Below are 105,437 nucleotides of genomic sequence, written 5' to 3' on the forward strand. Positions count from 1 at the left end.
CTTTTTTTTTACTTGCTTTCTAGCGCTTGTTTGATGTCTGCAATAATATCATCTATATGTTCTAACCCTAACGAGCATCGTACCAAACCATCTGTAATATTTACAGCTTGTTTTACCTCTGGTTCTACTTTGGCATGTGTAGTACTTGCTGGATGAGTTACAATGGTACGAGTGTCTCCTAGATTGGCGGACAATGAACACATTTTTATATTGTCAAAAAAGTTTCTTCCTCCTTCTACCCCCCCCTTAACTTCAAAAGCGACCATAGTACCTCCATTTTTCATTTGCTTTTTGGCAACATCGTACTGGGGATGCGACTTTAAAAACGGATATTTCACCCAATTTACTTGAGGATGATTTTCTAAAAACGTAGCTAATTTTAGTGCGTTTTCACATTGTCTGTCTACACGAACAGCAAGAGTTTCTAACGATTTTGAAAGCACCCAAGCATTAAAAGGACTCAAACTAGGACCTGTTAGTCGAGAGAAAAGATATATTTCTCTTATCAGCTCTTTTTTTCCTACTGTGACTCCTCCCAGTACACGTCCTTGCCCATCCATTAATTTGGTGGCAGAATGCACAACCAAATCAGCACCGAATTCAATAGGTTGCTGCAAATAAGGTGTTGCAAAGCAATTGTCTATCACCAACAAAACACCATGCTTTTTGGCTATTGCTGCTAAATATTCCATATCCAACACATCTACCCCAGGATTGGTAGGGGTTTCTGCGTATATGATTTTAGTATTAGGCTGAATTAAACTTTCTACGACTTCAACTTCGTCTACACTAAAGTAACTTGTTTCTATATTCCATTTTGGAAAATATTTGGTAAACAAACCATGCGTAGCTCCAAATACCGAACGAGAAGAAACAATATGATCGCCAGCATTGACCAAAGCAGCTAGGGTTGAATATACGGCTGCCATTCCGCTTGCAAAAGCAAATCCATCTTCCGCACCTTCCATTAAGCATACTTTCTGTATAAACTCATTGGTGTTAGGGTTGCTGTAACGACTGTACAAATCGCGCTGTTTTTCTTCGGCAAAGGAAGCACGCATCTCTTCGGCATCTTCAAAAACAAATCCAGAGGTTAAGTACATAGGAACAGAGTGTTCAGAAAACTGTGTAGTTTCTGATTGTGTTCTAATTGCTAAGGTTTCAAAATTCTTTTTTTTCTGACTCATTTCTTATTCTGTAATTGGTACAAAGCACTTGGTACTATACCATAACGCTTTGATTTTTTTTATTTTTTATTCCCTTTTCAAGGCTGCTAATTTCTTGATATTTATATCCGTAAATCCTATCAACAAATAGTAATTACGACACACAAACCTTCCTTTTTTTATTATAACTCTAAATCGGTTAATCGCATAATGTCACCAAACACACCTCTAGCGGTTACTTCGGCTCCAGCACCTGCTCCTTGAATTACAATAGGCTGGCTACCATAAGATTCGGTATAAATTTCAAAAATAGAATCGGCTCCTTTTACTTGTCCCAAAGCAGAATCATTAGGAACAGAAACCAACTTTACTTGAAGCACTCCCTTGTCCGAGGACAAATCGCCATGCAAATCTCCTATGTATCGCAACACGTGATTGTTTTTTTGCGTTTCTTTAATTTCTTTGTAAATCGGATCTAAGTCTTCTAAACTATTTAAAAAATACTTTGTGTCGCCATCTCTTAAATGCTCTGGGATAAGATTATGAATTTGTACATCTTCAAATTCATTTTCTAAATCAAGCTCTCTTGCCAAAATCAACAGTTTTCTCCCTACGTCATTTCCGTTTAAATCTTCTCTAGGATCTGGTTCTGTAAAACCTTTGCTAGCCGCTTCTTTTAACACTTCGCTAAACGCCACATCCTTAGCCGAAAAATTATTAAACAAATAGCTCAACGTTCCAGAAAACACTCCTTTTATTCTAGTAATATTTTCACCTGAAGCGTGTAGCAGCTTAATGGTATCTATTAAAGGCAACCCTGCCCCCACATTGGTTTCATACAAATATTGTTTTCTGTTTTGTAGCAATGCCAATCGTAAATTTCTATAAAATTGCAACGATTTGGTATTCCCAATTTTGTTAGAAGACACCAGATTGAAACCGCTTTCTACCAAAGGAATGTAATTTTCTGTCATGGCTGCACTAGCAGAGTTGTCAACTGCAATTAAATTTCCCAAATGATGTGCTTGTGCAAAACTTACAATTTCATCTACAGAAGTATACAAAATTCCATGACTTTTTAACTCCTGTTCCCAATTGGAAGAAACTCCGTTTTCGTTAAACAATACTTTTTTTGAATTGGCTACAGCAAACACATTCAAGTCGATATTTTTTTTACTTAAAATAGCATCATGACTCTCTAATATTTGTTTTACCAAAGTACCACCAACTAAACCAACTCCGAATACAGCGATGTTTATTTTTTTAGCAATTCCAAAGATTTCTCCATGCATCACGTTCACAGCCTTTCTTAAATCTTTATTGTCTAATACCAAACAGACGTTGTTCCCCGTTACTGTATTGTTAATAAGCAATGGATTAATGTTGTTATTAACCAAAGCTGTATAAGAAGTATTAAAAGAACTTAACGAATTCCCCAAAACAGAAACTACAGCCACACCACGCTTTATGGTTATTTTGTTAATATCTTTACTTAAAAAGTCTAAATTAAACTCGTTCCCTAAAGCATCTTTTGCCTTGTGTGCATCTTTGGCATTCACAACAAAACTAATCCCCCTTTCAGACGAACCTTGCGATATAATTCCCACACTAATATTTTCTTGACTTAAAGCCGAAAATATACGTGCATCAATCCCTACTTTTCCTAACAAACCACGTCCCTCTAAACTTACCAAAGCCATATTCTCTTGTACAGATATTACCTTTATTCCTTTTTTGGTATTTTGTTCACTATTGATAAGCGTACCAGGAGTTTCAGGTTCAAACGTATTTTTTATACGAAGTGGAATGTTTTTGTTTACCAAAGGAATAATGGCTTTTGCATCCAAAACATTGTCTCCTAAGTTGGCCAGTTCATTAGCTTCTTGAAAAGACAAATGATCTATTTTTTTTGCGTTGGTTACCAACGACGGATTGGCTGTAAAAATTCCACTTACAATTGTATAATTCTCCAACTCATCAGCCTCTAAGTAACCTGCAATTAACGAAGCAGAATAATTGCTACCGTTGCCCCCAATGGTGGTAGTCTCACCATCCAAAGTTTCACCTACAAAACCAGTAATTACCGGAATTTCAGCTGACAAATCAAGTGCATCAAAATAGTTTTTAATGTTTTGCTCTGTCAGTTCTTCTAACAAAGTGGCTTCTCCATAAAGTTTATCAGTCTTAAAAAGTTCGCGAGAATCTACATAAACTGCTTTTGCATTTTGTTGTTGCAACAAAGCTGTTACCATTTTACCTGCCAACAACTCACCATACGAAGTTACCAAGTCTTCAATTTTAGGACTATAATCACCCAATAAGTGAACGCCTTCAAATATTTTTTCTAAAAATGAAAATGCTTCTTTAAAATCAACCGATGGTAAAGGAGCTATTTGCTCTTCTTGAAAAGCTAAAAAGTCGGCTTTATAATCTTCTCCTTTTTTTGCTTTTTCTAGCAATTCAAACAAATCAGCAGTAGCATTTCCTCTAGCAGATACCACCACCACAATTTCTTCTTTATTATTTTTCTTTTTTTGCAGTATGTCAATCACGCTTTGGATCCCAGCTCCATTTGCTAATGATTTTCCTCCAAACTTTAATACTTTCATCTTTTTTATTATTTAAAAGATTCGTTCTCAACTCCTATCGAACTCCTTTATTCATTTATATATCGCAAGCAAAGCTTTAAAACGTTCCTTTTGATCCTTTTTGTTTCACTTTTTAATTAAAAAACGTCTTTTAACAACTCTTTTAACTGTGTGTCTTCTACCAAAAAACCATCGTGACCGTGTATAGATTTGATTTCTTTATACACAGAGTCTACCCCAGCTTGTTGTAATAATTGATGCGTTTCTCTATTTTCTTCTGGAACAAAAAAGAAATCCGAATCGATCCCTATTTGTATCACATGTGCTTTTATTTTTTGAGCTACGGCTACAAAACTGCCTCTTCCTTCGGTAATATCTAAGGTGCTTAGCAAATGATTAACCATTTTGTATGCTTTCAGTTCAAATCGATTTTCTAGCTTGTAACCATGATGCAACAACCAACTTTCTACATTAGCAATTCCTAAGGCTTCGTTTTGGGTTCTGTTAAACTTTTGTTTAAAAGAAGCTGCCGTACGATAAAACAACATGGCCATCATACGAGCATCATGTACAGGTTTTTTAGAGTTCATTAAAATTTGTTCCTGAGTTTTGTTATGAGCCAATATCCAATCCGTAGCTTTCCAATCTGAAGCAATGGGAATAATATACTCTGCCAAATTAGGAAACAATACTGCCATTTCCCATGCAATTCCTCCCCCCAAAGAACCAGCTAATATTGCATGTAGTTTGGTTATTTCTAATTCCTGCAAAAGCAACCCAAACAATTGGGCTACATCTCTAGCTGTAAAACTTTTGATGTCATCTATTAGATTTTCTGGTTTTCCATCGTAACCATTACCAGGAATATCTATACACAACACAGTGTATTTATTGGTATCTACCAAATTGTTGGGCGATACAATCCCTTTCCACCAACCGGTATGCGTTCCCGCTACATCTGAGTTTCCAGTAAGTGCATGGTTCACCAACACTATTGGAGCTGAATGCAAGGGCTGCCCAAATAATTGATAAGACAATTCTATATTGGCATAATGCACACCTACCAAAGTAGTGTAATCTTTTAGGGTTTTATGTTGTAAACTTTTGTTCAATGTTTGTGTAATTTAATACCCATCTATTCTTTCCTTAAAAAAGGAAAGTGTAGAATGTACGTAAAGTTATCTAAGGGAAAATGGGAGAATGGCTCCTGTGTTATCTATCCAACAGTTGTTGGTAGAATGTAGCACCTTCTTTGACTGGCAAAGGGTTGCTAAGGTTTCAACGGGTCCAATCCCTCTACCTTTCTTGATAACTTACTTCTAAAAATATTTAATGAGCTGAGGCAAAGATATAAAATAAAATAGAACTACCATGACTTCTTTCTAAGGAGTTCTTTTTTGAGTAGAATGTTGTTATTTTTAGCCTATTTTTCAGACAAAGTTCTTAAAACTTATCCAAATGAAATATACAATTACAAGTATCGCTAGCTTAGTTTTTATTTTGATGATAGCATGTAAACCTTCTCACAAAACTTCGCAAAACCAAGGTCAAGAATGGATAAACAAAGCTATAAAAACACATGGCGGAAAGCTGTACAACCAAAGTGCTTACCAGTTTGAATTTAGAGGAAAAACTTACCAGTTTCTACATCAAAATCAGGAATTTTCTTACAGCGTAACTACTATAAAAAACACAGATACCCTTTGTGATGTATTACAAAACAATAATTTTTACCGCAGCATAAACGGTACTAAAGTTGTTTTATCTGAAAAAGAAAAAAACAGCTATTTCTCTTCACTAAACTCTGTTATTTACTTTGCTCTACTCCCCTACAAACTTAACGATGCCGCAGTAAGAAAAAACTACATAGGGAGTACCTACATACGCCAACAGCCCTACAAAACAATACAAGTAACCTTTACAAAAGAAGGCGGTGGTGAAGATTATGAAGATGTTTTTTATTATTGGATTCATTCACAAAAACACACGGTAGATTATTTGGCATATAAATACCATACCAATGGAGGAGGAATACGTTTTAGAGAAGCCTACAACAGAAGAAGTATAAACGGTATTATTTTTCAGGATTACATAAATTACAAAGCAGATTTACAAAGTAAAATGAGTGAACTAGGAAAATTACTAGAACAAAATAAGCTGAAAGAAGTTTCTAGAATTGAGCTAAAAAACATACAACAACTACACTAAAAAAAACAAAGCCATGTGTATGAGAACTGAATGACTTTGTTATACTTTACTTTCATTATTATTTTTTTCTAACGAAAGTATAAACTTTTAACTCTTCCTCTTTTTTTGTACTTGGTTTAAAAAAGGAATGAATCATATGGTATTCTAAGACAAACTCTTCTTTAGTTAACTTTTTAATTTTAAAATTGATAAACTGATCAATATAGGGTAACATATTACTATTAGGATTGTTTATTATTTCAACTGCATTTATTTCATCATTTCCTACAAATTCCCACTCATTAATATTGTAAAACCTTACTCCATACTTTTCAATTTCTTCTACAGTTTTAGTATTGCCAAATTCTACAAATTTGCCTTTGTATGAATATGCCCCACTATTATTCATTTGTTTTGGATTGTCCGTAATTTTTAATTCTAAAGAAATATTATCTGCTTGAGAGTAAAAATACGATATGGTGTCTTTTGTATTTCCATTAGGTATGTATACTACTTTTTTATGCTCAATACGATCCGCCATCCATTCGCCAAATATCTCATCTTTTATGACTTCATTAGAAATAACGTCATCATTGCTACAAGAGACCATGAGTAGAAAAAACAGTAGTCTTGTCAATTCTCTTTTCATATTTTTTAATTCATTAGTAAAAAACCATCTCAATAATTAAGAGATGGTTTTTTACTTATTTTACAAACTTCCAAAAGCCTGTTCTAAATCTGCTTTTAAATCTTCTACATTTTCCAAACCAACAGACAAACGAATCAAATCAGCAGTAACTCCAGCTGCAGCTTGTTCCTCTTCTGTTAATTGCTGATGAGTAGTACTCGACGGATGAATAATCAACGATTTGGTATCTCCAATATTAGCCAACAAAGAGAATATCTGAGTTGCATCGGTTACTTTTTTAGCAGCATCAAAACCACCTTTTAAACCAAATGTAACCAAACCACTCTGCCCTTTTGGTAAATATTTATTAGCCAAATCGTTGTAGCTGCTGCTTGTCAATCCTGGATAGTTTACCCATGCAACCTCTTCTCTTTCTTCTAACCAAGTAGCTAACTCTAGTGCATTGGCACTGTGTTGTTTCATTCTTACATTTAGGGTTTCTAAACCTTGAATAATATTAAATGCGTTGGTTGGACTCAAAGCTCCACCAAAATCACGCAATCCTTCCAAAATTAATTTAAACGTAAATGCAGCTGCCCCTAAAGCCTCGTGATATACCAATCCGTGATATCCTGCACATGGCTCTGTAAACTCAGGGAATTTTCCATTAGCCCAATTAAAAGTACCCGCATCTATAATAGCTCCTCCTAAAGAGTTTCCTTGTCCGCCAATGTATTTTGTTAGAGAATGAATTACCAAATTTGCTCCGTGCTTTATAGGGTTTAATAAAGCTGGAGAAGCTACTGTATTATCTACAATAAAAGGTACTTCTGCTGCTTTTGCCTGCTCTGCAATAGCCTCTAAATCTAACACATCTAATTTAGGATTCCCAAGAGATTCTACAAAAAAGGCACGTGTATTGTCTTGCACAGCATCTTTAAAACTCTCAGGATTAGTAGCGTCTACAAAAGTAGTTGTAATTCCCAATCTTGGCAAAGTAACATTTAGCAAATTGTAAGTTCCTCCGTACAAACTACTTGAAGCAACAATATGATCTCCTGCCTTTAACAAAGTCATTAACCCAGTTGCAATCGCAGAAGTTCCAGAAGCAAAAACCACCGCTCCAATTCCACCCTCTACTGCTGCCAAACGCTCTTGCAGTATTTGGTTTGTAGGATTGTTAAGTCTTGTATAAATAAACCCTAATTCTTTTAAGGCAAACAAATTAGCTGCATGCTCGGTGTTGTTAAACACATAAGAAGATGTTTGGTAAATAGGAACGGCTCTAGTTCCTTGTGTATTGCTTACTTCATGACCTGCATGCAAGGCTGCTGTTTCAAATTTTTGATTGCTCATTTTGATTTTTTTAAATTTCAACACTCAAATCTAACAAATATTATAGATTAATTCCTAGCTTATTTATACCCTTTCCAAAGAATCTTATTTTTTAAGTGGGTTTCCATTTCTTTTTTATAATTTTGCTGCACCAAAAGGGGAAGGATTTGAACTGATTGCAACCTCTTATTTGATTCTATGTAAAACAATATGTTTAACCACAAATGCTTTTACGCAAATCAAAAAAACAAATTGCTAAAGCAGTAAACTTCTACTTCTTTAGCCGACTATGGCAATCAGCAAACTGAATTTATAACAACAAAAAATAAATAGTATGTCATATTTATTTACCTCAGAGTCTGTATCAGAAGGACATCCTGATAAAATTGCAGATCAAATCTCAGATGCATTGATAGACCACTTTTTGGCCTATGATGTAGATTCAAAAGTAGCTTGTGAAACCTTAGTAACTACCGGACAAGTAGTCTTGGCTGGAGAAGTAAAATCTAAAGCGTACTTAGACGTACAACAAATTGCACGCGACACCATTAATAAAATTGGTTACACCAAAGGAGCATACCAATTTGACGGAAACTCTTGCGGTGTTTTGTCTGCCATTCACGAGCAATCTCAAGATATCAACCAAGGTGTAGATCGCGCAAGCAAAGAGGAACAAGGAGCAGGAGATCAAGGAATGATGTTTGGTTACGCAACCAACGAAACAGAAAACTTTATGCCTTTGGCTTTAGAAATTTCTCATCGTTTGCTTAAAGAACTGGCTGCATTACGTAGAGAAAACAAAGAAATTACCTACCTACGCCCCGATGCAAAAGCACAGGTAACTTTGCAATATTCCGACGACAATCAACCAGAGAGAATTGATGCTATTGTGGTCTCTACACAACACGATGACTTTGACCAAGATGAAGTAATGTTGGCAAAAATTAAAGAAGATATTATCAATATTTTAATTCCACGTGTAAAAGCAAGTTTTAACAATGAAATTCAAGCTTTGTTTGGGAATGATATTAAGTACCACATCAATCCCACAGGAAAATTTGTAATTGGAGGTCCACATGGTGATGCTGGATTGACAGGTCGTAAAATTATTGTGGACACGTATGGTGGTAAAGGTGCTCACGGAGGAGGTGCTTTTTCTGGTAAAGACCCAAGTAAAGTAGATAGATCAGCGGCTTATGCTACTCGTCATATTGCCAAAAACTTAGTAGCCGCTGGACTTGCAGACGAAATTTTAGTTCAAGTTTCTTATGCCATCGGAGTGGTAGAACCTATGGGAATTTTTGTAAACACTTATGGTACTAGTAAAGTAGATTTAACAGATGGACAAATTGCTGAAATTGTAGCGTCTTTATTTGACATGAGACCAATTGCCATAGAGCGTAGGTTAAAACTAAGAAACCCTATTTATTCTGAAACAGCTGCTTACGGACATATGGGGCGTACACCCGAGGTAAAAACAGTAGTTTTTGAATCTCCGTACGAAGGAAAAAAAGAATTGGAAGTGGAGACTTTTACGTGGGAGAAATTAGATTATGTAGATAAAGTAAAAGAAGCTTTTAAACTATCGTAATTTTATCAACCTCTATTATACCAAATCCCCTTAACCATTGGTTAAGGGGATTTTTTTACATATAAAATAAAAAAAACAGATCAAAAACTCAAGCCTATTTTCTTAAAACAAAGAATTACAACAACTCTAAATATATTTGTATAATACTATTGTCTTTTTGTCTTTTTCATTCCTATTTTCTAATTTAATTGGATATGAAGAAACAGACACAAAACACCCTAGAAATTGCAGAAAAACTGCAAAATCGATCAAAAACCAGTGAGAAAAACCCATTCTCAGATCGATTAAAGACTATTATCGAAGTTCCAGAATCCAAGTTTTTTTTAATCCAAATGATGGATGTAGCCTTTCGGTCTAAAAACTATAAAAAAGTGGCAGACCATGTTATTCATCTATTAAAAACCCACAAAAACTATCAGGCATTATTTACTCCTGTAGAAAACTTGCTGTTAAAGACGTTTACCGTGGTAGGAAAAATTATCCCCTCACTTAGCGTTTCTATCATGCTAAAAAAAATTCAGGCTACCTCTAGTGATGTCGTCTTTTTTATTAACAGTCCAAAGTTCAAAAAACACGCAACCAAAAGACAAGAGCAAGACATTACCCTGAACATAAATCTTATTGGAGAGGCTTTAATTGGAGAAGATGAAGCTCAAAAACGTATTTTAGGCTATCTATCTTTACTTAACCGAAAAGATGTAAACTATATTTCTATTAAAATCTCAACCATTTTCTCTCAAATTTCCTCTTTAGCCCATCAAGATACAGTTGACAAGTTAACAGACAGGCTTTGTATGTTTTATGATGAAGTTTTAAAAATTGAAAAAGAAACAGGCGTTCAGAAATTTGTAAATCTAGATATGGAGGAGTATAAAGATTTAGAAATTACGTTTGCAGTCTTTATCAAAACCTTATCCTTGCCTAAATACAAAAAAATAAGAGCGGGAATTGTACTACAAGCATACATCCCAGAAATGATACACTACTACAGAAAACTTTTAAAATGGGCAACCGAAAGAGTGCATAATGGAGGTTCTTCTGTTAAAGTACGATTGGTAAAAGGAGCGAACATGGAAATGGAGCTAACCGAAGCTTCTTTAGAGGATTGGCCATTAGCAACCTATAACGTAAAAACAGAAACCGATGCTAACTACAAAAAGATTTTATCTGAAATGCTAACTCCAGAAGCAGCTAGAATGGTGAATGTAGGGGTGGCCTCACACAATATTTTTGACATTGCTTTTGCATTGAACTTAGTAAAAGAACATCGACTTGAAGACTGCGTAGATTTTGAAATGCTAGAAGGAATGTCTAACCAATTAGTAGACAACTTACTTGCCGAAAAAGTACACCTACTACTCTACACACCCACTGTTAAAGAAAACCAATACAACGCAGCCATTGCTTATTTGGTTAGAAGGTTGGACGAAGGGACTCAAAAAGGTAACTTTTTAAAAGAAGGATATGATTTAAAATTCGGTTCTGAAAAATGGAAGCAACTGCAAAATGAGTTTTTAAAATCTGTAGATTTGATAGATACTGTACAAACAAACCCCAATAGAATTCAGAATAGAAATACGCAGCAGCCCAATACCATTATGACTGGTTTTGAAAACGTTCCTAACACAGACTGGAACTTACCCCAAAACATTGCTTGGGCAGAACAAATTAGAACCAATTGGGAAACTCCAGAAAACATTATTGGAAATACCATTCCCGTTGTAGGAGATTTGGAAAACAACGAACGTTATACCATTAAAATAAACAACTGGTCGGGAACTCCTCCATGGAGTTATGAAATGGCTACTAGAGAAGATTATCAAAAAGCTATAGAAACAGAAAGCCCATGGCAAGATTTTGATGTAAACAAGCGAGTAAACCTCTTAAAGAAAGCTGCAATCGAAATAGAAAAGAAGAGAGCAGACTTAATTGGTGTAGCTGTAGCAGAATTAGGAAAAACAGTAAAAGAAGTAGATGTAGAAGTTTCTGAAGCAATTGATTTTGCTAACTTTTATGCGGAAAGCAGCTTAGAAATTGCACAAGACTTTACAACCATTGACAAGGGTATAAACCTTGTTCTATCTCCTTGGAACTTTCCTATAGCTATTCCCATAGGTGGTGCGTTAGCCTCTTTAGCAGCTGGTAAAAAAGTAATTCTAAAACCATCAACCAACGCTGCTGCCTGTGCATACCTAACCTGCAAATGTCTTTGGGAAGCTGGAATTCCTAAAAATGCTTTGTATTTTTTACCTTGCGAAGAAAATATTCTTGATGACTTTTTAAGCACAGGAAATATTTTTGATGCTGTTATTTTAACAGGAGGTACAGAAACAGCTCACTTTTTATTAGAAAGAAATCCACAACTAAATTTATACGCAGAAACAGGAGGAAAAAACAGCACCATTGTTACCAGTTTGGCTGACAAAGAACAAGCCTGCGTGAACGTGGTACAATCAGCTTTTGGAAATGCAGGACAAAAATGTTCGGCAACTTCTTTACTAATTTTACCAGAAGATGTATTTAACGATGATGAGTTCCAATATCTTTTAAAGGATGCCACACTAAGCAAAGCTTTTGGAAATCCTTGGGATTTTTCAACAGAAATTGGACCACTTGCTGTACCTATTTCAGAAAAACTAAAGCATGTTATCCAAAACACACCAGATCATAAATGGCTTGTAAAACCAAGACTGAATGGTAATCATATGTTATCTCCTGGAATTATTTGGGATGTTAGCACAGAAGATTATTCTTATCAAAATGAATTGTTTGGTCCTATTTTGTCTGTAATAAAAGCCAAAAATCTAGAAGATGCTGTAACTATTGCCAACGGTGTTGATTACGGGTTAACTGCTGGTATAGAATCTTTAGATGACAATGAAATTGACTATTGGAACCAACGTATTGAAGCAGGTAATAAATACGTAAACCGATCAACTACAGGAGCCATTGTACAGAGACAACCTTTTGGTGGAATTAAGGCTTCGTGTTTTGGATTTGGAATGAAAGCTGGTGGAATTAACTATGTATTACAATTTACAAACATTCAATCTAAAACCACAAACTGGAAAGAAAATTATCAATATTGGTACAACAATCTGTTTGGCAAAAAGATAGATTACGTAAACCTTCGTGGTCAGTACAACATTTGCAGCTACACAACCTATAAAGAAATTCTACTACTGTATGATGTACATACACCTCAAAAACACATAGACAAAGTAGAATATATTGCAGAATTTCTAAACATTCCTTTGATTAAAGATACTTGTGGAAATGCATTAAAACATCACCCAAAAGATTTTACCTGTGTTCGTGCTTTGGGTACATTGTCCGATCATTTCTTAATTCGATGTCATCAGAATGCAATTCCTATATACGATGCAGAACCTAGAAATAGTGGTAGAATAGAGCTACTTAATTATTTAATCGAACAAAGCTATTCTCACAATTATCATCGTTACGGAAATTTAATGGGAGTTGCATACAACGCCAATGAAAAACCTAAGGTTTATTAACTTATTTTTACTTCATGAAAATGTTTTTGTTTTGGGTATTGGTTACCGTTTCTTCATTTAGTCAAGAGTTGCTAAAAAAAGAAGTATCTAATTTTGTAGGTGTAGATGTTTTTGAAAATTTTTACTACCTAAAAAATAACACCTTATACAAAAGCAGTTTGGAAAACAATTACCAAAACCTGAATTACGGAAAACCTGATGTTATAGACATTAGCAACCCTATGCAGGTTTTGGTATTTTATCAAAACTTTAATACTGTCGTTTTTTTAGACAATCATCTAAACTACATTTCCGAAGTTCCAGTTCCTTTTGGTGTGAGCTTGATTGCTAATGCTGGTAAAGATAAATTGTGGCTGTACAACAAACTCCAATCTACGTTAAGCATTTATAATTACTATACAAAAAAAACAAGCAATACTTCTTTGCCCAACGTAAAAAATACAACAAAGCTAAGTTCCGATTTAAACTCGGCCTATATTCTTGACAAAAACAATATTTGGAGTCGTTATAATTTTTTAGCTCAAAAACAAGAAGCAAAACAAGTTAAGCAACAACTTCTCTCTATCTCTTTGCGAAATTTGTATGCTATAAATCAACAACAATTATGGTTTCAAGACAATATGGTTCTAAAATTACCTACTGCTGTTTCTGCTTTTGAAGTTGTTAACAATCAATGTTATTATTTATCCGAGAATGCTATTTACCGCATTACGATTGCTAAAAATTAACTAATTTTAACTACAAAACATTTAGAGCAATGCACATAGCCATCGCAGGAAACATTGGAGCAGGAAAAACAACCTTAACTAAATTATTAGCAAAGCATTACAAATGGGATGCGCATTTTGAAAGTGTAGAAGACAATCCCTATTTGGATGATTTTTACAACGAAATGGAGCGTTGGTCTTTTAACCTACAGGTTTATTTTTTAAACAGTCGTTTTGAACAGATTTTAAAAATTCAGCAAAGTGGTAAAGACATTATTCAGGATAGAACTATTTATGAAGATGCCAAAATTTTTGCCCCCAACTTATTTTCCATGGGTTTGCTAACCAATAGAGATTTTAACAATTACAATAAATTGTTTGAATTGATGGAAAACCTTGTTACACCACCCGATTTGTTAATTTACTTAAGAGCCGACATTAAAACTTTGGTAGGACAAATTCACAAAAGGGGAAGAGAATACGAAAGTTCTATTAATATTGACTATTTAAGCAGACTAAACGAACGTTACGAGGCTTGGATTACCACTTACGATAAAGGAAAAAAATTAATTATAGAAGTAGACCATCTTGATTATGTTTCTAACCCTGAAGATTTAGGAATTATTATCGATAAAATTGATGCTCAGATACACGGGCTATTCTAGTTTGTATTTTTCAAAAACTAAAAAACTCATCAAACGGACTGTATATTGTTTGATGAGTTTTTTTTATGTACATGATTTGTTTTGTTTATAACACAGGAATAATTTGTTTTTTTCTTGAAACTATTCCCGGCAAAATCACCAAATCACTAGTTACATTTGCGTTAAACTTAGAAGTTGCTACCAATTTTACAGCTTCATTAGGCACAAACAAAGTTGCTTGTTCTTTTAAAATATCAATTACAAACAGCAAAATTTCATCAACACCATCTTGTACTTTTACATCTTCAATGGTTGTAAAAATACTTTCTTTTCTTTCTAAGACAATGTTTGGAGCAGTTGTTTCTAAGACAGAAACTCTGTATTTAATACCACTAGCTTCATAAATTTTACTATCCATTTTAATCAACTCTTCATCAGAAAATTCAGAAACATCCGATTTTGCTTCAAACATCTGCGTAGCATATTGATGAATATCCAACTCCAATTTATGAGCCAAATGTTCAGCCATCGCTTTGTCATCTTCTGTGGTAGTTGGACTACGGAATTCTAATGTATCAGAAATAATACAAGACAACATCAACCCTGCAATTTCGTTTGGTAAATCCGAAACCTCATCAACCCCCATCATTAAATACATTACAGAAGCTGTAGATGCCAACGGCTTTATGGTAATATCTATAGGAGCTGGTGTTTGGATTCCTCCAATCAATTTATGATGGTCAATAATTTGTACTACTCCTGTTTGGTTGATATTTTCAAACAACTCATCTGGATTATTGGTATCTACAATTACCACTTCATCTTCTTCACTTACGGAGGTTAACAATTCAGGAACCTCAAACCCCCAATGCTTTAAAACAAACAAGGCTTCTGTATTAGGAGTTCCCAAAACATAAGGAGTTGCCTCTATTCCTTGCTGATTTAAATACCAAGCCCACACTATAGCCGAAGCAGTTGCATCGGTGTCTGGCGATCTGTGTCCAAAAACTTTTAATGCCATTTTTTTAATTTTATTTATTATTTTATACCCTTTAAAAACTAAAATACATTTAGGATGTTAAAACCAATTAACACTCTAAAATAAAAATTCCTTTCTCATAAATAAGAAAGGAATTTATATATAAATTTCATGTAATGCAATTACTTTGTTACGTACAAAGCTGCTTTTACTGCATCAATTACATCTTGTGCATTTGGCAACCATTCTTCCATTAATACTGGAGAATATGCTGCTGGCGTATCTGCCGTATTAATTCTTTGGATAGGTGCATCTAAATAATCAAAAGCTTGTTCTTGTACTCTATATGCAATTTCAGTTGCTACAGAACCAAAAGGCCATGCTTCTTCTAAAATTACCAAACGGTTGGTTTTCTTTACCGATTCTATAATAGCTTTGGTATCCATTGGTCTAACGGTACGTAGATCTATAATTTCGATTGAAATTCCTTCTTTTTCTAAAGTCTCTGCAGCTTTGTAAGCTTCTTTTATAATTTTACCAAACGAAACTACAGTAACATCTGTTCCTTTTCTTTTGATGTCGGCAACTCCTAAAGGAATAATGTATTCTCCTTCTGGAACCTCACCTTTATCACCATACATTTGCTCAGACTCCATAAAGATTACAGGATCGTCATCTCTAATTGCAGCTTTTAACAAACCTTTTGCATCATAAGGATTAGAAGGCACCACTACTTTTAAACCTGGTGTATTTGCAAACCAGTTTTCAAAAGCCTGAGAGTGAGTAGCCCCTAACTGACCTGCAGAAGCTGTAGGACCTCTAAATACGATAGGACACTTAAATTGTCCTCCTGACATTTGTCTTATTTTAGCGGCATTATTGATAATCTGATCGATACCTACCAAAGCAAAGTTAAAAGTCATATACTCTACAATAGGTCTGTTACCTGTCATGGTAGATCCTACAGCAATCCCTCCAAAACCTAACTCGGCAATAGGAGCATCAATTACTCTTTTAGGACCAAACTCATCTAACATCCCTTTAGATGCTTTATAAGCACCGTTGTATTCAGCTACTTCTTCACCAATTAAATAAATGCTTTCGTCAGCACGCATTTCTTCGCTCATGGCTTCACATACTGCTTCTCTAAACTGTATCGTTTTCATGTATTTGATTTTGACTAAATATGGACAAAAATAACAAAATCACTTCCATTTTTTCTATTATTAAAAATAAATTATTTGTAAAATTTGATTTACTTTAGCTTTTGCTTATTTTTAATTTTTAAGAAACATTTAATTTTCTCAATATGAAGATATTAGTATGCATCAGTCATGTTCCCGACACGACTTCCAAAATAAATTTTAACAACGAATTGACTGAATTTGACACCAACGGTGTACAGTTTGTTATAAATCCATACGATGAGTTTGCTTTGACAAGAGCAATTTGGTTTCAAGAAAAACAAGGAGCAAAAGTTACAGTTGTTCACGTGGGTGATGCTAGTACAGAACCTACTTTAAGAAAATGTTTGGCTATTGGTGCCGACGATGCTATTCGTATAGATGCTGTACCAACAGATGGTTTTTTTGTTGCACAACAACTTGCTGAAATTTATAAACAAGGTGAGTACGATTTGATTTTAACTGGTAAAGAGTCTATTGATTACAACGGAGCAATGGTTCCAGGTTTGTTGGCTTCTTTCTTAGATATTGACTTTGTAAATGCTTGTATTAGTTTAGAAATTGACGGAACAACAGCAACTGCTGAAACCGAAATCGACGGTGGTACCGAAACTTTTACTGCAAATTTACCTTTAGTCGTAGCTGGTCAGAAAGGATTGGTAGAAGAAAAAGACTTAAAAATTCCGAATATGAGAGGAATTATGATGGCTCGTAAAAAACCGTTATCTATTGTAGCCCCTGTAGAAGCTACTGCTGTAACAGAAATTGAACGTTTTGAAAAACCTGCTCAGAAAGCTGCTTGTAAAATGATAGATGCCAATGATGTAGACCAATTAATTGAGCTATTACACAACGAAGCTAAAGTAATTTAAAAACCTTGCTTTTAATAAAGCCTTAAAAACACACAACTATGTCAGTACTTGTATTCGCAGACACCAGTGAAGGAATCTATAAAAAATCAACTTTAGAAACGGTATCTTATGCCAAAGCAATCTCTGATCTTCTAGGATCAGAATTAGTTGCAGTTTCTATGAACGCTACCGATAATACAGCATTGCAAAACTACGGAGCAAACCAAATAGTAAATGTTCAATCAGCATCTCTAAATAACAAACAATACGCTGCCACTTTAACTCAAATTGCAAAAGAAAAAAACAGCACCGTTGTTGTGCTAGGAAACAATGCAATAGGGAATAGTGTTGCTCCATTAATTGCAGCTCAATTAAAAGCTGGGTACACATCCAATGTTGTAGCTGTCCCTATCAACACAGCTCCTTTTACGGTGGTAAGAAAAAACTTTTCAGGTAAAGCATTTGGTCAGACTCAAATTTTATCCGAGGTAAAGGTTATTGGTTTGGCTAAAAACTCTTTTGGAATTGTAGAAAAACCAACAACTGCGACTGTAACAGATTTCCAAGCAACGGAAACTAATACTACATTAGCATCAGTTTCTGTCGATAAAAATTCAGGAAAAATTGCCATTGCCGATGCCGATATTGTTGTATCTGGAGGACGTGGACTAAAAGAAGCTAGTAATTTTTCTCTCATCGAAGATTTGGCAGAGGTATTAGGAGCAGCAACCGCATGTTCTAAACCTGTATCAGATATGGGATGGAGACCGCACTCTGAACACGTTGGACAAACAGGAAAACCAGTAGCGGCCAACTTGTATATAGCAGTTGCTATTTCTGGAGCTATTCAGCACTTGGCAGGAGTCAACGCATCCAAAACTAAAGTAGTTATTAATACAGACCCTGAAGCTCCATTTTTTAAAGCAGCCGATTATGGTATTGTAGGTGATGCCTTTGAAGTAGTCCCTAAATTGATTGAAAAATTAAAAGCATTTAAAGCAGAAAATGCTTAACACGTAAACAAACAGAATGAGTTTAGTACAATTAGATATTAGAGGTATTTCTTACAGTCAGACACAAACAGGAGCCTATGCCCTGGTGCTAAATGAAGTAAACGGAGACAAAACACTACCAATTGTTATTGGAGCTTTTGAAGCACAATCTATTGCCATTGCTTTGGAAAGTGAAATTGTTCCACCAAGACCTTTAACACACGATTTATTTAAAACCTTTGCAGAAAGTTATCAGGTTGTTATTAAACAAGTAATCATTCACAAACTTACTGATGGTGTTTTTTATTCTAGCATGGTTTGCGAAAAAGACGGTGAAGAAAAAGTTTTTGATGCTCGTACCTCTGATGCCATCGCTTTGGCCATTAGATTCAATGCTCCTATCTATACATATCAACAAATTTTAGACAATGCTGGAATTATTCTAAAACAAGAAAGTTTTGAAGAAGATGAAGATTTAGAGGAGGATGAAATGTTAGATGAAGAAAATGAATTGGCCGCTTTGTTTGACAATAATGAAGCAATAGACAGTAATACATCTAAATACGGAAGTTTTTCTGTAAAAGAACTAGAGCAAAAACTAAAAACTGCCATAGAAGAAGAAGATTACGAAACTGCTGCTCAGTTAAGAGACGAACTGAACAAAAGATAAAAACTGATAAAATTCAACCTTACCAAAAAGCCGAAGAAAAAATCTCTCGGCTTTTTTCTTATTTTTGCAAACAAAATAAAATTTCTCATGAAACAATACCTAGAATTCATTCAGCATATCAAAGAAAATGGTATTCAAAAAGGAGATCGTACAGGAACGGGAACCAAAAGTGTATTTGGATATCAAATGCGATTTGATTTGTCGGAAGGCTTTCCTATGGTAACTACCAAAAAACTACATTTAAAATCTATTATTCACGAACTTCTTTGGTTTTTAAAAGGAGACACCAACATACAGTACCTTAAAGACCATAACGTAAAAATATGGGATGCCTGGGCTGATGAAAATGGAAATTTAGGACCTGTTTATGGTGAACAATGGAGAAATTTTAACAACGAAGGGATTGACCAGATAAAGGAAGTAATAGAAACCATCAAAACAAACCCCAACAGCCGTAGAATGCTAGTTTCAGCATGGAATCCTTGTGTACTTCCCGACACCTCTGTTTCGTTCTCAGAAAATGTAGCCAATAACAAAGCTGCATTACCTCCATGTCATGCCTTTTTTCAATTTTATGTGGCCGATGGTAAATTGTCTTGTCAATTGTACCAACGTAGTGCCGATGCTTTTTTAGGAGTTCCTTTTAACATTGCCTCTTATGCTTTGTTGGTTTTAATGATTGCTCAGGTAACCAACTTACAACCTGGAGATTTTGTTCATACTTTTGGAGATGCACACATTTACAACAACCATTTTGAGCAAATAGACTTGCAGCTTAGCAGAACTCCCAAACCGTTGCCAAAAATGGAATTGAATCCTGAAGTGACAGATATCTTTGATTTTACTTACGAAGATTTTACCTTGGTTGGATACGATCCACATCCTACTATAAAAGGAAAAGTTTCTGTGTAATAATTCCTCTCAAATTTCGTTATAGAAATCGTTAATTTATTGTAAAACTTTTGAAATCGAACACATTTAGTGAAACAACGTTGTCTATTATTCTTTTTATTGGTTGCTCTTTTTTGCATTTCGTGCAAAAGTAAATCCCCGTTAACGACTGCTAGCAAAGACACTTTTAACAAGTCCGAAGCAGATTCTATGGCTTTGTTATATCCTATACACCATAACGATAGTGTTTACATAGAACAATTTCTGACTCATGAAAATGTTATTTTTAGTACTATTGACGATTTTACTACGCTGAATAACAAAATTACCATTCACTTTAGAAAATACATTTCGGGAAAGGATTTAAAATCAATTGAGTTTAACAAAGAACGAAGAAATGTACATATTGATTTTCAACTAAACAGAAATAAAGAGCCCATTAAAATTACCACCAATGCTCCTACCGTAGATTTAGACGAAAAAATTAAAAAAGCTTTTAACGAACTAGACTTTAGTTTGCTAAAAATTGTAGAGTTTAATTCTTCTACCAAATACACTTTAATTGTAATTCAGAATTACGGAAACACTCCCTCTGTTCGTTGCAATACAACCGCTATAGGATATACCCCTCCGGTGTATATAGAATGTAAAGAAGAATTTAGTTATGACGGAATTAACAAATGTAATTACTTATATTTAACTGAATTTCTGTACAACGCTATTGATTTAAATTTTGTAAAAGCAGAAGACTTACAGAACGACCATCAAATGAATTTAAAATTTATTGTATCTCCTCAAGGTCATGTAACTTCATCTATCATTAGTTCCCAAAACCAAAGGCTGCTAAACTCATATCAAAAAGCAGTAAATCGTTTGCCCAAAGCAAAATTTCCTGCCAAACTAAATGGAGAAAACTTTTACTACTGCTATATTTACCCTACTAGTATTAAAAATATTGTTAGAAACAACAACCATTTTAAAAACTATTACAACTACAAAAAGCACAGTGGGATGAGCATGGATCAAATCATGATGGAATACCTTATCATTTTGGATAAAGCCAGAAGAAAAAATCTAATTTATAGAAACGGTTTTTAAGCAATTCCTTTTTACTTTTTCGTTTGATTCTTTAAAACATAGTATCTTGCAACGAATTAAAAAATGAAAATGACAACAATCATTGCTGCGGTTGGTAACAACAACGAACTTGGAAAAGACAACGATTTAATATGGCACTTACCTGCCGATTTAAAACGATTTAAAAAAATAACCTCGGGACACCATATTATCATGGGACGTAACACCTACGAATCTATAGGAAAACCATTACCTAATAGAACCTCTATCATTGTTACCCGAAACCCTAATTACACAGCAAAAGGTTGTTTAGTTACCAATTCTTTAGAAAAAGCAATTGCTTTAGCACAAAAAGACAGCAATACTTTTGTAATTGGTGGTGCTGAAATATACAAACAAGCCATTCATTTGGTTGATGAGCTAGATATTTGTGAAGTTCATAGTACTTTTGATGCAGACACTTACTTTCCTGACATAGACCCTGCAGTTTGGCAAGAAATTAGCAGAAAAAAATTTGCTGCAGACGAACAAAACAAATACGATTATAGTTTTGTTCGTTATCAAAAAAGAAACAAACAATAGCAACATACAAATATATGAAACGTTCTTTCTACCTATTTTTAATTTTGATAGGACAAATGGCTTTTGCCCAACAAAAACAAATTATAGGAAAAATCATCAGTAAAACAACACAAGAAGAAGTTCCTTTTGTAACCATTTTCATTAAAAACCCAAAAGAAACCAGAACCAGTTTGGCCGATGAAGAAGGAAGTTTTTTAGCAAAAAACTTACAACAAAACAATTATCTAATCACAGTAGAGGCTATTGGCTATAAGCCCTATCAACAACGCATTTCTTTTAACAACCAACCATTGCTAGACCTTGGCACTATTTTATTAGAAGAAGATGTACAAGCACTAAAAGCGGTAGAGTTGCGTGCAGAAACTACCAGTATAGAACAAAAAATAGATCGATTGGTGATTAAAGTCGGAAAAGACTTGACCAATGTAGGTACTGATGCAGCTAGTGTTTTAGACAATGTACAATCGGTAGCTGTAGACCAGCAAACGGGAGAGTTATCGTTAAGAGGAAACAGCAATGTTGTAGTATTGATTGATGGAAAACCCACAAACATTCCCACAGATCAACTGATCAAACAACTGCCTGCCAATGCTATTAAAAATATTGAGCTTATTACCAATCCGTCCGCAAAATACAGCCCTGAAGGAAATAGCGGTATCATCAATATAGAATTGGTAAAAGACACCCGAAGTGGATTTAACGGAAGCATAAATGCATCTGCTACTTACGGACGAAATTTTAGGGGAAATACAGGCGGAAACTTTAACTACAAAATTAAAAACCTTAACTTTTTTGCCAACTACAATTTTAGAGGTGGACAAGATGATATAAAAGGACGTATAACAAGAAATGACAACGAACAAAATACTTATGGACTTAACAACCGTAACAATCATTTTGTAAAATTAGGTTCTGACATAGATTTAGACAAAAAAACAAGCATCTCGCTATTTACAGTTCAAACCTTTAATGAGTTAAACTACAGAAACACCACCCAAATTTTTAACACCTCAGGAAACCTAATCAACAACAGTATTTTTGATTTAGACAGAGAACCAAGATCACAAACCTACGATGCAAGCTTTCATAAAAAGTTTAACGACAAAAAACATACATTAGATTTTGGGGTTTCTTACAACACTCGTCAAGCCCCAGAAGACAGTGATTGGCTAGACTATTTAAAATCACCAGAAAACAGGCAATATAACTATAACGAAGTAATTGATTCGGAATCTAAAAGATGGATTGTAAACTTAGATTACGCACAACCTTTTGGAGATGATATTTCTATAGAAACCGGAATAGATATTAGATATTGGAGAAATGAAAAGTCGAATATTTCAACCCAACTAGTCAATAATAAGAACAATGAATTGGAAACAAAAGGCTTAAATGACTTTGACTTTAACAGAAAAATTTATGCGGCTTATTTTAATTATCGACAACAAATAGACAAGTTAGGAATACAAGCAGGATTAAGAACAGAATTGTACGATTTAGATGCTACCTTTTATGCAAAAATAGATGAGCAAAACAATTTGGTAACTGATGAAATTATTTCTGTTTATCCTAGTTTTTTTGCTACGTACGAAGTAACAGACAAAGATCAGTTACAGTTTAGCTATAGCAGACGTGTAGACAGACCCTCTATTAAACAACTAAATCCTATTAGAACTTGGGGTACTCCGCTAATGATTTCTCAAGGAAATCCCGAACTTCAACAGCAGTTTACCAATTCTTTTGAACTAAGATACAACCGAAAAGTATCTGGAGGAAACCTTTCTGCAACTGGATTTTTTAGAAGAATTAACGATTTTATTAGTAGAAGTTTAAGTAAAGACACACAAGTACAAAACCGTATTTTACTATCTTATGATAACTTTGATACTGCTGATAATTTGGGTATTGAACTAGCAGCCTACTTAAAATTTACCTCTTGGTGGAATTTTAACGGAAGTACCGATTTTTACTATCAACAACAACAAGGTATCGTAAACAATCAGCTAACTACTGCCGATAATGTATTGTTTAATTTTAGGCTGAATAACAAGTTTACTTTAGGTAAAAAATGGAGTTTGCAAATAATGCAAATGTACAGAGGCCATGATGAAAACATTCAACGAGAACGCGAACCTATGTTTTTGATGAACTTAGGTGCAAGCCGAAAAATATTAAATAACAAAGGTGTATTAACCTTAGGAGCATCTGATATTTTTAACGTATTTAGAGCCCGTTTTAATATTGTAAATCCAATAGAACAAGAAGGTGAATTTAACTGGGAAAGTCAAAACATTACACTTTCTTTTACGTATAACATAGGAAATCAATTCAAACAAAAAAGAAGAAATCGCCCAGGAGAAGATCAAGATGCAGGCGGTGGAGATGTTTTTTAGCAATTAGCAAAAATAGTATCTTGCAATCCAGCATCAAAACTTGGTTACATAAGTTTTGTTAAACTTTATAAAAGGATAATTCTTATCGTTCATTGTACATTGTATATTGCCCATTGACAAACTCCTGCCAACCTGTCACACTAAACAATTTGGTATTCTATTTGACTAGGTCTTGTTGTAAATTACAAAGAAATCAAATAATACAAATAGATAAATTATGGCTAAAGGAAACATTAATGTATCGGTAGAAAATATCTTTCCATTAATTAAAAAGTTTTTGTATTCAGATCACGAAATATTTTTGCGTGAGTTAATTTCTAACGGTACAGATGCAACATTAAAATTGCAACACTTAATTACCATTGGCGAAGCTGCTGGAGTAGAATTAGGTGATGTTAAATTAGAAGTAAAAGTTGACAAAGAAGGAAAAAAACTACACATCATCGATCAAGGAATTGGGATGACCGAAGAAGAGGTTGAGAAATACATCAACCAAATTGCTTTTTCTGGTGCCGAAGAATTTATTGAACAATACAAAGACAAAGTAGAAGACTCTGGAATTATTGGGCACTTTGGATTAGGGTTTTACTCCGCTTTTATGGTGGCTAGCAAAGTAGAACTAATCACCAAATCTTTTAAAGATGCACCTGCTGTAAAATGGTCTTGTGATGGTTCTCCAAACTACGAAATTGAGCAAGTTGACAAAACCGAAAGAGGGACTGAAATCATTTTACACATTGCTGAAGATTCTGAGGAATTCTTAGAAGAATCTAAAATCCGTGAGTTGTTAACTAAGTACAACCGTTTTAACCAAGTACCTATCAAGTTTGGAACAAAAAAGGTAAACGATCCTGATTTTGAACCTAAAGTGATCAAAAAAGAAGACGGTACCGAGGAAAAAGAACCACATAAACAAATTGATGTTGATGACATCATAAACAATACCAACCCTGCTTGGACCAAAAAACCTTCGGACTTAGAAGCAGAAGACTACAAAAACTTCTACAGAGAGTTGTATCCAATGCAGTTCGAGGAACCTTTGTTTAACATTCACTTAAACGTTGATTACCCTTTTAACTTAACAGGTATTTTATACTTCCCTAAGTTGTCTAAAAACTTAGACATGCAAAAGGATAGAATCCAATTGTACCAAAACCAAGTATTTGTTACGGATAACGTAGAAGGAATTGTTCCTGATTTCTTACAAATGTTAAAAGGAGTTATTGATTCCCCAGACATTCCATTAAACGTATCTCGTTCTTACTTGCAAGCGGATGGTGCTGTTAAAAAAATCTCTGGATACATTACCAAGAAAATCGCTGACAAATTAAGTTCTATCTACAAAAAAGATAGAGAAGCGTTTGAAGGTTACTGGGATGACATTAAAGTAATTATTGAGTACGGAATGTTATCTGACGAAAAATTCTTTGACAAAGCAAACAAATTTGCATTGTACCCAACAACTGACGGTGGTTACTTAACTATTGATGAAATTAAAGAACAATTTGCTGCTGCTCAGACCGACAAAGATGGTAAGTTAGTTGTATTGTATGCTGCAAACAAAGAAGCACAACACAGTTTTATACAAGCTGCAAATAACAAAGACTATAAAGTATTGTTGTTAGATTCTCCTATTGTTGCCCATTTAATTCAAAAACTAGAGCAAACAAACGAAAATGTAACTTTTGTACGCGTAGACTCTGACCATATTGACAACTTAATTAAGAAAGACGATAATGTAATTTCTAAATTGTCTGACGAAGAAAAAGAAACATTAAAGCCAATTATTGAGGCTGCTGTACCTAAAGAGAACTACACCGTTCAATTAGAAGCGATGGATTCTTCAGCTTCTCCATTTATAATTACCGTACCCGAATTTATGCGTAGAATGAAAGAAATGAGCGCTACAGGTGGTGGTGGTATGTTTGGTATGGAAAACATGCCAGAAATGTACAACTTGGTCGTAAATACTAATAACGATTTGGTTTCTGACATTTTAAATGCCGATGAAGACAAACAAAAAGCATTGATTTCTCAGGCCTTTGACTTGGCTAAATTGTCTCAAAACCTGTTACACGGAGAAGACTTAACCAACTTTATAAAACGTAGCTACGAGTTGATTAAGTAAAATATACGCCAAAACAACACAATTTTAAAGCCCTTGCAAAAACGCAAGGGCTTTTTTTATTGAAACACCTTTAGCAATCCCTTTATTTTAGGTTTCTTTTCTTCTCACAAAAACCTATTTTTGTGACAACTACCTAAAAATTTCTTCACTATGGACATTAAAATCGCCTTTACAGACATTGATGGAACCTTATTAAACTCAGAAAGAGAAGTCTCCGAAATGTTAAAACAACAAGTTGCAAGAATTACCCAACAAGACATTCCTTTTATTTTGATTTCATCACGCATGCCCAGTGCAATGACACATATTCAGAAAGATTTAAATATTTCGGATTTACCTATAATTTGTTACAATGGAGGATTGATTATAGCCGACGGAGAGGTAATTAATGATATTTCGATCCCTCCTACCCTATTAGAAGATATTTTAGAATTAAACCCAAAAGGAAAAGTACATTTAAGTCTGTACAATAATGATGATTGGTATGTTCCTGACCTTGATTTTTGGGCTAAAAGAGAAGAAAACAATACCAAAGTAACTCCCATCGTCAAACCAACTGCCGATGTAATTAACCTGTGGATTTCTGAAGGAAAAGGTGCTCATAAAGTTATGTGTATGGGAGACAAAGAAGATATTGACATAATTTATTCTGAAATAGGAAAATTACACGGGGATAAACTACATCTTTATCGCTCTAAAGATACCTACATTGAAATTGCAAACAAAAAAATTTCTAAGCTTACAGGAATTCAGGAACTGTTAGCTTGTAAATACCCAAAACTTAACCTAGAAAACTGTATTGCTTTTGGCGACAATTACAATGATATTGAAATGCTAAAAGCAGTAAAATTAGGAGTTGCCGTAGGTAATGCCAAAGAAGAAGTTTTGCTAGTTGCCGATGCTATTTCAGACATCAATAAAAAAGATGGCGTAGCCAAAGCCATTCAAAAATTTATCTAAAAAAATAGGGCTTTGTCTTTATCTGTAATCAAAAATGAGTTTCCGTGTATTTTTTTTTATAACTAAGCCAAAAAAAAGCATTTTGTGTATCAAAATAATGTTAAAATCATTAATTTGTCGCCCATTAAAAAACGTACTTAATTAAACACTTACATATATGTTTTTATCTATCGCTTCATTTCTTGGCTTTACCTTATTGGTAGCCTTAATTGCCTGGCTTGCGACCAGAAAAAATGTCAATAGTTCTGATGGTTATTTTTTAGGAGGACGTAGTTTGACTGGACCTGTAATTGCGGGGTCCTTATTATTGACCAACTTGTCTACTGAACAATTAGTAGGATTAAACGGAGCTGCCTTTGAAGAGGGAGTTTTAGTTATGGCATGGGAAACTTTAGCCGCTATTGCTATGGTTGTAACTGCTGCCTTTTTATTGCCTAGATATTTAAAAGGAGGAATTACTACGGTACCTCAATTTTTAGAAAACAGATACGATAAAATGACCAAAACTTGGGTATCTGGATTATTTTTAAGTGGATACGTATTTATTTTAATTCCGATTGTCTTATTTTCTGGAGCTTTGGCCATTAACACTATGTTTGATGTACCCGAAGCCTTAGGTTTAGTAATTCCAGAAGATTTGGCAAGTACCTTATCTCCTGCTGAATTGGCAGACTTACAAAGACAAAAAGACTTTTTAGCACTGTGGCCAACGGTAATTTCTATTGCTGTTATTGGTATTATATATGCCGTGTTTGGTGGACTTAAAGCTGTTGCTGTTTCTGACTCTATCAACGCAATTGGATTGATTATTGGAGGTTTGGCAATTCCCGTATTTGGATTGTTAGCAATTGGTGATGGTAGTATTGGTGAAGGAGTTTCTACATTATTTACTGAACACTCTGAGAAATTTATTGCCGCAGGAGGACCTGATGCCTCTGTGCCATTCCATACAATCTTTACAGGTTTAATGTTGGTACAATTATTTTACTGGGGAACCAACCAAGCTATTATTCAAAGAGCTTTGGGTGCCAAAAACTTAGTAGAAGGACAAAAAGGTTTGCTATACGCTGCCTTCTTAAAAATATTAGGACCTTTAATGTTGGTATTGCCAGGAATTATTGCTTACCATATGTCTCAGCATCCAGGAGATTATAACTTTTTCTCATCAGCTATTATTAAAGATCAAGCATATCCATTATTGGTAAAACAAGTATTACCTGCTGGAATGGTTGGTTTCTTTGCTGCTGTATTGTTTGGAGCTATTTTAAGTTCTTTTAACGGAGCTTTAAACTCATCAGTAACTATTTTTGGTTTGGATATTTATAAGGCTCACATCAACCAAGAAGCTTCTGAAGCAAAAGTGGTAAAAGTGGGACAAACTTTTGGAATCTTTTTAGCAATTGGTGGTGCTTGTATAGCTCCTTTTATTATATATGCTAACGACGGTTTGTTTGGGTATTTACAAAAAATTAATGGGTGTTATACCATTCCAATCTTTACTATTATTATTGTAGGATATTTAACCAAACGTGTACCTGCTATTGCTGCTAAAATTGGGTTAGTTTCTGGTGTAGCTTTATACTGCTTGTACGTAGTGTTAGACGAATTTGTAATTCCAGGACAATTGCCGCATTTCTTAGACATCTGTGCAATTTTGTTTACTCTAAACATTATTATTATGTTGATTATTGGTAAATTAAAACCAAGAGAAACCGATTTTGTGCAACAATACACAGAACAAGTAGATATTACCCCTTGGAAATTGCTAAAACCTGTAGGAATTATAATAACTGTTATCGTAGTTGCTACATATATATACTTTAATTAAAAAATTTGTTAAAATATATCGATATATTTGTAAACCCACTATTTTTGTAGTGGGTTTATTTTATTACCTTGATCAACATGAAACAGTACGTATATTTCTTACTAACCATAGCATTGTATAGTTGTTCTAACACTTCTGATAAAAATTTTATTGTTGAAGGAGAGATTGTAGGATTAAAAAAAGGAACCATTTATCTTGAAAAGATTCAAGATGGGGAAATTTTGGTCATCGATTCTGTATATATAGACAATGGAAAAGAAGAATTTATTATGGCCAACAACATTAAAGAACCTGAAATTTTCATTCTTTCTTTAGACAAGCTAAGCACCAAACAACTTCTTTTTTTTGGTGAACAAGGAACAACGCATATCAAAACCAATTTAGACCATTTTTATAGCAAATCTAAAATCACAGGTTCAAGCCTACATGACTTGTTAGAAACTTTTGACAAATACATCAAAAAATTTCAAGATGAGAATTTAGATTTAATCAAAACCAAATTTGAATCTCAAAAACACAATGATTTTGCCGAAGTAGAAAAAATAGAACAACGCAGACTACAAAACTTAAAGCGTATGTATTTGTTTTCTGCCAACTTTGCTATTGCACACAAAGATAAAGCTATTGCCCCTTACATCGCTTATGCAAAAATGGAACAAGCTGCACCTCAGCTAAAGCAAAAAATATACGATGCATTAGAACCAGAAATCAAAGCAAGTAAATATGGAAAATTGCTAAATGCTCAGCTTATCGAGTAAAATTATTCTTTTAGCTTAATACTCCATGTAAACTTAAAACTAGCCACTATGGCTCCAGTTTCATCAGTTCCTATGGATTCTAGTGTAAACTGAGTTCCTTCTCCATACAACAATTCAGCATCAATTCCTTTCTGAATGCTTACTCCTTCGTGGCATTTGAAGTAAATTTTACCCACTGCTTTTTTGGTAAATTCTGCCTGGGTTCCTAAAACCAATGTAGAAAATTTATGCCCTGTTTCTCGGGTCAATTTAATGACTAAAGCCCCAGTTGCCAATTCTGCTGTCATGGCAAGTACCGCAAAATAAATCGATTGAAAAGGATTTTGATTGAACCAGTTCAATTTTACTTTTGCAACACACATTGTTTTAGTTAACGTTGCTACACGTACACCACACCAGTAGGCAGAAGGTAATTTAAAAAATAAAAAACGATTTAATTGTTTGGCTGTTAGTTTCATTGTACATTTATTGGCAACACTTAAAATACATATTTTTTTGTTATGAAGATAGTAGACAGTAAAACAGATCACAATTTAGCAATGATTCTGCATTTATGCGGTTTTTTAAATGGAATGTTACCAATAGTTGTTCCCTTAATTATTTGGTTACTAAAGAGAGAAGAAAGTGATTTTATTGACAAACACGGAAAAGCAGCATTAAATTTTCAAATTTCAGTAATTATCATCGGTATTTTGGCAGTACTCTTTATAATTTTTACCTTTGGCTTAGGTACGTTTTTTGTAGCTCCTTTGGCAATAATTTTTGTTTTACTATACATTCTTTTTATTATTAGAGCAGCCATTGCTGCACACAAAGGACAATACTACACCTATCCCATTAGTTGGGACATTATCAAATAAAATTTTAAGAAGCCGTAACCTCCTTAAACAAAGCCTCTAAGGTTTTGTTTTTGCTGTTTAGTTGTAAAATTCTTAAACCTTGTTCGTTTGCAAAATCAAAAATTGCTGCACGTTTATCTTCTTTAGTATTAAAAATCAACTCCCATTCATTGTCATGAAAATTAGTAGCTGTTTCTAAATCTTTAAGTTGATTCACAAACTGAAATTCAATCTTAAAATCAAAAACAACATGTAATATTTGCTTTTGTCCTGATTTTAATTCTTCTAAACTGGCATCAATTTTTAAGTTTCCTTTGTTGATGATAATCACACGATCGCAAACAGCCTCTACTTCTTGCATTATATGTGTAGAAAACAAAACCGTTTTTTCTTTTCCTATTTTTTTGATTAGTTCACGAATTTCTACTAGCTGATTAGGGTCTAAACCTGTGGTGGGTTCGTCTAAAATTAACACTTCTGGATTGTGAATTAAAGCAGCAGCCAAACCTACTCTTTGCTGATATCCTTTAGACAACTGATGTACTTTTTTATTTGCCTCTGATGTTAGCCCTGTTTGATGAATTACTTTTTTTATTTCTTCTTTAGCAGCTTTGTGTACATTAGCAATAAAGGCTAGGTATTCTTTTACGTACATTTCTTTGTATAATGGATTGTGCTCTGGCAAGTAACCTAGTTTCTGGTTTGTTAATTTGCTTTGGGTACTTACCAAAGTATCACACACAAAAAGTTTCCCTTTAGAGGGTTCAATGTATCCTGTTAACATCTTCATTACGGTTGATTTCCCAGCTCCATTAGGCCCTAAAAACCCAACAATTTCCCCTTTTTTTACTTCAAAACTCAAATGGTTTACCGCAATTTGATTTCCGTATTGTTTGGTTACATTTTCTACTTTAATGGACATATCCTTTAAATTTAACAGGCAATAAAGTTAGCAATTCTCCCCTTTTACGACTGATTATTTCAACGATTATTCTGAAATTTGCAAACATGGAAAATAAGAGCGTACATTTTAGAAACTTAGGAAAAAGAGGCTATAAAGAAACTTGGGATTATCAAGATCAATTGTTTCAAGAAATCTTAGCCACCAAAGTCTCTAACCGTAAATTAGAAAAACCTGTTGCTACTAACAACCATTTTTTATTTGTAGAACATCCTCATGTATACACTTTGGGTAAAAGTGGAGATTTGTCTAATTTATTGCTTACCCAAGATCAACTTGCTGCCAAAGGAGTAACTTTTTACAAAAGCAATCGTGGTGGCGATATCACCTATCACGGTCCTGGACAAATTGTAGGATATCCTATTCTAGACCTCGACAATTTTTTTACTGACATCCATAAGTACTTACGCTTTTTAGAAGAAGCAGTGATTTTAACTTTAGCAGAATACCATATTAAAGGAGAAAGAAGTGAAGGAGAAACAGGTGTTTGGTTAGATGTTGGAACTTCTTTTGCTAGAAAAATTTGTGCCTTAGGCGTACGCAGTAGTCGTTGGGTAACTATGCATGGATTTGCACTGAATGTAAATGTAGATTTAGGCTATTTTGACCATATTATTCCTTGCGGAATTAAAGGAAAAGCTGTGGCTTCAATGCAAGCTGAACTGGGCAAATCTATTGACATTAATGAAGTACAGCAAAAATTATTACATCATTTAGGCAACCTTTTTCAGTGGGAATTGCTTCCTTTCTAAAACAACCGTAACTGCTCTTCAGGCAACAACTTAAAGCTTTGTCTGTGATGCTCACAACTTCCTGTTTCTAAGATTGCTTTGCGATGCTCTTTAGTAGGGTAGCCTTTATTTTTTTTCCAATTGTATGCAGGAAAATCTAGATGAAGTTTCTCCATATACATATCTCTATATGTTTTGGCCAAAACCGATGCAGCCGCAATAGACAAGTATTTGCCATCACCTTTTACAATTGTTTCACTTGGAATATCTTTATAAGGCCTAAACTTATTTCCATCAACAATAATAAAATTAGGTTGTAGTGTTAGTTGATCTATGGCTCTGTGCATGGCTGTAATAGAGGCTTGTAAAATATTTAATTCGTCAATTTCTTGTTGATACACATAGGCAACTGAATAAGCTAAGGCTTCTTTCTGAATAATAGGCAACAACAATTTGCGTTGTTTTTCGGTCAATTTCTTAGAATCGTTGAGTAAAGGATGTTCAAAATTTTCTGGTAAAATTACAGCAGCAGCCACCACAGGCCCTGCCAAACAACCTCTTCCAGCTTCATCGGTTCCTGCTTCTAAATTATTTCCTGAAAAATTGGCTAATAAAGGCATATTTCTTGTTTGGTTCCCTCAATATTAGTCATTCTGATTCGTTTAAAAAAATTACCTTTGCTTTGCAATTTTTAATTATGAAAAAAACAGGAATTTTATACCTCTTTTGTTTGTGTTTTTACTTGGTAAATGCGCAAGAAGAACCTAAAAGTCTTTTGCCAGAAGCAAACATAACCTTGCAAAAAGATAGTCTTCAGTTTTTAAAAAACAAAAGAGATAAGAACATTCCCTTGGATAGCATTAAAAATATGTACGGAGGTAGGTATGTAGATTATCAAAAAATTTCTTATGCTTTTGACACCATACAAATAGATACCACGTTACATATAGACAAATACTTTAGACATAATTTTACCCAAAAAGACGATTTTGAATGGGCTCCTTTTCCTAATCAGGGACAGACTTTTGTAAAGCTTAGTCACCAGTTTGTACATAATGATATTCTTCCCGTTTTTGGAGCCACCGCTAAATTATTTGACTATTTGTCTATAGAAGACATCACTTACTATCATGTACCCACACCTACAACTATTCTTTTTTACAACTCGGGAATGGATGGACAGATGCTAAACAGTACTTTTACTACAAACTTTAGTAAATTCACTAACTTTTCTGTAGGCTATAAAGGACTTCGATCTATTGGAAATTATCAAAGAGCTAGATCTAGTCATATCAACTTTAGAACTACATTTAGTTATTACAACCCCGCCAAACGTTATCAATTTAGAACGCATTTTATCTCTCAAAAATTAGACAATTTAGAAAATGGTGGATTGACGGCTACTTCTGTAAAGGAATTTAAGGATGATAACCCCGATTTTCAATCTAGAGGTAGAGTAAATGTAAATTTGTACGATGCTAGAAGCTTTTTAAAATCGGATCGTTTTAACTACGAACACGAACTACGCTTGACCAACACAAAGGACAGCTTACAGCAAAACTTAACAAATTTAAAAGTCGGACATCACTTTAGTTTTGAAGCTAGCAAGTACCAATTCTCTAGTACAGATACTGATTATTTTGATAATAACGAAGCCCTTTTTGGCGAGCGTTTAGAGGATTACACCAAAGACAAAACTGAACTTAGAACTATACAAAACCAAGTATATTTAAAATTTAATTCTCCTTGGATTTTTGGAAACTTTAAAGTTTTTGGAGCAGTAAATAGTATAAATCAAGCTTATGATGCTGTCAAAACCTTAGAAACTGAAAATATTCCTAACGAACGAAATATTAATTTCACTTCTATAGGAGGTAGCTGGAACGGAAAATACAAAGGTGTTTTTATTAACGGATATGCACAACAAGTAATTAACGGAGAAAACTTGAATAGCAATTTGCATGTAAACGCTGGTTTTCAGCTAAAGAACAACGTATCTGCCAAGGCAGGATTGCAAATAAAAACACAAACTCCCAACCTTAATTACACGCTAAATCAATCTAACTTTACCAATCTTAACTGGAATCAAAATTTTGATAGTGAAGCTTACAGAACCATTTACGGAAGTATTGGTACCAAATGGCTTAAAGCAGATCTTTTTTTACATCAAATAGAAAACTATGCCTATTTTGATGCTACCAGCCGTGCCAATCAATATTCACAAATTATAGATTACCTTAAACTAAAAGTACAAAGTGAATTGCAATTAGGGCATTTTCATTTAAACAACACACTGCTCTATCAAAACGTAGCACAAGGAAAAGAAGTTTTTAGAGTTCCAGAATTTGTTACTAGAAATACATTATACTATCAGGATTACTTTTTTAAAGGAGACCCTTTGTTTGCTCAAATAGGAATTAGTTTTAAGTACTACACCAATTATTACGCAAATAGCTTTAACCCAGTACTCAATGAATTTTATCTACAAAACAGCAGCCAAGTAGGTAATTATCCTAGTTTTGATGTTTTTGTAAATGGAGAAGTACGAAGAACCCGTATTTATTTTAAAGTAGAAAATGTAACAGCAAGTATTACAGGACGAAATTACTTTGTAACTCCAAACCAACCTGCAAGAGATTTAATTATGCGTTTGGGTGTGGTTTGGAATTTTTGGAACTAACGCTTAACCAATTGACTGATATTTAACTTAATACCAACATCCAGAATATAAGGCGTAAAGTTTCCTTCTTGCACAGGTCTTAATTGTCCTAAATTAGCAAAAAGAGCTACACGCTGATTTACTTGTTTTTCTAAACCAATACCATATTGGTAGCCCAAACCGTTTCCTAGATTGATGTCACCACCTCCTCCTGCTCCAATCATTCCTTTTAACGGAACTTTTACGGTTTGTGTTATTGGTAAATAATACTGCAAACCTAGCCAACCTTCGGCATATGCTCCGTAGTTTCCTTGATACGCCCATACAGTACTAGCCAACAAGCTAAGATGAGCATTCATATGCTTCTCTATATCAAAACCGATTAAGTTAAACGCTTTATCATAAGGTCTATTTTGCTTATCGGGTTCCCCTTTTGTAAAATATGTTCTGTTAAACACAGCAAATTCAAAACCTTCTTTTACCAGATTGTTAGCAGTAACCACGGTTTCTTTTTTAGGTTCTTTTTGTTGATAGAATTCAAATGATCTTCCCAAAGAAATGTCTAGCTGACTGGATTCAAACGCTCCGTTGGGAGCAAAAGTTTTTCCCAAATTGGCCTTTAATAAATAATCTTTAATTCTTAGCCCAAGTCCAATTTCTGCTTGTAATGCCAAACCACCGCCAAACTCTACTGCTCCTCCTCCTGCTCCACCAATTAAAGCACGCGTATCCAAAACCAAATGATTGTTTAAAAAAGAAAGTTCGTAACCCAACCCTGACAAATACATCATAAAACCATCTACTCCTCCTCTATACGCACCTCCTAACTCTACCGTTGCATACAAGTGCTGGGTTAAAAATCGGTTCAATTCAAAACCAATCAACGAAATTGCCTCTGCTGTATTGGGATCTGAAGACAAGGTAGGTCCTTTTCTATAATCGAACAAAGTGGTAGATAACATTGCTGCCTGCAATTTATAAAAATCGGTAGCTTGTGTAGTGGCTTGAATTTCAGCGATGGACTTTGTTAAATAAGTGTCTACACCTATTGAAACACCAACATTGGCATGCAAGCTTGTAATATTTCCCCCATCAGGGAACTCTACTCCAGCAATTCCAGCCCTTAGCCCTAGTCTAGGAGATATCATCCATTCTATATCTAAATGAGGTCTTACCATAAAACCACCTCCGTCTGGGGCAGCACTACCTCCACCTCCTCCAAGATACAATCCTGCATCGTAGTAAAGTTTATTAGACAGTAAGGGCTTTTTAATCCCTGTAGAAACCCCAAACACAAAAAAACCAGAACGAATTCCCGTTAGGGCAGAATACGTATTCACTCCAAAATACCAATCGGGTACTTTGGCAACCAAACCAAATACTTCGTAACCAATTCCTAAAAAACCCATATCAGGCTCATTACCGAACATTCTTATAGATTCTCCTGACAAACGAATTCTAGAAGGAAGTTTTTCTACAGAATAGCTTTGCGAAAATGCAAATTGAACTGACAATAGAACGATCCAAATAATGTGTTTCATAGTTTATTCTTTTTGATGTGTGTCCATTAAAATAGTAATAGGTCCATCATTTACAATATTTACTTCCATATAAGCACCAAACTCTCCGCTTTGTACAGGTTGCTCCATTAGCTCTGACATGCGTTTTTTAAAAGCCTCATACAACGGTATGGCAATATCTGGTTTGGCAGCCTTTATAAAACTAGGACGGTTTCCTTTTTTGGTTTGTGCAAATAGAGTAAATTGGCTTACCACAATTACTTCTCCTTTTATATCTTGAATGGATAAGTTCATCAAGCCATTTTCATCGCTAAATATTCTTTGTTTAACAATTTTTTGACAAAGCCACTCTAAATCTTCCTGCCCATCTTCGGCAACAATTCCTAAAAATATTACCAAACCAGCTCCTATTTGGGCAACTTTTTTTCCGTCTATACTTACAGCACCTTTGCTTACCCTTTGTAATACTACCCTCATTATTTAAAAATATCTTGTCTGTAGTTTTCTTCTTCCTCTTCTAGTAACTGTACGTAACTTTCGTATCGTGTTTCTGACACCAATCCTTCTTCTAACGCTTTTTTAACAGCACATTTAGGTTCGTCTACATGAATACAATTGTTAAATTTACAGGCAGATTTAAGCTTAAAAAACTCTGGAAAATAGTCAGTAACTTCATATTTGTTAAAGTCTACCACACCAAAACCTCTAATCCCTGGAGTATCTATAATATATCCTCCAAAAGAAAGCGGATGCATTTCTGCAAATGTGGTAGTATGTTGCCCTTGTTGATGTTGCTCCGAAATCTCTTTCGTCTTTAAGTTAAGCCCAGGTTCTAAAGCATTTACTAAAGTAGACTTTCCCACTCCTGAATGTCCAGAAAACAAGCTAACTTTATCTTTCATTAAGGTTTTAATCTGCTCTATATTTGTTCCTTCTTTGGCCGAAACATCAATACAAGAATAACCTATGCTTGTGTATATGTACTGAAAAGCCGCTCGGTACTCATCCATTTCGATGTCATGAGTATCGACTTTATTAAACAATAAAATTGTTGGAATGCTATAAGCTTCTGCCGTTGCCAAAAAACGGTCTATAAAAGTGGTGGTTGTTTCGGGATTGTGAAGCGTAACTACTAAAAAAGCAACATCGATATTGGAAGCGATAATATGAGTCTGTTTGGATAAGTTAACCGATTTACGAACAATAAAATTCCTACGTTCTTTGATTTCTTTTACAATCCCAGTTTCTTTTTGGGGTTCCATTTCAAAAATAACCTCATCTCCTACAGCAATAGGATTGGTACTTTTGATTCCTTTCATTCGGAATTTCCCAGGAATTCTACATTGATACATCAATCCTTCTTCGGTTCTAACTGAATACCAACTTCCTGTAGATTTTGTTACGATTCCATTCATACCGTAAAAATACTAGTTTTTTGTGGAACCGTACCATGTTTCTTTTAGTTGATTACGGAGACAAAATATGTAACGTACAATCTATTTTTTGTTACCCTCTTTTAATCACCTTGGCTTGCCATTGTTCTCTAGCTGTTTTTACATTCAATAAAAAAATGCCTGATGGTAAGGTAGTACTATCTATTTCTAATTTTCCGTTTTTTATCAATGTCGTATCAGATAAAAGCTGAACACCCAAACTGTTGTATAGGCTTAATGCTACCTTTTCTTGATGCGTAGCTGATGGAATATAAACTTCAATCATATCATTTACTACTGTTTGGACTAAAAACATAGTTGAATTCATAACAATATTTTCCTCAAACATTCCTAAACATTCTTGATTTGTTGTTACCATTAAATGATTTTTTGATGCTTGCAAGGGAAGTGTTACCTCAGTTCTTTTAGTATGTATAACTTTATCGTTTAAAACCACAGAATAACTAGTTCCTCCTGAAAGATGCAAAGTTACTTGTTGATTGATTTTATCGATTGTATAACTTACGTTTAATGATGTTGGCTCTATTATGGCTACCTTATAGGTACCCAACACTGTCAAAGCATCAGAGCTTGTTACTGTTACCCAATAAGAACCCGCAGCCAAATTGGCTACGGATATGTTTTTAGATAATGTATACTCTTTGTCTAACTGATTGCCTTGGATATGCACTTTTACTGTTTCTGATAAATTAGACTGAATCTCAATCTCTCCATTAGAACTTTCAGGACAAGAAATGGATTTGCTTGTAACTGTAACAGGTTGCAAAGGAACATCAAACAAATGTACATCCATAATAAGTGAACTCACACGGCCTCCTGCATCAGGAAATGTTATACTGATGGTGTTATTTTCTTTAAGCAAATTGGCTGAAAAAGGAATTTCTATCATCCCAAAAAAATCGTCTCTATTGGCCTGATCGTAACCTTTCCAATTGGTTGGTACTGTAACTTGTGTTCCATTTATTTTTACTATTGGTTGTTTAGACTTATCATGTTTTCTAGAAATACTCATTCTTAGTACCACATTTCCAGCACCTAATCTTTCAAGACCATTAAAATTGTATGTTATTTCTTTGTTGGCTTCTATTTTCTGTAAATAATCTGTGGTATAGTATTTCTGAGTTCTAACAGCGTTAGTGTACTTTAAATCTCCTTGTAATTGATAAATCAGCAATACGGTTTCACCCTCTATTAAAGACAACGAAGCCGGGGCTTGAGCTAAGACTTGATCTTGATAATCTAACTCTTTGTCTTTATATATCTTTAAGTCTCTTTTGCGAATAGACTGAATTGTTTTTCCTTTAAAGCTTGTTGGCAAAGTAACTTCTTCTGCAACATCAGATAAATTGTTAATGGCAACATATAGTCTATTTCCATCTAAAAACGCTTGTGTTTGTATGTCAGGATTATCACTTTCAATTCGAACTCTTTCCCCTTGAACTCCTTTCCACAATTCGTAAAATTTAATTCTTGGAGAGTACTTCCATCCTGTTGGGTTGGGTTGTCCTATATTAGACGGAATCCACAACGTTGCCTGATAAGGCTGATAATTATTTGCCGCTGTAATATGCCAGGTTGCTTTACCGGTTATAAACGGAATTGAGTTTACCAATCGATCTTCTCTATCCATTAAATTGAATAAGATATGATTGATAGAACGCAATGTTTGAGCACTTGCCACCAAACTAAAATCGTCTCCATATCCTTTTTCTATAGCTCCATATTCCGTAATAGCATGTGGCTTAACTTTATTCCATTTAATAAAACTGTAATTCTCTATTAAATCTAAAATAGCTTCAGAATTACTTCCCGATCTTCTGTTGTCTTGTCCTGTAACGTTTACACCATCGTACAAGTGCGTAGAAAAAGCGTACATGTTTTCTCCTGCCGTATCCATAAACATTTTCATATTTTCATCCCAATGCCCAAAGTCATTCAGTTCCATCGATGGCCAAGCACTAGAATATCCAATCACTTTTGTATTTTGTAAAGCAGGAGTGCTGTGAATTCTTTTTCCTACCTCATTATACAATAAAGCCATTTGTTTCTTAATTCGTACATTCTCATCATTGTTCCATCCTCCTTGATAAAACTCACTTGCATGTACAAAAGGTTCGTTCATCACTTCAATAAACTCTTCTAAATCTCCGTTGTTAACAAAATCTTTGTAATATTCTACAGCCCAATCACCAGCCTTCTCTATATCCATACCATCTACAAAAGCATCTTTGGGGTGATGTGTGCCTACTATGCCTTTCTTAACCGATCTTATTTGGTCGTTACCGTTCTTGTAAGCCGGATACTCTCCTACTTTTCCTGTAAGTTGTTTGGCTCTGGCAAAAGCTCCCCAAAACTGTCTTCCTCCAGTAACATCATAATCATTTCTAAACTGAGTTTGTTCAGCATCGAAACCACTATCGTGCACACTAAAGTATTTTGTTCGGTCTAAAGCAGAAACTTCTCCTAAAAATCTTTGACAGGATGGATCTACAGTAATGTTTGTTTGAGAAAAAGCAAGCTGACTTAGCATTCCTGCAACTATTAAAAGTTTGTTTTTTGATGTTTTTACAATCATTTTTTGGTTTTTATGATTTTTTCTCAAATTTCTTTTATTTCTATCATACTTTTAAAATCAAATGATGAAATTAGTAGTAGAAACGTTGAAACATCAAAACAAAAAACTTCGAAAAATTACTTGTATTTTTCGAAGTTTTGCACATATGTGGTATTGCTAAATTTTATTCTCTTGGCACTATTTTAAAAGTAAAAGCATGATTTCCTATTTTTCTTTTAGGCAAAGAAATCGTTAATCCTTCTAGGGTTCTATTAAAAGCAAGTGGGGTACCATCGCCTAACATTTCTATGGATTTTATTTCCTTAGCATACAAACCACTCCCCTTTTTTAAACTTTTAATAGTAAACTCTTTTCCCTTTGGCCAGTCCAAAACAATGGCATACAAAACAGCTCCTTTTGTTGTAAAACGAATGTCTTTAGCTGTATTATCTGCATTTTTTTTCTCACTTAAATGCCCCTCTACTATTTTAGCTTCTCCTTCTCCGTAAATATCAAACGTTCTGGTTCCGTAAATAGCTTCTCCGTTTATCTTTAACCAATCTCCCATTTCTAGCAAACGCTTTTTTACAGGTTCTGGTATTTCTCCATTGGCTTTGGGAGTAATATTTAACAATACAGCACCGTTTTTACTTACCACATCTACCAAAAAGTCAATCAAACGGTTGGTAGATTTGTAGTGAGGATTACTAATGTGCGACCATGCATTCCAGTCAATAGAATCATCAGTTAGCCATGGAAAATCTTTTTTCTCTTTCATCCTTGCACGTTCCAAATCTAACACTGCAGTTCCTTTAGCAAAATCGTAAAACTTATAGGTTGAAACCACTTCTTGATTTTTTTCTACAGCATGATTGTAGTAGTAAGCCAAAAATTCTTGTCGATGTTTTTCTGAAATAATATCCATTTTGTTGTCAAACCAAACCAAATCTGGATCATATTTATCAATAATTTCTTTCAAGCGTTTTAACCATTCGTCGTTAAAAGCTTTATCCGGTAAGGGGTAATACTTTTGAATACCTGCATCTATTTGATGCGGCCTATTCGGCATCACAAAATCTCCTTTTTTAACTTTAGGACCATACAAATCTGAGTACAGCGGATTGCTAGCATCTGTAGAGGTATCCCAAGTAGGATACCAGGCATACAACCAATGTCGATGATAGGTTGCGATAAACTTCATCCCTCGTTTTCTAATTTCTTTAGACAACTCTCCCATAATATCTCGTTTAGGCCCCATATCTTTTGCGTTCCAACGAGTCAACTCACTATCCCACATTGCAAATCCGTCTGCATGTTCAGATACAGGCCCAGCGAATTTAGCTCCTGATTTTTGAAATAAATCAGCCCACTCAGCTGCATCAAATTTTTCGGCCTTGAACATGGGAATAAAATCCTTGTAGCCAAATTTGTCTAAAGTTCCGTAATTTTCTATGTGATGTTGATGTATTTTTTGAGCTCTTGCACTTTTTCCCTGGGGATGATTTGGACCTGCATACATAAAGTGTGAATACCATTCAGTCTCGTAAGCGGGAACAGAATAAGGCCCCCAATGACAGTAAATTCCAAATTTTGCATCTAAAAACCACTTGGGAGTTTGGTGCTTTTTTAAAGATTCCCATTGGGGTTGATACGCTGTTTTAAGAGTCTCTTTTTTTTGACTTTGACAAGATGTCATTAACAAAAATAAAGTAGCAAGAGAAAAAAAATATACTTTCATATCATTTAAATTTTTATAAATATACGTCTTCATAACCTTAAAATAAATAAGTTTCTTTTACAAAGTGTTTACATCAAAAAATAGCCAACCAAAAAACACAAATACGACTACAAAAACAAAACACCCCATAAAAATAAAAGATTAACATACTAAAATCAAAATACAAATACGACCAAACACCAAACAAAAAAGACCACTAAATAGTGGTCTTTTTTTATTAAAAAACAGGTTTTTATTTCTGGTCTTTTACCGATACATCTTTTCCTTTTACTACACCTTTTGCAGTATGTTTGCGCATTCTTTCTGTTCTAAACCCACGAATATACTGATAATCATATGTTTTGTATTCATGTGTCAAACCCCAACGTAAAATTTCTGTTGGTTCTTTTTCATTATCGGCAGTTCTATTTAAACCAATAGCATGGGGAGCTCCTTTTACTACGGCTTTAATTTCAAAATTGATTCCATCAGGAGACCATTGAACGGTGTTCTTTTCTGGTCCATCTGTGGTAATTAAAGATGCAATACCTCCATTATATGGCCATACACAAATTTCGTGTCCACTGTTAGATATTGGGTTGTATTCAGACTTTACATAAGGCCCTTTAGGATTGTCTGCAATAGCAACTCCGTGACGAATTTGACGACCACCAAACGTAATTGCTTCTCCCATTTGTTCTCCTTTATAGTACAAATAGAATTTTCCTTTGTAAGGAATAATACAAGGATCGTGTACTTTATGAGAATCAAAATCTCCTTTTTTAATCACAGCAAAACGATCTTGTTCTTCTCCTTTCCATACCCCATTGTCTGCAGGGCTTAAGATAGGTTCTTTACTTTTGGTCCACGGTCCATTAGGTGAACTAGACCAAGCCAATCCAACTTGATTTTTTACTCGCACATTGTACAAACCACCTACGGTTTGATAACACAAGTAATACATACCATCATGTTCCATAATTTCTACAGTAAACACAGATCGATCATCATAAGCTCCTTTCTCTCCGCGAGCAACAGCCAATCCTTCCTCTTTCCATGTCAATCCATCTTCTGATGTTGCATACCAAATATCACATCTATCCCAAGGGAACACCTTATCATTTTCAATATCTCCTCCAAAACCATCAGTAGGTCCTGTTGATTTGGTATACCATACGTAGTATTTTCCATCGTGCTTAATCATAGCACTAGGGTCTCTACGTACCACACCTTCTTCATAAGCTAAATCTCCTTTAAGGTCATAAGTTTCGTATTTAAAAAACCAGTCGTTTCCTCTAACCAATTCTTCATCCCACAACAAAGCTCTTTTAGAAGCCGCACTTAATTTGTCGGCATTGGTAATTCCCAAAAAGTCTAATTGCTCTGCAGTAGGTTTCATTTCTTCTTTTGATTCTGGACAATCAGCAGTTTGTTTTGCTGGTTGACAAGCAGCCAATGCAATTGCAAACAAGGCTGAAACTAATTGTATTTTTTTCATATGTATTGTTTTTATGCTAACGTATTAGAATAGGCAATAATGATGATCCCAATAACCATACACATTAACCCTAAGTATAGTGAGTTTTTTGCTTTTCCTGATGCTTTGATCCACTCTTTAGTTATCAATCCACTTACAATGGCTGTTACCACACAAGCGGTGTTATAAATAGCATAACCCACACTTCCTCCTAATTCTTTTCCTAATTTAAAACCGGCGTAAGCAAATAAAACGGAAGCAGCAAAGTTAAATACAGCCATAATTGTTGTTAGTACAATATTTTTACCTAAATGTGGGGTTTTAAATTTTCCCCATAATTTTTTTGCAGATAATTGCTGAATAAAATATACGGCAATAGCAACTCCTCCTGCCATGTAAATAACATACATAACGGCAACAGCACTTTTCCAAGGAGCATTTCCTCTTGCTTGAGAGGCAGTGTCTATAATTTCTCCTCCTGCAGCATATGCATAACTAAATCCTGTTGCCAACAAACCTCCAATAATTGCAATAGAAATTCCAGCCATCATAGACCCTCCTTTTTTAGCACCTTCGGTAGCTGCACCATCTTCGTCTTTTTGACGTAAAATTCCTGCTCTACCATTGGCTATAATTCCTACTAACACAACAGCTAAACCAGCTAGAATTGTGGTTAATACATTAGGTTTAGGCAAACCTACTTCAATAAAAGGTAATAAAGAACCAACTAAAATAATGGTTCCTATAAAAATAGAAAAACCAATAGAAAGTCCGATATAGTTAATGGCTTTACCCCACATCATTACACCAATTCCCCAAAGCAAACTACAAACAACCATAGTTAACAAAGCTTTTGATGGAATTTCTCCTAAAATTTCCGCAAAACCATCAATCAATAAAAAAGCAGCAATGTTGGGCACCACAAAAGTGTTGATTGCAAAGAACAAGCTCCATGTATTTTCAAATTCAAAATCTTTAGTAAACTTTTCTGGCAAAGCATAAAGTCCTAGTAGCAATCCTGCTAAAACAGCGAATAAAATTCCTATTATCATTTTTTTATTATTTAGTTGTTATACGTATTACCACCCAAATTTAAAGATGGTTTTGCTTTTAAACTCTTCTCCTGCTTTGGTAATTGATTTTGGAGAGTTGACAATATTAGGTCCATTAGGATACCTGTGAGTTTCACAACAAAATCCTTTGTATTTACCGTATTGTTCTCCGTTTTCTCTAGCCAAAGCATCCGATGTATATTTACCTGTGTACAACAACATACAAGGCTCTGTAGTAAATACATCTATACTACGATCTCCAAACGAAACCGATGCTGTTTGCTTAAGCTCTCCTACCTGATCAAAAATGTAAAAATGCTCAAATCCATCTCCCATTTCTTGGTGTGCTTCTCCTATTTTTTTCCCATTTCTTAAATCATCGGCTTTGCCTTCTACAGATACAATTTCTCCTGTAGCAGCTCCTGTTTCGTCTAAAACCAAACGCTTATCTGTAAATATTTTAGCGTTGTGATTTTCTACTGTTTCAGAAAAAGAGGCTAAGTTAAAATAGGTATGATTGGTCATAGACAAAGGCGTATCTGCATCTGGTGTTGCACTATATGCTATAGATAACTCGTTGGTTTCTTTTAATAAAAATGTAACTGATGCTGTTAGATTACCTGGAAAACCTTCTTCTAAATCTTTACTTTCTAAAGAAAATGTAACCCCCACAGCATCTTTTTCTTCTATGGCAGTAGCCGACCAAACTTTTTTGTCAAAACCAACAGTTCCCCCGTGTAAATTGTTATCTCCGCAATTGGCTGCCAATTGAAATTTCTTGCCCTCCAATTGAAATGCAGCATCTTTAATTTGCGAACAATACCTTCCTACGGTACATCCAAAATAAGGAGAGTTATTTTTGTATTCTTCAGAAAAATATCCTTCTAATGTATCAAATCCACAAGCAATATTTGTTATATCTCCTTTTGAGTTTGGTACTTTTAATGAAGTGATGGTAGCTCCGTAGTTGGTGATTTTAACTTCAATTCCGCTAGAATTACTAAGTGTATACAAAGTAATTTCTTGGTTGTTGAATGTTCCAAAATTTGATTGTTCTACTTTCATATTTTATTGATATTTTTTTATTGTTTGTATGGTGCTAATTTTTCCCAGTCAAAAATAACTCCAACTCCCGGATAGTCAGGAGCTACTGCTCTATGATTTTCTACCACCAAAGGTCTAGTTGTATATTGATCAATAGGAAAACTATGTACCTCTAACCAACCTGAATTTGGCTGAGAAGAAACCAAACTTACGTGCAATTCCTGCATTCCATGAGAACAAGCAGGAATTCCGTGTTTGTCTGCCAACCTAGCTGCAGCTAACCATCCTGTTACCCCACCACAATTTGATGCATCAGGTTGGACAAAAGATAATTTTGCTTGATCCATTGCATATTCAAACTCATGGATAGTATGTAAGTTTTCACCCATGGCTAAAGGGAAACCTGTAGCATCTACAATTTCTCCAAAACCTTTGTAATTATCTGGAATAATAGGCTCCTCGAACCAAGTAATATCATATTGTTTAAAACCTTCAATAGCTTTGATAGCTTTTTCTACCGTCATTGAATAATTGGCATCTACCATAAAGGTAACATCTGGTCCTATATATTCTCTTACAGCTTTGATACGTTCTAAATCTTCTTCTAAATTTTCACGTCCAATTTTGATTTTTACTGCATTGAACCCAGCCTCTAAATAACCTTTCATGTTGTTTAGTAACTTCTCGATAGGAAACATCAAATCGATTCCTCCGCAGTATGCTTTACAAGTATTTCCATGACCACCTGCCACTTTCCATAAAGGCTCTCCTGCTTTTTTACAGCGAATATCCCACAAAGCTATATCTACAGCAGAAATTGCAAAAGAAGCTATACCACCACGACCTACATAGTGAATGTGCCACTCTAAAAAATCATAAATCCCCTCTACATCAGTTCCATCTTTTCCTACCAATACCTCAAAGTCATTCTCTACCATTGCTTTAATGGCTGTTCCTCCTTTACCTCCTGTATAGGTATACCCTGTTCCTTCGCTTCCATCTTCTAAAGTGATGGTTACTGTTACCAATTCAAAATGATAATGATCTCCATGTTTGGCATCAGACATCACCTCGGGTAAAGGCACTTTAAAAAGTTGGGTATCTATTTTAGAAATTTTTGTACTCATATTTTTTTGATTTAAAAAAAGAGCGAGAATTATTGGGAAAACTATAAACCAAAAAATAGAAAACCAACAACCCCGCTCTTTAAAAAAGTAATTATGCTTTGTGCTTAATATAGAAAGTCTTTTTCTCTAAATATTGTTCAAATCCGTACTTTCCATCTTCTCCTCCTGATCCAGATAACTTGTATCCGTTGTGAAATCCTTGGTGTTGCTCGCCATGCCCTCTGTTGACATAGATTTCTCCGTATTCTAACTCGTCGTTACATTTCATGATGGTATTCATATCATTGGTAAACACCATGGCTGCCAATCCATACTCACAGTCATTTGCATAACCAATAACCTCATCAAAAGAACTAAACTTTAAAACAGGTAAAATAGGTCCAAAAGATTCTTCGTGTACAATGGTCATGTCTTGAGTTACATTAGTCAATACCGTTGGCTCAAACCAAAAACCTTTCTCAAATCCAGTTCCTTCAGGACGTTTTCCTCCTGCAGCAATCGTAGCTCCTTCTTTTACAGAAACTTCTACCAAGTGCTCCATGTGTTTCAATTCGTTTGCATTTACTTTTGGCCCCATATCTGTTTCTTCTAACATTGGGTCTCCTACTTTGATCTCAGCAACTTTAGCTAAGAATTTTTCCATAAATACATCGTAAATATCTTCGTGAATATACATGCGTTCATTACAAGTACAAACTTGTCCACAGTTGTCAAAACGAGAATGTAACGCCGCATCTACAGCCGCATCAATATCTGCATCAGCAAATGCGATAAACGGAGCTTTACCACCTAATTCTAATTGTACATGTGTTAAGTTTTCTGCAGCTGCACGAGCAATACTTTGCCCTACAGGTGTAGAACCTGTCATGGTAATCATTTTGGTAATTGGACTTTCAACTAAAGCGTTCCCCATTGCTCTACCTGGTCCTGTTAAAATGTTGATAACTCCTGCAGGAATTCCAACTTTGTTTGCCAAATCTCCTAATTCTAACGTAGCAATTGGCGTTTCAGAAGTAGGCTTGATAACAATTGTGTTACCTGCTACTAATGCCGGTCCTAATTTACGACCTGCCAATGCCAATGGGAAGTTCCATGCAGTGATTGCAACAACTACTCCCTTAGGAATTTTTTGAATCCAAATTTGCTCATTTGGATTGTCTGAAGGGATGATATCTCCTTCAATTCTACGTGCTCCTTCTGCTGCATATCTTATAAAAGATGCAGTTACAGAAACTTCAAAACGGGCAACTTTTAGTAATTTCCCTTGCTCTTTTGTTAATAAAACAGCTAAACGTTCGTTGTTAGCATCAATTTCATCAGCCAAGGCATATAAGTACTCTGCACGTTTTCTTGCAGGTAATTTTTTCCATTCTTTTTGTGCTGTTTCAGCAGCTTTTAAAGCCTCTACAGCTTCCTCAGGAGTTCCGTTTTGTACTTTTGCTACTACTTCTTCTGTTGATGGGCTAATAATGTCTATTGTTTCTCCAGATGTTGAAGTTTTCCACTCACCATTGATGAACAACTGATATTCTTTTACTTGTGACATAATTTTCTAGTTTAAATGATTTCTATTAATGATTCAAAAATCTAATACTTTGTATTAAATTATCTTCCCATCCATCCACCGTCTACCAACATAATACTTCCGTGCATATACGCAGCAGCTTCAGATGCTAAAAACACGGTAGGTCCTGCAAAATCAGTCGCTTCACCCCATCTTCCCGCAGGAATACGTGCTAAGATAGATTCTGCTCTATTCGCATCGTTTCTTAAAGCTTCTGTATTGTCTGTTGCAATATATCCTGGAGCAATTGCATTTACGTTTACACCTTTTCCTGCCCACTCGTTAGCAAACGCCATAGTTAACTGTCCTACAGCTCCTTTACTAGCTGCATATCCAGGCACTGTAATTCCTCCTTGGAATGTTAATAACGAAGCTGTGAAAATAATTTTCCCAAATCCTCTATTCACCATTTCTTTTCCAATTTCTCTTGTTAAAATAAATTGAGCATTTTGGTTTACTTCAATTACTTTATCCCACATTTCATCTGGATGTTCTGCTGCTGGAGTTCTTAAAATCGTTCCTGCATTGTTTACCAAAATATCAATTTGTGGATGGTCTTTTTTAACCGCTGCAATAAATTCATATAACGATTTTCTATCAGAAAAATCACATTGGTATGCACTAAAAGACTTGCCTGTTGCTTCTACTGCTTTAGAAACCTCACTACCGCTTAATTCTAACGATGCAGAAACCCCTATAATATTTGCTCCGGCTTCGGCCAAACCAACAGCCATTGCCATTCCAATTCCTCTTTTACATCCTGTTACTAAGGCTGTTTTTCCTTCTAAGCTAAACTTATTTAAAATACTCATTTTTGATTTTGTTTAATTTTTGTTATTTGAATTCTACAGTAGTTGAAATTGGCAAAGCAGCTCCTAAATCTTGACTCCTTTTACTAGGCAACGCATTGGCTACAACCAATTTGTACTTCCCTTTGATCCAAGTTTTCTTTCCCTCTTTGTTTACCTGAAACAAGTCTTTAGCTTCTAGATTAAAGGAAACTGTCTTTGATGTATTTTTTTGAATTTCTATTCTTTTAAATTTTAACAATTGGTATTTGGGCAAATCCTTGTTTGAGTTCAAAGGAACTAAATACAACTGTACTACTTCTTCACCATCTACTTTTCCGTTATTTGCAACAGAACAAGAAACAGTAAAAGAGTCTTTTTTCTTAATTTTTTCTTCAGAAATTTGTACGTTAGAGAATTTAAAATCTGTATAGGAAAGACCAAATCCGAAAGGAAACAAAGGCTCTTCTTCCATATACTTATAGGTTCTTCCTTGCATACTATAATCTTCAAAAGGAGGTAGCTGTGCTACAGATTTAGGAAAGGTTACAGGCAAATGTCCTGAAGGAGACACATCTCCAAACAACACATCAGCTACTGCATTTCCTCCTTGTTCTCCAGGATACCACATTAATACAATAGCATCAGCTAAATCGTACAATTCTCCTAAAGCAACAGCACTTCCTGAAGCAACTACTAAAATTAATGGACCTTTCTTTTTAGCTGCCATTTCTTTTACATAGTCTATTTGGTTTTGTGGTAATTTTAAGTCTTTTTTATCTCCTTTATTAGGTGATGCAATTGCATCTACCTCTTCCCCTTCAAAATCTGCAGACAAGCCCACTACTGCAATTACAGCATCGGCTGTTTTTGCTACGTTGGGTGCCCAGTTCTTAGGGTTTAGGTTTTTATTAAACGGCAAAGCCCCCATTCTATAGTTTAATGATGTTCCTAAGGAAACTTTATCTGCAATCCCCTCTAAAACCGAAACTAAATTGGTAGTCATTCCATAGTAGTTGGCCAATAACACATCACTAGACGATGCAAATGGTCCTGTAACATATGGTACTTTTATATTTTTATCTAATGGCAGTGTATGGTTCTTGTTTTTTAATAAAACAATCGATTTCTGAGCTGTTTTTCTTGCCAATGCTATATGATCATCAGAATGTATAACGCTTGTAGGAATTGCATTGTAAGGATTTGCTTCTTTTGGGTCGAAGAAACCTAACTTAAAACGAGTTTTTAACAACTGTTTTAAGCGAGTATCTATTAACTCTTCTGAAACCAAACCTTGTTGCACTGCTTTTTCTAAAGCTCCATTATAAACATAACCACAATTTAAATTCACTCCTGCTTTTAATGCTACCGCAGCAGCTTCCGGCATTGTTTTTACTTGCTTGTGTCCTTTAAAAATATCTCCTAATGCTCCACAATCAGAAACTATATACCCATCGAATCCCCAACTTTTTCTTAGTGTTTCTTTTAATAAAAATTCACTACTTCCAGCAGGAACTCCATAAACAGCATTGTAAGCAGACATAACCCCTTCTACATTCGCTTGTTTTACCAACGCTTCAAAAGCTGGCAAGTACGTTTCGTACAAATCTTTTTTTGATGGATTGGCATTGAAGTGATGTCTTAACTCTTCTGGTCCTGAATGTACTGCAAAGTGCTTGGCACAGGCAGCAGACTTTAAGTATTTTGGATGATTTCCTTGCAATCCTTTTACAAAAGCCACACCCATTTGAGATGTTAAATAAGGATCTTCACCATAAGTTTCTTGTCCTCTACCCCAACGCGGATCTCTAAAAATATTTACATTAGGTGTCCAAAAAGTCAATCCTGCATACTGCCCTCTATTTCCTATGGATTGAGAAATGTTGAATTTTGCCCTAGCCTCATCAGAAATAGCCGAAGCAACTTGTTTTGCCAAAACGGGATCAAAAGTTGCTGCCAAACCAATAGCTTGAGGAAATACGGTAGACTTACCATTTCTAGCAACTCCGTGCAACGCTTCGTTCCACCAGTTGTATTCTGGTATATCTAGTCTCTTTACCTCTGGACTTCCGCTATCTAGCTGAGCTATTTTTTCTTTTAGAGTCATGGCTTTAACCAAATGATGAATCCTCTCTTCGAATGTAAGAGAGGTATCCAACCATTTTTGCGCTTTTTTTTGCCCCAAAGCCAGTGTAGGGATAATTGTTAAAAGTACAAAGAACTTGTTCAATCTCATCTTTCCCTTTTTGATTATAATTGACAGTCCATTAATACTTTTAATCCATCAGGATTGTTGTCTATGTTTTCGAACACTTGTTGAATGTTGCTTAATGGCTGAACATCCGTAATCATTTGCTCGAATGGTAATTCGTTTTCTGTAATCAATCGGATTGATTTTTCGTAGTCTTCTTTTTCGTAAACACGAGCTCCAATTAATTTTAATTCTTTCCAGAAGAACTTAAACAAATCAACCTCTTTTTTAACTCCGTGAATAGCCACCATTACTATTCTACCTCGTATTCCTGCTACTTCGCACATAATATCTAAAGCTGGTTGTACACCAGCTACTTCAAATACTACATCTGCTCTTCTGTTTTCGGTCTTACTCTTTACGTATTCTACCAAGTCTACTTCTAGAGGACTTACAGCATCAAAACCTAATTCTTTTGCTTTGGCTATACGTGTTGGATTTACCTCCGAAATAATTACTTGCGCTCCTACTTCTTTAGCAACCATAGCTACTAACAAACCAATAGGCCCACCTCCTAATACTACAGCAGTTTCTCCAGCAACCAATCCACTTAATCGAACATCGTGTGTAGCAACTGATAAAGGTTCTATTAAAGCTGCTAATTTTAAATCGGTAGTTTCTTGCAATTTGTGCAATACAAAAGCTGGAACATTCCAGTACTGTTGCATTGAACCTGGGCTATCAATCCCTATAAAATTCAATTCTTCACAAATATGATTAAACCCTTTATCTGATGGCTTTGCTTTGGTATCATCTAAAGGACGAACAACGACTTTGTCTCCTACAACAAAACCTTCAACTCCTTCTCCTACAGCATCTATAGTCCCAGACATCTCATGACCTATAGTCTGAGGCATTGACACACGCTTATCCATCATCCCATGGTAAATATGCACATCGGTTCCGCACACTCCAGAATAAGCTACTTTAATCCTAACTTCTCCTGCTTTTGGTGCTTCAATTTCTTTTTCAATAACACTAAAGGTTTTATTCCCTTCGTAAACTGTTGCTTTCATCTTGATTACAATTAAGTTTCAAATACGAAACTGGTTTCTTATTTGAAACAAATATACAACAAATTATAAATAATTCACTTTTTGAATCAAAAAAACATCATTTTAAAAAAAAGCCTAGTATTTACTTGTATTATTATGATTCACAGAATAATAAAACTTACCCTTAACAGCAAAAAAAACTCCTTAAAAATAGAATATTCTTCTATATTTTAAGGAGTTTTTCAACTTCTAAAATCTTGAATTTTTCAATCTATAAATCCTAATTTTGTGGATATTTCTTTGGCATAACGAGCTACAACCCTCCCTTTTTCATCAAAATCTTTGGATGGTAAACGACCATGAGGTGCTGTAACCCATATGGCCGCAACAGGATAACCATGTTCGTTAAAAATAGGAGCTCCGACACAGTTAATCCCCTGAATATCCTCTCCATAATCTACGGCATACCCTGTTTTTTTAACATTTTTTAACTGCTCTTTATATATTTCTTTAGAAACCACCGTATTTTCTGTAAAACGATCAAAAGACTGTTTGTCTACAATTTTATGCATTTCTTCTTCGGGCAAAAATGCCAATATAGACTTCCCTCCTACAGAACTATGAATACTGAATTGCGTTCCCTGCTCTACAAACAATTTTACAGGATATGAGGAAGCTACTTGTTCCAAAATGGTTCCATTATCACCTAGTAAAGTTCCTAACATCACAGATTCTTTTAGTTCATCTCTTAAAGCACGCATTACATCAATAGAAGCTTCTACAATGCTTTGTTCGTTGATGGATGAAATTCCTAAGGTTAATAACTTTCTAGAAAGTGTTATTTTTTTGGTGGTTTCGTTTTTTTGCAAATAATTCTTGTAAATCAATGTATTTACAATTCTAAAAGCGGTCGTTTTGGTAATAGATAAGGCTTCTATAATTTCTGCCAAGGTCAGTCCACCTTTTTGGGTTGCCAGTAATTCAATCATCATTAAACCACGCTCTAAGTTTGGCACGCTGTAATTTGGTTTTCCTTCAACCTTTTCTTCTACTCCCATATTTTTAAAGTATAACTACAAAAGTAAGATTATTTACCTATAATTTTAAAGTAATTTTCACAGGTCATGTGATTGACTTCTATTTTATTATCTACTAGAAAAAAACTCAACATGGCTCTCTTTTTTATTTTTTTAGGTTTCTATTTTTAAATCAAAAAAAAATGATTTCTTAAAACTGAATAAAATTACCTCATCATTTAGTATATTTGACCAATTCTTTCCCTATTTCCAAACGATATTACTATTTTTTATGATGAAAATTTCATTTTTCACTATTTATATTGGTGCGTTGTTATTTTTTCAAGCGGGATGGAGTCAAAAGTCAAAAAACGATGATCCTCATTTTATTTTAGCCGAGCAACAAAAAAACATCAACACAAAAGAAGCTGTTAAAAACTACCAAAAAAGCTTAACGCTTTGGGAGCAAAAAAAAGATTCTATTGCAATGATACGAAGCTTGATTGCTATAGCTAGATGCCAGAATAATCTTACCAACTACAATAAATCTTACGACAATTACTGGAGAGCATTGTTAATTGCCGAAAAAAAACACTCTAAAGTGTGGGAGGCTAGAATCCATCAAGATCTTGGATACTTATACAATTACTTTGAAAGAGATGTTCCTGCACTAAAACATCTGTTATTAGCTTTAAAAATCAACAAGCATATTGATAAAAATACCACTAGTAGAGACAACTACATTCTAAGCAATTATTTGTCTATTGCTCGTTTTTATCGCAGTAATGATAGTATTCAAAAAGCAAAATCTTATCTAGACAGCTGTTATGCTATTGTAGAGAAACAGAAAAAAAAACACACCAATTACTATTTAGAGGTAGAACATGCTGTTATTCTTACTCACAACAACCAAATAGAAAAAGGGTTAGAAATACTAGAAAACAGCAAACCTTACTTTAAAAAAGTGAACCCCGCATACCTTTCGGTAATCTACTTTATTATTGGAAAAACCTATTTGATAAAAAATGATTTAGAAAAAAGTGAAAAAGCATTTCTAAAATCGCTTGATATTATAGCTACTTACAAAAGTCATATTAATTACGAGTTGTACAACTACGAGGAACTTTCTAAAATATACTTAAAACAACAAAAATACTTAAGAGCTTATAAATACAACAACAAGGCAAAAGTATTAAACGAAACTATTTTTGGCAGTAAAAGTGAAAATAACAAAGAGTTGTTTGCTGTTAAAGACAACTACAGAGTTACTAAAGAAAAACAGTTAATTTTGGAACAAAAATCTAAATTGGCTAGCTTAGAAAACGAACAATCTATTAACAAGCTTAAACTAATTATCCTTTTTGTTGTTATGATTTTTAGTATTCTAGTAACTATTGTTTTTATTAGAAACCTTAGACTAAAACATCAAAACGAAAAATCTATTATAAAAGAGAAGCAGAAAGCTACATTAGAAAAGCAAAAAGAAATAATAGAGGTAAAAAACAAAGAACTAACCTCATCTGCTTTGCAATTGATAGAAAAAGATGAATTCATCAAAAAATTAGAAAAAAAGTTAACCGATGGTGATGAAAAAACAGATTTAAAAACCATCCGAAACATGGTAAAGTCTATCAACAACAACCCTGCAAACAACTGGCAAGAGTTCGAGGCACGTTTTATAGACATTAACCAAGGATTTTTTGAAAAACTTAAAGAGCAATTCCCAAACCTTGGCCCCACTGACTTAAAAGTTTGTTCGCTTATTAAGTTGAATTTTTCGAGCAAAGAAATGGCTTCTCTTTTGGGTATTTCAATAGAAAGTGTTCATACTTCTCGTTACAGAATTCGTAAAAAATTGGGACTCAATAGAAGTGATAACCTTTCCGATTTTATTAATAGTATTTAATACAATAAAATCCCCACGCTACAAAGCATGGGGATTTTTTTAACCATACATACAGTACATTTATTCTATTTGCACTTGTATTGTAGATTCTTGCAAACCTTCTGCTTTAGCGGTAATATGTACACTTCCTTTTTGTCCTTTTGCTTGTATAATGAGCAATAATTTTCCGTTATGAGTAGTTGCTTCGTTCGATTGAAATTTCTCTACACTATTTTTCCAACCACTATCAACACCTAGAACAGTAGCAGGACCTTCAACTAAAAATTCTATTTTTTTGTTTTCATGCTTTACAGCGTTTCCTTTTGCATCTACCAGTTCTGCAACTACGTGTACTACGTCTTCGTAATTTGAGTTGATTTTTTCAGAATCAGCATTTAAGACAATTCCATAGGCTTTTTCTGAAGTTACCAGCCTAGACTCTATTTCTTTTCCATCTTTGTAACCCTTGGCTACCAAAGTCCCTTTCTTAAACGGCATTTCCCATTTATAAATATGTCCAACAGTTTCAGTTAACTTTTGTCTTCCTAAGGAAGATCCGTTTAAAAACAACTCTAACTCCTCGCAGTTAGAATAGATTTCTACCACCACAGACTCTCCTTCTTTGTAATTCCAATGTTCATTTACTTCTTGCCAACGCCACAAATAATGTTTCCATCCGTCCTTCTTTTTTCTATCAAGTTGCCATTTTCTTTTTTATACAACGATTTTTCTAAGGTCTGTGTAGCCATATGAATCATAGGTTCTTCAGTCCACAAAGATTTCATCATATAATACGACCCTTTAGGAAAACTAGCAGTATTGATCATTCCAGAAGGCTGAACTCTAGTTGGCCAAGCTTGTCTTATTTCTCCCATATAATCAGCTCCTGTCCACAAAAATGTTCCTGAAATAAAAGGACGTTCCATAATGGCCTTCCACTCATGATATTGAGCTACATTTTCTGTTCCCATAATAACTTTACCAGGGTAGTTTTTATGACCGTAATCGTAAATTACCCTACGGTAGCTATAACCTACTATATCCAAAGCATCAGCATAGCCAGACTCGTGACTAGAAGATGGCAATATACAATTGGCGATTACGGGACGTGTAGTATCTAACGCTTTGGTCCATTTTGATAATTTTTGAGCTGTTTCACCTATATCATATTTTCCTCTAGGTAATGTTTTCATCAAGTGTTTTATTTTTTCTACTGAATGAGGAGGTTCTGACCAGAAATAATTTCCTTGCCAAGTCATATTATCAAAAAAACCTGTTGTTTTTGCATTTCTAGGATATGTCCATTCAATTTCGTTACCGATACTCCACTGAAAAATAGACGGGTGATTTCGATGACTTAACATTACGTTTTTAAGATCTTTATGTGCCCATTCTTGAAAATGTTCGCCATATCCTCGTGTAATATAATCAGTACTTTTTTCTTCCCAGCGATTGTATCTTTTGTCTTTTGGATTGTCCCATTCATCAAAAAATTCATCTTGCATTAAAATCCCCATCTCATCACACAACTCTAGCAACACCTTAGATGCTGGATTGTGAGAGCTACGTATTGCATTGCAGCCACCATCTTTTAAAACTTGCAACCTTCTTCTCCAAACTCCTTTAGGCACAGCTGCACCCACCAAACCTACATCGTGATGCAAACAAACTCCTTTTATTTTCATATTTTCTCCGTTTAAAAAGAATCCTTTGTCAGCATCAAATTCAATGCTTCTAATCCCAAAGCGAGTGTTGTAAGTATCAACAATTTTACCCTTACTTTTTACTTTAATTATAGCTGTGTACAACGATGGATTTTCTATTTCCCATAAATTAGGATTGGCAATAACCACTTGTTGCTGTATGTTTTTTTGTGCTTTTTTAGTTACCAGTGTTTTGTTTACTGTTTCAGCGATCTTTATTCCATCTTCATCAACAAAAGAAGTCTGCACCTCTACCTCTTGATCTTGAGCAAAAGCATTGGACAAAGTAATCTGAATAGCAACCTCAGCTTCTTGTTTACTTACTTTAGGAGTGGTTACAAAAGTTCCCCAAACTGGCACATGCATTTTATTAGCTGTTCTTAAAGACACTTCTCTGTAAATTCCAGCTCCTGTGTACCAACGACTATCGGCATATCTAGAGTGATCTATTTTTACTGCCAAAACATTGGTCTCTCCATCAGTGTTTAAATACTCTGATATCTCAAAATAAAAAGGAGAATACCCATAAGGATGAAATCCTAATTGATGACCGTTGATATAGATTGTTGCATTATTATAAACACCATCAAACAACACATAAACTAGCTCATCCTCTTTTATTTCTTGATTAAATTCTTTGGTATAATAACCATATCCCTGACTACGAATATACCCTGTAGCCCATGCATCTTTACCTAAAGATTCATCGAACGCTCCCGAGATCACCCAGTCGTGAGGTACGTTTACCTTTTGAAATTGCTCTTTAGAAATCTCTGAAAAATCAATCTCTTTTTCGCTTAAATAAAAATTCCAATTCAAATTAAAATTTTCTGTAGTCTTTGCAACGTTGTCTGCAGATGACTTTTGCCCACATGAAAACAGTATTACCGAGATCATCGTTATTAACAAAATACATTTTTTACTCATTTTGGTAGTTTTATGTTCAACCCTCAAATATCTATCTTTTGTTTTGGTATGTAGCAATTTAATCCCTAGACAACAACTAAACAAAATAAAAAAAACAATAACAAGCAAAACAAACCTCTTATAAAACAGAACAATTCGCCACACGTTTTGATACGAACCTAATCAGTAAAAACAAAAAGACCCTCCAAACTAATGCCTGAGAGTCTTTTGGGGTAAAACAATTTCTTGATATTTTATCAACTTAATTTAACCAACTATTTCTTTGCTTTGGGATGAAAAACAATCTGATAGGAATGTCCATTTTTTAACATTTTTTTCATCATCTTCTTCAAATCTTTTTCATGAATGTCTGTCACCAATTTTTCAAAATTTTCAGGAAGATCCATATCGTAACCCTCTCTGTAATAATTTAAAAGCCTTTGCATTTGATAACGGTTGTAATTTTTAGCATCTTCTCTTTCTTTTAAATAATTGGTTTTAGTTTTTATCAAGTCTTCAGACTTTATCTCACCTTTAGCAATGGCTTTCAATTCTTTGTAGACTATCTCTATTAGCTCGTTTGCTTTGTCTGGATCACAATCAAAACGAACAGACATGGTTAATTGCCCTTTGGGTTTTTTAGTCAAATTTATTCCAACAGAGGCTCCATAAGTTCCCCCTTTTTCTTCACGTAAAGATTCTGTAAACCTAAGTTGCAAAACATCTTTTAACGCTTGAGCTGTCCACATTTTTTGCAGGCTAAAAGGAGTCTCCAGTTTGTAAGCAATATGAACCGATGTTTTAGGATCTTCCATTTCAAAACCAATCTTTTTGTTTATTAGATCTGATTTCCAGCGGGTAGTAATAGGCTTCCATTTTTCATACTTTTGTTGCTCTGTTGGCAAACTCGCCACATACTTTTCTAACAATGGTTTTAATACATCTGTCTGTACATCGCCTACAATAAAAAATTCAAAATCTTCTGGATTAGCAAAACGTTCATGATACAAACGCTGTATGTAGTTGAATGAAATTTCCTTAACAAAAGTACTATCTAATATTCTTTTGCGAGGATGCGATTTTCCATACAGAACGGTCACCAAGCTATCTTTCATTTGATCGTTTACTCGTTGGCTTTTTCGCGTTAAATAGTTTTCAACATTTTGCATCACTACTTCAAAACCTTGTTTATCGAATCTAGGTGCCATAAACCTTAAATACATCAATTGCAACATGGTTTCTACATCTTCAGTAACCGAAGCTCCAGAAATACTCTCCGAAAAACGACCGATTTTAACATCAGCTCTGGCCGATTTACCTGTAAGTATTTTAGGCAAATCAGTAGCATTATATGCCCCTAAACCAGAAAACTGAACCACACTACCTAACAAATTTGCAGAGGGTAAATCTTGATTGCTAACCAAAGACATGCCACCGTTACTCATGGCTTTTAACTGTACTTCGTTTTTATTTTTATTCACAAATTTGTAATGTACTTTTAAACCATTACTCAACACAAAGGTGGTAGCTTCTAACCCTTCGTTTTCTTTAATCGTTGTAATGGTACCAGAGTCAATTTTTAAATCTCCCAAAAGAGTACTACCCGCTAATTTTTCTTTATATGGCTTTAAATCACTATTGGTTTCTACCTTTGCTAGTGTAGTCAACACTTGTGTTTTGGTCAAATTGTTTTTGCCCTCGACTCCTGTAACCATCACATAACGATTGTATGGAGTGTACATTTTTTTTAATTCTTGTTGTAGATCTGCTGCAGCTAATTGTTTAAAAATTTCTTGAACTAAAGCAAATTCCTGTCCCATATCGGTAAGGGTAGTTCCTTCTAAAAAATTACTTTTTATTTGCTCTACCCAATATGCATGAGACCATTTGTCTTTTCTCTTTAATTGATTTTGGTACGATTTTACATACGTTTTTTTTGCTCTTTCTACTTCTGTTTCTGTAAAACCAAAACGTATGGCTCTATTCAATTCTGTAATTACTTGTTCAAAAGCTATTTGCTGATTATCAGGCTTAGGTCTTATCTGCAAAGTTAATGCATTAGAAGTTCTTGACTGGCTACCAAAATGAACTCGTGCACTTAAAAAAGCCGCTTCTGGTTTTACCGACAATTCTTTTAACCTGTTAGATAATAAATGTATTGCCATCCCTTGAAACAATGATTTCTTAAAAGTTTTAGTGGTGGTTGGCTTCTTTTTTTTAGGATGTCTAATCCCCATGGTTACAGAAGAACTTGCTACCTCCTTATCCATAGCCAACACATAATCCAATTCTTTATTTTCTGGGATGGATATTTCTATTCTTGGTTTTGGTTGTACTACTTTTGGAATAGAACCAAATATCTTTTTTATTTTTTCCTCTACTTCTTTTAGCTCAAAATCACCTACAATAGCAATGGCCTGCAAATCGGTACGATACCAGTCGTGATAAAACGAACGTAATGCTGAATAATCAAAATTCTCAACTACAGACATCAAACCAATAGGCATACGTTCTGCATACAAAGTATGGTTGAACATTACAGGCAATTGTTGCTGTAAAATTCGCATCCCACCACTTTGTCGTGTACGCCATTCCTCTTTAATAACTCCTCGTTCTGCATCAATTTCCTCTTCTGTTAACAGCAGTTCGTTAGACCAATCGTGTAAAATCATCAAACCTAAATTCATTCCCTCCTCATCGGTACTTAAATTGTTGATATTGTATACCGTTTCGTCAAAAGATGTGTAAGCATTGATGTCTTTACCAAACACTAATCCTTTCTTTTCCAAAGTATTAAGAATACCTTTTCCTTTAAAGTTTTTTGTTCCGTTAAAAGCCATATGCTCTAAAAAATGAGCCAACCCTCGCTGAGATTCGTTCTCTAAGATAGAACCCACATTTTGAATAATGTAAAAGCTTGCTACATTTTTAGTGGCCTGAGTACTTTTTAGATAGTAGCTAAGCCCATTGGGCAAAACCCCTTTTACCACAGTACTATCTGTTGGCAATTCAACATTTGGGCTTTGTGCCGACAAAACCCAGCTTAGCAAACACAATACTTTTAAAATTTTTATTTTCATACCTATTTATTTTCTAAATCTTCTTATCAATAATGATGCCTGCAAACTAATAATGATAAGAGGAACAACTCCTAAAAGAATTATTTTTAATCCATTGATCTGATCTCTATCAACCAAAATAACATTGTCTATAGATTTGGGACGACCCGTGGCTACAGGGTACCTGTTGTTAGCAAACCATTTGAACATTTTTTGAGCAAAAAGTATATTTACATGCCTAGGACTGTTACGAGCTACCTGCTCATTACTCATAAAATCGGCATCACCAACAAGTACTATTTTTTGTATTTTCTTATTGCGCTCCCTTGTCAAAGCAACTGCGATTGGTGCAGCTATTTTTTGTTGATGAACACTATCAAATACAACAGTTTGTGTAGCCAAATCAACAGGTTGTTTGGTGACCCAAGTAGTTTGTTTGTTGGTTAAAGTAATTGGGGTATAGGTAAACTCCGATGATTCCGACAAAGCAATCCCAATTGCCTTGGGATGTACCATCTTTGCTTGATCATAAAACTGAAATGGAGTAGTCTTTAAGGAATCTACAAAACTTACCTGAATCAAATCTGGAGAAAAGTCTTCACTTTCCTGTAACAAAGACCCCTGCATAAATTGAACTCCAAGTGGATTCAAAATGGTGTTTAAATATTTGCTAGAACTTGCCTCTGCCGCAAACATTACATTCCCCCCTTTTTGGATATAATCGTTTATTTTTTGCAATTGTGAGCTATTGTAAGCTTTTACAGGATCGCTTATCAACAACACATCCAAAGGCTCTATTTCATTTATACGATCTAAGTTTATCGGAAATACCTCAAAACCCGAGTTAATTAAAGAACCTCTAATGTTTAAACCTTTTAACAAAAATTGATACGATTCATCACCTTTTTGTTTTATACTTCGTTCTCCATTAGCCGCTAACACCCCAACTTTGCCTGGTTGTTCTAGCAATGTTTTTAAGACTGAGCTAATGTCTTTTTCTTTAGGATACACATAAATATCATCAAACATTCGCAAAGGCAACGTCTTATCTTTGTAATGAATAAAACGTACCAAACGGTTGTTTTCTGCTTTTAGATTTACAAAAGCTCTAATTTCTTCTGGACTTTTGATATCTTCTAATGCAATTTTATGCACTTTAGCTGCTTTTTGTAACATTTGCTTTATGGTATTTTTAGGACTCATATACGGTATAGAATCGTAATAATACACGTAATCCATTTTTAAATTTGGCATAAAACGTCGGTAAGAATCAAACCTTTTTAAATCTTTAATTCTATTTTCCGGGGCTCCATATTGTGCAGAATAATGAATAACATTTACATAGGTTGTTATGCGAATTGGTTCGGTAAATTGCCCAATCAGCTTTTGAGAATTGGGAGTTAGGGTTCGGTCTTTAAACCTAGTGGTATCTACATACACGTTCCATTGCGGAAGATTGCTAACGTACCCCACCGTTAATACACCCACAATTAGCAAGCCATAACGCATTGTTTTTTGAGTAAGAGAACTACTTCTTCTTTGATTTTTTAACCACCAAATACTTAGGGTGAGAAACAAAAAAATTACCAATAAAAAATACAACACATTCTGAGATACCAACAATCCATTTACAAAAGCATCTGTTCTGTTTCTTAAAGATAGCCAGTACGTTATTTCTCGTACAAAATCATAAGCCTGACCTACTTCACCAATAAAATTTAAAAAAGCCAACACAGCAAAAGTGCTTACCACAGCCACCACTGCGTATTGGGTTAAACAAGATAAGTACAAACCTATGGCTGCATAAGCACACATCAACAAATAAACACCTAACACACCTCCTAAAACAAACCAAACGTCTACGTGTTCGATGGTTGCATAGGCTACAGGAATAAAACTAACTAATACCAAAGCCAGCAACAAATTATATACGGCAACCGCTAGAAATTTTCCAAAAATGATTTCGGAAGTTTTTACAGGCGATGAGTACAATAGTTTAATAGATCCTGAATGAGTCTCACGTGTCATTAACCCCATAGTGATGAGTGGAATGTATAAAGCTAAATATTGCTGAGCTACAGTTAAAATTCCATCCTCCCCTGCAAATAATATTTTGGTAAGCACTTGTAAAGGTCTTCCTAATTGTTGATTGGTTTCGTATTTGTATAACAAATCGGTAAAAGTAACCCCTGTTTGTACAAAAAACACCACCAACACAATCCACGCACTAGGAGAGAAAAACATCAAGCTAAGTTCTAACTGTGCTATTTTTTGAATTTTTCTCATCCCTATTTATTTTTTTTAGACAATTGAGCAAAAATAGCATCCAACGAACTTTTTTCTAGTTGAATTTCTGAAAGTTCCCAACCCATTTCTATACTCTTTTTTACAATTTTTTTAGTCATGCCTTCATCGGTTGCTACCGTTAACCTTACTTGGTTTGTGCCTGTAAACTCTACCTCTTTTACTCCCTCCATAGCCAACAAATCTTCTACAGTAGGTGGTTCATCAAACACCGCTACTATTGCATTGGGCTGATTGTAATTATTAAAAGCCTCCAAACTATCTTGAAATACCGTTTCTCCGTGTTCAATCATCACAATAGTATCACAGGTTGCTTGTACTTCAGACAAAATATGAGTCGACAAAATTACCGCACGATCTTCTGCTATTTCTTTGATTAATTTTCTTACTTCAGCTATCTGATTAGGATCTAATCCGTTGGTTGGTTCGTCCAAAACTACCAGTTTAGGTTGATGAATAATGGCTTGGGCCAAACCCACACGCTGCTGATAACCTCCTGATAAGTTTTTTAATACTCGCTTGCTAAAATGAGCAATACCACACTTTTCTTTGGCCTTGGAAACTGCCGCATGTATTTCTTTTTTAGGAATGGATCGCAAATAAGCACAATGGATTAAATACTCATCTACAGTGAGTTCAGGGTACAAAGGAGCTTTCTGTGGTAAAAAACCAATCAATTTTTTTGCTTCTACGGGGTTTTCTCTAATATCAATTCCTTCAATAAGTGCCAATCCTTCTGTTTGATTGATGACACCACACAATATATTCATCGTGGTAGATTTTCCGGCTCCATTAGAACCTAACAAACCTAAAATTCCACGATTTTTAATTTCAAAATTTATATTTTTTATTGCCCAATCTTTGCTGTATTTATGAGACAAGTTTTGAACTTTTGCTACTATTTCTTCCATAATTATCTATTTCGTATCTACTATTTTTTATTCTTTACTTACGTTTTCTTTGCCATAAAACAAAAGAACCTAGAAGTAAAATAGAGCCGCCACCTCCAAAAAGGAACAGCAATTTTGTGTTTTGTATCTCTGTTTGTGTTCCCGTAATTTTATTGTCTATTGGTGGAATTTTTTGTACATCTACAGGATATTTTCCTCCACTAAACCATCGGAACAATTGTTTTACAAACGTGGCATTTTCTTGTGCTTTTACATTGCCTCTATTTACCTCTTTATTGCTCATAAAATCAGCATCCCCCAGCACCGCAATGCGTTGTGATTTACCATTATAATTACGCTTAAGACCCCAAGCAAATACCAAAGGCTGGGTTACTTTTAAAGCCTGATTAAAAGCAAGAGAATCCGAAACAAAAGTACGATGCTCATCGGGCAGCCTATACAAAGAATCTGAAGCTGAGGTTAACAATGGAAAAGCCTGAAACCCCAAGGTATCTTTTACCTTAATTGTTGTTGTTCTAGACAAGCTAATGACTTTTTTTGATGTTATAGAAAATCCTTCAGAAAAAGCAGCAGTATCTAAATGCGTTAAAACCAAATCCGGCTTATAATCTTTTGACTTTTGCAAAACCACTCCCTCAGACACCTGAACTCCAATTTCTTTTAAAACAGGCATCAACAAGCTAATTTTCCCTGGCTCTGTAGCAAAAATAGCATGGCCACCATTACGCAAATAAGTTCTTATTTTTTCTAGCTGTTGTGGTTCGTAAGCCTCCATAGGATCAGCTACTAACAAAACTTTGTTTTCTTTGGGCTCTAGAGCAACCGAATCTACTAAAACTTCGTTTAACTGAAACCCTTGATTGATTAATGAACTCCTATAATTCAAGGTGTTTAAAATGGTTAAATAGTCTTTGTCTCCCTTTTTTGCTATGCTTCTTTCTTGATGACCACTTAGCACCTGAATTTCGTAAGGAGCTTCTAATAAATTCTGAATTGCTGCTGTTATTTCTGCTTCTTTGGGGTATCCTATCATATCAAAAAACATTCGTAATACAGCGGTTTTACCTTGGTAACTAAGCACTCTAACAAATCCATTTTTTTCATCAGAAAGGTCGATTATTTTTTCAATTTCTTTGGGTCGTAATACTTTATCAAAATCGTATCCATAAGCTGTAGCAGATCGTTTTGCTTTGTCATCTAAACTTTTTAGTTGTGCATCTCTCTTGTCTAGTGTGTAATTGTAATAAGGAATGTAGTCTATCTCTAAATTGGGTAAAAAGCGTGTATATTCTTCAAACTGATGCAAGTCATACATTCTAAATTTTGGAGCTCCAACATGTGCAAAATAATTCACCACATTTGTGTAAACTGTCATTTTTAAAGGTTCCTCTAAACGATTGAGTATTTGTTGCGTTTGTGTTGTTAAGGTATTGGTTTTGTTCCTCGTAGTATCTAAATAACCATTAATACTTGGCAAAGATGTAAAATACCCCAAAGCTAATACCAGCATTACTACTGCAAGGTATTTTATTTTTTTAATCATGCCACTTTGTGCACTTCGGTTGTAGTTTAGTTTTAGTACACTTAAACTCAAAAACAAAAACACAATTAGCACAAAATACCACACATCTTTGCTACTTATAAGACCTACTCTAAAATTATCAACACGGTCTGCCATAGACAACCAATAGGTAACTTGTCTTACAAAATCGATACTTTGCCCTACCGACCCCATAAAATTCAACAAGGCTAACAAAGCCATAGTTCCCATAGCAGCAACCAATTGATACGAGGTGAGTCCGGACACAAACAACCCAATGGCTGCATAAGCACAAGCCAACAGATAAATTCCTAAAATTCCCGATAAGACATACCAAACATCAAGAGCATCTATATACAAATATCCAACACAACCCGCTGTTAATAACACAAGCACCCAAAGAAAACAATATCCCATCATGGCTACGTATTTCCCTAAAATGATCTGTAAATTGGTAACCGGGGAAGCATACAACAATTTGATGGAACCACTGCTTAATTCTCTACTCATTAACCCCATGGTTAAAAGAGGAATGTAAAGGTGTATTTTATTTTTTACTGAATTAAAAAAAGCATTGTGTCCTCCGAACACAGACTGAGTTAATCCTTTTAATTGGTTACCTAGTTCTTGGCTTGCAGCTTTTGCATCTAACAATTCCGTGAGGGTAATACCGCACTGAACAACAAAAACAATGAGCAACAACCAAGCTACCGGAGAATAAAACAAAATACTTAGTTCTACTCTAGCAATTCTTATGATTTGTTTCATGATATCAAAGGGGGCATATAAAAATCAGCTATATACTGATGTGTTAAAAATGAGACAAAGAGTAGTACTAACCTACAAAACAAGATACTTATTTTGTAGGTTAGTACATCTTTATTTTTGAGGAGCAATGGCAACGACTTTGTCAAATCCGTCAAAGGTTTTTATGTTCGCTTCATCAACAGTACCTAAGCCAATATTGGTGATAGGCAATAAAGACACTTTTCCCTGACTACCGTTATACGTAGACATTACCAATTGCTTGTTATTGGTCGCAATGTTGTCCGAACTGTATTTGTCTGGGTAACCCGATTGTTGATACAACTGCAAAGTTGTGATTGTTTCGCCTGATGGCACCGTATATCGTTCTTCAAAACTAGGTGTATCTGTACTGTACAACATAGCATAAATTTTGGTTTCTGTAGCGTAATACATCACGCGTTGATCTACCAAAAACACAAAAAACTTTGCCTGATCTATTTCCGGAGCACCAACCAAACTGTAATATGATTTTGGTGCTGGCGGAATTGGGCTTGGGTATTGATCTCCGCCACCATCAAACACATACAAAGCCAATTCTCCTGTGGCTTTATCTTTCAGCAAATGTCTAAAATCTCCTGTAGTACTGACTCCTGCAGCTACGTTTTCTTTGTTAAGCACATTCATCGGATCAAACACTCCTTCTGTATTTGCGGGTACAGGATGCATATTGGTGTCTCCAAACTGAATGCTAGGCAAATACACAAAATGTTCGTTTTGCTCATCGTAAAAATTAAATCGGACAGGAAGTGGGTAATAAGAAAAACCATTGTAAGCCAGTTCTGCAGGAACTTGATAACTGAAATCGAATGGCAAGCCAAACTTACGAGAAACGCCTAAGTAAGTGGCTGTCAACTGCCCTTCGCCTACATACACATCTCCTTGTACAACAGCACCTAAAGCTTGAGGCTGATAGGTAGACTTGGCAGAGAAAAACAAATCATCATTTTTTCCCTCGTACGTATAATCTAATGTATTGATTCGGTAAATATCTTGATCTGTAATACTCATCAAAGCATCTACACCGTAAATGGTGGTAAAACGCATTTGTTTTACTAAACCATTAAGCATTTGACCATTGATGGCAGAATACACGTTGTATTTTACACTTACTTCTGTACCGTCTTGTGTAACTTCTGGCGACATAATGTGGCTAAAATCGGTATGAACACCATCGGGAGTGACAGCAATTACCAACCCCTCGCCAATATTATTCAACACAGTTAAGGGCCAAGATGTACTATACACAAGTCCCGTAGCATTGTCGGTAACTTTGTAATACACCAAATGGTATTTCCCTACTCTATTGGGAGGCAATCGCACTTCATAATCTAAGTTTTTTTCTGTACTGATAACATCAAAGAACTCATCTCCTGGCTCAAAATTAATTTGCCATTCATAAGACAAATCCTCTGGATTTAAATCTCCAAAATCCAAATCTGGAGTAATTTTCAGGTGTTCAAATTGACGTACACTTAAGGTACTCATCCCAGTAGTATCTATAGAAACTGCCGTAATTTTACGTGTTGCCAATTGACTATCGTCTTTGTAACACGAGGTTGTGAGCCCTAAAAGTAGCAGGCAACAACATAACAAGGTGGTATATAATTTTTTCATTGAATATCGTTTTTTGTTTGTTACTATTAAGATATAAAAGCAACAAAATGATACATTAATCGTATTTAGATTTGGTGTAGTAACGTGGCACTATAGGCTGCCCAGCCAAGCTACCATCATCGTGTAAAAGTGGATTGTCTGGATGGTCTAAATTCCATTGTTTGATGTAATCTCCAAACTTGGTTCCCAAGGCAACAGCACCAGCACTACCTACCTGTATATATTCCGTTCTACCAAACTCCATAAGCCCAGTAGAGGTTACAAACACCCTATAGGCTGCCGTACTGGCTACTGGTGTAAAAAAGAAGCGAATATAAGTCCAGGCAGGTACTACAATTTGATCTGTCCAAGACAAAGTAAATTTGTTGGTCTCTACCACACCTGCACTAAAATCATCCGAATCTTCTAATTGCAACTGTAAAGAAACCGTTTGATTGGCCAAGGTCGTAGCATTTCGTAATTTTACTTTTAAGACTCCGCTATACTCGTTTGCTTTCACAACACCTTCTACAATTTCGTACAAACTTTCGTCTGCGGTGGTTTCATCACCCAAAACAGGAACTACACGAAAATAACGATCTATTTCTGCTGCCTGACCAATAACCTGTACCTGTACCTCTTGCAAATACTCTCCTGTTTCATTACCCAAAAAGGAATAAGTAGATTGGTATTGTTTGGTTTCGGATTGCGGCAAAAAAGTTACACCATCCGCTCCTTTAAAAGCTTCTATTTCATCTTTAGCACAAGCCAGGGTAACTATGCAAAGCATCCCCATCGTTACGTATTTTATGATTGATTTGATTGTTTTCATCTTTTGTGTTTTTTATGAATTTGCAATGCATTCTATCTACAATTCTGTATCTGGATAAGGCAATACATAAATAGCATCGTCTACTACAACATCATCCCCTATTCCAGGAAACGTTGTATAACCCAATCTTTTGTAGTAGAAAAACAATTGTCCCTCACCCACAAATTCTTTTCGATACTCTTTTTCTAATTCTAACTTTAACTCTTCTTGGGTAGCTGATGCTGGAATTTCTTCTATAATTCCTCTGCTGCTGCGTACGGTGTTTAAATAATTTACAGCCGTTGCTAAATCAGAGCCTGATTGTATGCGTGCTTCGGCAGCGATATAGTACATTTCTGGTAATTTGATAAGAGGTACTATTTCAGGATTTAAAATACCTGACTTTTGTATAAGTTTGGTACTTACCAAACCACGAGTTTGTCCTTCTAGCAATGTGTTGTAACGAATATCAGCCACTCCAATGTTTACATTGCTAGTTTCATAAACCTCGTCTGCAGTTCCTTGAGACAAATACAAAGCGTTGTAATTGGTATCCGTTGTCGCTGCATTTAAGATTCCAACAGTGGTCGTTCCCAAATCTGTAACATTTAACCCAAACAAAATTTCTGGATACAACAAAGGATCAGATGCTACAGGGTACGTTTGTGCATTTATCAAAGCAGTAGTAACATATTGCATCACCTCTTCTGCTGCCAAACGTGCCGTTTCAAGATCCTCCGTTCCTCCTTTCCACAACATAACTCTTGCTTGTAGAGCTTTTACTGCGTAATAATTCATACGCAACTCTCTATGATTGTAAAAACCTGTTCTGTTGACTTCTGTGTAGTACGAATCCGAACGCTCAATTTGTGTGTAGATTGGATCCTCTTCTAACAACATCAATGCTTCTTCTAAATCTTGTTCTAACAATTGAAAAGTAGTGGTATAATTTTTAGGCGAGGTTACGTTCTTACTAAAATCCTGTACGTAAGGAATAGTCAACTCTGCATCAAGACTCGATCTGTTATTAAGGTTTCCAAGTCCATACAAACGCAACAAATCAAAATGTAAGAAAGCACGCAGGCCTAACAACTCTCCTTTGATAAGAGCATAGTTTACAGTACCCAATACGTCTTGTTTGTTGTCTATTGCCTCTAATGCACTGTTGATATTAGCGATGATATTGTAGGATTTTATCCACAAAGCATCTATTTGGGCAGTTGCTAAAGTACCTCGATAATTAAAATTTTGCGCTTGACTATAAAGTGCATTGCTCGTTAAAGGCTCGTATTGCCTGCTTAGAATATCAATCAAATTAAAACTAAGGTCCTTGCTATACAACTCTGGTTGTGTCATTCCTATATACACGCCTATTAACGCATCTTTAAACCCTGTTTCGGTATCAAACTGGCTAGAAGCTGTAATGGTAGCTGATGATGTTTCTTCTAAAAAATCTTCACAGGAAACACATAAAAACAGTCCCAAAAACAGCAAGATATTTTTCTGTATTTTATAGATGGTATTTTTCATAATTTATCTGTTTTTATTGTTATTAAAAGGTAGCAGAAAGTGAAAAAGATAAGGTTCTTGCAAAAGGATAGCTGGTTCCTCGTTCTATTTCTATACTCGAAAATTTGGCAACTTCGTTCATATTAAAGCTCAACTTCAAACGATCCAAGCCCATAGATTCTATCCACTTATCTTGAAAATTGTAATACAAATTAATGGACGAAATGTCCAATTCATTTCTATCCTGAACAAAACGTGTAGTAGCACGTGTAAGCTCCTGATAAGCTGTTACAGTACCATCTCCGTTGCTACGGTTGTAATCTCCCAAACGCTTGTACAAAGCTTCTTGCCCTGGAGTTAACCACCTCCCAGTTAGCACACGTTTGTCTACATTGTAATTGATATCTACATTTTCTACTCGATCTACCAAGGTTTGATTGTACAACTGACCTCCACCAAGGAAACGTCCTGTAATTCCAAAACCAAAACCTTTGTATTCTCCGTTTAATCCTAAAACTCCTCGGTATTTCGGATTGCTATTTCCAGCCACCACCATATCATCTGCACTCCATTCAAACGTGGTGTTTCCGTCTTTGTCTACATAAATTTCATTCCCCGTAGCTGGGTCTATTCCTAAAGAAGGTACCGCCCAAATGGCGTTGAGTGATCGACCATCTTCATAGATGAGTACGGGCTGGTTGTTTCCTCTGTCTGCTGCTCTTTCTTTGGCCAAATCGTTGGCAGTTGTCAGGGCATCAGAAAGTTCTACAATTTCATTCTTATTGGTTTGAATTCCAAAGTTTAAAGACAAAAAACTGGTGTTGTTGGACCATACCAAATACGAAGCGTTGATTTCTATCCCTGAATTTTTAACACGACCTATATTTTCTTTCACACTATTGAACCCTGTAGAGGTAGGCACTGTTAAATCGGTGATTAAATTCTCGGTAATACTCTGATAAACATCAAATTTTAAGGTCAGCCCTTTTAGTTGTAAATCTAAACCAGCATTGTAATCCATTTTGGCTTCCCATTGCAAATTAGGATTGGCCAAATTGTTTAGATACGATCCGCTAAAACCTTGGTACAGGTTGTCTAAATAATACGAATACGTTGCAATAGATGCATTGCTGTTAAAATTTTGATTTCCTGTAGATCCTATACTTCCTCTAAGTCTAAAAACATCTAACCAATTTTGTTTTAAAAAAGACTCATTGTGTAAATTCCATCCCAATCCTAAACTCCAAAAATTAGCCCACCTATTATTCTCTCCAAACTGTGAAGATGCATTGGTTCTAAGTGTAATATCAGATAAAAAACGGTTGTCGTAAACGTAAGAACCTACAGCTAAAAAACCTACATCTCTGGAAACTCCTTCAATTCCAGAAGGTCTTGTTCCTAGTACATAATCTCTACCAAAAGTAATGTGGTTTCTACCGCTAGGAAAGCCTTCAACTTTGTGAATGATTTCTTGGTATTTTTGTTCGCTGATATTGAACCCTACATTAGAAAAATAAGTGTGTTTACCAAAAGTCTTGTTGTACATTAAGTTAAAATCTCCCGAAACACGTTTGCTGTTTCCGTCATTTACTTGGTACGAACCTTTGCGTTGTAAATCTTCATCACTAACATAAGCATCAAAACTAGTGTGATCCGAAGGCAAAAAGATATCTGCATCACTGTGTTTTACATCAATTCCTATACGTGTAGTTGCTCTCAATTCTGGCAATATATCCCATTGCACGTATAAGTTGTTTAAAAAATTAAGGTATGATGATGTCGCTTTTGTGTTGATGGTTGTGTTGTACAACGGATTGGTATAGCGAGTTCCATCAGGGGCAATTTCTGCATAATACGGAATAGATCCATCTGGATTAACCGCTTGCCAATAGGGATTCATTTTTACATATTCATTAAACGTTCCGTAAGGAGATTCGCTAGCATCGTTTTGCGTAATAAAAGTACGATTGGTAAAAGACACATTTTTTACACGATAAAAAGTATTGACATTTCCACTCAAGATTTTTCGCCCCGATCCTTTCATAACCCCCGCTACATCGTTGTAAGATAAGTTGGCCAACATACGCAAAGCATTACCTCCTAGTTCTACCGAAAGTGAATGACGTTGTCCTATTCCTGTTTGCAAAGGTTTCGAAATCCAATCGGTGTCCAAACCTTCTAAGGCTAATTTTTTTCGGTAGTTGTACAACTGCTCCAATCGTACCAAATCGTCTGCATCAGAAAAAACAGTAGGCAAATACACGCCATCAATACGTTCTGCTTCAATTTTTTCGAGTGCATTGGTAAGATTGTAGCTGGTTAAATCTGGAATTTCCAAATCAACATTGGCATTGTAGGTAATTCTTACCTTTTCTTTACTCAATTTTTGGGTTTCGATAACCACTACCCCATTGGCCGCTTTGGAACCATAGATGGCTTTGGAAGCTGCATCTTTTAAAATGGTTACACTCTCTATAAAGTTGATGTCTAAATCTAAAATTTGTTCGATAGTACTTTCAAAACCATTTAGAATAAACAAAGGTTGGTTAGGGCTTTTTAAATAGTTTCCCCTCAAACTTGCACTCAATTCATTATTTTCAACAGGAAAAGAAGATGCCCCTCTTATTTGCACATCGGGCAAAGCATTGGGATCAGAACCCAATTCAAAACTATCAAAAATAGCAATCGACGGGTCTATGTTTTTTAAGGTTTGAAATAAATTTGCATTTCCTACACGTTTAAGTTGTTCTTTACTAACGGTAGTAGTAGCTCCGGTATAGTTTCCTGCCTTTCTTTTAAAAATCCCTGTAGATATCACCACCTCATCCAACTCATTTAGTGAAGGTTCCAGTTTTACATCAACAGTAGATTGATTGCCTACCATTATTTCTTGTGTGGCAAAACCCAAGCTAGAAAAGATCAAAATACTCTCGCTACTAGGCACCAAAATTCGATAATTTCCATTGGCATCCGTACTAGTACCAATTGCTTCTTGCTTAACAACCACAGACACGCTTGGCAACGGATTTCCAGAAACATCCATTACTTTTCCCATAACTCTTTTGGGTTGTTGCAATGTTTTCTTTTTTTCTTTGATAACAATGGTATTGTTTTCAGTAATCGTAATGCTATACTTGTCTTTAGGCAAACTAATGCTTAAAAGATCATCTAGGGTATAGCTCCCTTTTTTGAGTGTTACTTTGGGTGTATTCACAAACAAATCTTCTCGGTAGATAAACATAAAATCTTGGGTTTGTGTTTTGATGATTTTAAACACTTCGTCCACAGAAATAGTTTGATCTTTTTCTATATAAATCTTAGTTGTTTGGTACAAGGTTGGGCTGATTGTTGGGCTATAAGAAGCTCCTTGTACCGAAGTGTAAAATAGCGTGACTAGTACAAACAACATACAAGCCAGCCCTCCTTTTTTTTGATTAAAAGGAATTCGGGTCAAATTAATTTTCATAAATTTGCAGTTCAATAGTTAGTGATTTTTTCATTACTGACGTGCAAACAAAGAATCGGGGGAAATAGTCTATTTAACTTTCCTAGGGTTCAAGGCTATGACCTCCTTTTTTTATTTGCTATCATTTAGGTTTGGTTATTCTTTTCTCTTCATAGGCAACTTTTTTTTTGATGCATCTATTATTATTTTAAAACAATTGTTCTTTTATTTATTTTATACTCGGTTATGATATCTGCCGATTTCATCAACATCAGAATTTCTTCTATTTGATAACTTTTTTTAATCAGCCCAACAAATTTGGTTTCCTTAAGTTTTTGATTTTCAAACTCAAAATCCACATCATACCAACGACCTAGCACTTTCATAATATCTTGCAATTGGCTTCCTTCAAAATGAAAAATGCCTTGTTTCCAAGAAATTTCTGGTTCCACAGCAACAGTAGCCATTTCTAAAGTTTTATCCTGAAGCGACCAAACTGCTTGCTGATTTGGAATCAAAACTTTTTCTTTTTCCTGTATGTTAACCTTCACACTTCCTTCTACCAAAGTAGTATAAACGTACGCTTCGCCTTTATATGCTTTTACATTAAACTCTGTACCCAAAACCTTTATGAGTTGCTGTTTATGAGCTACTACAAAAGCAGCTCCGTTATGGTTCTCACTTGGTGATACATCAAAATAGGCCTCTCCGTATACCAGGCTTACCTGTCTGGTTTGGCCTGGTACAAATACGGTTGGATATTTTAACTGCGTTTCAGAATTCAACCAAACTTTGGTTCCATCTTCCAACTGCACTAAAAATTGCCCACCTCTTGGCACTGTGAGGTAATTAAACTGCACCTGATCTTTTACAGGTTCTTTGTAAACCAATTGCTCTCCGTTGCATTGTAAGCTTTGGGTTTGGTACTGTTTGCCTTTTTGCAAAGTAACCTGTGTACCATCTGCCAAAGTCAACACTGCTTTGTCCGATCCGGTTTGTATACTGGTTGGTTTGTTTGCCTCTATCGGTGTTGTGGACGATGCAGTAAACAACGACAAACCTGTTACAGAACCTACAAGCAAAGCAATACAAGCAACCATCATCCAAAAAGTACTTTTCTTTTTAACTTTTTGTTTTAGGGGTAGATGATTTTTGCTCTTAGATTTTGTTTGAACTTTTTTCCATGCCTTATCAACATCTAAATGTTGATAAGCTTTGAACTCTTTTTTTTCTTTTTGCAGCAATGTTAAGCTTTCATACAATTGGCTGTTTTCTTCTGATTTTTGCAGCCATTGCTGAAAAGCTTCTTCTTCTTGATCCTGTAGTTGAGAAGTTAATTTCTTAAATAAAATATCTCTTTTTTTCACCTTATTGATTATTACTTTTAGACTAGCATTTTATTATAAGACCTAAAAGAAGAAAATAGGGTGATGTTTTTTTTAAAAAAAAATATTTTTTTTTTAAGCTGCAGTAATAATGAGTAAATAAAGGCTTTTTAGAGCGATGCGGAGAATTTTGTAAGCCTTTTTCATTTGAGTTTTAACAGTATTTACCGAAATACCCAGACGGTCTGCCACTTCTTGATATTTATAACCTTCTAGCACACACATAAGAAAAATCTTACGACATTGAGTAGGTAGCAAATCTATTTGCTTATAAAGTTGCACTTTTCGTTTAAAGGCATGTTCTTTATCTGTTTCTGAAAAAAGTGACCCCTCGGTTAATGATTGTTCTTTTAATTCAACACAAGCGTATTTGTTTGTAATACGTTTTAAACTTGCGTTTTTTACAGCAACCATTAAGTAGTGTTTCAATTGCGTAATGTCTTCCGACTTTTCTAGCACTTTAACAAATACATCTTGTACCACATCTTCTGCCTCGCTCATATCTTGTGTGTAATGAAAAGACAGCAAGCAAAACTCTTTATAATGATTTTTAAATGTTTTTTCTAAGGGGCTCAACGGTAATATTATTGTATAATTTGCTTGCTTTTAAATGTAAAAAACAATTAAAAATTGAATTCACAGGGTCTAAATATACACCAAAATTATAGAAAATTCATCTTTATATTTCTGCCTTTCCACAGTAAAAACACAAACAATAAACCAACTAACTTAGAACACATTCATACATTTCATTCAAAAAACAACCAAGTAAACAGGGATTTATTATCTAAAATAAAAGAGCATATTTTAGCAACTACAACATCTAGGGCACAAACCACTTTGTTTTTGCATAGACTTGGTTTTGTTGCTGGAATATTAAAAAATAGATACCCGAGGTCAGATCAGAAGTTTGTAGGCTTATTTCACTACCTGTCATCAAAGTTTGTTTTATCTGCTGTCCCATCACATTAAAAAAAGTAAGAGTCGATGGAACTCTATTTGGATTTAACCGTACATTTAGTCGATTGTTACTTGTTCTTGAAATAACATACTCTTGCCCTGCATATACTTCTTTTTTATAAGTGCCTTGGCAAGGTTTATCGGAGCGAACCTCTAGTGTATTTAAACCTCTTAGTAAATTTAGCTCTATTTTGTTACTCGTATAAGCATGTTCTTTTCCGTTTAATTTTATCCAATAGCGTTCTGCACCTTCTAGTGAAAGCTGCATTTTATTTTGTAATTGATTAACAGTACTTTTAATTGAAAGTCCTTTTGCTTCATGAATTCTTATTTTAAAGACGGATTGATGTGTTAACAGATCTTTTGGGGCAAGCACTAGCTCATATTCTCCCGCAGCTAAATTTTCTATTCTTAATTGAGAGTTAAAGACCTTAACACGTTCTTCTCCATTCTCTTTAAAAATAGCTTGATAGGGGACCGCTACTTGAGTGTTAATTTCAATAACACCATCACTCTCATCGGAACAAGAGGGTGTGGTAGTTTTTATTTGGTAATTATTTAAGGGTAGATTGGCTAAATCTATAGCTCTTATGTTTGCACTAAAATCAAATGCTTGTAAAATAACACTACTAATATGACCTCCGTTGTCTGGATACTGAACTGTAATGTTATTGCTTTCTTGAATTAAATGATAGGGAACAGGAATTTCTAAAGTTCCAAAAAAACGCTTTTTATCAGCTTGATTGTACCCTCGATAATCTTCAGGGACTTTTAAGGCAACTCCATTCATAATTACTGTTGGAATGAGCTCAGCACCATGATCACGACCAATACTTATTCGTAAAACCCCTTCGCCAAATTCGGAAGTTTTAGTGACATGGTGAATTTGAAATTCATTTGTTTGATTGGCAACAATAGGCTGCAAATAACGATCTGCATAAAATTTTGTTTCCTTAGAAGTCTCGTCTATAATTACTTCGTTATTAAAAGCACATTCCAAAATCATGGTTGCTCCTGGCCCCAAGGTAATTTGTGACACTGGCAAAGGCAATTCCTTCTCTATTAAAACAGGATTGGTTCCTGCTATGGTTAAATGTTTCTGAAGCACTTTACTCAACTGATTTCCATAAACATCCAATAGGTTTAACTGAATGGTTTTATCTTGAAATTCTAAATTATTTAAAATTACATAGGCATTTTTTCCATCAACATAGGCATCTACCTGCACATCCAAATCACTTGCAAAAGAGTCTACACGTTTTCCTTTTACATTTTTCCAGAGTTGATAAAATTTAACACGTTCTGTATACACCCATTCTCCTGTATAACTGTCAGGCTCGTTACTTTTACGCATCAATCGAGAACCATAAGGTAAATTTTTATCATGATTGAACCCCCACTCTGCTTTTACAATGGTAAAGGGAATGGCTATGGCAATGGCATCGGGTCTTTCCATAAAAGACATCATCAGTGAATTTTGAGCACGTAAAAACAACCAGTCACGGTAAGGTGTCCATGGTCGGTAATATTGTAATCGTGCGTTTGTGCACCGTATTCAGAAATCACATAAGGTTTGGTGTGCCCCAGTGCTAACATACTGTACTGGTCGTGCATGTCAAAAGTAGCTTCTACGTTGCTACCCGAACGCAAATCTACACGACCTCCTATGGCAGGAAAGTCGTACAAATGCCATGACCAAAAGTCCATTTTTTCTCCTGCAACGTCAATAAACAATTTGTCTCTGTTTGTCCAACGCTGAAAGTCTCCCGTTTCAAAATCGGGAAATGCTACTGTATATCCACCTACTTTTAAGTTTGGATTTTGTTCTTTTATAGCATCTGCTACTTCTACATGAAAATCGGCTATTTCTTGTAGCGAATTGGTATAGTTGCTTTTTCCCCCTAATGCTTCGTATGCAGGCTCATTGATAATTTCTACCCATGTAGGCAAAGGCTGTCCGTTTTGACCATGAAACTCGTTAAAGTATCGCCCCATATACTCTCCTGTTGCTGTTGGGCTAGCTAATTTCCATCCTGTTTTACTGGTAGCTCTTTGGCTTTCTCCGGTCCAAAAAGGATGCAATTGCGCACCCACAACGTGATTTTTTCTATTTTCGTATTTGTGCAAATGCGTTTTTGAAGCATAATTATTTCTAGAGTTTTTCCCTTTAACGGCTATTCTGGCTGGATCTGCATAACCAGGTCTTACAGGATCTTCTTCCATATAATTTAAATTCCAGGTAATTCCGCCAGTATCTCTTCCCAAATACACATCGTAGCCTTCTAGAAAATCTTTGCGTAAATCATCCGTAAAGTTATCTCCATCCCATTCATTTTCTATTTGATTGGCGTGGATTGTAATGAACTTAGATCGATCGAATGCTCCTATACCTCCGACAATATGATTCACATTAAAGTTGACTGTAACATTTGTATGTTCTTGTGCAAAAGACAAGAAAGGAATTAAACACATAAGATAAAAACTAGGTTTCATAAAATCGGATTTAAAAATTACACACCCTAAATCTATAAGATTACCACAACTATAATAGCTTCAGAAAAACAGAGTACTAGCACACATATCTAAAAAACAGACCAATACATGTTCTAATTTCTTCATAGTTTATTTTACCATTCAATAAACACAAAAAGTAAATTAAAAATTGGCTCTTAATTTCTAGATAAAAACTCAACGAGTTTACAAAACTATGTTGCTTAAAGTTACTTTGCCTTTTTTTGAATGCTATACAACAATGTTCCTTCTTCGTCATAAAAATCGAATAACGCAACTGCCTTTTTCTTTTTTCTTTTTAGGTGGATGAACAAAAATCCTCCGCTAACAGAAGCCTCATCAGCCTGAATGTAAAATTGCTTGATAAGTCCCTTAGGATCGGATGATTTTGAATCGCCCGCCAGACGTCCTTTGCGTGCATTGTTATCATCCAAAGTTCCCGAACAAAATTCTTCCAATCCTGTAGGGTGCTGTGCATGGTATTGCCAATGGCGATCTCCTGTTAGCCAATACAGGTTTTTCTCCAGCAATCCTTGATCTTTAAACCATTGCATTAAAGCCTCTCCTTCGTACCTAAACCCTTTGTCATTTACTAAATTGTCATTTTTATATCCGTCATCAGGCCCTACAATAGGGGTGGGAGACACAATCAACTTAAAGGTGGCATCACTCTGCAACAACGTAGTTTTTAACCATGTAATTTGAGCAGCTCCCAACATGGTTTTCTTAAGTCCAGGCTTTTGTTTGTTAGGACTACGGTAATCTCTTCCCTCTAAAAACCAGACTTGTACATCTTTGCTCATACGGTGAGTTCTATAGGTTTCTTTTTGGTTTCCTTCGGGATGTGTTACGGGTAATTGTTCTCTAAAATTCTTAATCCCTAAAGCATGAGAAATTGGAAACTTCATAATTGTATCTGCATCATTTGCTCTATAATCATGATCGTCTTTTGTCCAGTAAGTTCCTGTGTTTTTAAACAAATCATGAAATCTAGGTAGCGAAAATTGTTGATGGTACTTTTTACGCATTCCTGCCTCATCCTTTACTTCTTTACCTCCAAAATCTCCTGGGTGCGGTTGTTCTCCTTTTTTTAGTGCTCTTTGGTATTGTGAATCATTAGGATGATCGAAATACACATTGTCTCCATTTCCAATAAAATAAGTAGGGTTTAACTTTTTAATAGCTTTTAACGCTGGATATCCCAACGCTTTATCTTGACCCTTGTAAGCTTTTTTTTGATTGTACCTACCGTAATAATAAAAGTAATAGTTAATACAGGTAGTCAATGCAATAGAAATATCTCCTTCTTTTTCTGCTCCGAATAAGGTTTGGAATGAACCAATATCACTGACAGTGATATTTTCTTTATCTATCCCATATTTTAGCCGATAATAGTATTTTTCCCCTGGGATTAAATTGCCTACGTATGCTTTGATGATAAAGTCATTTTCTGGTAAAGCACTATGCCACCTTGTGCCAATTACTTGTTCAAAATCAGCATCCAAAGCCAACTCAAACTTTCCATAACCTTTAGCCCCTTTAAGATCACCATTTACTTTTTTTGTTGATGCCGTTAACCTAGACTGTAAAATTACAGAGCTATCGGTAACCTCTCCTGCAACAATTCCTTGACCTAAAAAAACTTGCTGAGCTAAAGAAACTAAGGGCAGTAAAAGTCCACAGACCATACAACTTATAATATTTTTCATCGTACTTGCTTTTTATAAATTTGTAAATATTTATTGTTTAGCAATCTCTAGCGCATTCAAAATCCAGTTTCCAGATATAACCACCTCTAACAACTCATCATCTCCAACGTTTACTATAGTATTCTTTATAATCTGTTGACCAATACCAGGAACTGTATCCTCATTCTTCAACAACGTCTTACCATTTATTTTAAAGTTTATGGTAAACTTTTTGGCTTTGCTGTAAATTTCTTCCTCTCGATTACGAGAATCCCCCATATAGTATTTCACTTTATAAGTTCCTTTTTTAAGTTTTACATAAAACTTTGCCTCTTTTTTTCCCGTCAATCCATCTCGTTGCCAAAACGGAACACGGTTGCTAGACTCATCGTGATGAATACCAATTTTTTTTACATCTTGAGCTCTCCATCCAAACTGATTTTTATTTGGATTGAACACATGCCTTTGGTTAACAGGTGTAAATCCGTAATCTTCGACCATGGCATACAAAGCAAAATTTAACTTTGCCTCTGTCAAAGGTGCTGGTTTTGGGTAAGGTTTTACCGCTGCTTGCTCTGCTACAATGGTTGGTAGTTCTCCTAACGGCTCCTTCACCCCATCAAACGTGTTGTAGCTTTCTGTGGCTCCCAATAAGCTGTTTCTTTGTATTTTTGCTGCTTCTTGGTTGGTACAAATTACAAATCGATCGATTCCGATATCTGTATTTACTTGATAAATTTTAAATGTGTGATACCCTGGTTTGTCCACAGTGATTTCAAATGGAATACGTTCCATTAAGGCCAATACATTTTTGTACCAACTCCAATGTACTGTTTTTCCGTCACTCAGTTGAGTAGATTTTCTACCACCTTTGTTACGTACTCCTGACAATACTTTTGGGGTTTCGTTGTCAACACCAATCGCTACCTCACAGGTTTTTCCTTTTCCTTCGTTTAGCGTTGGTAGCCTGTACAATTCACCGTAAAAGGTTCCTGTACTTTCAAAATACACGCGATATTCCAAACGTGCTCCTTTGTCTTCAATATCCTTCTCTACCTTAGCACCTCCTTTAACAAACACCGAAGATTTGTTGTGCCCGTAATTATTATATACTTGCCATTTAGCTCCTTTTTCTCCATCAAATTTAGCTGCAAAATTCTCTGCTTCTACCGCTAAAAACCCATTTCCTTCAACATAGCTTTTTTCCTTAGGAGTAAGGTCGAACTTCGTAGCTAACACAGGAAAAGACTTGCTAAAACCACGGGCATCTTTTACTGTAATGGTAGCTTTGTTTTTCCCCACTTTTACTTTGTTCCAATCTACCGAAGCCCAAATACGCTGCTCAACAACCACCTGACCTTTTTGCTGGGTAAATTGAATCCAGTCTACATTACTACTAAGCTCCCAATCGTTAGCTTTTAGCTCCCTGTTAAACACATCTACAAAACGCTGATTGTCTTCTAGAGATGAAAACTGCAAGGTTACTTTTTCATGTCCGATTTCTTGCCCTTCACAAACAGCACCAATTCCCGTTACAGCTTCTTCTAAAAACTTTTCATCATAGACCAAATTGTTTGGGATATTGGCCACATCTATTACACGCTCTTCTTCATTGTAATCTGCATAAGGGTCCATGATTCCATTCCATTTACCATTTACCATCTGCTTGTAATGTTTTAAATCTGTTTGAATAGCTGCCTCTGCTTGTTTAGACAAAGCAGCATAAGCATTGACACTGGCAAATCTTCCTTGTTTGGCGTATGCGACATTTTTACGGTAATAAATCGCTTTTTTAAACATCAAATGTGTTGAGCGAATGGGGTAGTAAGCCAAATGCCAAAAAGTATTTTTAGACGATGCATCCAAACTGTCGTAAATAGCTTTGGCCTTTTGCTCCAAAGCCGCAATTTTTTTCATACGTTTTTGAGCCTCATCACCAAAATCAAATAGACTATGAAATTGATACATCCAGGTTGGTTTGTATTCCCAATCCCAAAACGGAATGTACACTTCAGGTTTTTTCGCCCAAGCAAATTGTTGAAAATCGGTAATTAAATCTGCAATTTCACTTGCCTGATCCTCAGCAACAGCAAACTGCTGTTGTGCACTTTTTGTTAAAAAGTCTTTGGTTTCATTTTTGTCATAAGAGTCTATATTGTAGGCCAACGACATAAAAAACTGTAAGCCCATTTCGGCAGGTTTAATGTCTCCTACATTTACAATCCAAAATTTACGAGCATTGTTGTTGTACACTTTTCTCAACTCTTCTTGCATAATCGTCATCGGAGTCGTGTACAACCAATCGTAAGTTGTTGGCCAACCTTGGTAAGCAATATGGTAGTAAATTCCGTTTCCTCCCTTACGTTGTTGCTCTTTTGGGGTAGACAACTGACGTGCGTGTGCAAAATTGTCTTCTGTCCACACCATCATAATGTCTTCGGGCAATTCCAACCCTTTGCACTTTTCCTTTCCATCTTTACTTTCCCCATTATAAATTTCACCTGTTTCTTCATAAGGCACAAAAATTTGAGGCACAGCATCTTCTGCTCCAAAGGTGTTTTTGATCATTTCACGTTGACGATCGATTACCTTTTGCAACAAAGCCACTTTTTTTTCTAAGGTTGGATTTTCCATATTGTCATATCGAAAAGGTGAATCGTGTACGCCACGGATCCCCATGGTATAAATCATATTAAAGTCTTTAGATTCGTCCAAACGTTCTTGCCAGTAAGCCTCTATCGCCTTAGGATTAACGGTATAATCCCATAAAGGTTCTCCCACCGCATCGTACATATCTTTATGTGCAGCAGCCCAATCATACCATTCATCGTAATTGTTACGTCCCATTTGCTCACAGTGCGATGCACCTACCCAAATGCCATATTCTTTAGCATTTTTTGGATTGATGGGAACACCATTTTCATCTTTAGCCTCAAAAAAGTAAGAACTTCTGTGCATCATCGCAGGCCAAATAGCATTGGCTTTTAAACGTAACAACAACTCAAACACACGTTTGTAAACTGCAGGACTCGGATGTGTATTGGTTTTGTTGGGAGATGTATTTTTACTCCACTGCGTTAGTGCTTCTTCATCGTTGATGAAAATTCCTCGATACTCCACCGAGGGCTCTTTAGGAGTTTCTAAAACCTTTTTCAAAACAATTTCTGACTGTTTTTGAGGTTTTACATCGCACCACCAGTACAAAGGAGACACTCCGATGCGTTCTGAGATTTCATAAATACCATAAACAGCCCCTAAAGGATCACTTCCTACCACAGAAAGCACATTGTCTGTATTCTTAAAAGGAGATGCTACCGATTTTAGTAAAAAAGACTGCTTCATTGCCTCCAAACCTTTAGTCTCATCTAGTAACTTTTCTTTGTGAAATTTTGTAACCCATTTGCTTTGATGTGTACCAATAGCAATTACGTGTTTATTTTTTACATCTTTTATTTGATGTACAATTGCTGGCAAACTACCCGTGACTGTTTCTATATCTTTTTGCAAATCTTTTACAGCCCTTAGCACCTGCGGACTTTCGTTTTTTGCAACATAAATAGTTGCCACTTTCCCTTCTTTAAAAAGTGGAAAATCAACTTGAGCATATAAGGTTGTAAACATCAAAAAACACCCAATAGCAAGCCAATACTTCATTAATGAATTCATAATTTCTATTTTAATTCGATTTATTTTCCAATCCTACGTTTGACTAAAAACGTGAGCTTAAAAATAAGACTCCTATTTCCTAAATACAGAAACAACACTAAACAATTACGTTTTTTAACCGTTTAAAAAACAGTTTTAACAACTAAAAAACAATGACTTACAAAACACCTCTACTAAAAAAGGAAAACTACAAAATTCTTTATTTTACCTACATTTGTATCAGCAAATTCAAAAAATGGAGTATCCCAAAAAACACATTCTTGCGCAATTAGAAAAAATTGTAGCAGACAAACACTTCTCTCGATCCAAAGTCAATGTTCGATTGTTGACCTTTTTGGTACATGCTACCTTGGAACAGAAAGACGTAAAAGAAACAACCATAGGTACAGCTTTTTTTGGTAAAAAATACGACCCTATAAAATCAGACAATAAAGTCCGTGTGTATGTATATCATTTGCGAAAAAAATTAGAAGAATACTATAGCAACGAGGCAAAAGAAAATGAAATTGTTTTTAAAATCGCCAAAGGTCAATATTTGGTACAGTTTGTTCCGTTTATAAAAGAAAAAGAAGTAGAGATTAAGCCGCAACGTACTTTGTATGTTTTGCCTATTGCAATGGCAGTTTTAGTTTTGATAGCGGGATTGGTTTGGTTTTTACAAAAGCCAGAATTACATCCGTTTTGGCACACGTTGATGAAAAATCAAAAAACAACTACACTGATTTTTGGAGATTACTTTACCATAGAAGGTCCTATTGCCACTCGGGATATTGGTGCCATGAGAGACTATGAAATCAACACGGAAAAAGAACTGGAAGTCTTTTTAGAAACACACCCTGAATTTCAAGGAAAACTTAGAGCCAGCAGGCATCATTATTTTAACTGGGCAGCTCCTTATGGCAGTAAGTTGATGACTCAATTTTGGTCAAAGCATCAATACCCATTTGAACTGAGTCAAGTATCGGAATGGAGCATGTCTAAACTTAACAAAGAAAATGTGGTGTATGTAGGGCAAACCAAAGCCATGGGACAGCTAAAAAACATCCTTACAGAATACTTTCCTCAATTTCAATACGGAAGCCAAAAGATTTTTTATACCCATCCCAACACAAACAAAAAAACCGTGTACCAAGACGTGATTGCCTACGATAAAAAAATGACGGATTACACCTTAGTTGCAAAAATCACCTTACCCTCAGGAAACGAAATGCGCTTTTTTTTATCGGACCAAGACGGAGGGAGCATACAAGCCCTAGAAAACTTTACCGATACTGAAAAACTTCAGTCGTTTTACCAAACACATCAACTAAGTGACAAGGACGATTTTATTGCCTTGTTTAAAGTTACCGGTTGGCAACGTAAATCTTACGAGACCACATTTGTTTTGCTTGATAAAAAAGAAAAATGAGTACATGCTAAAACATATACTCATTTTTGTAAACATCTGCTTGTTTTCCAATGCTACAATTCTTTTAGAGGATGACTAAAGTCAAACACTTGCAATACCACAGTACTTACATGTCCTCCATCATCAGGTAAGGAGATGCTAACTTTGTTATTTTCTTTGATCCAGTTATAAGGCACGGGAATTTCTAAGGTTCCAAAAAAACGCCCTTTGGTCTTTTGATCGTACCCACGCCAATCTGTGGGCACCTTTACTTCTTTTCCGTTAAATAAAACTTTAGGGTGCAGGTTTTTACCATGATCTCTTCCTAAACTAACTCTGAGCACCGCAGCTCCATACTCTCCTGATTTTACAACCTGATGAATCTTAAAATCAACCGTTTTATTGGCTATAATTGGCTGCAAATAACGGTCAGAAAAATACTTGTGTTCTTCTACTTTTTTATGCGGTTTTATTTTCTTAGTAAAAGTGTATTCTAGAATTAAGGTAGCTCCACTATCAATCCTAAAGTTGGAAAGATTGCCATCATGTAGCTCTTCTTTTAGCACGGGAGTTTTCCCATCAGTCTCAAGAGTCAATTGTTTAACACGTACTTCTTTTATCTTTTTTGCTTTTCCACCCAATAATTCTAAATCAATCTGTTGGGGTTCAAATTCCAAATTATTCACAATAACATATCCTTTTTTGGCATCCATATAAGCATCTACTTGAATGTCTAAATCACTAGATTGTGAAAACACTCTTGTCCCTTCTACATGTTCCCATAACTCATAAAACTTTACACGATGGGTATAAATCCACTGTCCTGTATAACTTTCTGGTTCATTTTCTTTACGCATCAAGCGAGCAGGATAAGGATCATTTTTTTTCTTGTTAAACCCCCACTCTCCTTTAATCACGGTAAACGGAAGTGCCACTGCAATAGCATCTGGTCTTTCTAAAAAAGACATCAACAACGAATTCTGGGCTCTTAAAAACAACCAATCTCTGTAAGCATTCCAACCTTTTCCGTTGTAATTGTGCGTTTGCGCTCCATATTCAGAAATTACATAAGGCTTTGTTTCTCCAAGTCGTAACAAACTGTATTGATCTTGCATATCAAAGGTTGCCTCTACATTGCTTCCCGAACGCAAATCTACTCGGTTACCAATGGCTGGAAAATCGTACAAATGCCAAGACCAAAAATCCATTTTTTCTCCTGCTATATCAATAAACAACTTATCTCTATTCAGCCATCGCTGAAAATCTCCCGTTTCAAAATCTGGAAACGCTACCGTATAACCACCAAGTTTTACATGCGGAGCTTGCTGTCTAATAGCATCAGCCACTTGAACGTGGTATTCGGCAATTTCTTTTAACGAGTTGGTAAAGTTTTTCTTTCCGCCAAGTGCTTCATAAGCAGGTTCGTTAATAATTTCTACCCAAGCGGGTGCTGGTTCTCCTTCTCCTCCAAAAAAGGCATTTAAATAACGTCCCATGTATTCTCCTACAGCAGTAGGGCTGGCTAGTTTCCATCCCTTTTTTGTAGGTTTTTGACTTTCTCCTGTCCAAAATGGATGCAATTGTGCACCAACAATAAAGTTCTGCTTTCTACTCTCGTAGGTGTGCAAATGCTGTTTAGATGCATAATTTTTACGAGTTCTTGCCCCTTTTTGGGCAATTTCAGTAGGATCTGCATATCCAGGACGACCTGAATCTTCTTTCATGTTCTTTAAATTTCCTGTAATGCCTCCTGTTGCACGTCCTAAATACACATCATAACCCTTCAGAAAATGATCTCTCAAATCAGAAATTTTATTGTCGCCATCCCAATCACGCTCCATTTGAGTAGAGTGTACGGTAATGAACTTTTCTCTATCAAAATGGTCAATTTCGCCAACTTGGTGTTTGGCTTCTAAATTTACCAACACGCTTACCGAATCTTGTGCATTGGACACAAAGCTCATCAAGCCAAAAATAATTGTTATTTTTTTCACCCTTTACTTTATTTACGATTAGCTTCAAACCTAATCATATAATGACTGTTAGCCCCCATCTGATAGATAGACTAAAACTGAATTTATCTGACATTGTTGATTTGTAATAGAAAAATCACGATTTGCACTATTCACCCAACAAAAAAATCCCTCAACCTAAACAGGCTGAGGGAATACTGTTCGATTTCTAAAATCGATACTATTTGTCTTGCAAAGCAAAAACTTTTTGCAACAATGCAGAGGAACGCTCTCCTATATCGGTTCTAATTTTTTGTTCTTCGATAGCAATCATAGTATATACACCATCTAACGCTTGCTGAGTAACATAATCTGTTAAGTCTGGATTTACTTTGGTGATAAATGGAATTTGATTGTATTTGGTAATCAGTTGAGTCCAGATTTTATCTGCCCCTACTTTGTCAAAAGACTTTTTAATGACTGGGTTAAATGATGCGTACAACTTATCACTTGTGGTATTTTCTAAATAAGTTGTTGCAGCTTTTTTATCTCCCATCAAAATAGTTCGTGCATCATTAAAAGTTATATTTTTAACCGCATCTACAAAAATAGGGGTGGCTGTTTTTACCGCATCTGATGCCGTTGCATTTAAAGCTTTGATTCCTTTGTCTGCCAAATCTCCCAACCCAAATCTTCGTAGGGTTTCATCAACTTTTTTTAGTTCTGCTGGCAAAGCGATACGCACCAACTCATTACTATAAAATCCATTTTTTTGAGTCAATTTAGCTACTTCTTTGTCAATTCCTTTATCCAAAGCAGCTTTTAGACCGTTTGCGATGTCTAAATTACTAACTGGTTGTTCTAAAATAGCAGGCAAATTGTTTGCTATATTTTTTAGTTCGGCACAGCTTACCATAAGTAAAACACTTGCCATAAGTAATATTTTTTTCATAAATATTTAATTTATCTTTTGATTGTATCCGTTTTTTTGTCGTATCCATACGGACAGTGTTTGCATCCACTCTTACAACAATATCCTCTTTTTAAGTGGTATTGCTCTGTAAAAACTCGAAAGCCCATTTCGTTAGTGTAGTAATCTCCTTCCTCAGGAGGAATGTTTATTCTGTTCATACATTGTCAAAAATAGCAAGCTTGATTATGTAAAACGAAAAAAAAGACAAAAAAATGAATCTTTTTAAACCCTTGTTCGTCTTATATACAAACCTATAAATCTATTTATTATGAACACAAATCAATGTACCTGTAGTTGTAACAGTTGCCAAAAAGGAAATTGCAACAACTGCACTTGTGAAAACTGTACCTGTCCAAACTGTAATTGTTAACTTTATAACAAGTAAAATATCTTAGAAAAGTTCGTTAGTTTGTTTAGCGAACTTTTCTGTACAAACCAAGATCGTATGAGCACACAACTTATTTGGGATCAGTACGCAACCGATCTAAAAAAATTTATTTTTAGCAAAACTCAAAATGCATCCGTAACAGAAGATTTACTTCAAGATGTGTTTTTAAAAATACATCTAAAAAAAACGCAACTCAAAAATCAAAGTGCTTTAAAAAGTTGGCTTTTTAGTATTGCTCATCACACAGTATTGGATTTTTTCAAAACACAAAAAAAGGAACTTCCTACCGAAGTAGAAACTTCCGTCACGCTCCCCAAAGAAAACAATCATTCCCCAAAAGACTGCTTACTACCACTGATTGAAAAACTTCCTGACACCTACAAACAAGTATTGTTATTAGCAACCTTGCAAGGATGCAAACAAGCTGAAATTGCACAAAAACTAAACCTGAGTTTGGCCGCCACAAAATCGAGAATTCTAAGAGGTAAGGAACTCCTAAAACAAAGTTATATGGATTGCTGTAATTATACTTTGGATGAAAATGGCCATCTAAAAGGTGAACATAAAAACATAGACGATTGCAAAGTTTGTAGAGTTCGGTCTTAGTACGTAATTTTGGACAAATCTATTTTATGAGTCACGACGTATTAGGCAATGCTTTAATTGATTATTACAAGCAACCCAAAGACCAAACCCTTATCACGTTTTCTTCTGTTGCAGAAAAGGACAGCATGCCTGTTTCTTACTTTTTTAGAACTTTTGATGAAATGCCTTCTTTGGAACAAAAAGCTTTGGAACTCTGTTCTGGAAATATATTGGATGTGGGATTAGCCGCAGGATGTCATGCCTTATATTTGCAAAACAAAGGTTTTAAGGTTACTGGCATAGACATATCTAAAGGTGCTACAAACGTAGCGCAACAAAGAGGCGTTAGACATGTAATAAAAGGAGATGTATTAAACACCCTTTTGGATGAAAAATTTGATACCGTTTTGGTATTGATGAATGGAACGGGAATTTGTGGCAAGCTTAGTAACTTGGCAAATTTTTTGCTAAAATTAGCTGAGTTGCTTAATTCTGGCGGACAAATTTTGATTGATTCTTCTGACATTATTTATATGTATGAAGATGAAAACGGAGAACACTGGATTGATGCCAGCCAAGCTTATTACGGAGAAGTAGCGTTTACTATGAGCTACCAAAACCAAACTTCGGAAACCTTTGATTGGCTGTATGTAGATTATAACACCTTACAACGTTGTGCAATATATAACGGGTTGCAATGTGAACTGATTCAGGAAGGAGAACATTACGATTATTTAGCCAAAATAACTAAAGATTGATAAAATGAAATATGTTGTTTGGATGGTATTGCTTGCCGTACAATTTGGTACTGCTCAAACACCATCATACTTAGAAGAAATTAAAAAACACAGACAAGAGCTTAACAAGCATTTTAAAGACAAAAAAAGCAGTCCACTGCCTAAGAAAAAAATCAAAAATTTTATAGGATTGCCTTTTTTCCCTGTGGATGAAAAATACAAAGTTAAGGCCAAAATGACTTATACGTTTAACGCTCCCATACAATACATTGCCAACACGGATGGCAAAACAGAAGCCTATCAACAGTATGCTGTGGCTACTTTTAAAATTGACGATAAACAATGTACTCTTTACATTTATCAAAGCCTTAATCTGATGAAGCAAAAAGGATTTGAAAATTACCTATTCATCCCCTTTTCAGACAATAGTAATGGCAAAAGTACCTACGGAAGCGGTCGTTATTTAGACACTACCATTCCGGCCGAACCTACTGGATATATTACATTGGATTTTAATAAAGCTTACAATCCTTATTGTGCTTACAATGAAAAATACGTATGTCCTATTCCTCCAAAAAACAATCATTTGGATCTAGAAATACGAGCAGGTGTAAAATACAAATAGGCTGCTCTACAAGAACAGCCTATTGTTATAAATTTAAGTTTATGAGCTAACAACTTATTTTACAATTAACTTAGCTCTCATTGTGTTAGAGTGACCTGGAAAAGTACATACCATCCAATAAGTTCCTGGTTCACTTGGTGCTTCAAAGTAAATAGTTTCAGTACTTTCAGGCCCTACAGCTCCTGTATGGGCAATTACCATTCCTGTAAAAGGCACGTAATTTAAGTCAGGTCCATCTAAACCTAGCTTTAAAGCCATTTCTCCTACCTTTAACGGTGTGTTTGCTCCTTGTTTGGTTACCACCACATTGTGAATCATATCATCATTATTATTTAGGGTAAGTGCTACTCTACTTCCTCTTTTAATGGTAATCGATTCTGTATCGTATTTTAAACCAGGCACAGTACCAATGGCAATTTTTTCATCGGCACCTTCTTCTCCCCAAGCCTCTGGCATCAGAGTAACACGTTTTGGCTGTTCCACTTTTTTAGTAGGCATTTTCATTTCCATTTTTGGAGATTTAATAAACCCAGAAGGTACTTCGTTTAGTGTATAATAGCCTGTGTTGTGCAACAATTCATCACCTTTAGTAGAATTTAATCCACTAATAGCTAGTTGATGAATGTATCCCAAACGCATTCCATGAATGGTTAGTTTTACTTTCTTTCCATCTTCAGAAACTTCGGCATTGTGTACCATTGCATTTTGTCTGTTTATGATATCACTTCCATACTTTTTGTGATAATTGTAAGTAAACGTTGTTACTTTGTATTTTGATAAATCGGCTGCCTGCTGTTTGTTGATAGGTTTGGTAAACTCTACTTCAAAACCATCGTCTAAAGCTTTCATCGCTTTGATTTCAAAAGGTGTTTTTCCTGTCCAAACCAAACGTTGCAATCCAAATTCTTTTTTCCCTTTAGAGGCCCATCCACGACTGGTCATTCCCACAAACATACTATTATCTGATCCCCAAATCATACGTAAAATTCCAGAAGAAAAACCTTCAACAAAAGGGAAAACAGCACCTTGGTATACTCCATTTACTTTTTCTAAAGCCACACGAAATATTTTACTATGTCCTTGGTCTCCTACAAATTGCTGTCCTTCAAACGGTCCAAAGTTTCCTCCAGTAGTATCATACAAAATATCAGAAGTAGAAACTCCCAAGACTGTATGGGGCAGCCAAATAGCTGGTGCTTTTAGAGCTGGTACTTTTTTAGCATATTCGTACAAGGTCATCCCAGATTTGTCTTTGATATCTTCTGGTTTTAGGTTCAGTGGTGATTTGGGATCGTCTGTCCATTTCAATCCTTCAGGATGTCCTGCAAAATCACCTACTTCTAAGTGTGTAATCCTACCAGATCCTACCCAATCTCCTTGATTTTCTGAATAAAACACATCTCCTTCAGGGCTTATAGCATACCCCGCTGGTGATCGTAATCCTGTTGCGTAAGGAGTCAGTTCTCCATTGGGTTTTACTTTTACCATCCATCCTCTCCAACGTACAGGGCTTTTCCCTCCATTTTCCCATGTTAAATTCAATGTCAACAACATATCGCCATTGTCAAAAAACTTAGGTCCGTATGAATATCCGTGATAATTCCCATTCAATGGCCAACTTACTACTGTTTTGTACAAATCCGCTACTCCATCTCCATCGCGATCTTCTAAGCGAGTCAACTCTCCTCTTTGTGCTGCATAAAATCCATGATCTCTATAACCTAGACCTAAATTTTCGTGCATTCCTTGTGCAAAAAGATGATATTTTGGTTCTTGACTATAAGGTTGATTGATGACCCAGATTTCTCCTCTACGAGTAGAAACTCCCAGTTGATCTTTGTCTGTTAATGCCAATCCTCCTACCTCTAACTTAATTTCTTTAGGAATAGGTACATCTACAATTTTGTAATATTCTGCTTCTTTTTTATTTTGGGCAGTTCCTATCAATCCACAGAAGAGAACTGCTGTTAATGCATATGTTTTGTGAAATAACTTCATTTTTTATCTTTTTAAGCTTACCAAATAATCTTATAACTTACCTTATGTGTTCCACTTGGTATTTTTACCAACAACTCTTGAACTCCGTTATGAGCTCTTACCACAGGCTGTAGCATTTTATTTTCAGAAAAATCAATATAAAAGCTTTCGTTATTGATGATAAAAGTGTTGTTTGACAAAGATTTAATGTCTTCTCCCTCTGCAATTTTATGCCAAAGAGTTTTCTTACTATGCACTTTGATAACTTTTTTTACTTCACGTTTTTTAGGATGTGTATAAAAGGTATTTGATATTTTGGCCCCATCAATTTGGTAAGTAAATGTAGGAATTCTGTGTTTATCAAAAGTATAGCCCAATTGTTTAACTCCTTTGTTTTCTTTTAAAGGCTTTGGCCATGCTGCTTGCTCATTTTCTAAATCAGCAAATTCTAAATCGCCATGTAACTCTACACTAAACCCCACAGGTTCTCCTTGTTGTTTGTACCCCCTGCTTAACCACATATGTGTAGTATTTAAAAACGATCCATTCCAAACTCTTAACAAAGTTCCTGTAGCTAAATCGTAAGAATAATGTGTTCCCTCTGGTGTACCCACCGAAATACAGTGCGTACGTGTTTCTCCTTTATGTGCTATAAAACTACGTTGGGTTCTTACAGTTTGTTCTGGCTCTATAATAATCCCTTTTAAAGGATCGAACTTTTCTGCATTAACGTCTTCACCATCTTGTAGGGCATATTTTTTCATTTGTTCACCTTCTACAAACCAACTAAAATTGTTTAACCAACGCTTTCTACCCTGAATATGATTGTAAATTAGCTGAAACTTGATGGTTCCTTTTTTAAGATTAAACACTTTTCTTCGATAAACCTGTGTACTTTTTAATTTGTGTACTTTTTGACCTTCTAAATGCAACTCAACATTTCCTTTTCCTGGACGAATTTCAAAGGCATATTTTCCATCTACAGGTACTTCTAAAATCCCTTCATAAGTAACCATTTTAGGACTTACCTGGCTTGCCACATCCACCAACGAAAAAACCGTTGTTTCTGTTTCAGATTTAGGAGTTAACTTCGATACATCTCCTATTTCTTTTTGCTCGTTAAATTCTTTTCTGACCAATTGACTTACTTTAATTTTATTCCCCTCGTACAAACGATATTGAATATTTTTTAAAGCTACTGGACCATGATCTCCTTGAATCATTAATGGAGCGATTGCTTTTTCATCGTTAAAAGGTCCTCTTGTAGGTCCTGTTACTTCTACATTTTGATGTACCAATACACCGTTTAGCCATACCTCTTCAAACCAAGCATTTTTTATTTTATTTCCTTGTTTATCAAACTTAGGAGCATGAAAAATCACCTTTAGATGTTGCCACAAACCAGGAGCTTTGGCTGCATTGACCCTTGGTGGATGTCCTTCGTAACCTTGTTGCCCTTTAGGAGCTGTTTTGTCCCATCGTTGGTAAATAGCTCCCATGTCTAGATATTTGGGCTTTTTTACATTCCAACTATCATATAACTGTACTTCGTAACGACTTTGAAAATAAATTCCTGAATTAGATCCTACAGGCATCATTACATCCAACTCCAACTCTATATCTTTGTGTTGAAAAATAGTAAATAAGTTTTTATTCTGCTTTTGATCATTGGTGTTTAACAAAATGCCTGTACCCGATTCTGAATTGATGCTTTTCTTTTTGGTTCTATCAGTAATGACATCCCCCACAACAATCCAGTTTTTTCCTGTAGGCTTAAACGCTGATAAATCTTTTAATTCAATGGAGACAAAAGGATTTAAAGGATTTTTTTTAGGCTCTTTTTTCTGTTTGGAAGTGGTTTCTTTTACCTCTTCTTTTTTTGATTCATCGGCACATGAGACCAGCACACAAAATACAAACAATAAAAAGATACGTGAAAAATGTTTCATAATCTTTAAATATTAGTTGTTAAAATTACTATTCTTATAGTTTAAAAACAAAACTAAGTAAAAAAGTAAAATGTTTCCTATTTCTCTATATAAAAATCTACTTAAAATTAAAAAGTGCATTTTTTTGGTAAAAAAAATGCACTTTTTAATGGTATTAACTATGTAACGTACTCTAAAACAACGTTGTTTGTTCTTGATAGTTTTCGTCTTCATCTTCTTCTGGTAATTCGTAAGGCAAAGGCTCCAAACGATTAACTTGTTTGATACGTTCCTCTGTTAACAAGTTCCCCAAAGCTTTAATTCCTTTTACCGCAATAAAATCTTCCAAATCTACCAACTCGTTTTCCAGACTTCTTTTGCTGTAGACAATTTCTACCTGAGGCCTGTAGTCCGTAACTATAATTTTTAGCTGTGTTTTTTCGTGGTCGCTAATAAAGCTCTCTTCTTTGTCTGTTTGCTCTATTAAAAAACGTTTGATGTAATAGCGTTCTTTTTCACCTTCGTAATAGACTACTGAAATGGGTTTTTTAGGTTCCCACTTTTCTAACACCTCTAGGTCAGCATCAAAATGCATAGAAAGTGCTGGTGTTACTGCTTTTATTTTTCCAGATTTGGTGGCAATTAATAATTTATCATTAGAACTAAACTCACCCAACAAAGTCCCTCTACCATCTACATTCAAACGATTTACTACATCATCAAACCATATTTTACGAGGTTTAAGCGTAGAGGTTCCTGCTGATTTAAAGCTCACTTTTTTAACCGTATGCTTGGTGACTAGGTTTCCTCGAACCGCTCTTCCTTTGATTGCTAAATCGGATAAATCGATGTCCCACTTTAGTTTTTTTACCATTCCAACTGGTTTAATTTCTATGCTTACCGTTTCTGCTTCTCCATTAGGATTGGCTGTAAAATAGAACACCATAGAACCTTTGTTACCAGCTGTTAAATCGTACACTCGGTCACGTGTCATGGCACTTACATTAAAACGTTTCATATAGGTAGGCCCTTTGGCTCCATCACGATATATCATGTTGTAAGTAGTGCGTTTGTCTCCTTTTTTAAAAATACCTACATGAATAATGTCTTTCCCTACAAAATTCTTCTGAGCTACTTTACTAACTTGCATGCTACCGTCTTTTCTAAACACAATTACATCATCTATATCCGAACAATCACAAACAAATTCATCTCTTTTTAAAGCTGTTCCTACAAAACCTTCTTCTCTATTTACGTACAGTTTTTCATTACGCATTACAACTTTAGTAGCTTCTATATCATCAAATGTTTTGATTTCTGTAAGTCTTTGCTTTTCTTTTCCGTATTTATCTTTTAACTCTTTAAAGTACGCTACGGCAAAATCTATTAAATGTTCTAGATGATGAAGAACTTGTGCAATTTTATCCTCTAAACTTTCTATAAGTTGGTTTGCCTTATCAGAATCAAACTTAGAAATACGTTTGATTTTAATTTCGGTCAAACGGATAATATCTTCTTCGGTTACCGCTCTTTTTAGGTGTTGAATGTGGGGTTTTAAACCAACATCTATGGCCGAAATTACTCCTTCCCAGGTTGCCTCTTCTTCTATATCTCTATAAATACGATGCTCAATAAAAATTTGTTCTAAACTTGCAAAATGCCATTGTTCTTCTAGCTCGTTTAGCTGAATTTCTAATTCATGCTTTAACAAGTTCAACGTATTATTGGTTGATATTTTTAAGATTTGGGATACTCCTAAAAAGATAGGTTTGTGATCTTGAATAACACAACACAAGGGCGATATAGACACCTCACAATTGGTAAAAGCATAGAGGGCATCCATCGTTTTGTCTGGCGATACTGCTGGTGGCAAATGCACCAAAATCTCTACATTTTTTGCCGTGTTGTCTTCTATCTGCTTAATTTTGATTTTCCCTTTGTCATTGGCTTTCAAAATGGATTCTATCAATGTAGATGTGGTCGTTCCGTAAGGAATTTCTGTAATCACCAAAGTTTTTTTATCGAGCTGGCTAATTTTTGCACGTACACGTACTTTTCCACCTCGCTCACCATCGTTGTAATTGGTCACATCAACTTCTCCACCTGTTAAAAAGTCAGGATATAAGGTAAAAGACTTGCCTTTAAGTATTTTGATAGAGGCATCAATCAATTCGTTAAAGTTATGAGGTAATATTTTGGTCGATAGTCCTACGGCAATTCCCTCTCCACCTTGTGCCAGCAACATGGGAAATTTTACTGGCAAATGAATGGGTTCTTTTCTACGTCCATCGTACGAAGCTTGCCATTCTGTTGTTTTGGGGTTAAACACTACCTCTAAAGCAAATTTAGACAAACGAGCCTCTATATATCTTGATGCTGCTGCACGATCTCCTGTAAGAATATTCCCCCAGTTTCCTTGCATGTCTATCAACAACTCTTTTTGACCAATTTGCACCATGGCATCCGAAATAGAAGCATCTCCATGCGGATGGTACTGCATACAATGTCCTACCAAGTTGGCTACTTTATTGTAACGACCATCGTCCAAATCTTTCATCGACTGCATGATTCGTCTTTGCACCGGTTTAAAACCGTCGGCAATGGCAGGTACTGCACGTTCCAAAATTACGTAAGAGGCATAATCTAAAAACCACTCTTTGTACATTCCCGTTACTTTGGTAATGGTTTCTTGGTTACCTTCTTCGTGGGTTTCTTCGAATTGATTTTCTTCTAAGTTGTTATTATCGTCTTGCATACTTTATCTCAGGCTTGCCTTTTAGAACTATTTTATTTTTGTGAATGAACGCATATATGCTATTCACCTTATGCTTTGTCTTTTTGATTTAGGATATTTAGAAATACTATTCAATTACATCCAACTCCACCTTTAAATTATCAATAATAAACTCTTGGCGGTCGGGGGTGTTTTTTCCCATGTAGAATTCCAACATAGCCTCAACAGATTGCTCTTTGTCTAACATCACAGGATCTAATCGAATGTTTTCGCCAATAAAATGCTGAAACTCGTCTGGAGAAATCTCTCCCAATCCTTTAAATCGAGTAATCTCTGGTTTTCCTTTTAGTTTCACAATGGCTTTTTGCTTTTCTTCTTCGGAATAACAGTAAATGGTTTCTTTTTTGTTTCGCACTCTAAACAAAGGGGTTTCTAAAATATACAGATGCCCTTCTTTAATTACTTCTGGAAAAAACTGCAAAAAGAAGGTAATCAACAACAAACGAATGTGCATACCATCCACATCGGCATCGGTAGCGATAATGATGTTGTTGTAACGCAAATTTTCAATACCATCTTCTATGTTTAAAGCCGCTTGTAACAAGTTGAATTCCTCGTTTTCATACACAATTTTTTTGGTCAACCCGTAACTGTTAAGAGGTTTCCCCTTAAGACTAAACACCGCTTGTGTATTTACATTTCTAGATTTAGTAATAGATCCACTGGCTGAATCTCCCTCGGTGATGAACAAAGAAGTTTCCAAATGTCCTTCTTTTTTAGCATCGCCAAGGTGAATTCTACAATCGCGTAGTTTTTTGTTATGCAGACTGGCCTTTTTGGCACGTTCTCTGGCTATTTTACGAATTCCTGACAATTCTTTTCGTTCTTTTTCTGCCTGCATTACCTTTTTAAGAATGGCCTCTGCTACATTGGAATTTTTATGTAAAAAGTTGTCAAATTTTGTTTTTACAAAGTCGTTGATATAAGTACGAACCGTAGGCAAATCTCCTCCCATTTCGGTAGAACCTAGTTTGGTTTTGGTCTGACTCTCGAACACAGGCTCCATGACTTTTATAGATACTGCCGCTACAATAGACTTTCGTACATCGGAAGCATCAAAGCTTTTGTTAAAAAACTCGCGAATGGTTTTTACAATGGCTTCTCTAAATGCATTTTGATGTGTTCCTCCTTGTGTGGTATGCTGTCCGTTTACAAAAGAATGGTATTCCTCACTGTATTGAGTTTTACTATGAGTCATGGCTATTTCAATATCCTCTCCTTTTAAATGGATGATGGGATAAGCCATGCTATCTTCGTGTATATTTTCTTCTAATAAATCTTTTAATCCATTTTTGGACACAAATTTTTCGCCATTAAAAACAATCGTCAATCCTGGGTTAAGATAGACGTAGTTTTTAATCATCTTAATAACGTATTCGTTGCGAAACTTGTAGTTTACAAAAATGCTGGCATCAGGTTTAAATACAACACGAGTTCCTCGTCGTACCGTAGTAGATTCTAGTGGGGTTTGTTGAATAAGGTTTCCTTTTTCAAATTCAGCTACGGTGGTTTGTCCATCTCTATAGGACTGAATTGTAAACTGGGTTGAAAGTGCGTTTACTGCTTTGGTTCCTACTCCGTTTAATCCTACAGATTTTTTAAAGGCTCGAGAATCGTATTTACCTCCTGTATTCATTTTAGACACCACATCCACCACTTTACCTAAAGGCACACCACGTCCGTAATCACGAATGCTTACGGTATCGTTTTTTACCGAAATTTCGATGGTTTTTCCGGCTCCCATTACAAACTCATCAATAGAGTTGTCTATTACTTCTTTGATTAAAATATAAATTCCATCGTCTTGAGAACTACCATCGCCTAACTTACCAATATACATTCCTGGTCGCATACGAATGTGCTCTTTCCAATCTAACGAACGTATATTATCTTCTGTGTATTTTGTTTCTTGACTCATTTGGGGAATTTGTTTACAAACACTAAAATTAAAATATTAAACCTACAAAAAAAGAATCCTTATGTAGGATTTATCAACAGTTTTTCACATGTTTTAGAGCCTAAAATCGTTAGGGTGCTTGGTATAAGCGTATAAAAACACCCTTTTTTTGAAACTCCTTTACCAGTTTCCAATCTTTTTCCAAAGTATCAATTTCATCATCCAATGTACTATTTTCTATATTAGAAAACAGGTAATATTTTACCTCTTTGATTTGGTTGCAATAGGTGTATGGTTGAAATCCTGTAGACAAACTTTCTATACTTGGTGACGGATTTCTGGTTTTAGTTCCTATTTGGTCCATCGGTAAATTTTGATCTAGTACGTAGTTGTACATGTTACGTTTTATCTCAAAATAATTTAAATAGGCTAAAGAACTATCCCAGCCTTGAGGTATTTTAGATGGATAAATCCAGAAATGAGCCGAAACTAGAAAGAAAGCGACACCCGTTTTTACCAAAATTGCTTGTTTTTGACTCCAAACAATATGCATCAAATTGATAACAATAAATAAGCCTACAAGATATAAAAACATTAAATAACGATGCCCAATGGGATTGGTAGAAAAAATAAGAAGTGTTTGAACTACCAAAACACATAAAAACAAAGCAATCATTTTTTTTCCTTTAGCATTTAATTTTCTCTTGTTTTTGTAGCAAACCCAACACAACAAAGCTCCTATAATCCAAAAACTAAATCTACCATAATCTAAAAACACCCAAATCATTGCTATACCATTTTTAAGTATTGCTACCATTCCTGCAACTTCCCTTTGTGTCTGCCAGTTAGGACTTGGCGATTTTAGAATCCAACCTAAGATTTGGTATTGGTAGCCTAGAAATGCTAAAAAAATCAATGTAGGAACTACATAAGAAATAACCACAGAAAGTCTACTCTGTTTGTGATAAAATTTTAGAAATCTTACCACCAAATCCCATAGCATAAATCCACCAAAAAATAAAATCCCTCTTAGGTTACAAAACAAAACTCCTGTAATAGCTACAGCATAAAGGATTCTGTTTTTAAAAATGGAATTGGCTGCTAGTAAACAAAAGAACAGCATTAAAACATCGTTGTTTAATATGGTGGTTTGTGCTAAGTAAGTGGGTTCTAACAATAAGATTAAATATGCAGAATTGGCTAAGTTTCTAGAACCATAGTTTTTTATAAATTGATGCAACTGCAAAACGACCAAACAATTTACAACAAGCAATAAAGCCCTACTTACCAACAAGGTTTTTCCAAATACTTTCCATGAAAAAGCAAGCAATAAAGTCCATAAAGGTGGATGTCCTGAATTGATTTTTGTTGGTACAACCCACTGAGAAAAGTGATGATCGTAAAACCAAGTTGCTCTTTCAGATTTAGTTATTGCATCCCAAAAAAAGGGTACATCTGCTGTGTATATAAACATGGCAAACATTAGCAACACCCCCATGATTGCAAAACAATTTTCTTTAAAAAAAGACACCAAACTAGTTACTTTCATACTTTACAACAATCAATAAGCATAAACTATTTCTTTTCATTTTTGTTAAAAGTAATTATTTTAATGATAGAACTATTATCCAAAGAAAAAAAACATCTGTTACTAAAATAATAGCACGCAAAATCATTCTGATGTAACGATTAAGACATCTACAACTACAAAAAAATATTTTATCCCCTAGTTTTATCACCATAAAAATTTAACAACTTAAACCAATTTAATGATGAAAAAATTACTTTCGTTAGTTGCTATTGTTGCAGCACAATTTTCGTTTGGTCAATCTACGACCTTTACATCGGCACCTACAAGTGCAGAAACTGGAGAAACTATTACTGTCTCTATCAATTTTGATACGGGTTCTACAGAACAAGCAACCCATGCTTATTATGAGTTAAGAGATGTAACTGGAGGAACAAATACTTGGAAATATGGACAGAATATTCCGTTAAATACTCCTACTGCTTCTGGTACACATACAACAACTACTTTTACAATCCCTTCAACTTTAGATCCGGATGCAGACTACAAACTTATAGCAAACTACAGAATAGGTGAGGCTTGGGGAACAGGTATTTCACAAGACATAGATATTATTGCTGGAGATTCTTGGGTGTTTGGTGACAATTTAGAATTTGTTTCAGGAACTACAATAGACGTACCTATTAAATACACTTCTGATACAGATATTGCTGCAGGTGGAATTAAATTTGCCATGTGGACAGAAACAAGAGGAACTGTATCAGAAACCAACATCTTTTCTGACATATGGTACGGAGTTTTTACTAACACTACTATTTTACCAGCGGGTACTAATGTAGAAACTACTATAAATATCAATGTTCCTGCAAACGCTATAAACTCTGCAACTGGTACTGCTTACTTAAGTTCTGATTTAGGAGCTAATTGGGATCCTAATGCAGGTGATGCTGGAAAAAATTATGTAAATCACGCAACTACACCTGCAACTACTTACACTTTTATGTTTAGAAGCGTACTGGGTACAGATCCTAACTTTCAAGTAATACCAGGGTCGGCAGACTTTACTATTGTGGGTACTTTAAGTTCGTCTAGCTATAAAAAATTAGAAGGAGGGATTTCTCCAAATCCAACAACAGGAGTTTTAAATATTGCAAATGTAGATAGGATTAAAAACATTTCTATCTTGAGCTTAACAGGTCAAAAATTAAAATCTTTTAAAGCAGCAAATAGCATTGATATTTCTGATTTGGCTTCGGGTGTCTATATTTTATTGACTGATAATGGACAGTATCAAAAAGTAATTAAGAAATAACAACAACTTTACTTTTAATAATCAAGCGACTCTTAGGGGTCGCTTTTTTAGTTTTAACAGATAGTCTCATTAAAAAAAACATATGTTTTAGTCCAAGCAAATCTATCTTAATACTTTTATATCAAAATAAATATAGAAATGAATACAAAATCATTGTTATTAGGCCTTGCAGTATTATTGGCCTTTTTTAGCCTTTCCCAAAAGGCAAATGCACAAAAAAAGCCAAACATTCTTTACATTATGTCAGACGATCATACGTCTCAGGCTTTTGGAATTTATGGTAGTAGATTGGCGGTATTAAACCCTACTCCAACATTGGACAAAATAGCTAATGAGGGAATTATTTTTGATAATTGTTTTGTAACCAACTCTATTTGTACACCTAGCCGTGCCAGTATCATTACAGGGCAATATAGTCAGGCAAATGGCGTGTTAGATTTGGAAGGACATCTAAACACCAACGATCAGTTTTTACCAGAAGAAATTAAAAAACAAGGATACCAAACTGCTTTGGTAGGAAAATGGCACCTTGGACGTAAACCCAACTTTGATTATTATAACGTGTTTATGGAACATGGTCAACAAGGTTCCTACTTTGATCCTAGCATGACACAAACAGGAATGAAGTATGCAAAATACGGAAGTAAAGACTACGAAGGAAAACGTTACAAAGGCCATAGCTCTGATGTAATTACTGATATTACATTAGATTGGTTAGAAAATAAAAGAGATAAGAAAAAACCATTCTTTTTAATGCACCAGTTTAAAGCACCGCATGATGACTTTGAATATGCTCCTCGTTACAAAGATTATTTAAAAGATGTTCATATTCCAGAACCTGCAAGTTTGTATCACAACGGAAACAATGGTTCTATTGCTACACGAGGGCAAGATGATAAGTTAATCAAAGAAATTGGTTCTTCGGTTTCCAAAAGAAATACCATTCGCCACATGGGAATGCGCTTGTGGAGCAATCAATACATCAAAAAAAACAATTCTAAACTAGATATTGAATCTGCCAAATGGTTAGAAGGAAACGAGTATACTCATGCAACTTATCAAGAATATTTAAAAAGATACTTACGTTGTGTTAAAGGTGTAGATGATAACGTGGCTAGAATTGTAGAATATCTTAAAAAAGAAGGTTTGTACGATAATACAATCATTATTTATACAGGAGATCAAGGATTTATGTTGGGAGAACACGACTATATAGACAAACGTTGGATGTATGAAGAATCTATGCGTATGCCATTTTTTGTAAGATATCCTAAAAAAATAAATCCTGGAACCAGAACGGATGCTATTATTAACAATACAGACTTCGCCCCTACTATGATTGAATTGGCTGGTGGACAAGTTCCTAAAAAAATGCAAGGACATAGTTTTAAGAAAATTCTTAAAAAAGGAGAAGAGCCTAAAGGATGGCAACAATCTACCTATTACCGCTACTGGATGCACATGGCACATGCTCATGCCAACCCAGCACACTTTGGTATAAGAACTAAAGAATACAAGTTGATTTTCTTCTACGGTAAATACTGGGTAGATGTAAACAAGCCTGGAGCTGATTGGAACAAAAAAAGTTGGGGAAATCGTTTTACCATGGATACACCTGTGGCGTGGGAATTTTATGACTTAACCATAGACCCTAAAGAGATGAACAATGCCTACAACGATCCTAAATACAAAGGAATTATTGCAGATTTAAAAGAGCAGTTAAAGGCAAAACGTAAAGAGTTAAATGAAGAAGATGGTGATAAATATCCACATATTCAAAAAGTGATTGATGCACATTGGAATGACTAATATCAATTGATTCTGTATAAAAAAAGGGCCTTTTTAAGGCTCTTTTTTTATTTTTAAAAACATAGCATAATCAGCCCTAATAAAATCATTGTAATTGCACTAATTGTATTGATTATTTTTTGTAACTGTTTATTTTTACTAACATACACACCTATGCTGCCTGCAAAAAATCCCATCAATAAAAACCAAATAACAGCTAATATTGTTAGAATAATTCCCAATAAAAATAATTGCTTAGTGGTATTGTGAATATCCGAATCTACAAATTGTGGCAAATATGCTAAAAATGTAAGAATTGTCTTAGGATTGAATAAATTGGTCACAATACCTTGTTGTATCGATTTACTCTTTTTTTTACTTTGATAAGTCTGTAATTTAGTTTCTTTAACCGTCTTCAAAGCTTTAAATCCTAAATACAAAATGTAAACAGCCCCGATAAACTTTACCGCTAAGTAAAGTACCTCTGAAGCTTTAATGATAGCAGAAATTCCTATTGCAGCCAATGAAGTATGAAAAAGTAAACCAATACCTATTCCCAAAGCAGCCAATACTCCTGATTTTCTTCCTTCAGATATTCCCTTATTTACCACAAAAATAAAATCAGGACCTGGTGTTATAATCAACAAAAAAGATGAAAAAACAAAAAATGGTAAATGTAATATACCCTCCATTTTAATTGAATAAAGCCCCTACATTGGTGGCAAATAATTTTACAGCAATAGCCAACAAAATTATTCCAAAAACTTTTCGTAAAACATTCAGTCCAACAGCCCCTAAAATTTGTTCTATTTTTTTGGAGGCTTTAAGAACAAAATAAACAAAAATACTATTGATAATTATTGCCACAATAATATTTTCTAACTGATATTCTGCTCTAAGAGATATAAGCGTTGTCATCGTCCCTGCTCCTGCAATTAATGGAAATGCTAAAGGTACAATTGAAGTTGTTTCAGTAATCTCTTCTTTAAAGATAGTTACTCCTAATATCATTTCCATTGCTAAAAATAAAAATATAAAAGATCCAGCTACAGCAAAAGAATTAACATCTACTCCTATCAAATCAAGAATTTTATCTCCAACAAATAAAAATAATATCATTAAAACAACTGAGACAATTGTAGCTTTTTCAGACTGTATATGCCCCGTCTTTTTTCTAAGTTCAATAATAATAGGAATACTACCTACAATATCAATTATTGCAAATAAAATCATGGTAGCAGTAACAATTTCTTTCAAATCAAAATCTAAAGACATAACCAACAAAACATTTAATAATAATGATAGCAAAGTTATTGAATCTATTTAGTATTAAGCATAAATAATAGCTTATAAAGTACTGCTATAAAACTGTTCCTCTGTTCAAGCTTTTCATTTTAAGAGTATAAAAACAGGTATCCAAACAAAAACATCCCGATTCTGTTTATAGAATCGGGATGTTATTAAATAAAAAATCCTT

75 protein-coding genes, 1 pseudogene and 1 riboswitch are annotated in these 105,437 nt (G+C 35.1%); of the genes and pseudogenes, 26 read left to right on the top strand and 50 right to left on the bottom strand.

What is annotated here, in order from left to right:
* Positions 1–8: 8 nt before the first annotated feature.
* The 3 genes from FS85_RS0100280 to FS85_RS0100290 all read right to left on the bottom strand — a co-directional run bounded on the left by FS85_RS0100280 (position 9) and on the right by FS85_RS0100290 (position 4,866).
* Complete coding sequence (locus tag FS85_RS0100280; protein WP_010133926.1) at positions 9–1,187, bottom strand: trans-sulfuration enzyme family protein; 1,179 nt, start codon at positions 1,185–1,187, stop codon at positions 9–11.
* A 161-nt stretch (positions 1,188–1,348) separates the two neighbouring features.
* Positions 1,349–3,775: a bifunctional aspartate kinase/homoserine dehydrogenase I gene (thrA, locus tag FS85_RS0100285; protein ID WP_010133927.1), complete on the bottom strand. Its 2,427-nt coding sequence runs from the start codon at positions 3,773–3,775 to the stop codon at positions 1,349–1,351.
* A gap of 116 nt (positions 3,776–3,891) precedes the next feature.
* Positions 3,892–4,866 carry an alpha/beta fold hydrolase gene (locus FS85_RS0100290; RefSeq protein WP_010133928.1) on the bottom strand — a complete coding sequence of 325 codons (975 nt, stop codon included), beginning with the start codon at positions 4,864–4,866 and terminating at the stop codon, positions 3,892–3,894.
* Between the two features lie 97 nt (positions 4,867–4,963).
* A riboswitch (SAM riboswitch) is annotated at positions 4,964–5,069 on the bottom strand.
* Positions 5,070–5,212: 143 nt separating this feature from the next.
* On the opposite strand from FS85_RS0100290, the gene FS85_RS0100295 reads away from it, so the two are divergent.
* On the top strand, positions 5,213–5,962 hold the full coding sequence (locus FS85_RS0100295; protein ID WP_010133929.1) for a DUF6503 family protein: 750 nt from the start codon (positions 5,213–5,215) through the stop codon (positions 5,960–5,962).
* Positions 5,963–6,020: 58 nt separating this feature from the next.
* Here FS85_RS0100295 and FS85_RS0100300 read toward each other — a convergent pair whose 3' ends face one another.
* Both FS85_RS0100300 and FS85_RS0100305 read right to left on the bottom strand, forming a co-directional pair.
* Positions 6,021–6,590: a fimbrillin family protein gene (locus tag FS85_RS0100300; RefSeq protein WP_010133930.1), complete on the bottom strand. Its 570-nt coding sequence runs from the start codon at positions 6,588–6,590 to the stop codon at positions 6,021–6,023.
* Positions 6,591–6,650: 60 nt separating this feature from the next.
* Positions 6,651–7,925 (bottom strand): O-acetylhomoserine aminocarboxypropyltransferase/cysteine synthase family protein, encoded by a 1,275-nt coding sequence (locus FS85_RS0100305; RefSeq protein WP_010133931.1) that lies wholly within the window; start codon positions 7,923–7,925, stop codon positions 6,651–6,653.
* Between the two features lie 313 nt (positions 7,926–8,238).
* Between FS85_RS0100305 and metK the strand changes: the two genes are divergently transcribed.
* The 4 genes and pseudogenes from metK to FS85_RS0100325 all read left to right on the top strand — a co-directional run.
* A complete protein-coding gene (metK, locus tag FS85_RS0100310; protein WP_010133932.1) occupies positions 8,239–9,495 on the top strand; it encodes a methionine adenosyltransferase in 1,257 nt (418 codons plus the stop codon).
* A gap of 194 nt (positions 9,496–9,689) precedes the next feature.
* A complete protein-coding gene (locus FS85_RS14840) occupies positions 9,690–13,013 on the top strand; it encodes a proline dehydrogenase family protein (RefSeq protein ID WP_010133933.1) in 3,324 nt (1,107 codons plus the stop codon).
* Between the two features lie 14 nt (positions 13,014–13,027).
* The gene (locus FS85_RS0100320) at positions 13,028–13,741 is read left to right on the top strand and encodes a hypothetical protein (protein ID WP_010133934.1); all 714 of its coding nucleotides are present in this window, start codon (positions 13,028–13,030) and stop codon (positions 13,739–13,741) included.
* A gap of 11 nt (positions 13,742–13,752) precedes the next feature.
* Positions 13,753–14,385 (top strand): annotated as a pseudogene (locus FS85_RS0100325) (deoxynucleoside kinase); the annotation flags it as partial.
* An 85-nt stretch (positions 14,386–14,470) separates the two neighbouring features.
* Here FS85_RS0100325 and FS85_RS0100330 read toward each other — a convergent pair.
* The gene (locus FS85_RS0100330) at positions 14,471–15,385 is read right to left on the bottom strand and encodes a manganese-dependent inorganic pyrophosphatase (RefSeq protein WP_010133937.1); all 915 of its coding nucleotides are present in this window, start codon (positions 15,383–15,385) and stop codon (positions 14,471–14,473) included.
* A 140-nt stretch (positions 15,386–15,525) separates the two neighbouring features.
* Positions 15,526–16,509, bottom strand: coding sequence for a pyruvate dehydrogenase complex E1 component subunit beta (locus FS85_RS0100335; RefSeq protein ID WP_010133938.1), 984 nt, complete (start codon positions 16,507–16,509; stop codon positions 15,526–15,528).
* A 143-nt stretch (positions 16,510–16,652) separates the two neighbouring features.
* Between FS85_RS0100335 and FS85_RS0100340 the strand changes: the two genes are divergently transcribed.
* From FS85_RS0100340 to FS85_RS0100390, 11 genes are all read left to right on the top strand, one after another.
* A complete protein-coding gene (locus FS85_RS0100340) occupies positions 16,653–17,399 on the top strand; it encodes an electron transfer flavoprotein subunit beta/FixA family protein (RefSeq protein ID WP_029489165.1) in 747 nt (248 codons plus the stop codon).
* Positions 17,400–17,437: 38 nt separating this feature from the next.
* Complete coding sequence (locus FS85_RS0100345; protein ID WP_010133940.1) at positions 17,438–18,391, top strand: electron transfer flavoprotein subunit alpha/FixB family protein; 954 nt, start codon at positions 17,438–17,440, stop codon at positions 18,389–18,391.
* Positions 18,392–18,407: 16 nt separating this feature from the next.
* The gene (locus tag FS85_RS0100350) at positions 18,408–19,040 is read left to right on the top strand and encodes a bifunctional nuclease family protein (protein ID WP_010133941.1); all 633 of its coding nucleotides are present in this window, start codon (positions 18,408–18,410) and stop codon (positions 19,038–19,040) included.
* 87 nt (positions 19,041–19,127) lie between these two features.
* Positions 19,128–19,952: a thymidylate synthase gene (locus FS85_RS0100355; protein ID WP_010133942.1), complete on the top strand. Its 825-nt coding sequence runs from the start codon at positions 19,128–19,130 to the stop codon at positions 19,950–19,952.
* A gap of 69 nt (positions 19,953–20,021) precedes the next feature.
* Positions 20,022–21,029, top strand: a complete 1,008-nt coding sequence (locus FS85_RS0100360; RefSeq protein WP_139062111.1) for an energy transducer TonB — start codon at positions 20,022–20,024, stop codon at positions 21,027–21,029.
* Between the two features lie 69 nt (positions 21,030–21,098).
* Positions 21,099–21,590, top strand: a complete 492-nt coding sequence (locus tag FS85_RS0100365) for a dihydrofolate reductase (RefSeq protein ID WP_010133944.1) — start codon at positions 21,099–21,101, stop codon at positions 21,588–21,590.
* 14 nt (positions 21,591–21,604) lie between these two features.
* Entirely contained in the window at positions 21,605–23,983 is a 2,379-nt protein-coding gene (locus FS85_RS0100370; RefSeq protein WP_010133945.1) for an outer membrane beta-barrel family protein, read from the top strand.
* 217 nt (positions 23,984–24,200) lie between these two features.
* Entirely contained in the window at positions 24,201–26,111 is a 1,911-nt protein-coding gene (htpG, locus tag FS85_RS0100375; RefSeq protein WP_010133946.1) for a molecular chaperone HtpG, read from the top strand.
* 150 nt (positions 26,112–26,261) lie between these two features.
* Complete coding sequence (locus FS85_RS0100380; protein ID WP_010133947.1) at positions 26,262–27,071, top strand: Cof-type HAD-IIB family hydrolase; 810 nt, start codon at positions 26,262–26,264, stop codon at positions 27,069–27,071.
* A gap of 157 nt (positions 27,072–27,228) precedes the next feature.
* Positions 27,229–28,899, top strand: coding sequence for a solute:sodium symporter family transporter (locus tag FS85_RS0100385; protein ID WP_010133948.1), 1,671 nt, complete (start codon positions 27,229–27,231; stop codon positions 28,897–28,899).
* A gap of 77 nt (positions 28,900–28,976) precedes the next feature.
* Complete coding sequence (locus FS85_RS0100390) at positions 28,977–29,657, top strand: DUF4369 domain-containing protein (protein WP_010133950.1); 681 nt, start codon at positions 28,977–28,979, stop codon at positions 29,655–29,657.
* Between the two features lie 2 nt (positions 29,658–29,659).
* On the opposite strand, the gene FS85_RS0100395 is transcribed toward FS85_RS0100390, so the two are convergent.
* On the bottom strand, positions 29,660–30,115 hold the full coding sequence (locus FS85_RS0100395; protein ID WP_010133951.1) for a DUF4442 domain-containing protein: 456 nt from the start codon (positions 30,113–30,115) through the stop codon (positions 29,660–29,662).
* Positions 30,116–30,157: 42 nt separating this feature from the next.
* Here FS85_RS0100395 and FS85_RS0100400 point away from each other — a divergent pair, with 42 nt between their 5' ends.
* Positions 30,158–30,517 (top strand): DUF4870 domain-containing protein, encoded by a 360-nt coding sequence (locus tag FS85_RS0100400; RefSeq protein ID WP_010133952.1) that lies wholly within the window; start codon positions 30,158–30,160, stop codon positions 30,515–30,517.
* Between the two features lie 4 nt (positions 30,518–30,521).
* Here FS85_RS0100400 and gldA read toward each other — a convergent pair whose 3' ends face one another.
* Complete coding sequence (gldA, locus tag FS85_RS0100405; RefSeq protein ID WP_010133953.1) at positions 30,522–31,418, bottom strand: gliding motility-associated ABC transporter ATP-binding subunit GldA; 897 nt, start codon at positions 31,416–31,418, stop codon at positions 30,522–30,524.
* 86 nt (positions 31,419–31,504) lie between these two features.
* Between gldA and lipB the strand changes: the two genes are divergently transcribed.
* On the top strand, positions 31,505–32,209 hold the full coding sequence (gene lipB, locus FS85_RS0100410; RefSeq protein WP_010133954.1) for a lipoyl(octanoyl) transferase LipB: 705 nt from the start codon (positions 31,505–31,507) through the stop codon (positions 32,207–32,209).
* On the opposite strand, the gene FS85_RS0100415 is transcribed toward lipB, so the two are convergent.
* On the bottom strand, positions 32,206–32,808 hold the full coding sequence (locus FS85_RS0100415) for a ribonuclease HII (protein WP_010133955.1): 603 nt from the start codon (positions 32,806–32,808) through the stop codon (positions 32,206–32,208). The genes lipB and FS85_RS0100415 overlap by 4 nt on opposite strands.
* A 77-nt stretch (positions 32,809–32,885) precedes the next feature.
* Here FS85_RS0100415 and FS85_RS14845 point away from each other — a divergent pair, with 77 nt between their 5' ends.
* Positions 32,886–34,868 carry a putative porin gene (locus tag FS85_RS14845; RefSeq protein WP_050809592.1) on the top strand — a complete coding sequence of 661 codons (1,983 nt, stop codon included), beginning with the start codon at positions 32,886–32,888 and terminating at the stop codon, positions 34,866–34,868.
* On the opposite strand, the gene FS85_RS0100425 is transcribed toward FS85_RS14845, so the two are convergent.
* The 14 genes from FS85_RS0100425 to FS85_RS0100490 form a co-directional block, all read right to left on the bottom strand.
* Positions 34,865–36,388: a hypothetical protein gene (locus FS85_RS0100425; RefSeq protein WP_010133957.1), complete on the bottom strand. Its 1,524-nt coding sequence runs from the start codon at positions 36,386–36,388 to the stop codon at positions 34,865–34,867. The two genes, FS85_RS14845 and FS85_RS0100425, sit on opposite strands and share 4 nt — an antisense overlap.
* 3 nt (positions 36,389–36,391) lie before the next feature.
* On the bottom strand, positions 36,392–36,844 hold the full coding sequence (gene dtd, locus FS85_RS0100430; RefSeq protein WP_010133959.1) for a D-aminoacyl-tRNA deacylase: 453 nt from the start codon (positions 36,842–36,844) through the stop codon (positions 36,392–36,394).
* Positions 36,844–37,782, bottom strand: coding sequence for a ribosome small subunit-dependent GTPase A (gene rsgA / locus FS85_RS0100435; protein WP_010133960.1), 939 nt, complete (start codon positions 37,780–37,782; stop codon positions 36,844–36,846). Before rsgA ends, dtd begins: the two co-directional genes overlap by 1 nt.
* A gap of 91 nt (positions 37,783–37,873) precedes the next feature.
* The gene (locus FS85_RS0100440) at positions 37,874–40,396 is read right to left on the bottom strand and encodes a T9SS type A sorting domain-containing protein (protein ID WP_010133961.1); all 2,523 of its coding nucleotides are present in this window, start codon (positions 40,394–40,396) and stop codon (positions 37,874–37,876) included.
* 163 nt (positions 40,397–40,559) lie between these two features.
* A complete protein-coding gene (locus FS85_RS0100445; protein ID WP_010133962.1) occupies positions 40,560–42,113 on the bottom strand; it encodes an alpha-L-fucosidase in 1,554 nt (517 codons plus the stop codon).
* Between the two features lie 232 nt (positions 42,114–42,345).
* Entirely contained in the window at positions 42,346–43,590 is a 1,245-nt protein-coding gene (locus FS85_RS0100450) for a glycoside hydrolase family 117 protein (protein WP_010133963.1), read from the bottom strand.
* A gap of 11 nt (positions 43,591–43,601) precedes the next feature.
* Positions 43,602–44,621 (bottom strand): L-rhamnose/proton symporter RhaT, encoded by a 1,020-nt coding sequence (locus FS85_RS0100455; RefSeq protein WP_010133964.1) that lies wholly within the window; start codon positions 44,619–44,621, stop codon positions 43,602–43,604.
* A 27-nt stretch (positions 44,622–44,648) separates the two neighbouring features.
* The gene (locus tag FS85_RS0100460; RefSeq protein WP_010133966.1) at positions 44,649–45,686 is read right to left on the bottom strand and encodes an aldose epimerase family protein; all 1,038 of its coding nucleotides are present in this window, start codon (positions 45,684–45,686) and stop codon (positions 44,649–44,651) included.
* A gap of 17 nt (positions 45,687–45,703) precedes the next feature.
* A complete protein-coding gene (locus tag FS85_RS0100465; protein WP_010133967.1) occupies positions 45,704–46,792 on the bottom strand; it encodes a mandelate racemase/muconate lactonizing enzyme family protein in 1,089 nt (362 codons plus the stop codon).
* A gap of 91 nt (positions 46,793–46,883) precedes the next feature.
* Entirely contained in the window at positions 46,884–48,338 is a 1,455-nt protein-coding gene (gene aldA / locus FS85_RS0100470; protein ID WP_010133968.1) for an aldehyde dehydrogenase, read from the bottom strand.
* A 59-nt stretch (positions 48,339–48,397) separates the two neighbouring features.
* Positions 48,398–49,162, bottom strand: coding sequence for an SDR family NAD(P)-dependent oxidoreductase (locus FS85_RS0100475; RefSeq protein WP_192807095.1), 765 nt, complete (start codon positions 49,160–49,162; stop codon positions 48,398–48,400).
* 28 nt (positions 49,163–49,190) lie between these two features.
* Positions 49,191–51,380 (bottom strand): glycoside hydrolase family 3 C-terminal domain-containing protein, encoded by a 2,190-nt coding sequence (locus FS85_RS0100480; RefSeq protein ID WP_010133970.1) that lies wholly within the window; start codon positions 51,378–51,380, stop codon positions 49,191–49,193.
* A 14-nt stretch (positions 51,381–51,394) separates the two neighbouring features.
* Positions 51,395–52,411: a zinc-dependent alcohol dehydrogenase gene (locus FS85_RS0100485; protein ID WP_010133971.1), complete on the bottom strand. Its 1,017-nt coding sequence runs from the start codon at positions 52,409–52,411 to the stop codon at positions 51,395–51,397.
* A 245-nt stretch (positions 52,412–52,656) separates the two neighbouring features.
* Positions 52,657–53,448: an IclR family transcriptional regulator gene (locus tag FS85_RS0100490; protein WP_010133972.1), complete on the bottom strand. Its 792-nt coding sequence runs from the start codon at positions 53,446–53,448 to the stop codon at positions 52,657–52,659.
* Positions 53,449–53,698: 250 nt separating this feature from the next.
* On the opposite strand from FS85_RS0100490, the gene FS85_RS0100495 reads away from it, so the two are divergent.
* Complete coding sequence (locus tag FS85_RS0100495) at positions 53,699–55,312, top strand: helix-turn-helix transcriptional regulator (RefSeq protein WP_160162371.1); 1,614 nt, start codon at positions 53,699–53,701, stop codon at positions 55,310–55,312.
* A 60-nt stretch (positions 55,313–55,372) separates the two neighbouring features.
* Here the strand turns inward: FS85_RS0100495 and FS85_RS16825 are convergent, their stop codons facing one another.
* The 16 genes from FS85_RS16825 to FS85_RS0100570 all read right to left on the bottom strand — a co-directional run bounded on the left by FS85_RS16825 (position 55,373) and on the right by FS85_RS0100570 (position 84,089).
* Positions 55,373–55,954: a DUF4982 domain-containing protein gene (locus FS85_RS16825; protein WP_237706929.1), complete on the bottom strand. Its 582-nt coding sequence runs from the start codon at positions 55,952–55,954 to the stop codon at positions 55,373–55,375.
* The gene (locus tag FS85_RS15905) at positions 55,933–57,921 is read right to left on the bottom strand and encodes a glycoside hydrolase family 2 TIM barrel-domain containing protein (RefSeq protein WP_237706930.1); all 1,989 of its coding nucleotides are present in this window, start codon (positions 57,919–57,921) and stop codon (positions 55,933–55,935) included. The genes FS85_RS16825 and FS85_RS15905 overlap by 22 nt, the downstream gene beginning before the upstream one ends.
* 254 nt (positions 57,922–58,175) lie before the next feature.
* Entirely contained in the window at positions 58,176–60,980 is a 2,805-nt protein-coding gene (locus FS85_RS0100505; RefSeq protein WP_010133974.1) for a M16 family metallopeptidase, read from the bottom strand.
* A gap of 6 nt (positions 60,981–60,986) precedes the next feature.
* Positions 60,987–63,245, bottom strand: a complete 2,259-nt coding sequence (locus tag FS85_RS0100510; protein ID WP_010133975.1) for a Gldg family protein — start codon at positions 63,243–63,245, stop codon at positions 60,987–60,989.
* 2 nt (positions 63,246–63,247) lie between these two features.
* Entirely contained in the window at positions 63,248–64,174 is a 927-nt protein-coding gene (locus tag FS85_RS0100515) for an ABC transporter ATP-binding protein (protein ID WP_010133976.1), read from the bottom strand.
* 34 nt (positions 64,175–64,208) lie between these two features.
* Complete coding sequence (locus tag FS85_RS0100520) at positions 64,209–66,482, bottom strand: Gldg family protein (protein ID WP_010133977.1); 2,274 nt, start codon at positions 66,480–66,482, stop codon at positions 64,209–64,211.
* A 111-nt stretch (positions 66,483–66,593) separates the two neighbouring features.
* Positions 66,594–68,135: a PKD-like family lipoprotein gene (locus tag FS85_RS0100530; protein WP_010133979.1), complete on the bottom strand. Its 1,542-nt coding sequence runs from the start codon at positions 68,133–68,135 to the stop codon at positions 66,594–66,596.
* Positions 68,136–68,190: 55 nt separating this feature from the next.
* Positions 68,191–68,946 (bottom strand): DUF4843 domain-containing protein, encoded by a 756-nt coding sequence (locus FS85_RS0100535; protein ID WP_010133980.1) that lies wholly within the window; start codon positions 68,944–68,946, stop codon positions 68,191–68,193.
* Positions 68,947–68,982: 36 nt separating this feature from the next.
* Positions 68,983–70,455, bottom strand: coding sequence for a RagB/SusD family nutrient uptake outer membrane protein (locus FS85_RS0100540; protein ID WP_010133982.1), 1,473 nt, complete (start codon positions 70,453–70,455; stop codon positions 68,983–68,985).
* A gap of 22 nt (positions 70,456–70,477) precedes the next feature.
* Positions 70,478–73,900 carry a SusC/RagA family TonB-linked outer membrane protein gene (locus tag FS85_RS0100545; protein WP_010133984.1) on the bottom strand — a complete coding sequence of 1,141 codons (3,423 nt, stop codon included), beginning with the start codon at positions 73,898–73,900 and terminating at the stop codon, positions 70,478–70,480.
* 182 nt (positions 73,901–74,082) lie between these two features.
* On the bottom strand, positions 74,083–75,246 hold the full coding sequence (locus FS85_RS0100550; protein ID WP_010133985.1) for a FecR family protein: 1,164 nt from the start codon (positions 75,244–75,246) through the stop codon (positions 74,083–74,085).
* A 93-nt stretch (positions 75,247–75,339) separates the two neighbouring features.
* Entirely contained in the window at positions 75,340–75,840 is a 501-nt protein-coding gene (locus FS85_RS14855) for a sigma-70 family RNA polymerase sigma factor (protein WP_010133986.1), read from the bottom strand.
* Positions 75,841–76,087: 247 nt separating this feature from the next.
* Complete coding sequence (locus tag FS85_RS15995; protein ID WP_050809594.1) at positions 76,088–77,692, bottom strand: T9SS type A sorting domain-containing protein; 1,605 nt, start codon at positions 77,690–77,692, stop codon at positions 76,088–76,090.
* Positions 77,692–78,717, bottom strand: coding sequence for a hypothetical protein (locus FS85_RS16000; RefSeq protein WP_139062112.1), 1,026 nt, complete (start codon positions 78,715–78,717; stop codon positions 77,692–77,694). Before FS85_RS16000 ends, FS85_RS15995 begins: the two co-directional genes overlap by 1 nt.
* A 227-nt stretch (positions 78,718–78,944) precedes the next feature.
* Positions 78,945–80,444, bottom strand: coding sequence for an alkaline phosphatase D family protein (locus FS85_RS0100565; RefSeq protein ID WP_010133987.1), 1,500 nt, complete (start codon positions 80,442–80,444; stop codon positions 78,945–78,947).
* A 30-nt stretch (positions 80,445–80,474) separates the two neighbouring features.
* The gene (locus tag FS85_RS0100570) at positions 80,475–84,089 is read right to left on the bottom strand and encodes a glycosyl hydrolase 115 family protein (RefSeq protein ID WP_083823611.1); all 3,615 of its coding nucleotides are present in this window, start codon (positions 84,087–84,089) and stop codon (positions 80,475–80,477) included.
* Between the two features lie 235 nt (positions 84,090–84,324).
* Between FS85_RS0100570 and FS85_RS16005 the strand changes: the two genes are divergently transcribed.
* Positions 84,325–85,497 carry a hypothetical protein gene (locus FS85_RS16005; protein WP_010133989.1) on the top strand — a complete coding sequence of 391 codons (1,173 nt, stop codon included), beginning with the start codon at positions 84,325–84,327 and terminating at the stop codon, positions 85,495–85,497.
* Positions 85,498–85,550: 53 nt separating this feature from the next.
* On the opposite strand, the gene FS85_RS14870 is transcribed toward FS85_RS16005, so the two are convergent.
* From FS85_RS14870 to FS85_RS16650, 3 genes are all read right to left on the bottom strand, one after another.
* Positions 85,551–87,470: a hypothetical protein gene (locus FS85_RS14870; protein WP_033194487.1), complete on the bottom strand. Its 1,920-nt coding sequence runs from the start codon at positions 87,468–87,470 to the stop codon at positions 85,551–85,553.
* Positions 87,471–87,669: 199 nt separating this feature from the next.
* Entirely contained in the window at positions 87,670–88,380 is a 711-nt protein-coding gene (locus FS85_RS0100585) for a DUF4197 domain-containing protein (protein ID WP_029489170.1), read from the bottom strand.
* Between the two features lie 11 nt (positions 88,381–88,391).
* Positions 88,392–88,559: a DUF5522 domain-containing protein gene (locus FS85_RS16650; protein WP_010133994.1), complete on the bottom strand. Its 168-nt coding sequence runs from the start codon at positions 88,557–88,559 to the stop codon at positions 88,392–88,394.
* Positions 88,560–88,846: 287 nt separating this feature from the next.
* On the opposite strand from FS85_RS16650, the gene FS85_RS0100595 reads away from it, so the two are divergent.
* From FS85_RS0100595 to FS85_RS0100605, 3 genes are read left to right on the top strand one after another with little or no spacing between them, the layout of a single operon-like run.
* Complete coding sequence (locus FS85_RS0100595) at positions 88,847–89,395, top strand: sigma-70 family RNA polymerase sigma factor (protein WP_010133996.1); 549 nt, start codon at positions 88,847–88,849, stop codon at positions 89,393–89,395.
* A gap of 26 nt (positions 89,396–89,421) precedes the next feature.
* Entirely contained in the window at positions 89,422–90,132 is a 711-nt protein-coding gene (locus FS85_RS0100600) for a class I SAM-dependent methyltransferase (protein ID WP_010133997.1), read from the top strand.
* Between the two features lie 4 nt (positions 90,133–90,136).
* Positions 90,137–90,736: a DUF1684 domain-containing protein gene (locus tag FS85_RS0100605; RefSeq protein WP_010133998.1), complete on the top strand. Its 600-nt coding sequence runs from the start codon at positions 90,137–90,139 to the stop codon at positions 90,734–90,736.
* A 54-nt stretch (positions 90,737–90,790) separates the two neighbouring features.
* Here FS85_RS0100605 and FS85_RS0100610 read toward each other — a convergent pair whose 3' ends face one another.
* The 5 genes from FS85_RS0100610 to FS85_RS0100635 all read right to left on the bottom strand — a co-directional run bounded on the left by FS85_RS0100610 (position 90,791) and on the right by FS85_RS0100635 (position 100,881).
* Positions 90,791–92,734 (bottom strand): plastocyanin/azurin family copper-binding protein, encoded by a 1,944-nt coding sequence (locus tag FS85_RS0100610; protein WP_010133999.1) that lies wholly within the window; start codon positions 92,732–92,734, stop codon positions 90,791–90,793.
* A gap of 17 nt (positions 92,735–92,751) precedes the next feature.
* Positions 92,752–94,662, bottom strand: coding sequence for a family 16 glycoside hydrolase (locus tag FS85_RS0100615; protein ID WP_010134000.1), 1,911 nt, complete (start codon positions 94,660–94,662; stop codon positions 92,752–92,754).
* 172 nt (positions 94,663–94,834) lie between these two features.
* Positions 94,835–97,396: a DNA gyrase/topoisomerase IV subunit A gene (locus FS85_RS0100625; RefSeq protein WP_010134001.1), complete on the bottom strand. Its 2,562-nt coding sequence runs from the start codon at positions 97,394–97,396 to the stop codon at positions 94,835–94,837.
* A 106-nt stretch (positions 97,397–97,502) separates the two neighbouring features.
* A complete protein-coding gene (locus tag FS85_RS0100630) occupies positions 97,503–99,353 on the bottom strand; it encodes a DNA topoisomerase IV subunit B (protein WP_010134002.1) in 1,851 nt (616 codons plus the stop codon).
* 109 nt (positions 99,354–99,462) lie between these two features.
* Positions 99,463–100,881, bottom strand: coding sequence for a hypothetical protein (locus FS85_RS0100635; RefSeq protein ID WP_010134003.1), 1,419 nt, complete (start codon positions 100,879–100,881; stop codon positions 99,463–99,465).
* Positions 100,882–101,104: 223 nt separating this feature from the next.
* Here FS85_RS0100635 and FS85_RS0100640 point away from each other — a divergent pair, with 223 nt between their 5' ends.
* Positions 101,105–102,172 carry a T9SS type A sorting domain-containing protein gene (locus FS85_RS0100640; RefSeq protein WP_010134004.1) on the top strand — a complete coding sequence of 356 codons (1,068 nt, stop codon included), beginning with the start codon at positions 101,105–101,107 and terminating at the stop codon, positions 102,170–102,172.
* Positions 102,173–102,310: 138 nt separating this feature from the next.
* The gene (locus FS85_RS0100645) at positions 102,311–103,981 is read left to right on the top strand and encodes a sulfatase family protein (protein WP_010134005.1); all 1,671 of its coding nucleotides are present in this window, start codon (positions 102,311–102,313) and stop codon (positions 103,979–103,981) included.
* A gap of 53 nt (positions 103,982–104,034) precedes the next feature.
* On the opposite strand, the gene FS85_RS0100650 is transcribed toward FS85_RS0100645, so the two are convergent.
* Complete coding sequence (locus tag FS85_RS0100650; RefSeq protein WP_010134006.1) at positions 104,035–104,652, bottom strand: LysE family translocator; 618 nt, start codon at positions 104,650–104,652, stop codon at positions 104,035–104,037.
* Between the two features lies 1 nt (position 104,653).
* Positions 104,654–105,235 carry a MarC family protein gene (locus FS85_RS0100655; RefSeq protein ID WP_010134007.1) on the bottom strand — a complete coding sequence of 194 codons (582 nt, stop codon included), beginning with the start codon at positions 105,233–105,235 and terminating at the stop codon, positions 104,654–104,656.
* Between the last annotated feature and the right edge of the window lie 202 nt (positions 105,236–105,437).

It is taken from the genome of Ochrovirga pacifica, from assembly GCF_000220525.1.
Taxonomy (GTDB): Bacteria; Bacteroidota; Bacteroidia; order Flavobacteriales; family Flavobacteriaceae; genus Ochrovirga; species Ochrovirga pacifica.

Bases quoted from the DNA above. Each gene is read 5' to 3' on its own strand.
- FS85_RS0100415 (WP_010133955.1), bottom strand. From the start codon at position 32,808: ATGCCTTTATTAGCCAATTTTTCAGGAAATAATTTAGAAGCAGGAACC.
- gldA (WP_010133953.1), bottom strand. From the start codon at position 31,418: ATGTCCATTAAAGTAGAAAATGTAACCAAACAATACGGAAATCAAATT.
- FS85_RS0100345 (WP_010133940.1), top strand. From the start codon at position 17,438: ATGTCAGTACTTGTATTCGCAGACACCAGTGAAGGAATCTATAAAAAA.
- FS85_RS0100450 (WP_010133963.1), bottom strand. From the start codon at position 43,590: ATGAAAAAAATACAATTAGTTTCAGCCTTGTTTGCAATTGCATTGGCT.
- FS85_RS0100425 (WP_010133957.1), bottom strand. From the start codon at position 36,388: ATGAAACACATTATTTGGATCGTTCTATTGTCAGTTCAATTTGCATTT.
- FS85_RS0100340 (WP_029489165.1), top strand. From the start codon at position 16,653: ATGAAGATATTAGTATGCATCAGTCATGTTCCCGACACGACTTCCAAA.
- FS85_RS0100330 (WP_010133937.1), bottom strand. From the start codon at position 15,385: ATGGCATTAAAAGTTTTTGGACACAGATCGCCAGACACCGATGCAACT.
- FS85_RS0100395 (WP_010133951.1), bottom strand. From the start codon at position 30,115: ATGAAACTAACAGCCAAACAATTAAATCGTTTTTTATTTTTTAAATTA.
- FS85_RS0100400 (WP_010133952.1), top strand. From the start codon at position 30,158: ATGAAGATAGTAGACAGTAAAACAGATCACAATTTAGCAATGATTCTG.
- FS85_RS0100505 (WP_010133974.1), bottom strand. From the start codon at position 60,980: ATGAAAATAAAAATTTTAAAAGTATTGTGTTTGCTAAGCTGGGTTTTG.
- FS85_RS0100630 (WP_010134002.1), bottom strand. From the start codon at position 99,353: ATGAGTCAAGAAACAAAATACACAGAAGATAATATACGTTCGTTAGAT.
- thrA (WP_010133927.1), bottom strand. From the start codon at position 3,775: ATGAAAGTATTAAAGTTTGGAGGAAAATCATTAGCAAATGGAGCTGGG.
- FS85_RS0100545 (WP_010133984.1), bottom strand. From the start codon at position 73,900: ATGAAAATTAATTTGACCCGAATTCCTTTTAATCAAAAAAAAGGAGGG.
- FS85_RS0100520 (WP_010133977.1), bottom strand. From the start codon at position 66,482: ATGAAACAAATCATAAGAATTGCTAGAGTAGAACTAAGTATTTTGTTT.
- aldA (WP_010133968.1), bottom strand. From the start codon at position 48,338: ATGTCACAAGTAAAAGAATATCAGTTGTTCATCAATGGTGAGTGGAAA.
- FS85_RS0100605 (WP_010133998.1), top strand. From the start codon at position 90,137: ATGAAATATGTTGTTTGGATGGTATTGCTTGCCGTACAATTTGGTACT.
- FS85_RS0100300 (WP_010133930.1), bottom strand. From the start codon at position 6,590: ATGAAAAGAGAATTGACAAGACTACTGTTTTTTCTACTCATGGTCTCT.
- FS85_RS0100280 (WP_010133926.1), bottom strand. From the start codon at position 1,187: ATGAGTCAGAAAAAAAAGAATTTTGAAACCTTAGCAATTAGAACACAA.
- FS85_RS0100455 (WP_010133964.1), bottom strand. From the start codon at position 44,621: ATGATAATAGGAATTTTATTCGCTGTTTTAGCAGGATTGCTACTAGGA.
- FS85_RS15905 (WP_237706930.1), bottom strand. From the start codon at position 57,921: ATGAGTAAAAAATGTATTTTGTTAATAACGATGATCTCGGTAATACTG.
- FS85_RS0100625 (WP_010134001.1), bottom strand. From the start codon at position 97,396: ATGCAAGACGATAATAACAACTTAGAAGAAAATCAATTCGAAGAAACC.
- dtd (WP_010133959.1), bottom strand. From the start codon at position 36,844: ATGAGGGTAGTATTACAAAGGGTAAGCAAAGGTGCTGTAAGTATAGAC.
- FS85_RS16000 (WP_139062112.1), bottom strand. From the start codon at position 78,717: ATGAAACCTAGTTTTTATCTTATGTGTTTAATTCCTTTCTTGTCTTTT.
- FS85_RS0100595 (WP_010133996.1), top strand. From the start codon at position 88,847: ATGAGCACACAACTTATTTGGGATCAGTACGCAACCGATCTAAAAAAA.
- FS85_RS0100515 (WP_010133976.1), bottom strand. From the start codon at position 64,174: ATGGAAGAAATAGTAGCAAAAGTTCAAAACTTGTCTCATAAATACAGC.
- FS85_RS0100610 (WP_010133999.1), bottom strand. From the start codon at position 92,734: ATGAAGTTATTTCACAAAACATATGCATTAACAGCAGTTCTCTTCTGT.
- FS85_RS0100510 (WP_010133975.1), bottom strand. From the start codon at position 63,245: ATGAGAAAAATTCAAAAAATAGCACAGTTAGAACTTAGCTTGATGTTT.
- FS85_RS0100320 (WP_010133934.1), top strand. From the start codon at position 13,028: ATGAAAATGTTTTTGTTTTGGGTATTGGTTACCGTTTCTTCATTTAGT.
- FS85_RS0100495 (WP_160162371.1), top strand. From the start codon at position 53,699: ATGATGAAAATTTCATTTTTCACTATTTATATTGGTGCGTTGTTATTT.
- FS85_RS0100365 (WP_010133944.1), top strand. From the start codon at position 21,099: ATGACAACAATCATTGCTGCGGTTGGTAACAACAACGAACTTGGAAAA.
- FS85_RS0100585 (WP_029489170.1), bottom strand. From the start codon at position 88,380: ATGAAAAAAATATTACTTATGGCAAGTGTTTTACTTATGGTAAGCTGT.
- FS85_RS0100380 (WP_010133947.1), top strand. From the start codon at position 26,262: ATGGACATTAAAATCGCCTTTACAGACATTGATGGAACCTTATTAAAC.
- htpG (WP_010133946.1), top strand. From the start codon at position 24,201: ATGGCTAAAGGAAACATTAATGTATCGGTAGAAAATATCTTTCCATTA.
- FS85_RS0100370 (WP_010133945.1), top strand. From the start codon at position 21,605: ATGAAACGTTCTTTCTACCTATTTTTAATTTTGATAGGACAAATGGCT.
- FS85_RS0100490 (WP_010133972.1), bottom strand. From the start codon at position 53,448: ATGGGAGTAGAAGAAAAGGTTGAAGGAAAACCAAATTACAGCGTGCCA.
- FS85_RS0100570 (WP_083823611.1), bottom strand. From the start codon at position 84,089: ATGAATTCATTAATGAAGTATTGGCTTGCTATTGGGTGTTTTTTGATG.
- FS85_RS0100445 (WP_010133962.1), bottom strand. From the start codon at position 42,113: ATGAAAGTATATTTTTTTTCTCTTGCTACTTTATTTTTGTTAATGACA.
- FS85_RS0100615 (WP_010134000.1), bottom strand. From the start codon at position 94,662: ATGAAACATTTTTCACGTATCTTTTTATTGTTTGTATTTTGTGTGCTG.
- FS85_RS0100305 (WP_010133931.1), bottom strand. From the start codon at position 7,925: ATGAGCAATCAAAAATTTGAAACAGCAGCCTTGCATGCAGGTCATGAA.
- FS85_RS0100655 (WP_010134007.1), bottom strand. From the start codon at position 105,235: ATGTCTTTAGATTTTGATTTGAAAGAAATTGTTACTGCTACCATGATT.
- FS85_RS0100640 (WP_010134004.1), top strand. From the start codon at position 101,105: ATGAAAAAATTACTTTCGTTAGTTGCTATTGTTGCAGCACAATTTTCG.
- FS85_RS0100530 (WP_010133979.1), bottom strand. From the start codon at position 68,135: ATGAAAAAATTATATACCACCTTGTTATGTTGTTGCCTGCTACTTTTA.
- rsgA (WP_010133960.1), bottom strand. From the start codon at position 37,782: ATGAATGGAATCGTAACAAAATCTACAGGAAGTTGGTATTCAGTTAGA.
- FS85_RS0100535 (WP_010133980.1), bottom strand. From the start codon at position 68,946: ATGAAAACAATCAAATCAATCATAAAATACGTAACGATGGGGATGCTT.
- FS85_RS0100635 (WP_010134003.1), bottom strand. From the start codon at position 100,881: ATGAAAGTAACTAGTTTGGTGTCTTTTTTTAAAGAAAATTGTTTTGCA.
- FS85_RS0100465 (WP_010133967.1), bottom strand. From the start codon at position 46,792: ATGAGTACAAAAATTTCTAAAATAGATACCCAACTTTTTAAAGTGCCT.
- FS85_RS0100335 (WP_010133938.1), bottom strand. From the start codon at position 16,509: ATGAAAACGATACAGTTTAGAGAAGCAGTATGTGAAGCCATGAGCGAA.
- FS85_RS0100485 (WP_010133971.1), bottom strand. From the start codon at position 52,411: ATGAAAGCAACAGTTTACGAAGGGAATAAAACCTTTAGTGTTATTGAA.
- lipB (WP_010133954.1), top strand. From the start codon at position 31,505: ATGGAAAATAAGAGCGTACATTTTAGAAACTTAGGAAAAAGAGGCTAT.
- FS85_RS14840 (WP_010133933.1), top strand. From the start codon at position 9,690: ATGAAGAAACAGACACAAAACACCCTAGAAATTGCAGAAAAACTGCAA.
- FS85_RS0100385 (WP_010133948.1), top strand. From the start codon at position 27,229: ATGTTTTTATCTATCGCTTCATTTCTTGGCTTTACCTTATTGGTAGCC.
- FS85_RS0100480 (WP_010133970.1), bottom strand. From the start codon at position 51,380: ATGAGATTGAACAAGTTCTTTGTACTTTTAACAATTATCCCTACACTG.
- FS85_RS14845 (WP_050809592.1), top strand. From the start codon at position 32,886: ATGAAAAAAACAGGAATTTTATACCTCTTTTGTTTGTGTTTTTACTTG.
- FS85_RS0100600 (WP_010133997.1), top strand. From the start codon at position 89,422: ATGAGTCACGACGTATTAGGCAATGCTTTAATTGATTATTACAAGCAA.
- FS85_RS16005 (WP_010133989.1), top strand. From the start codon at position 84,325: ATGGAGTATCCCAAAAAACACATTCTTGCGCAATTAGAAAAAATTGTA.
- FS85_RS15995 (WP_050809594.1), bottom strand. From the start codon at position 77,692: ATGATGTCTTTTATGGAAAGACCCGATGCCATTGCCATAGCCATTCCC.
- metK (WP_010133932.1), top strand. From the start codon at position 8,239: ATGTCATATTTATTTACCTCAGAGTCTGTATCAGAAGGACATCCTGAT.
- FS85_RS0100540 (WP_010133982.1), bottom strand. From the start codon at position 70,455: ATGAAAAATACCATCTATAAAATACAGAAAAATATCTTGCTGTTTTTG.
- FS85_RS0100440 (WP_010133961.1), bottom strand. From the start codon at position 40,396: ATGATTGTAAAAACATCAAAAAACAAACTTTTAATAGTTGCAGGAATG.
- FS85_RS0100390 (WP_010133950.1), top strand. From the start codon at position 28,977: ATGAAACAGTACGTATATTTCTTACTAACCATAGCATTGTATAGTTGT.
- FS85_RS16650 (WP_010133994.1), bottom strand. From the start codon at position 88,559: ATGAACAGAATAAACATTCCTCCTGAGGAAGGAGATTACTACACTAAC.
- FS85_RS0100350 (WP_010133941.1), top strand. From the start codon at position 18,408: ATGAGTTTAGTACAATTAGATATTAGAGGTATTTCTTACAGTCAGACA.
- FS85_RS0100645 (WP_010134005.1), top strand. From the start codon at position 102,311: ATGAATACAAAATCATTGTTATTAGGCCTTGCAGTATTATTGGCCTTT.
- FS85_RS0100650 (WP_010134006.1), bottom strand. From the start codon at position 104,652: ATGGAGGGTATATTACATTTACCATTTTTTGTTTTTTCATCTTTTTTG.
- FS85_RS0100295 (WP_010133929.1), top strand. From the start codon at position 5,213: ATGAAATATACAATTACAAGTATCGCTAGCTTAGTTTTTATTTTGATG.
- FS85_RS0100460 (WP_010133966.1), bottom strand. From the start codon at position 45,686: ATGAAAGTAGAACAATCAAATTTTGGAACATTCAACAACCAAGAAATT.
- FS85_RS0100355 (WP_010133942.1), top strand. From the start codon at position 19,128: ATGAAACAATACCTAGAATTCATTCAGCATATCAAAGAAAATGGTATT.
- FS85_RS0100565 (WP_010133987.1), bottom strand. From the start codon at position 80,444: ATGAAAAATATTATAAGTTGTATGGTCTGTGGACTTTTACTGCCCTTA.